Below are 115,343 nucleotides of genomic sequence, written 5' to 3' on the forward strand. Positions count from 1 at the left end.
CGGTCGACGATGCCGCCGAAGAAGAAGCGATCAAGCAGATTGTGGCTCGTGGCGGCCGTGTGAATGTGCTCTCGCAGGACTCAGACGAGAAAGTCGTTTCGTTCCATCTGAGCGACAAGCCAATCGACGATCAGGCTCTGGCCTTGGTCCGTCAGCTTCGTAACGTTGTCGAGATCAACGCTCGCGGAACTGCCGTGACCGACGAAGGGGTCAAGCAACTGGTCGGCCTGCCAAACCTGCAGCGTTTGAACCTGGCCAAGACCAACGTCACCGATGGCGCGCTAATTTACCTGGTGCCGCATACGAAGCTTGAGTACCTGAACTTGTACGGCACGAAGGTTACCGACCAGGGGATCGATGTGCTGGCCAACCTGGTGAACCTGAAGAATCTGTACCTGTGGCAAACGGGTGCCACGCCCGAAGGCGCGGAAGAACTCGAATCGCAGTTGACCGGGCTGGAAGTGAACCTGGGGAGCTAATCCCCTTCCCTGCCCTTAGAAATCAGCGCCCGATTATTCGGCTTCCGGGTGCAAACGAGCGTACGCCTCGTCCGCCCAGGGCGAGTCAGGGTTCAATTCCAAGCACTTCTCCCAGTGGCTGGCCGCTTCGCGTTCGCGCCCCAATTCGTCGAGGGTGCGAGCGAGATGATAATGGGCGTCGCAGTAGTCGTCGTACACTTCAATTGCCTGGCGGAGGGCCGAGACCGCTTCGACCAGGCGTCCCGTTTCTGCCAACACGCAGCCAAGGTTCGCCCGAGCCTCGATCATGTCTGGCTCGAGCTCGATCGCCGTATGATAACGCTCGATCGCTCCGTCGAGATGCCCGGCACGATAAAGCAGTTCGGCCAGACGGAACGAACGGTCGGCACTTGGGCCACCAATCGACAAGGCAGAACGCATGCAGCGAATCGCCTCGTCCAGTTGTTCGTCGTCTTCGTAATCGGCCGCCCGCGATTCCCATTGGTTGGCGGTCTCGGGCAGGTCGTCGCTGGGGTCGACAATCGAGAACGTATCGGTGAAGTCGTCTTCGCGATCGAAATCGAATCGCATCTGTCCGCCTGGCTCGACCAGACCTTCCCCCTGCCGCAGTAAAATGTCGCGTCCTTCGACCATTACCGAAAGTTGCACCAGCGGTCGCTGCACGTCAGGCAGGTATTCCGAGATAGCCGACAACTGCCGTTCGATCCGATCAGGCGACAAACCCGAGGCCAACATGGCGGCCAACTGCTTGGCGGTCGAGACTTCACGATAGTCGAAGTAAGGGAGGCTGCGAACTTGCCGGGCCGGCACGATCAAACCGCGGCGATGCCAACGGCGAATGATCTGCTGCGGGACGCCCAACAGGTCCGATAGCATCGCGGGCGTGTACAGGCGATGTAGCTTCTGGTGAGGTTCGATCAGCCCGAGCCACTGCCACAAGGTGGTCTCGCTGATGAATTGCAGATCGCCGGAAGCCGCTTTCTCTTGAAGATCGGGCGAGATCGCCTGGTCGCCGATGCCAGTCAGGTCGTCTTCACCAAAGACAACCACATCGACCCGGTCGTCAAGCTTTTCGGAGGGATGGGCACCTGCTTCGCGTAGCGCGGTGAAGACCTCGCGGCGCGTCATTCCGGCCAGCTTGCCAACAATGGCAACTCGCTTGCCCGACAGGTCGCCGGTTTCATTTCGATTGGCCGAATCCGTTGCCACGTCCTACCATCCCACGCATCAGGCCGTCGACCTGGCCCCCGTCGCGGGAAACCAGCGTCGCTCAAACCCCTTCATGTATTGCGTTTAGCCTACTGGAATGAGGCCCTGCGGACTAGGCCCGAGGGGGGCCGCAACCTTGTTTCGAGGCCGAAGATGGGTTAGTTATGAAGCACTAGATCTCTCTTTCCCCTGCGAGCTCGAAATGCATCGAATCCCTGGCCACATCCTGCTTCTAGTACTGGCACTAGCGACGCCAGCATCGGCAGCCAACAACTACAACGTGCTGCTGATCGCCGTGGATGACTTGCGGCCCGAGCTTGGCTGCCTCGGTCGAACCCCGACGGTGACCCCTTCGTTGGATCAGCTGGCAGAGCGAGCGGTCGTGTTTCGGAACCATTTCGTCCAAGTTCCGACCTGCGGAGCTTCGCGTTACGCCCTGCTAACCGGACGCAGCCCCGGGCATTCCAAGGCACTGGGGAACGAGGCCCTCTACAGTGGCAAGACGGCGCTTTCCGCAGAGAAGCTCCACGGAGCGCAGTCGTTGCCAGAAATGTTTCGCCGGAGTGGCTATCACACCACCTTGATTGGCAAGGTCTCGCATACGGCCGATGGTAAGGTATACGCCTACAACGGCAAGGGAGATGGTCGCGACGAAGTACCGCATGCGTGGGACGATCTGGCGACACCTTATGGTCCCTGGAAACGAGGCTGGGGAGTCTTCTTCGCCTACGCGAACGGCAAGCATCGCGAAGATGGCCAAGGGCATCACGATCTGATGCAGTTCACGGTGGAAGAGGACTCGGACCTTCCCGATGGCATGTTGGCCGACACGGCGATCGAAAAGCTGAAAGCGTATCAACAGAACGGTAAACGATTCTTCATGGGGCTGGGACTGATCAAGCCCCACTTGCCCTTCGTTGCCCCGAAGCAAGACTGGGAAGCGGTCGATGCGATGAAGATCGAACCCGCCCCCAACGCTGCCCGACCAGAAACCAAGTATTGGCAGAACTCCGGCGAGTTCTACAAGTACAACGCTCCTTTCCCGAAGTCGCGTCCGCTGGCGAAAGAAGATCAAGTCACCGCACGCAAAGCGTACCTGGCATGTGTCCGGTACACCGACCGACAAATTGGAAAAGTGCTGAAAGCCCTCGACGAAACCGGCCTGGCCGACTCGACGATTGTGATCGTGTGGGGCGATCATGGCTGGCATCTCGGCGAGAGCGCCGTCTGGGGCAAGCACACCTCGCACGAACGTGCCTTAAACAGCCCGCTGCTGATTCGGGTACCGGGGGTGACCGATCAGGGGGAAATCACGGAAAGCCTGGCCGAGACGCTCGATATCTACCCCACTCTGGTCGATCTGTGCGAACCTTCTTTCCAGCAGACGGTGCATCCACTCGATGGGACCAGCCTCGGGCCGATTCTTCGTCAGCCGAAAGCAGCGGTCCGCGATATTGCGATCAGCTACTGGAACGGTAACCAGGTCAGTGTCAGAAATGCCGACTATCGGCTGATCTTCCGCCGCAAGGGAGATAGCCCCAGCGATTTGGAACTGTACGATATGCATCAGTCGCCGGACCCACTGAAGAACCTGGCGGATGAGAAGCCAGAAGTTGTCTCGACGCTGCTATCTGCAGTGCAGGATGCGTTGCACCCATGAAATTGCCGATTGACCTCCACTTTCTCCGTCGTCCTTTCGAACGGCGAACTCCCCCGGGCTCGGCCCCTGGTACGGCGGCCCAACCTGATGAGGAAGTGCACAGCCATATCCACCTGATCGCGTTCGGCCCCAACGATTTCGAAGAAGCCGAGGTCCGCGATGCCGACGATGTCCGGGCATACCTCGGCAACTACGACATCACGTGGATTCATGTGCATGGCCTGGGCGACACCTCGCGGCTGAGGCAGTTGACTTCGATGTTCGATCTGCATCCGCTGGTTTATGAAGATATTTTGCATCCGCATCAGCGAGCGAAAGCGGAAGAGTACGAAGACTATGCCTTCCTTGTGGTCCGCATGGTGGAAGTCGATCCGCGTCTCGATACACGGCAGCTCAGTATGGTGGTTGGCGACAACTACATCTTAAGCGTGGAAGAAGCAGGTCCCCACGATCGACTCGAGCCGGTCCGGACACGTTTGCGGAAGTCGATCGGCAAGATTCGTCAGATGGGGCCTGACTATCTTTCGTATGCCTTGATGGACTCGGTCATCGACCACTATTTCCCGGTGGTCGAATCTTTCGGCGATCGGCTCGATGAAATCGATGATCCGCTGGCGGCCGGTTACACGACCAACCTCATTCCCGAGATTCAGCGGATTAGCAGCGACCTGCTCACCATCCGAAGGAACCTGCTTCCTCATCGTGAAGCGATCCGCAACCTGATGGCCTTGAGCTTCACCCGGTATACCGACAACACGTGCGTCTTCTTGCGAGACGCCGACGACCATATCTCGCAGCTTCTCGACGCGGTCGATACCTATCGGCAAATATGCTCGGACATGCGTGACTTCCACTTCGCCATGACCAGCCAGCGTGCCAACGAGGTGATGAAGACCCTGACCATCATTGCCACCGTGTTCATTCCGCTGAGCTTCATCGCCGGGGTGTATGGGATGAATTTCTCCGATATGCCGGGGCTCAATTCGCAATATGGTTACGAGGCCTGTCTCGGGCTGATGGTCTGTGTGGCCGGGGTGCTGATGGGCTGGTTCTATAGTCGCGGCTGGTTTCGTGGGTGAACCATTGCAACCGTCGTCGGAGAATAACAGAGACAAACCGTCAGAAAGCGGGGGAAGGTGAGACTTTTCCCGTCGATTCTGGCCAATTTTGGCGGTTCCCTTACGAAAGACTTTCGGCCGAAAAACGTCCCTCACCTCTGTTGAGGGGGATGAAAAGCGATTAATCTGGGACGAGTCCTCGTCTTTCAGCAAACCGGTGCGGTAAACTGAAAAGAACTCGTCTGACGGCAACAGCAACGCAAGCCGCCCCTGCAAGGATAGAGAAGCTCCTCGATGGTAGCTCCGTGGAACACTGAGGCAATCGACTCGCAATTTAAGGTCGTGACGCCGGAAAACATCGCGTTCAACTACCAAGTCGCGGGACCATTCCGTCGGTTGCTTGCCTTCCTTCTCGATCTGTTCATTCGCCTGGCGGTAGTGGTCGCGTTCTTCATCTTGCTGGGTGTTCTTGGCGTCGGCAACGCTTTCGTTCAAGCAGGCCTCGGCGACTTGATGATGGCCCTGGGAACGTTGGCGGTCTTCTTCTTCAACTGGTTCTACATGGCCGCGTTCGAGTACTGGTGGAATGGTACGACGCCTGGTAAACGCTTGTTGAACCTGCGTGTGACGACCGACGAAGGGGAGCCGATCAATCTGTTTCAATCCGCCGTGCGAAACTTGTTTCGTTACGTCGATATGTGGCCGATGGTGCCGTTGCCGTTTGCCTGGATGCGCGAGCAGATGACCGCCGATCCGATTGTGGTCACCTTTCTGTTTGCTTTAATCGTGCCGATCTTCAACAACCGCTTCCAGCGTATTGGCGACCTGATCGCCGGAACGATGGTGGTGATCGAAGACCGATCGTGGCTGATGAAGGTCGCCAAGATCGAAGACGATCGGGCCCGTTTGCTGGCGGACTATATTCCCCCGAACTTCGTTGCCCCACGCAGCATGGTCAAAGCGGTGGCAACGTACGTCGAACGTCGCCGCTACTTCACCACCGCGCGCCGCCGCGAGATCGCCCGGCATCTGGCCGAACCGCTTCTGGAAAAGTTTGGTCTGCCAGACGATACCAGCTACGATTTACTTCTGTGCGCCTTATATTACCGCACGTTCCTGTCGCGTCATTCGTCGGATGGGGTGCGGGATGATGGTCAATTGCTGCAAAATCCAGAGCAACGTTCTCCGTATGAAAATGCCTCGGACAAACCTCCGGTAAGCGTCAGCTAAAGGAACAACCCGTTGAAAGTTGCCCAACTAATCGAGAAACGCCGCGTGCATTGGCAAGAGCTAGAGAATCTCTGCGCTCAGATGTCAAGCTCGCGTAAGAAGTCGATTGGTGCCCGCAACATTGCTCGGTTCGCGGCACTCTACCGGGCAGCTTGTGCCGACCTGGCGTTGGCCGACAGCTATCAGCTTCCGCCGAACATCGTCGACTACCTGCACAAACTGGTCGGCCGCGCTCACGGACAACTCTATCGCAGCCAGCGGGTCGACTGGTCGAAGGTGGGCGACATCCTCTTTCGCCAGATCCCGCGCGAGATTTTTAACGACCGCTGCGTGCAGCTAACGTTCTGGATGTTCTGGACCGTCTTCCTGCTGACCGGCTTCATGGCGGCTCACCCCGATCGTTTCCCCAACTTTGCAGCGGAAATCGTCGGGGCCGAAGCGCTCGACATGTACGAGCAAATGTACGCCGATGCTCCCAGCAGAAGCGGCGGCCCGACTGCGGCTGGTGCGGCGTTCTATGTCGAGCACAACACCAGCATCGGCATCAAATGTTTCGTCGTCGGTATCACCGTGATTGGTGGGATCTGCGTGTTGCTATTCAACGCAGCGACCCTCGGAGCGACGTTCGGCTACATGGCCAGCCCCAGTGTGACCCCTGAGACAAGCCAACACTTCTTCGAGTTCGTCGCGGCGCATGGTCCGTTCGAATTGACCGCGATCGTTCTGGCCGCCGGAGCTGGCCTGCGGATCGGCTTCTCGTTGATCAGTCCTTATCATAAAGAAGAAACCCTGCTGGAAGACGAAGTCCCCGCAGGGCAAGAGAGCCTGTACGACAAATCGCGCCGAGTCGCTTACGAACGGATCGATTCGCTGCGGATGGGTGCCAAGCGAGCGTTGCCGGTGATGGGAGCCTCGGCCTGTTTATTCATCCTGGCGGCGATGATCGAAGCCTGGATCTCTCCTTCGATATTGCCCCAAGCCGCGAAGCAAACGATCGCGATCTTTTGCAGCGGGCTGTTGATGGTCTACTTCATCGTGCTTGGCTATCCACGAAGGGAATCTAGTGCAGCTCGATAAGACCAGAATTGCGATCCGCGAACGCGAACTGCTCGAGATCTACGATCTGGCATTGGTCGTGATGCGCGTCTATTGGTGGAAGATCGTCCAGGCGATCGCCATCACCGCGATTCCATTGACGTTTCTGAATGCGGCTTTGCTCTGGTCGATGGAACCAGACCTGGTGGTCGACGACACCGCCGGGGCGTTCCTTGTTTACATGTGCTGCCTCATCTTTCTGGAAGCACCTCTGGCAGGTCTGCCGATCACCATGCTGCTGGGCGATGCCTTGTTTCACGATAAGCCTGACTGGCGACGCATGGCGTCTGGTCTGTGGCCAGTGGTGCCGCGTGTGTTTTGGATTGTGGCCGTGCTGCGGGCAATCTTGCCTGGCATGGGGCTCGCGCTGATTGCTTCCTTTGAAGACGACCCGGTCGCCGGAACGTTCCTCTTCTTCGCGTGCTGTTACGCTGGCATCCTTCGCGGAGTGCGACCCTACATCAGCGAGATCCTGGTGCTGGAACGCAACCCGGTCTTCTCGAAAAACAAAGACGCCATCACGGTCGGCCGACGTAGTTCGGCTTTGCATCAACCCAACTTTGGCGACTTGATCATCCGCGCGATGGCCGCCGGTGCGTTCAGCGTGCTGCTGACAGCCAGCGTGGTGATGAACGTGTTCGGTCTACGTGGGTTTGTCTTCGGCGAGTGGAACTGGAACGACATGTTTCTGTTTGTCTGGTTTCCTTGCGCCTTGTGGCTGGTTGTCGCCTTCATGACCGTGGTCCGTTTCCTCTGTTATCTCGATCTGCGAATTCGCCGCGAAGGATGGGAAGTCGAGCTGGTATTGCGGGCCGAGGCCTCGCGTATGAAGGAGGTCGCCGGATGAATTCGACTTCCTTAATTCGCGTCACCTTTGTGGTCCTTCTGGTGAGTTGTCTTTGCCAGGCAAGTTCCGCCCAGACGTTCGAGCGTTTGCTGGTCGATGGCGATCAAGCGATCGATAGTCCGGTCGAACAGGGACGCGAGGCACTGTCACGATTGCCGCAAGCCAACTGGTACGACAGTGAGTCCGACAACCTCCGAGGGCTGCCGATTCCTGGCGAGGCGAAGATGCCCGACTCGCAGCCAGGCACCGCCCTCAAACCGAAGGCTCCCAAACCGATCGCACCGGCCGGCGGAACCTCATGGTTCTCTGGGCTGGGCGACTTCTCGTTCGCTTCGTTCATCATGTATGGCATGCTGATCGCCGTATTGGGGGCGATCTGCTATCTGATTTTCAACGCCGTTCGCAATGGATCGGCCGTTGCGTCGCGATCGAAAGTCGAAGAGACTCCGCTGGAAGACACCACGCGGCAAGTCGACCGCGTCGAGCACCTCCCCTTCGAAGTGAAGAAGAAGGATGGCAACCTCCGCGAAGAAGCCCGTCGCTGTTACGAAGCAGGCAACTTCAACGAAGCGATCGTCTACTTGTTCAGCTTCCAACTGCTGGAACTCGACAAGGGGCACGTGATTCGCCTGGCAAAAGGGAAGACCAATGGTCAGTACCTGCGTGAAGCAGGCCGCAATCGCGAACTGCGTCCGATCCTGCAGCAAACGATGAACGCCTTTGAAGACGTATTCTTCGGGAATCGTGACCTCACACGCGATCGCTTTGAACGCTGCTGGGAACAACTTCCCCGGTTCGATCAAACCTTAGCCGGAGGAACCGCTTGATGGCTCGTTTCCGGCATCTTCATTGGTTGTTCCTCCTGCTAATCAGCACCGTCGTCAGCGGGTGCAGCGAAAACGCGGAGATCCTGCCAACCGTCTACGGCAAGCGTTCCGGCACCGCGGGAAGCAGTGTGAACGGTACCCGCGCCCTTTCCGAGATGTTCAAGGAAGCAGGCTTCAGCGTTCGCAGCTACGGCGTCGTTTCGCCTCGCATGCTTCGCTCGGATATCATTGTCTGGTTTCCGACCGATTTTAATGGTCCAGACGAAGACCTGCGGAATGCGATTTTGAACTGGATGGAGGCAGGAGAAGCCCGAACCTTTGTGATCGTGGGGCGCGACTTCGACGCTTCGATCCGCTATTGGAGCGAAGTGATCGAAACGGTCGATGCCGATAAAAAGCTTGATGCGATGCGTCAACGAAGCCTGGCGATTGAAGACTTCGATCAGCTTCGTAACTACCAAACCGCGAAGAGTGACTACTACTTCTACCAGACCGATCGCGCCACGCCGCAGCGTGTGGTGAAGAACCTTTCCGGTCCATGGGCCGAAGAGATCGACGCCTCGAAGACACGGATCGAACTGAACTCGAAGATGATCCCGGCGACGTACGATTCGATCTACGAAGAATACGACGAAGAGGACGAGAACGCTCCCCCTTTTTACATGATCGAAGATCAAGAGGTCTTGCTCGCTGGTGATGGCGAACCGATCGCGGTCTGGATGGGAAGCGAATATAGCGACAGCCAGATCATCTTGATAAACAACGGTTCGTTTCTATTGAACTTGCCGCTGGTCAATCCGGAACATCGCAAGCTGGCCGGCAAACTGATCAACGAATGCGATCTTTACTACGAGACCGAATCGGTCGCCTTCCTCGAAACGGATGGCGCGGTTCGCGTGCTCAACGCCGACGAATCGACCGACGGCAACACCGGCTGGGAGTGGCTCTCGAAGTGGCCGCTGAACCTGGTTGGCTTGCAGATGGCGTGGTGGTTGATCGTCCTTTGTTTCGCCTTGTACCCGATCTTCGGCCGGCCCAAACGATTGCCAGCGGCCGAGACATCCGACTTTAAGAAGCATGTCGAAGCGGTCGGAGATTTGCTCCAGGCCACCGACGATCATGGTTATGCCCAACTCCGATTGCAGCAATATCATCAGGTCATGAAGGGAGACGCCGTCTATCGCCGCTCGAAGACGCGACGCACCGACGGCAACTAATTCTCCCTTCCCTGCCCTTACATCCTTTGAATATCACGAAGTAAGCCACGCGGCGTTAGTCACGATAAGCGAGCATCAATGAGTAGTCCTACGCCTGAAATTATCGAGTTCGCCTGTTCCGGATGCGGTAAGAAACTGCGTGTCGGTCAGGACGCGGTTGGCAAGAAGGCCCGTTGCCCCCAGTGCGATAACGTTCAGATCGTTCCTTCAGCCAGCGAAGCCGCTCCACCGGCTCCGGCAGAACCAGCCGCCGAGCCGCCGATCGTTTCCTCGACCGAAGCCGACGATCAGTCTTACACGGGCAGCGTGTTCGACGCGATCGAAAGTTCGTCCTCGATGCCGCCCGCCCAGAGCGCACCGTCGGTCGAACCGCAGCGTCCGGTCACTTCGCTTAAAGGGCACCATTCGGACGACACCGCATTCTCGGAAACGCGGGAACTGTTCCAGCGAATCACCGACGAGATCTCGAAGATTTATGTCGGTCAGGAAGAACTGGTTCTCGGGACGCTTGTTGCCCTGTTCAGCGGCGGCCACGTGCTGATTGAAAGTGCTCCTGGTCTCGGCAAGACGCTCTTCGTCCGCACGCTGGGCCGCGTCCTTGGCTGTAACTTCGGCCGGGTGCAGTTCACCGCCGACTTGATGCCATCCGATATCACGGGTGCTCCGTACTTCGACATGAAGGCGAACGAGTTCCGCTTCCGCCCTGGCCCGATCTTCACGCAGCTTTTGCTGGCGGACGAAATCAACCGCTCGCCTGCCAAGACGCACGCTGCCTTGCTGGAAGTGATGCAGGAATTCCGCGTGACGATCGATGGCACCAGCCACAAGATCGAACGACCATTTCTGGTGATGGCGACGCAAAATCCGATCGAGTCGGAAGGCACCTACAACCTGCCGGAAGCCCAGCTCGACCGCTTTATGTTCAAGCTGAATTTGGACTATCCAAGCGAATTGGAAGAAGCGGAAATCTTGAAGCAGCACAGCCAGCAAGTCGATCTCGGCAAGCGGCTGGAAGAAGAACTGGAAGTGATCACCTCGCCAGAAAAGATTCTGGAAGTGACGCGGCAAAATGGCGACGTGCTGATCGCCGACAAACTGATCGACTACATCAACAAGATCGTACGTCTGACGCGTACCTGGCCGCAGTTCCATTTGGGTGCTTCGCCTCGTGCCGGGATCACCCTGATGCAGGGAGCCCGCACGTTGGCCGCCTTCAATGGCCGTGACTATGCCGTGCCGGACGATGTCGTCCAGATCGCTCTGCCAGCGCTACGACACCGCGTGGTGCTTTCGGCAGAAGCGGAAGTGGAAGGCCATTCGGTCGACGAACTGCTGACGGAACTGATCCGTACGATCGAGGTGCCTCGTCTGTGATCTCGTTCTTCACTGACCTTTTCACCGGACTGTGGACCAACGTCCTCACCCAGCCGACGACCCAATTGGTAGCCATGTTGCTGCCCTTGGCGGTCCTTGCGCGCTGGTGGCGGACGACACCCAGCATCTGGCTTGCGTTGACCTTCGCCGCATTGATGCCGGTCCCGGTGATCGCCATCCTGTTGGCGGACGCCACAAGCCTATTGATCCCGATTCTGGTCATGATCGCTCTGGCGGCAAGTGTCGGGGTATTCTCGTTCATTCAGTTCCTCGCGTACGCGGCGGGCTGGGATCGCTTTCAACTCAAGGCGGTTCCGTTCGGGAAGAGGATCTGGCTGGGCCTTTCAGCGATGGCCTTGCTGTCGATATGTATCCTGGTCGTGTTCGCAACGGTCGGCAACTCGTTGACCTGGATCGCGTGGGTCCTGGTTGGCTTGAACCTGGTGATCACGCTAGTCGCGGCGATCGATCTGGCCAGTTTGCCAAACGCCAAAGACTTTCAAGTCGAACGCGAGACCTCACGAATTGCCTCGCTGCTGAAGAAGCAGAAAGTGGTTCTGACGATTACCTACAAAGGACCACTCGCGCTGCACATGTTCGTCCGAGACGACGTTCCGCAGCAGTTCCAGGCCATCCCGGAACAGTTCAGCTTGAACGTCGAACCGCGGAGCCGCACGACAGTCCATTACGAAATGGAACCGACCGAGCGGGGATCATTCACGCTCGACCAGGTATTTCTGCAAGTCGACAGTCGCCTGCGTTTTTGGAAGAAGATCGTCAAGCTGCCATGCCACGTGGCGATCAACGTCTATCCCGACATGAAGCAGTTGGCCGAATATGCCTTGCTCGCGCGGACCAATCGCTTGAGCCTCGTTGGTGTGCGTCGCACGCGAAAGGTGGGACAGGACCACGATTTCGAACGTCTGCGTGACTATACCCGCGACGACAACTACAAGCATATCGACTGGCGAAGTACGGCCCGTCGACGCCGCTTGACGGTTCGCGAGTTCCAAACCAGTCAGAGCCAACGCATCATCTTCATGGTCGATTGCGGCCGCATGATGACCAATCAGGCCGATGGGATCAGCCTGCTCGACCACGCGTTCAACGCGATGTTGATGCTCAGCTATGTCGCCCTGCGGCAAGGTGATTCGGTCGGAGCGATCTTATTTTCCGACCGGGTACACAAGTACGTTCCGCCGAAGTCGGGCGCGAACCACATGAACCATTTGCTGCACGCCAGCTACGACCAGTTCCCGAACCTGGTCGAGTCTCGCTACGACGAAGCATTCATGCATTTGCGAACCAACTGTCGCAAGCGTTCGCTCGTGGTGTTGATCAGCAACGTGATCGACGAAGTGAATTCGCATCAGATCGAACAATACCTCAGCACGCTGGTCGGGCGACATTTGCCGCTGGGCGTGCTGCTGCGAGATCATCGCTTGTTCGATGCGGCCGAGAATGAGAAGCCGTACGGGCCGGAGCTATTCCGAGCCGCGGCCGCCGCCGAGATCCTGACGTGGCGGCATCATGTGCTGACCGATTTGAGCCACAAGGGCGTGCTCGCGCTCGATGTCTTCCCAGAAGATCTGACGGCCAACCTGGTCAATCAGTACCTGGAAATCAAAGCGCGGCATCTGCTGTAAGCGATTAACGCCGCAGCGTCTTATCGTCCGCCTGAATTCGTTTGGCGACCGACCACCCGCGGAAGCCTTTGCCTTGATAGATGGTCACGGCATGCTTGCGGCCGTTGCCAACTTCGATCTCGACATCTTCCAGCGGCTCGACCGACGCGAAAGCAAGTCGTAGCGGCGGTGGGAGCTCTTCGTTTTGATGGGTGACCAGCAGCAGGTCCTGGCCATCGACGTTCTGTGGTCCGCCCCAGATGTCGTACTGCGAGAGCGGAAAGTCATTGTCGCCCCACAGGTAAACTTTGGGATGCTGCGGCATGTAGAAAGCAAGTTCGGATGCGACAGCACGTCCGGCGGCCACGATCATCGGCGTCGATTCGGGCGAGCGATCTTTCAAACGGGCACCCACTTCGGTGCCTAGTTCTTCCCAGCCACGCAAGCGAACAATCACGTCAACCTTACTGCCATTCAAGCCCATCGGCTTCAGGGCGAAGGGAATCGCATAGGTGCCAACAACAAACAAGGCACCGAAAATGGCCGCGTACTTCAAACGCCATTCGGCTGGCTGCAGCACCATCTTCGGCAGCGATACCCGGCCCAAAGCCCAGGCAGCCACCAGGATGATCCCGGCACTGAAGAACGGCGCTGGCCAGTTTAGTTCTAAACGTTGCTTCAAGCTTAAGCCCACCACCAGGATCAGCGGCAAGGCACTCATGCACAGCAGGTAACGTTCTCGACGGCCCAGGTCTCTGAACGACAACAGCCCGAACAGGCCCACCGCAGCGACCAGAAAGAAGGTCACCGGCGAAAGCACTCCGAACAGTCCGCCAACGAATTCCAGCGAGATCACCACGCGGCGCAGTGCCGAGACAGGCTCGCCCTGGAAGTGCTCGCTGGTGTGCTGCACCGTAACCCAGTCGTGCTGGTAATTCCAATAGACGACCGGCAGCAGGAACAACAACGCACCGATCGCACATATATACAAACCGGGCCGAATCGCCTCGAAGCGATCTTCTTTGGAAAGCAGGACGAACAAACCGCCGAACACCAGCATGCCGACCATGGTTTGCTTGGTCAGCAGACCGAGGCCAATGACGACCATCGTGATCAGTAACCATTTGCCGCGATCTTCGCCTCGTTCGAGCAGTCGCCAGAAGGCATACATGGCGACGCTCCAGAAGAACAAAAACGGAGCATCGATGGTCATCAATAGGCTCATCGCTACGTTGCCCGGCGTCAGTGCGGCAAGCAACATCGCCCAGAAGCCGACTTGGGCGTCGTACATACGGCGAGCAAGGAGAAACAGAAATCCGAGGCTACCGGTACCGAGCAACACAGCAGGCAATCGGACGGCGAACTCGTGATCGCCAAACAGCCGTGTCGAAAGCCCGATCAACCAGGCAATCATCGGCGGCTTGCTGAAGTAGCCATAGTCGAGCTGACGCGACCAATCCCAGTAATAGGCTTCGTCATGCACCAGGTCGAATGGATCGAGTGCCAAGTACAGCAGGCGAAACAGTCCGAGCCCCACCAGAAACCACAGGGCGCGTCGCGACCAGAGCGGGTTGTCGACGGAAGGCGAGGCTAGATCGGCAGTCGTTTCGTTCATGCTTGCTTATCAGTTTCGGTTGACGCGCCAAACCAGCAGCGCACCGACTGCCAGAAGGACAATGTTCGCAATCCAAACCGGGGCAGAACCAAATGTTCCGTCACGCGCGGTTTGTTCGCCGACCACCAGCAGCGGATAGTACAGCAGCAAGATCGGCAGGAAGCAGGTAAAGAACGTCGAGACGTTGTCGGACGAACGACGCCAGATCGCGACCGGCATCCCCATACAAACGAAGCAAAACACACCAAACCCATTCGCCAGGCGACGTTGCCGCTCGGCTTGCAGTCGGTAAAGTCGGTTTTGGTGATGACTGACGTGCCGCCTGGCATGCCCGATCGTTTCTTCGTCACCAGCCGCCTCGGCGTTGGCCAGGCTTTGCTTCCCTTCTTCGATGATCTTTTGTTGCCGTTCGATCTGTCTTGGGATTGCATTGAGGGTGAGGTTCGCCGGTGAGGCGCTGTTTTCGTCCATCTCGATCGAGTTCAAATGATCGAGGTAAATGACTTGTTCGTCCGGGAAGTCGATCGATTGTTCGCCGCCGTACTCAACCGAACCATCGCGGCAGATCAACTGCAGCACGCCTGTTTCCGGATCGGTTCGCAGCTCGGCCTCGGCCACTTCCACGAAGATGGATGGCTGCGTATCGGTTGCGGCGATCGTGAAGCGAGGGCTGACCATCACCCGGTCGCGGACCGTCTTCACCGAGACATCGAAGCCAGACATCTTGAAGCTTCGTTTCGCCCTAAGCATGCCGTAGACGGTGTCGTCGAGCGACTCGGCGACCACGCGGTGCATGTTCGGACGCGACCAGCTGGCGCAGGCATCGTACATCCAGAAAGTGAAGAAGCTGAAAAAGTATGCCAGTGCTAGCACCGGCCACATCAGCTCCATCGGATTGATCCCCGCTGACTTAACAGCGGTGATCTCGTTGGTGGCGGACATCCGGCCGAAGAGGGTACAGACCGCAAACAGCATGCAGCCAGGGATCGTGTACCGCAGCATCTCGGGGATGAAGTAAGGAAGCATATTCAGGATCACGCCCGGAGGCAGACCCTTTTTCAGCCCTTCATTCACACCGCCACCGACGGTCATCAGAAGCACAGTTATTCCGAGGCAGAGCAGGAAGACCTTGAGGATCTCCCACAGAACGTACCTCTGAATCGTGGTCAACATCGATCGAATGCTTCGTTTAGGCGGCCGAAGTGGTGCGAGTATTTCCAGTAGACGCGGCATCGCGAACGGACGAGAACGGCACCGTGTCGGGGTTCTCGCTGCGTTGGCGAACCGGCGGTTTCCAGCCGTACATCACCACGTACAAAGTGAGGCCGGTAAAGTAGACAATCGCCCCACTCCAAGCAATATCACTAAGATAATGCCCCCCTTCGGCGATCCGGGATGCCCCCACTCCCATTCCACAAGCGAGGCCCAACACAAATACGCCGGCGGCCAGTTTTCGGTTCTGACGAAGCAGCAAAAAGGCTGGCAACAGGAAGACAAATCCCATCGAGGCATGCCCGCTGGGGAACGACTTGGCCATCTCGTAAGGGCCAATCGTGCCAGGCGGAACGTAGTCTTGCCCGCCACCAAACGCGACCGTATCGCACGGCCGTGGGCGTCCCCAATAAGGCTTTAAAACTGAGTTGATCAGGATGCCTGGTCCGATGACGATTGCCAGCAAGCAGAATAGCGCACCTTTCCGCCACGTATGCAAGCGGGCGAAGACAAAGCTCCCCAGGAAGGCGACGCCGCTCAAGCTGCCGAAAACGACCGCGGGAAACGGGCCATAGTTGTAAATCGTGGTCGCAACGATCGATTCGCGATAGGGAAACGGATTCCCTTCCGCGCTGTAGAACAAATGGGTCGTGGCGGGATCGATGGCGGTCAGATAGCACAGCGTGGTGATCGCGGCCAGCAGCATCAGGGGAATCAGAGCCATCCCCAACAGAAGGCGTGCCAGCGAACCGTCGCTAGAGGGCAACCGTTCCATTCCAGATGCATGAGATTCAGACATAGTCAGCGCGTCAGCAGGCTCAGACGGAGAAGGCAGAATCCAATTGGTATCTATTTTCTGCATCGACCTGTGGGCCTGACGTGTTGAACCGAATTAAGTCGGTTTCCCGAATCGAGACAGGTCGCATCGACACGAAATCGACCCGCGGGAATTACTACTACCCGAGATTGGGGACTCGATGCAAGACACATCCGCATTCACACGACGCTAGCACGCGTTGCTGGAATTACGTGCCGGCGACAAAGAACAGCGCGATAAGCCCGCCCAGAATCACGCCGCCACCAAGGCATCGAGAAAAGATCGACGACGCCACAATCCAATGGCCAATCCAGATTCCCAGTGCCAGCACCAGGGCGCAGCCAATGGTCAGGCCTGCCAGCAATGACAGCGATAAGGTCGGTGCCCGATAGATCATCCCGTGGGCATACCCATGAAACAAACCGCATCCAGCCACGACGATTGCCAGCATCAATTCGGGATACTTCCAACCAACCGCCAGCAAGATACCGAGAATGATCATCGAGATCGCGACCCAGGTTTCGACCCACGGAATGGCGATCCCGCTACCGTTGAGACCTGCCCCGGCCAGCATGCTGGTCAGAAAGACAATCGGCACGGCGATGATCGAACCCTTCTCGACATGCACGGCCAGAATGCCGATGGCGAGCATTGCCAGCAGATGCTCAGCACTGAACCAGGGATGCAGGATCCCATCCAGAAAGCTGCTACCAGTAACGATTCCGTCCAGCGAACCGGCCCACGCGATCGAGCAGGAGGCCAGCAGCAGCGTTAAAGCTCCGAGTTGTCGAGCAACATTCATAGAAGGCAACTCTTCGCAGATCAGGGACAATCGTTGCTTGGATTACGACATCGACGACGACGTTCCTAGCAAGCTATGAACGGCCGCTTGCACATCGTCTTGCCGCATCAGGCTTTCACCTACCAGCACGGCATCGACATCGTTGTTCTGGAGCAGAATTATATCGTCGTGCGTGAAAATACCACTCTCGCCGACCAAAACGCGGTCGTCCGGAATCTGCTGTCCAAGACGGATCGTGTGGTGAAGATCGACCTCGAAGGTTCGCAGGTCACGGTTGTTGATCCCCACCAGCCTGGCCCCAATGTCGAGCACGCGCGACACGTTCTCTTCGTCGTACAACTCAACCAGGGGTGTCATGCCGAGTTCGCAGATCTGATCGTGCAGCGACTTCAGCGCGGTATCGTCCAAACACTCGGCAATCAAAAGCACGGCATCCGCGCCGGCAGCTCGGGCTTCGACGACCTGGTACGGGTCGAGCACGAAGTCTTTCCGCAGAATCGGCAGAGCAACTTCCTGACGTATGGCGACCAGGTAGTCGAGGTGACCTTGAAAGAACGACTCGTCGGTCAAGCAGCTAATGCAGGTCGCCCCGGCTGCTTCGTAATCCTTGGCAATCTGCACGGGATGGAAGTCAGGTCGAATGAGCCCTTTCGATGGGCTCGCCTTCTTCACCTCGGCGATCAGTTTGACCGGACCATCCGCGGCCAACGCCCCCAGGAAGTCGCGGGCCGGAGGGGCGTCGGCGATGCGTGCCTCGACTTCGGTCAGCGAACGTAGCGCCTTGGCGGCGGCAATCTCTTCCCACTTCTTGGCAACAATCTTGTCGAGGACGGTCGGGGCAGACATCGCGGTCTTTCGCGTGGATTAATGACGGAAGTGGCGAACGCCGGTGAACAGCATCGGCAACTTGTGCTCGTTACAAGCGTCGATCACTTCTTGATCTCGCTTCGAGCCGCCTGGCTGGATGAACGCTTTGACGCCTGCCTTGGCGGCTTCGTGAATCGAATCGGGGAACGGGAAGAACGCGTCACTGGCCAGCACGCTGCCAGGTGCGCGATCGCCTGCCTTTTCAATCGAGATCTGGACCGAGTCGACGCGGCTCATTTGCCCTGCCCCGGCACCGATCAGCGATCGATCCTTGCACAAGACAATCGCGTTCGATTTGACGAACCGGCAAATCTCCCAGGCAAACAACAGTTCCTGACGCGTTGCTTCGTCGACGGGCGTGTTGGTAACGACCTGCCAGGTACTTGGGTCGTCTGGAGTGAAGTCGGTGTTCTGAACGAGCAAACCACCTTCGATCCAGCGCGACTGGAATTCTGGACGAGCCCCTTCCAGCGGACCGACTTCCATCAAGCGAACATTGGCCTTCCACTTGGGCTTGGTGGTCAAGATTTCGACTGCTTCTGGCGTGAAGCCTGGTGCGGCGATCGCTTCGACAAACAGGCCCGGCGTCGACAAGTATTCGGCCGTGGCGGCGTCGACCTGCTGGTTCATGCCGATGACGCTTCCGAAGGCGCTCAGCGGATCGCCCAGCATGGCCTTCTCGCAAGCTTCCGACAAACTCGCTGCGGAAGCCGCACCACAAGGATTGTTGTGCTTGATCACCGATACCGCCGCATCGGGCAAACCGCGAGCGATGGCCAGGGCGCTGTCGAGGTCGAGCAGGTTGTTGTACGAAAGTTCTTTGCCGTTGAGCTGCTTGGCATGCACCAGCGAAGCCCCAGAGAACTTCGGCACGGCGTACAGAGCACCTTGCTGATGTGGGTTCTCGCCGTAACGCAGCACGGCGGTTCGTTCGTAGGTCGGACGCAGCGTTTCGGGAAAGGCGCTCTCTTCGTCTTTCTCGAAGTAGTTGGCGATGGCGGCGTCGTAGGCAGCCGTATGTGCGAAAGCAGCGGCGGCCAGCTTGCGACGCAGACCGAGGCTCGTTTTGCCACCTTCCTTCAGCTCTGCCAGGATCTCTGGGTATTGGCAAGGCTTGCACGCGATGGTCGTGAACGCGTGATTCTTGGCAGCGGCACGCACGAGGCTTGGACCGCCGATGTCGATCTGTTCGATCGCTTGGGCATCGGTCACGCCTGGCTTGGCGATCGTTTCTTCAAACGGGTACAAGTTCACCACGACCAGCGGGATCGCGAAGATGCCATGTTCACCGATCGCGGTCATGTCGTCGTCGCGATCGTGGCGGCACAAGATACCGCCGAAGATCTTGGGATGCAGCGTCTTCAGACGGCCGTCCATCATTTCGGGGAACTGCGTGTATTCGGTGACGTCTTTCACCGGGATCTTGGCTTCTTCCAGGTGACGCCGTGTTCCACCGGTGCTGTAGATCGTAACCCCTGCTTCGACCAGCCCTTGAGCGAATTCCGTCAGACCTTCCTTGTTGCTGACGCTGATAATGGCATTTTGAATAACAGGGTCGTGAGACATCGCAGAACCAACCTAAATCTATATATCGGGGACTGAACCCAACGGAGAGAATCAGTCCCCTTTGTAGGCTGGCGCAAGGGAAATCGTCAACCACCCAAACACCGCTATAGGGGGTAGACCGCGGCAAATCCCAGGGGCGTCTGCCATCGACGCCCCAGCCCAGTGGCAACTACGACACGACGCCCTGGTCTTCTTCCATCATGTCGCGCATGTCGCGGACGTTCTCGTTGATCTGGAAGAACGTGATCACGATCTCGGCCATGACCCGGGCAATGATGATATAGACCAACGAAACCATCAGGAGAAACAGCGACATGACTGCCGCGATGCCGAGGGCCATCGCCTCGCCGGTCGCCAGCGCCATGACGAACGTCCAACCGGTCGAGGCCATCCAGCCCAGCAAAATCAACGTGGTGACCAGAAAGAACAACGCCTTGATCACCGTCGGGCCGATCAGCACATCGAAGTTGAATAGCGAACCGAGTCCGCCAGTTCCTTTGCGACGCGGACCGCTCGACCGGCCTCCCTTCGGATCAGAGGCAAATGGATTGGCCGCCGATTCCTTCGCTGCGACTTCTTTCGGACTGGCAGCCATGGCAGGGGCGGCAACCGCCGTAGGGGTAGCCGGCTGGACAGGTTCCGCCGTGGCGGCTTCTGCAGCGGGGACGACGGGGGCGGCAACCGGAGGGGCCGCGGTCTTCTTCGAAGCGGGAGGCACCGGCTTCTTGACAGGCTTGCTGGCTGCCTTCTTCGGAGCCACGACCAGCGAATCGAGCCCTGACGGGACATCCGGAGCCGACTTGGTTTCGGCCAGGCTGGGGAAGTTCAATCCGGCAGAGGCAATCGGAGCCGCGACGGGAGCGGCCTCAGGAGTCGCCACCGCTGGTGCTTCCACTGGAATTGCTTCTGGTGGCGAGACAGATGCGGCGTCGGGAAAAAGCCCCTTCACTGACGAAGCAACAACCCAGTCGCCAGTCCCACGTCGCAACTGGCTTTCAGGCTGAATCGCCCCACTTCCGGCCAGTTGCTTCAGAGTTTTTGAATCAATCGGGCCGACTTCGGGGGCCGTGGGATTGAACTTGTAGAAGAATTCATCGGCCATGGGGTATGATCTCTAACTGCTGAGAAGAGGAGGAGGATGAGCTTCGCATCAAAAACCCATGATGTCTTCTCGAGCGTGTGAAGTCAAACAGACGCTCGTCACCCCTCTTTCCTGATTTTTTCGCATTATTCGCCTGTAGGATCACCGTTGATGGACGACTTCCGTACGCTTGCCCTGCCTGAGCCAAACCTCGCCGAGCTAACCGCCCAATACAACGAGATCGCCAAGGGAATTGATAACCTCAACGGAGACGACGGTCGCGGCGAAGCGCTCTTTCAGTGGGTGGAGAAATGGGACGAGATCCGACGCGATGTCGACTCGTGGCGCTGCCTGACCGAGATCCGCTTCAACCAAGACACCAAGAATGCCGCCTACAAGGCCGCGATGGATCGGAAAGACGAGATCGATCCCAAACTGACCGATCTCGACGTGCGGATCAAGAAGCTGTTGCTCGCCGAATCACGCCGCGAAAAGATCGTCGATCGCTTTGGTGAACAAGCCGTCGCCCTGTGGGAATGTCAGGTTCGCTCGTTCGATCCGGTGATCGAAAGCGACCTGGTCGAAGAAGCTCGCCTCGTCTCGAAGTACAACGAACTGCTGGCCAGTGCTTCGTTTGAGTTCCAAGGCAAGACAACCAACTTGTCCGGCATCATCGAGTTTGCCGAGTCGCAAGATCGCACGATTCGCCATTCGGCGCTCAATATGATGTGGGGCTGGTTTGACGAAAATCACGAAGAACTCGACAAAATCTACGATCAGATGGTCAAGCTGCGCGATCAGATGGCCAAGAAGCTGAAGTACGACAACTATGTTCAGCTCGGCTATCTGCGGATGTCGCGTATCGACTACACCGAACAAGACGTCCAGCAATATCGCCAGGAAGTGATCGACAACATCGTCCCGCTGTGCACCGAGATCCGTCGTCGGCAAGGCGAACTGCTCGGTCTCGATCCCCTGATGTACTGGGACGAACCGATCCACGACCCCGCAGGCAATCCACGTCCCCAAGGAAGCTACGATCATCAGATCGAACAGGCACAGCTCATGTTCGACGGCATGAGCGACAAGCTGGGCCAGTTCTTCCAGTTGATGCGTGACAAGAACCTGATGGACCTGCAAAACCGTTCCGGCAAAGCAGGCGGCGGTTTCTGTTCCAGCTTGCTTCAGCAGCGTGTGCCGTTCATCTTCGCGAACTTCAACGGCACCATGGGAGACGTCGAAGTCTTCACGCACGAGATGGGCCACGCGTACCAGTGCTATGAAAGCATCTCGTTGCCCCTCGTCGAGAACATCTGGCCGACATACGAGTCGTGCGAGATTCACTCGATGAGTCTCGAATACCTTTGCTGGCCGCACATGGAGAACTTCTTCGGTGACCAGGCCGATCGTTTCCGTCGGATCCATCTCACCACTTCGCTGCTATTTTTGCCTTATGGCGTGATGGTCGATCACTTCCAGCACGAAGTCTACAACCACCCTGAGATGACGCCGGAAGAGCGGAACGACGTCTGGACCAAGCTCGAAGCGATCTATCTGCCGCACATGCAGTTCGGTGACTTGCCACACCTGCCGCGTGGTGGTCGCTGGCAGCGACAGCGCCACATCTACATGTCGCCGTTCTATTACATCGACTACACGTTGGCTCAATGCTGTGCCTTGCAGTTCTGGGTGCGTGCTCAGCAAGACTTCGGTCAGGCCCTGACCGATTACGAAATGCTGTGCAGCCGCGGCGGCACCCTCCCATTCCAGCAATTGGCCAAGAGTGCCGATCTGAAGAGCCCCTTCGCCAAGGGCTGCCTCTCGGAAGTGGCAGCCCAGGCCAGCAAGTTCCTCGGACTGTAAATTCGCCGTCGACGATGTCTCACGAAACTTCCAGAACGACAGCCACCGTGCTGACGCCTCCGGCTCGCGGAGCGATCGCCACCGTCGCCGTGCGCGGTCCTCAAGCGGTGGCATCGGCAGATCGCTATTTCCATGGCCTGGGAAAGCTGCCTCTGGCCGACGCCGAAGTGGGTCGGATTCTCGTCGGGCATTGGCGTGAGAATGATCAGCAGCCTGGCGAAGAGTTGGTGGTCGCCAAATTGGCGGAAGAACTCGTCGAGATCCATTGTCACGGTGGCCTTCAAGCGAGTCGCCAGGTCCTGAATCACCTGCAATCGGCCGGCTGCGAGTTGGAATCTTGGCAGCAGTGGAACAGCGCCACGCATGACGACGCCATCGTGGCCGAGGCCCATCTCGCTTTGCCAGAAGCCGCCACCACGCAGGCCGCCCTTCACTTATGGGATCAATGCCAGGGTGCTCTGTCGCGCGAGCTGACCGCGATCATCGCCCTGCTGGACGAGCCGAATTTCGAAGTTGCGACGCAGCGGATCGATCAACTTCTGCGACTTGCGCCGCTCGGGCAATCTTTAACGCGTCCCTGGTCGATTGTTTTGGCAGGGCCACCCAACGTCGGCAAGAGCAGCCTGCTAAACAAGATCGTTGGCTACGACCGCGCAATTGTGCTCGACATGCCTGGCACGACCCGCGATGTGCTGCACGCGACCACCGCCTTGGATGGCTGGCCGGTGCAGTTCTCGGATACCGCCGGGATCCGTGTTTCGGACGACCAACTGGAACAAGCCGGAATCGCCAAGGCGAAGGCCGCGTTGATTTCGGCCGACCTGGTTATCGTTTTGCACGACGCCGCTCAGCTTCGCCCCGATGAACTCGACAAGTCGCTACGCGAACTGCCCTCGGCATTGCATGTGGTCAACAAGATCGACCTTGCTGGCGACCTCGAGCTTCCCCAGTCGCGTGAAATGCTGGCGACCAGTGCGGTTACTGGCGAAGGGATATCGGAACTGATCACGGCAATCGTCGAGCACCTGGTGCCAGAAGTTCCCCAGCCTGGCGCGCCCCTCCCCTTCACTACCCGACAGCTCGATGCCCTGCGAGACGCGGCCCAGTGCATTGAACAACGCCACGCCGATTCGGCCAAGTCGGCGCTCACTCAACTCTTTCAAGCTACGATCTGAACCGTTCCATGAATCAAGAACACGATAAAGCCAAGTACCAACCAGGGGATGCACCAAGCTCCGATCAGGTCGCCTCCGAAGATGTGATCGTCAGCGCCGATACCCAGCGCGATAATCGAATTCCGCCAGGGCAAAGCCGCACGCGAAAGTGGCCGGTCCTGCATGCTTCGATCGTCCCGGAAGTCACGAAAGAAACTTGGTCGCTCCGCGTGTTCGGGCTGGTCGAAAAAGAACTGACCTTCAACTGGGAAGAGTTTCAGGCCTTGCCGCGCGTGAAGGTGTTTGCCGACTTCCACTGTGTGACGCAGTGGTCGCGGCTGGGCAACTTGTGGGAAGGGGTTTCGACGAAGTACCTTCTCGAGCAAGCAGGCGTGCGTCCGGAAGCGAAGTACGTGGTATGCCATGGCTTCGACAACGGCTGGACGACCAATCTTCCGCTGGAAGAGTTCCTCAGCGACGACGCCCTGCTGGCCGACACGCACGATGGCATGGAGATCAACGCCGATCATGGCGGACCGGTCCGCGGCATGGTTCCCAAGCTGTATGCCTGGAAAAGTGCCAAGTGGATCAAAGCGATCGAACTGGCCGCGACCGACCAGCCTGGCTATTGGGAACAGAACGGATATCACAATCTGGGCGATCCATGGCGGGAGCAGCGATTCGGTTAGAATCGTTCGCCCAGCGACTAGCTGCTCGTCCGCTTGGCGAACAGCATCGCCGTCGCAAAACCCAGAACGTCGCCCTGCTCTTTGGAATGCTGGGCGAGCCGCTCGTAGTTGCCGGCGTTCTCGCTGAGTTCGATCAAGCTTGGTGCGACACCAATCGTGTGAACACCGACCGGAATCATGGTCAGGGCGGCTTCGAGTGCTTCGTGGTGACGTCCTAGTCGGGAAAGCAGTTCAATGTAGGTCTCGATTGCCAGCGAGCCTTCGCGCCGGATGTCGGACGCTTCCGCTTTCTCGCGGAAGTAGGCCAGCCCTCCTTCGACATCTTCACCGATCAGAATCTCGAAGTAGCGTTTGTGGCTGGGGTAAAGCTCGGTGAACGGAGGCGTCTGTTCGTATTGAAATGCCGGATCGAGTCGCGAACCGTAGTCGACCAGTTCGAGCGCCTTCCGCAGATGCGCTTCGTCCCGCAGCACTCGGGCGAACCGAACCGTGGCAGCGAGGTGACTCGTATCGATGTGATAAGCCGAGTTGGCGAACAACCAGTCGCGTTCGGCAATCATCGCACTAAGCGTCGGCTCTTGCGGTTCGGTCCCCTCTTGATGCGAGATGTCGGCCGAGACGGTACCGACCAGCTCGGCATAGACATGATCCAGCAGCAATCCTGCCAGCGGCTGCTGGGCAACCGGAGCCATGCCGGCCAATTGCTGTTCGTAGGTCGTAACCGAGTTGCATGTGCCGTAGTGTTCCAGCATCCAGCGGAAACCGATTTCCGGGGCGACACCTTCGTACAAGGCGACCTCGATCAGGTCTTCCACGTTGTCTTCGTCGACTTCCGCTTCTTGCAGCGCTGCAATCACCGGCGTCTTATCGCCGACCGGACGCAGGTAGTACCAACCTTCACGGATCTGGCCTTGGTCCAGCAGCAGCCGGCCGACCTCGTTGCAGGCTTCGACCAGGGCATCTTCCAGGGCGTCGCGTTGTTCTTCCGAGAGTTCTTCGGTGACGCCAGGAAACAGCAGCGGCAGGCCCAGATTGGCACGCGCGCGGATCTTGTACATCTCGAATAATTGAACGTGCTGCTTCTCTTGGCGGAAGTAGTCGATCATCTTGTCGATCGCCGCCATGGAGCCAGATTCTTCAATTTGCTGCTGGAACTGCTCGAAGACTTCCTGCGACACCACAAAGAACCCCATCGGATACATCAAGAAAGAGAGATTGGTTAGCTCTTTGTATCGTAACAGGCCAGTCCGGCAATGAATAGCAAGCAGCCGCTTTCGGGCGAATTCGGCCCTCGATCGAACTAGAGTTCCATCGAGCTCGATTCCAACGAAGGCGAGTTCGACTCGAAGGTTTTCAGAATCTCGCGAAGCTGGTTGAGCGTGGCGACCTCGAACACGCCAGAGTCGAGTACGTTGGCCAGTTTGGCTGGATCGCCCAGCGCGGCGTTGGCGTCGACCGACTGCATATATCGCAGACAGTTTCCGCGGCTGATCACCCCAGTCGGACGGCCATCTTTCACGACGATCACTCGCCGCATCGAGGCCTGACTGAGGAACTCGTAGATCTGCAGGCAAGGTTCATGTTCGTTGAACCGAACCACATCCCGCTCCATGACCTCGGAGACAGGTCGACTCCAGGCATCTGGTTTACGGAAGGCCTGCATCAAGTCTTTTTCAGAAATGATCCCGGTCAGACAGCCTTCCATATCGACCACCGGTACCGAATTGAATTCATGCTTCAGCAGGAACTTCGCCACCGACGCGATCGTATCGGTCTCACGAACCGAAAGGACTGGCTTGGTCATAATCTCGGCAGCGGTCAAATGTTCCAGCGACTCTCGAACGTGGTCTTCATCGGCCATGGCCGAGGCGGTTTCCTGGCAATGCTTGAGACACACCACATGCCGTTCGCCGGAGCTCTTGGCGACCTTGAGCGCCATCTCGGCATTGCGAATCAGCGTGTCGAGATCTGGGACCGAATTGGTTCGTTCGGCCACGCCCATGCTGACGGTACACGAAATCTCTCGACCGCCAATGTCGATGCGAACCTGGTCGACCGCCATTTCGATTCGCTTGGCGACTCGATAAGCGCTGATCTCAGCACATTCCGGCAAGACGAACAAAATCCGGTCGCGTTCCAAGCGACAAACATAATCGACCTGGCGGCCTTGATCGGCGATCGTGGTGGCCAACTGTTGTAAGACCTTGTCGCCTGCTTCGGCCCCGTAGCGATCGTTTATCCCACTGAAGTCGTCGATATCGACCATGATGCACGAGATCGGCAGGTGATAATTCCGGGCCCGGATCCATTCTCGCTTCAACTGATCGGACAGGTAACGCAGCGTTGCCAGGCCGGTCAAAGGATCGTTTCGTTCGACAACGCTCAGGTTGTTCTCCAGTTCGATCACACGCGTCGCCGAGTTCAAGCGAGCAAGCAGTTCTTCGCGGCTGATCTTGTACGCAATGACATCGTCGATGCCAAGATCGGCCGTCTGCGAGACCACATCCATCGTTCGCTGATCGGCGATGACCATCGTATAAACGTAGCGTGGCAGATACTCTTCGCGCAGCCAGCGGAAGAACAGTTCACCAGCGACCACATCGGCACCCCATTCCGCGATCACCAGCATTGGACATTCGTCCCGTATCAAATGCTTGGCGGTCGCGTACTCGCGGCAAATGCTGAGCTTCATGCCTGCCTCTTGCAGCCAGCCCGAAAGCAGCTTGACCGTCGGACAGCCGTTGTCGATCAGAATGACCGTCTCCCCTTCGATCAGGTCGGTCAACGTCTGACGTTTGCTGCGATGGTAGTGCGAAACTGCCGGCTGGGTAGTCGCCGAGAAGTTCATGAAGTGGTGGTGGTAGTCGGCCGAGAAGCTGACCAGTTTGTCGAACACTTCGTCAAATGCCGTCACCACGGCAGGATCGAACTGCTTCCCTTTTTCCTGGCAAACCATTTCGTACGCTGTCTGCGGATCGATCGCATCTTTATAGATTCGCTTGCTGGTCAACGCATCGAACACGTCGGCCACGCTCACAATCCGCGCCGCCAACGGAATCTGCAATCTGCTGAGACCTTCCAGGTAGCCGGTACCGTCCCAGCGTTCGTGATGGTAGCGAGCGATCTGGGCGGCCATATCGAAGAACGAACCACTTGGGCTGCACTGGGCTGCTTCTTCCAGCGTCTCGGCTCCGATCCGAACATGCTGCTTCATGTTGTTGTATTCTTCATCGGTCAGGCGGTCAGGCTTCAGCAGAATGGCATCGCTGATCCCCACCTTGCCAATGTCGTGCAGCGGGCTCGATCGATAGAGGTTGCTTAAGAACTGCTCGTCGATCTCGTCCTGATAAGGACCGCTGACGCGCAGCTGTTCGGCAATCATCTGGGTGTAGGCTCGCATCCGCACGAGATGTTCACCCGTTTCGGTATCGCGCGAGTCGGCCAGTTTGGCCAGAGCAAACACCGCGATGTCTTGGGTACTTTGGATCGCCTGCGAACGAGCTTCGACAATACGTTCGAGTTCGCGCGAATAGCCTTCCAGCTTGCGTTCGGCAGTCGTGGCCCGCATCAAAGCGCTATGCAGGCGAGTAAGAACGTCAATCTTGGCAGTCAATTCGAGTCGACTGATCGACTTGTCGATGATGTCGTCGGCACCGGCTGCGAACAGTTCCAGTCGCTGCGACTCGTCGAGCCCCTTGCCGAGAACCAACAATTGAATTTGTCGGTCAACGAACTCACGGCGAATCGTCCGGCAGACCTCGATCGCCGAGTCATCCGCCAGGTGAAAGTCCAATAAGATCAGCTCGGGCTGAAACGTCTCGATCGTTTCGCGTACCTTCGCTCCGCACTCGAGCAGTTTTATTTCGTGATGCGCGCAGAGCACCTCATGTACCTGGCGTCGGAACGCCTCGGTGCTCTCAATCACGAGTAACCGATTCCGCATCATCTGCCCAGAATGCTTTCTTACGATTGGAGTTGCCGACACGGCAGACCACTGCCATGCTTCGGCAGAAGTTCGCTGCCTGAAACGTACGTCGCGATCTTCTTAGAGCAAGAAGTGAAGCGCAGAGTTTAATTTCGACAGGTGCCAGCTGCACAATTCAAGCGGCGCAGGGGCTACCGCGGGCGATAAGATCGGCAGATTCGGCACTATCGCAACTGGCGGCGGATCGTTAGCTGCGGCGAGGAACGATCCGATGGAAGTGCAATTCGACCTCGCCATCGACGACACGACGCAGCCCTTCGACCAGGCACTTCGGCTCGTTCTCTTCCTGGCCAATTCGCACAATCTCGTCGATTTTCGTGCCGGGCTCGACCGAGAAGGTCTCTTGATGAATGATCTGATTGCCGGCGTCCAGCTCGGGGACGATAAAGTGACAGGTTGCCCCGTAGGTCAACATGCGGGCCTGGTTGGCATCGTGATAGGGACGAATGCCTGGAAAGCTGGGCAGCAGCCCATGATGCAGATTGATAATGCGGCCGCCCGCATACTTCCAGCAACTGGTAGCCGGCAGGACGCGCATGTAGCGGGCCAGCAGGACATAGTCGATCTCGTACTCGTCGAGGATCTCGATCAACCGGTCGTCGTCTGCCTCCCCTTTTTCGCCACCGATATTCTGCCAGTCGACGCCGTACTGCTTGGCCAGCCCCTGGCAGGTATCGCGGTTGCCAATCATCACAGCGGCTTCAGCCCGGATATCGCCTGACTCGATCGCCTTCAACACGGCCGTAGCTGGTTCCGGTCGAAAGGTGGTACAGATTGCAATGCGAGGACGATCGCGACGGACATCCGCCGACCAGACGCGAATTGCCAGCTTTTTCAGACGACCGATCTCGGTCAAAGCGCTCCGCAGCGAAGGGTACAAATCGGCATCGATATGAATCCGCAGAAACATGGCGAAGACCGCTTCTTCGTCATGGTCGTACATCTGGATCTCGGCGATATTGGCTCCCAAACCCGTCACATAGTGAATAATCGGATCTGCCAGACCAACGTTGTCGGGTCCAACCGCGGTAATCACAACGAGCATCGCCAGAGGCCTTTTTACACGAGGGAATGCCATGCCCCCTCGATCGCTGCCTGCGGAGAGGGCCAAAGACCGGGGAATTCGCCGCAATACGGCCCCCTGCCAGTAGTTCGAATATCGACCCGAACTAGGCATTGTAGCACGGGTTTGATACCTTGTCCGAACAAGCCTTACATCTTAACAACGCTGCCCAAACGCCGAGGATGGCCAAAATGCTAGACACCAAGGTACGTCGAGAAGATCTCGAGCCCGGTCAGGTGCTGTGCGAATTTTGCACGGCCAAGTGTTGTCGCTACTTTGCGCTGCCGATCGATACCCCAACCGAGTTCTCGGACTTCGAGTTCATTCGGTGGTACCTGCTGCACGATCGAGCCTCGGTATTTCTGGACGACGATACCTGGTACTTGTTGGTGCACACCACCTGCAAGCACTTGCGGGATGATCATATGTGCGGGATCTATGAGACCCGTCCGCAGATCTGCCGCGACTACACCACCGACGCTTGCGAGTACGACGACGACTGGTGCTACGAGAAGTACTTTGAAACGCCCGAACAGATTTGGGAGTACGCCCAGGCCATCATGCCGAAGCGGCCAGGCCAAAGTATTCGTAGCCCGAAACCACCGGCGCTGCCGATTCTTTCGTAGTTCGCCTCGAACATTCTGAGAGGGACACTTGTCCCTCTCTCACCACGTCCCTTCATCACGCCAACCGATTTCATTTCCATGTCGAACAAGAAGAAGCTGATCCAGCCCCGTACACTCCGTGGCTTTCGCGATTATCTGCCCGATGCGATGATGCCGCGCGAAGAACTGATCAACACGGCTCGCCGGGTTTATCGTTCGTACGGCTTCGCTCCGATCGACACGCCAACGCTGGAATACGCCGAGATCTTACTTGGCAAAGGGAGCGACGAAACCGATCGGCAGATGTACCGCTTCGAGGATCATGGCAACCGCGATGTCGGGATGCGGTTCGACCTGACGGTCCCGCTGGCCCGCTTCGCTGCGCAGCACATCGGCGTGCTGGGAACCCCTTTCAAGCGATACCACATCGCCACGGTCTATCGCGGCGAGAACACGCAGCGTGGTCGTTACCGCGAGTTCATGCAGTGCGACTTCGATACGATCGGAACCAAGAGCATGGTGGCCGATATCGAAACGGCCCTGGTCATTCACGACCTGATGACCGCCATCGGCTTCGATTCGTTCACCGTCCGGGTCAACAATCGTCAGGTCCTTTCCGGTCTGCTCGAGAAGCTCGACCTGGTCGACAAGTCGACCGAGATCTTGCGGGCACTCGATAAGCTGGCCAAGATCGGTCCCGAAAAGGTCGCCGAAGAAATGCAGCAAGCGGCCGGCGCTTCGGCCGAGCAAGCAGCCCAGGTGTTGAAGCTGGCCGAGATCGGCGGTTCGACCGACGAGATCCTTTCGGCACTCGATAGCCTTGTTTCCGGGAGCGAAAAGGGTGAGATCGGTGTTGGACAACTGCGCGAACTGACTCAGGCTGCCGCCGCGGCAGGGGTTCCGGCCGAGCGTTTGCAGATCGATGTCTCGATCGCGCGTGGCTTGGACTATTACACCGGCACGATCTTCGAGACCTTCCTGGGCGAACTGCCAAGCATCGGTAGTGTCTGCAGCGGCGGTCGCTACAACGACCTGGCCAGCTTGTACACCAACCAGGAGCTACCAGGCATCGGGGCTTCGCTGGGGCTCGATCGACTGCTGGCAGCAATGGAAGAACTCGGCAAGCTGGAACAACGCACGACGCCGGCCGAAGTGTTCCTGGCCTACTTCGACGAGAACAGCCTGCAGCAGTATCTGAAAATTGCCGCCCTGCTCCGCAAGGCCGGCTTCAATGTCGAGCTGTATCCGGAAGCCAAGAAAATCGGTCAGCAGCTCAAGTACGCTGACCGCCGCGGCTTCAAAGTGGCGATCGTCGCTGGCGACCGCGAGTTGGCCGAGAACAGTTGCCAACTGAAGGATTTGAAGACCGGCGACTCGAAAACCGTCAGTCTCGCGGGGGGTGCGGAAGAACTAATCGCGGCTATTCCGGAAATTCTGCGGGGCACCGCATAACCCCGGTGACAAGGTGTTGTCACCCCTAGTTGCGATATTGAAGCCATCGAAGGACACCGGCTTCAATTCGAGCAACTTTCCGGGGGCCAACACCGATGACCATCCGCACGAATCACTACGAAGTAGCACTTGAAGCGTTTCTACGCAGCGAAAAGATCCCCTACATTGCCGTCGACGAGCGTCGCCGGTCGTTGTTCGGGGCTGGCTCGCTAAAAAACCTCGACTTCATTGCCACGCCTCCCGGGGGCGAAATGTCGTGGTTGATCGACGTGAAAGGTCGCAGGTTCCCCTCCGGTCGCAAGAACCGCTACTGGAAGAACTGGACGACCACCGACGATCTGCAAAGCTTGTCGCAGTGGCAACGGCTGCTCGGTCCGCAGTTTCGTGGGCTGCTGGTCTTCGTCTACGACGTGGTCGGCGACATGGCTCCGGTTCCGCAGCAGTTGCTGTTTCCGCATAACGATCGCTTGTACGCGTTCATCGGAGTGCGGCTCGACTTGTACCTGGCGTGGGCTCGGAAGATCTCGCCACGCTGGAAAACGATGTCGATGCAGACGACTGCCTTCCGCCAACTGGCCGAACCGCTGCAGATCACGATGCGAACGCCCGTGGTCTCGGGCGGAGACTTCGACCATCGCCGCGCCAGCGATACGATGCCCGCCATCGCCTGAAGAGATCAGGGCCGCAAAAATCGCGACCCTGATCGGTAATATGCCTTTGCGTGGCAGTCGGTAAGCGAGCTTTCCGCCGGCTTACTTGCGTTGGCTCATTTCGTGAACCATGTCGACCAATGCGCGAGCGTTGTCGACTGGGGTCTGTTGCATCACACCATGCCCCAGGTTGAAGATATGCCCTGGGCGGCCGGCCGCTTGATCCAAGACATCTTTTGCTCGGCGACGCAGTTCCATCGGATCGGCCAACAGCGAAACCGGATCGAGGTTTCCTTGAACGGCGATGTTATGGCCGATCGTTTCCCAGGCCACGTCCAAGCGGATACGCCAGTCGACACCGACCACTGCCGCGCCCGATTCCGCCAGCATCGGCAGCAGCGCTGGGTTCCCTGTGGCGAAGTTAATCACCGGGACGCCAGGCGCGATCTGGGCAACGATATCTTTCACGTACGGCAGCACGTAGCGGCGGTAATCGTCCGGTCCCAAAGCACCAGCCCACGAGTCGAACAACTGCACAGCTTGGGCGCCGGCTGCGATCTGAGCATTCAAGTAACGCGAGATCGCGCGGACAAAACGCTCCATCAGTTCTCGCCAGGCGCCTGGGTCGCGGAACATGAGGGTCTTCGTGTTCACGTAGTCGCGGCTGCCGCTACCTTCGATGGCGTAACTGGCCAGTGTGAACGGTGCCCCCGCGAAACCGATCAACGGCATATCGGCCGGCAAATCGGCACGCGTCTGCTTCACGGTTTCCATCACGTAGTGCAGCGAGTCGGTGCTTTCGAGTTCCAGCACACGATCGACGTCGGCCGCTTCGCGAATCGGATTATGGATGACCGGTCCTTCTCCCTTGGCAAACTCCAGATCGAGCCCCATCGGCTGCAAGATCGGCAATAAGTCCGAGAAGATAATCGCCGCGTCAACGCCCAGTTTGTTGACCGCCGTGCACATCACTTCGCTGCACAACTGCGGGTTCTTACAAAGATCGAGGAACGTCGTCTTCGCGCGGACGTCGCGGTATTCTTTCATGTAACGCCCTGCCTGACGCATCAGCCAGACTGGGGTGTAATCGGTCGGCTCGCGGCGGCAAGCCTTCAGGAACGCACTGTTGTACCAGGCCGCTTCTTTGTTGAGTGCCACTTTAGTTGTTTCTTCCAGTACGGCGCGAATCTGACGTTTGCGAACGAGGATTGACTTCGAGCGTTCCGCGGCGGACGAAACCAAGGGTCCCATCTTGGGATGCGCCGGTTCGACATCGACCGGGTAACCAAGGTCACGCAGGCGTTCACTCATCGTTGGGCCGACGCTGCAGATAACCGTTCCCCGCAATGCTGCGGAGAAGGCTTCTAACTGTCCCTGACGTTCGGCCAATTTCAGGACGTGATTCAACTGGTTGGCCGAGGTGAACAGCGACACGTCGATCGTGCCGTCGATCACTTTCTGGATGTTAGCTGCCAACGGACCGATGTCTTCCGGCAAGTCCCAGTCGTAAACGTGCAGCGTCTCGACGTTCGCCCCACGAGCCTCCAGCCCGGCGACCAGGCTGGCGTTGGTCACACCGTACTCTTGCACCACCAAGGTTTGATTGGCGATGTGGATCTCGGTATCGATCGTCTGCAAGATCTCGCGCCAGGTATTGGGCTCGGGCACTTTGATCGTGGGCGTGAGATTCACTTCCCGCATCGCGGCAACCGGCTTGGGGCCGCGGCTGATCGTGATAATGTCGGACAACGCATCCAGGAACTGCTGCTTGTCGACTTTGCGATCGATGGCGGCCAGCAGGTGATTGAAGCCGACACCGGTCATGAAGATCACGATATCGACCTGGCCGGTGATGACGCGGTTCGCGAAATCGATTGCGCCTTGGTTGTCCTCAAGAGGAACCTCTCGCATCGAAGGGCTGACGTGCGGGACCCCGCCGAACTTCTCGATCATCATCGCCATCTCTTTCTGGCGGCGACTTTCAAACGAAGCGACGTTCAAACCCTCGAAATTCTTGGCGTTGTCTGGCATTAAATTCTCTTCGACTGATAACCCTGATGGGGTAGAAGGCATGAAAGTGAGCGTTCTTGGGTCGGTCCCAGGCTAACTCATAGCCGAAAACTTTCCCTAGAGTTCCTCGAACCTTCCATTTCATTGACCGGGTTGAATTCTATTCCTAGGATGATGAGTGTGCAGTGTACACCAGCTTTTGGAACGCAACTGCCACGCTCCTCTGATTTTAGCAGTTTCCCGCTCCTCCGGGGGACAATGACTTTTCGTGAGCTCCCTTGATGCAACTTTCCTGCTTTTACTGCGGCAAACATCTGACGGCGACCGCCCAGCAGTTAGGCGGGGAAGTCGTTTGCCCGCACTGCGGCAATGTCGTCCGGTTGCCCGACGCCGAGCAGGTTAGCCAGGCTCAAGAGCAGACCAGCGAAGCCCCGGCCCACCATTGGTTGACCGACAGTATCTCAGGCTTTGCCTCGCTACTGTTTCACATGGCAATCATCTTCGTCCTGGCATCGGTGACCTGCAATTATTCGAGCGGACAACCGGAAGGCGAAGAGGTCGGCATTGGGGAACTTCCGAGCATCAAGCTTGCTGACTCCGGTGGCGACGTCCTCGATACGAGCGAAGTCGAACAAAGCTCCGAGACCGCCAGTCTCGACGAGTTGGTCGCCGACATCGAACCCCCTTCCTCGGCCACATCGCAAATGGGCGAAGAAGTGAGTCTTTCGCAGTTGCTTCCCAGCGGAGCGGCGGGCGGCGGGGCAGGCGCGCTCAGCACGATCGGTGGCGGCGGCGGGGCCGTTGGTGCCGGAACGACCTTCATGGGTGTCCGGGCCGAAGGTTCCCGCATTTGCATCATTGCCGACTGCAGCGGCAGTATGGAAGGTGCCAAGCTCGACTATGTCAAGGAAGAGATCCTGGAAGCGGTCCGCAGCATGTCGCGCGAGTCTGAGTTTCAGATTGTGTTCTTCAACAGTCAGTCCGTTCCGTACAACATGCGCGGGTGGCGAAACCCTAAACGCGATCTCGAAAACGTGAAGCGTTGGCTCGATACCGTTTCGGCCCAAGGGGGCACCATGCCCGTCTCGGCATTCGAAGAAGCGTTCAAGCTGGCCCCTGCTCCGGATGCCATCTTCTTCATGACCGATGGTTTGTTCGACGACGACGTCGTGGGCCGCGTGAAGGCGTTGAACGTGGGTGGCAGCAACAAATCGAAGATCCACGCGATTTCATTTCTCGACAAACAAGCCGCCCCGCTAATGCGGCAAATTGCGAACGACTCGGGAGGCAGTTACCGCCATGTCTCCGCCTTCTAACCGGCCACTTGCGAGACAGTGGCGTCGCATCGTGGTTGGATTGACGGTCGGCGTATGTCTGGCGGTGGCGAACGATCGTGCCTATGCGGATCGCTTGATCCTGCGTGACTTGCGACTGATCAGCAACGTGACCGTCGTCGGCTTCGACGAAGAAGGGGTCAAGGTTACCGACAACAACCTGATTCCGTGGCACGAAATTGAACTGGGCACGGTCGCTCCGGATAAGCAAGCTGACTTCGATCGCCTTCGGAATGACCTTGGTCTGCCTCTCTACCGCATTCATCAACGACTGACCGTCGGCGACTATAGCGGCCTGCAAGAACCAGCCGAGGCGGTCTTCGAGCGTTACAAAGATCGCGACTCGAAAACGGCTTACATGGTTTGTCAGGCCACCATGTGGGGCCGCCTGGCCAATGGTCAGCGCGAGGCCGCGTTGGAAGCTTACTTCTGCTGCATTCGCTGCCTGAAAGCGAACCGCAGCGAGCCCCCTTCCCTGCCGGGCCCGCGACGCCTGGAGTACGACAAGCAAACCGGGCTGAGCACCGATCTACTGCCGTTGTTCTTCGATCAAACGGCGGCCGCCGAAGCGTTACCGAAGGCGGCGTCGATTGCCAATTCGCTCGGCCAGAAAGCGCCGGAAGCGGTCAACATCTACATGGCAGCCTTGGCGATCGCCGCACACGACTTTGCCGAAGCCGAGAAATGGGAACGCAAGCTCAAGACCGGCAACCCAACCTTGAAGCAGTGGAACGACCTGCTGGCCGCCCAAACCCAGGTGCAAACCGGCAACCTGATTGTGGCCCGCTCGGAATTGGTTCCGGTCATCCATACGATGGACAGCCGTAACTTGCCGGTGGCCTGGTATCTGCAGGGAGTCGCCGGCGCTCGTTCGAGCGAGTTCTTGATGATCGAGCATGGCGTGCTCGACTTGCTCCATGTTCCTGCATTGTACGGAACCGATCAGCCCGAGCTGGCAGCCGCCGCACTGCTGGAAGCCCACAACGCCCTGCTGCGAATCAAACAACCGGATCAAGCCGCGGACGTACGCCGACAACTGCTGTTGTTCTATGGCGGAACTTCGCATGCCAAGCAGATAAGATCCTCGCGACAACTTCCGAGCAATCCTTGAGAGGCACCTACGATATGCGACGCAACTCGACGCCCAAAGCGGGCATCTTCTATTGTCTGGTTCTGCTGCTGGGCATCTTTGCCGTCCAAAGCTGGGCGCAAGACGGAAGTTCACCTCCGCCCGCCGGCGATACGCTGACGATGGATGGCAACGATGCCGCCACGACGGCGCCCCGTCCCGAATATGAAGAAAAGACCCTGCTCGACACGCTGATGGATGGTGGTCCGGTCGGGGTGCTGATCGGGTTGTTGTCGATGGTGGCGATCGGTTTCATCGTCGAGCACTTCCTGACGATCCGCAAAAGCGTGCTGATGCCGGAAGGGGTGGCGTACGAACTGGAAGAGATGATCGCCCAGGGCCGCGTCGACGAAGCACTCGAAGTTTGTAAGAACCCCGAATACCAATCGCTGCTGACCTACGTGGTGCAAGCTGGCCTGGAACGCTTCAAAGGTGCCGAGTTCGGTTTCGCCGAATACAAAGCCGCTGTCGAAGAAGCAGGCGAAGACCAAACCGCCAAGCTCTATCGCAAGACAGAAGTGCTGGGCCTGATTGGCTCGATCGCTCCGATGCTTGGGCTGACCGGTACGGTGCTCGGTATGATCAAGGCGTTCAATACGATCGCCGCGAGTGGTGGTGCCCCGAAACCGGAAGACCTGGCCGGGTCGATTGGTCAGGCCCTGGTCACGACGCTGCTGGGTCTGGTGGTGGCGATTCCCGCGATGGTCGCCTATAGCTACTTCGGCAATCGCATCGATTCGCTGGTCGCCGAAGTCGGCAAGCGTGTCGAACAGATCCTGACCCCGCTTGGCCGTCGCCGCTAAGTTCACGGAGGAGCACATCCGATGAAACTCTCGAAGAAAAGAGTGCGGCACACCAAGGGGATGGACATCACACCGATGATCGACATCGTCTTCCTGTTGCTCATCTTCTTCATCACGGTCAGCCAGGTCTCGGAAACCAATCGCGAGAAGCTGGAACTGCCGAACCTGAAGGGTGCCAAAGACCAGAAGAAGACTTCGCTGGTGGTCAACATCAACAAGGCCGGCGAGATCGTCGTGGCCGGCAACCCGTTGCAGTTGGCAGACGTCGCGTTTCTGGTGAGCAACGAACTGCAATCCAATGGCGGTGACCCAAGCCTGGTGACGGTCGTCGTAAGAATCGATCAGAACGCAACCTGTGAAACGCCCAACGCCTTGGTCAAACAGTTGGCCAGCCAAGGAATCTCGAAGGTCCGACTCGCGGTCCAGGTGCCCAACTAACCATGAAACTATCGAGCCACAAACGAGCCCACAAACGGCAGATTACGCTGGAAATGACCAGCATGATTGATGTCGTGTTCCTGCTGCTGATCTTCTTCATCGTGACCGCCAGCTTCACCAAGACCGAGCGTGACTTGGATGCGGTGACCAAGGTGAACGAGAAGTCGAGCGCGGCCTCGGAAACCGATCTGGAGCCCGCCATTGTCCTGCTGGCCAATGTCGACGGAAGCTGGGTCTATCAGATCGGGACGAACAACCTGACAACCTTCGCCGAACTAGAAGAAGTCCTCAACCAATTCCCCAACAAAGAAGATGGCGCGTTCGTCCGAGCCCCCGACGCCGCTCCCTATGGGATGGCTGCCGCCGCCATCCAGGCCTGTAAGAACGCCGAATTTCCTGGCGTCTCTTACGTGCCGCTGACGCCTCAATAGCCTTCCCTGCACTCCCCCAATCGTCATGCGTTTTTCGATCTCATCTCGAACTGTTTCGTACTGGCTCGTTTGCCAGGCGGCGCTGCTGCTATGCGCGGTGCAAGTTCCCGATGCCTTCGCTCAAGCGCAGATCAACGATTCGCGAACGCCGCAGCAGATGATCGAAGAGTATCATCGTGTCGATCGCTACCTCAGCAAGCTGAAGATGCCCGATCAACGCTTGATCCTGGCAGAACGTTACCTGAGATCGGCCATTCCTGCCCAGCAACGCGAGGAACTCCTCGATACGACATCGCAGCTATACGCGACGCAGTTGATGACCTACGCCGACGACCCGGCCCGCTCGAAGTATTACCTCGACCAGGTGCAGAAGTTTCTCGCGGCGAATCCCAGCGCGGATAAGCCGGCGCTGCAAGTCATGCTGCTGCAAGCCGACTACAACCGAGGCGAAGCGGCCGCCTCGCGCTGGCTGAACGACCCGACCGATACCGCTTCCCAAACGGTCGCCTTGGAAATTTTCAAGAAGATCGCCCCGAAGCTGGTTGAGTATCACAAGTCGATCGAAAAGCAGGTCGAGCAGCAGTACGAACTGATCGACAGGATGCCGCCTGGTCCAACGCGCGAGAGCCGAGATCAGGCGAACAAGGAACTGGAAGGGGTCGTCGGTCGAGCCGCGTTCTTCGGAGCCTGGTCGAACTATTACCTTGCTTTGGCCGAAGGGAAGCAAACGCCGTCGGACTATTCAAAGACAGCGATTCGCTTGTTTCGCGAACTACTCGATCTGAAAGAGACCCCCAATCAGTCGTCTCCCTGGTACGAGTCCGCCGATCCGAATCGCATGGCTCTGCAGCAAGAGTGGCGAGCGCGAGCCTTGATCGGGTTGGCCATGGCCGAGATCCTTGATAACGACGTGCCGGATGGCCGACGTTGTATCGAGTTGCTGGAGTCCGGTGCTACGAGCGTAGAGATCGCCGATCAATCCGACTATTGGTTCTGCCGAGGCTTGATCAATGCCGGCAAGCTGACCGAAGCCGCCAGTTTCGGCAAGACGACTGTGCAAGCCTTTCATGGCGACACCTCCCCAGGCAAAACGAGCTTATGCGTTCTGCTGGCCGATACTGGGTTGCGAGCCGGAAAAGAGGATCCTGCCATTCACGAGATGGGCGTGCAAGGGCTCGTCGGCCTGGCGAAGCTGGGGCATCATTCCGCGGCGATTCAGTTGATCGAGAAGTACGAAGTCGATCTCGAGAAGACTTCCGGCTTCTACATGATGTGGCTGGTTGGGCAACAAGAGTTTGCCAAGGCTGAAAAGAGCAAAGCTCCGGCCGACTACCGCAATGCCCAGAAAGAACTTCGCGACGCGTTGGCCGCTCCGGAGGCCAAAAGCGATCTGCTATCCGCCAGCGAATGTCGTTACACGCTCGGCTGGTGCAACTATCGCCTGGAAGAGTTCGCCGAGGCAGGCCGCAGCTTTCAAGACTCGGTCGCTGGGCTGAAAGGCCCCAATCCTGGCAAGGCGGTCGAAGCGGCCTGGATGGCGTTCGTCGCTTATCAAACGCTTGCCAAAGACGAACCTCGCTTCGGGCTGAGGGCGGTCGAAGTGCTGGAAGACTTGAAGCGTGACTTCCCCAACCATGCCTACGCTCAGAAGGCCGACTACTTCATCGCCAAGCTACAGCAGTCGCGCGGTTCGATGACCTCTTCAATCCGCCAACTGCAAGGAATCGACGCGAGCGATCCAAACTTCTGGTCGGCCAAGTTCGACTTGTGCAACTTGCTGCGGCAGCAGATCGATCAGGCCTCGTCCGACGATGAAAAGAAGAGCCTGGCCAGGCAGTTGAAAGAAGTTGCCGACGATCTGCAGTCGCGACTTAGCAAGACATCGGCGTCCAACGATCAAACCTCCGGCGTTGCCCGCTGCCTGCTCAACGTGGCAGACCTGGCTCGCAAAGACTTGCTGGGAAACGGCGACTTCGCCAAGTACGTCGGCGCAGCGAAGACCCTCGTCAGCAAGCTTCCGGCGGAAGACCGAGCCTGGGTCGATTACCATTACCAGGCCTTGCTGCTGGCGCGATCGCAAAAGAACGACGACGAGGTCGCCTCGCATGCCGACTGGCTGTTGGTGCACGCCAAGGGAACCCCGTACGAACAGTCAGCACTTATCGTGCGTGCGTTGGAAATCGATCGCCAGGTCGCCGCGTCGACAATGCCCTCCAACGAACTGCTTAAGGAAGGGTTCGATATCTACAGCCGGCTGATCAAACACCTCGGTGCGAACTCCGGCCAGTTGCAACAGAACAAGAACGCCAAAGTCGCATGCTCGAAAGCGGCTGGCTTCGCCGAGCGGCTCCAGCAATGGTCCGATGCGGCATCGTATCTGCGGATGCTGGTCGAAGCCTTCCCCAACGAGCAGGACTATTTGCAGCGGCTGGGAAGAGTCGAGTTCACCCTCAAGAATTACAACCAGTCTTTGGGGCATTGGCGAACCCTGCTAATTGGGCTGAAAAACGGCAGTCCCGAGTGGTTCGAGGCGAAGTATTACCAGCTGGCTTGCTTGCGGCAAACCGACCTGAATCAAGCAAAAACTGTCCTGCAACAGTTCGAATTACTGCACCCAGATTGGGGCTCGCCCCCTTGGGCTGATAAAATAAAAGCACTCGCCCAGCAGATCTCCGGATAGGCCAGGCACAAACCAGCAACGAATCTCTACACGTCGAATGGAATGGCGCACGGCTCGTCCCCATCACCCCACGAAGAACACAACTCGCAACGAATCGATGCATTCGTTCGCGAGGCCGAGGCCTTTCTAGCCTCGCGCGGGGGACTCGATCCGGCTGCCCTGACCACGCTGGCCTATCAATTCGGATTGAGCCGCGACGAATACCAGCAAGCGATGGTCCTGCTGTACGACGGTCGGGCCTCGCAGGCCAAGCCACCTACGTCGCCGCCTGCCGCTACGCCGCCTGCCGCTACGCCACCTCCCGCTGCAGTTCCTCCGGCCGCACCACCAACACCTCCGCAGACGTCACCGGAAGAGCCCCCAGCAGACGAGTATCTGACGCCCGAGATTTTGTCGGACGATCCGGTGGAAGAACCTGGCGTTGACGATCAGGCACTGGTCACGCCACTGCCCGACGACGAAAGCGAGTTTCCCGAGATCCGCCCCGCCGACCTGTTTCACTTCGTGCGGCAATCGCGACTGGTGCTCACCGCCGAGAGAGGTTGGACCGATCAAGCGTTGGCTCGAATCAACTTCCTGGCCGATCAGATGCTGATCCCGCCGCCGATTCGCGGGAAGCTTTACAGTCGCATCAATGCGGCTGACTTCAATCCGGCTCCACCGGCTGAACCAGATGACACGCCAACCGAGGCAGAGCAAGAAGCAGCCGCTCAGGAAAAGGCGGAGAAGAAGAAACGCCAATCCCCAAGTCGGCTCTACAAGCATTACCTGCGGAAAGCATTCGAGGCCCTGCCGACGAAACGCGTCAACGAACGTCGCGAAGTGAAACTGATTCGCGAAGGAACCAGCAAGCTTGGCCTCAGCCAGGTGCTGGCCCGCGACCTGCTGCTGGAAGTCGCCGAGGAAGAAGGCTACGAAGTTGCTTCCGCGATCGAAGAGCCAGAGGACCAGCATCAGAAGCAGGTCCAGGAAGAAACGATCACCACCTTTCAGCAGCGTGCCGCCACGATCATTGCTGGCCAAGGAGGCGTCAACTCGCTGACCCGCATCATGATCGCCCAGGTCGCAGCCGACCTCGGGATGACCGAAGAGGAACGCGACGCCGCGCTTGCTTCGCTTCAGCGGCAAACTGAAAAGCATGAATCAGAAACGAAGAATCAGCAGCGAGCCACTTCGTTCCGCCAGTTCGTCCACGAAAAGCTGGAAAACGTGAACCACGGCATCGTGCTTTCGAGCCTCGCCCAGCAATTGGCGCAGATCGGCATCGACATGCACGGCCTGCCGCACGACCTGGCGTGGAGTACGCTGCGGGAAGTGATCCAGGAAGAAGAGCTGCGGCTGGTCACCGTGGAACAGGCCGAGTCGCACATCCGCACGCTGGTCGACGAGTTGATGTTCGAGCAGCAGTTCCTGTCAATTCAAAATCGCCAGCGACTTCTGGCCGAAGGAGACCAGTGGGGACTCGATCAAGAGACCTGCCAGGAACTGATCGAGAGCCGTGTCGTCGACTTCACCCGCAAGCAGAACCGAGGGCAACGCCAGGTCGCATTGATCTTTGGGGCGTTCTTTGCCCTGCTGATCTTTGGTGGGGGCTACGCGATTTACCTCGGCTCGGTACCGCCGAAAGGAACGACCGGACCGAACCGGCTCGCTCACAACTCGAACACAACGCTCCCCGACGAAGCGATCGAACACGATCCGGACGTCGAAACCAAGACCGAGGAAGTGGCCTGGGGACGCCAGCCGTGGTGGAGCGAACCGCTGGCCCTCGATCTGCTGGAAGTTTATCAAACCGAGACGTCGCTTCAGCCGCGGTTGACGGCCATTTGCACGCAAGACGCCAGCAAGCGTGCGACCGCCTATCGGGCCTTGCTTCCGCAGATGATCGCGACTTCTTTGGCCCGACAAGGGGAAGACCGCAAGTCGATCCGAGAGGCGATTGCGGGCCTGATTCACGACGAACCGAACGACGCCGCGATCGATGCCATCGCGGAAACGTTGACCGAAGATATCTCGTTGGAAGATTCGCCAATCACGGGCGGGACGCCTGTCTCGCAGATGATGGAGAAGGCCTACATCACCGTGACCGCGGCCGAGCAGCCAGGCCTGCCGGAAGATCGCAAAAGGAAGCTGCTCGATCTGCTGGAGCAACGACTTGGCGTCAGCTTTACCGGCTCTGCCAATCCGACCGAGCTGACCATGAGCGAGATGATTCGCGACCAATACCGCAAGATTCGTGAGCTCGCCGCATCGAACGCTAACGAAGCCGCGCAGCTACATGCGACTCTTTCGAGTACCGCTCAAAGCTATCTGCCCACCGATCAGGTCGTGGCCAAGGACAGCACACTAGTCGCAGACATTGTCAGCAAAATGACCTCAGGTTGGGACTCGTATCAGCCGGTCGTGCAGCGTGTGGTCTCGGCCCAGAAGGCGGAACTGATGCTGCCGCTGTTGGACGCGTTCGAGCACTCGCTTAAGGATCGCAACATCCAGCGACAAGTGGCCGGACTTTTCGCCCGGCGGATCAATCGCGGACTCGACGCCGACGAACCAGCCCAGGCCGTTGCCTTGGTGCGAACCGAGTTGGGTCTCGATAGTTTCATGGCCCGTGATGGCGAAATGTATCGCATGTTCTCGCGGCGGTCTGGCAACTACGACTGGAAGGTTCGCGACGACATCTCAACACCTCAGTTGGCCGAAGAGCTTTCGCAGCTTGGCTTCCTGGGGGTGCTCGGGCACGCGGCCAGCCAGGGAGAAATGGGCCAGCGAATCTTCGAGACCGCCTCGAAGCAAGGCGCCGCTGAAGTGACTGAGCCGCCAGCACCCACCACCAATTCTCCTTCCGCCAATCCACTCGCCCTGCAATCGAAGATTGAAGCTCAGATAGGCCGGCTACAACGGGCCACAAACCCTTTAGGCCGCATTGATACCTACCGCGACCTTTGCACGATGTCTGGCGATGTCGAAGACGTTGACTACAAGGTCGCTTCGCAGTTGGCCGACTACATTCTCGCACCCAAGCCGCGGGCCGAACAAAGCCAGATCCAAAGCGGGCTGCGGGCATTCGCCCACTGGAGCACGCTGAAGCTCGCCATTGCCGACCAGGTCCATTCCGCCCGGCGAGCTGCCGACGACATGCAGGAAGTAGTAAGCGTGCTGGTCGGCGAGACGATCGTCATCAACAACGTGCGAACGGCCCGCGACGAACTGCGTGAAAAGCTGCTGCAAAGTGCGCTGGCAGGCCTCGGCAGCCAGTCCACTTCCGGCGAAGAGTTCTCGCCGCAGATGGCCAACAACCTGGCCGAGGCCATGATCGATTACTACCGGTTCCATGCTCGTCTGCAGGGTGTTCCTGATGAACTGCTGGCCCAAGCCAACTTGCCGGATGCGATCGCTGCTCAGTTGATTGAAGCGGAAAAGTCTGAACTGGAAGCGATGACGCTAACCGATGCCGAGACCGCTCGTTTCCAAGATCTTAAGCGACGCGAGTTGGCCTACGATTACCTGACCAACTCGCCAATCGCTCGTATGGCGGCGCGGCAGCGTTTGTGGCTGCAGTTGATGGTCCTTCGCCACAGCAAGCAAGTTCCTCAGCTACAAAGTCAGTTGAACGACATCTTGCAGAAGCTCGATCAGCAGGATGCCAACGCACCCAGTTTGCTCGCCCAACTACGAAACGGCGAGATGGCCCTGATCAAGTTCTGGGAACTGACGGGAGGTTCGGTATGAAAGCTTGGAGTTGGCTTCGCCGAACGGCACAAGCACTTTCCGGGTCGCTGCTGATCTGGGGCCTGGTGGGCGTTCCGGTCGATGGAGCCGTGATTTATCTGAAGGGGCAAGCTCAGCCGCTGGTCGGTTTCGTGGAAGCGTCGGACGACGTAACGATCCGGCTGCGCGTGACGACGCCGGACGGCGACGAACTGCATCGTCAGATTCGCCGCAACGAAATTGAACTACTGCTGCAGCCAGTCAATCCGACGCGGCTTTCGCAGCTTTCGCCTGACAATCCGAAGGCGTATCGCGAGTATGCCGAAGAGTTGGTCACCAAGACTTCCGATCCGGAAGCGGTCGAGACGGCTAAGCGTTTGTTCCTGATTGCAGCTTACTTGGATCCTGAAAAGGAAGGCCGCAGTGCGATGCTTGGCATGGCACCTCTTGCGGACGGAGCCCAGGGAATCAAGCAGCTTCGAGCATTGGCGTTCCTGATCGATCCGATCCACGACGCCTCGCTGCTCGACGGCAATCAGCAGGAAGAAGCTTCTGGGGCGGTCGTCGACGACACCGCACGCAACGACGCGATTCATGCCCTGCAACTGCTACGCCGCGGCGATCGAGCCGACGCTCGGCAGCAACTTCAGCGAGATGAAATCAAGAGTGCCCTACGAAGCGGCACGAAGAAGATTACCTGGGACGACTGCATGGCTCTGATTCAAGGGACTTGTCCAGGATGCGAACAAGGAGCCATTCCGGCTTACATGCTGCAGAAACTGGTCGCGGCAGAACTCGAGCTTTCTTCAAGTCAGTCGGCCAAGACGCTGCAGCCGCAGTGGGGCTTCTTCCTGGATGGTTCGTTTCAGAAGCCGTTGCCGGTTCTGTCGCTCGAGAAGGCTACTCCTTACGATCCGAAGAAGTGCCTGTTCCGCGATGGCCAGTGGGTCGAGCCGCCAGCCAAGTAGATCAAAGGGCCAGCGACTAAGGCGAGATGAACTCGTCACTGAATCGACGGACGAAGGTTGGATCGATCTCTGAACCTTCCTCTTCACCGAAGTAGTAAACGCTGGCGTCCGAGATGTGCCGGTCCGCCACGTGGGCGAACAGGAACGCGGCGGCAGCATGGCGGATTTCGGCTTCCATGTCTTTCCAGTCGCGATCGCCTCGCTTCTCTTCGTGCACCTTCAGCAAGTGAATGCCGAATTTCGTCTGGATCGGGCCAACCATTTCGCCAACCGGTCGGGCAAACGATGCTTCGTGGATACGCGGATCGAGCGGACCATGATGCTTGATCCAGCCCATGGCTCCGTCGTCATCTTTGCTCGGCGACTGCGAGTACTCGCGAACGGCTTGCTCGAAGGTGATCTGCCCTTGCTGGATACGATCACGCAGGAAGACCGCTTCACGGAAGGCAACGTCCCAATCGAATTTCGGATCGGAAGGATCCCCGAAGTAGACCTGCGATACGCGACGCGTGGTGCCGTCGAAACGTTCGTAGTTGCGTTCGTAGTAGCGACGAAGGTTGGCTTCGGTCAGGTAGCTTTCGAGATAACGCGACCAGACCAGTTTCCAGGCCAGGTTGCGCCGCAGCATCGAAAGGTCCGCCTTGCCTTCAAGCAGGAACTGATCGAGCGTCTTGCCCCGAGCATTCAGGGCGTTCTTCACTTCAGCAATCGCCAGATCGATCTCTTGTTCGCTGGCGCGAAATTCGGTGGTCTGCAGGTACGAAAGAATCACCTGGCGGCGGACTAACTGCGACATGACGGTCGAGCGATAGACCTGAAGCGTCGCTTCCGGAAGATCTTCGAATACGTTCAACCGCTGCAGATAGCGTTCGATCTCGACGTCGTAGATTGGTATGTCGTTGACGCTGGCAACCACCATGGCACCAGTCTTGGGATGGATCAACGTTTCTTCCGGCAGGTAAGGTCCTGAAGAGGATTCGAAATCCCCTGAGAGCGACCATTCATTGGCGGCCTCTGGCAAGACGATCAAACAGATCATCACCAGAATGAAGGTCGGCGATCCGATCCAAGGTTTTGATGACATGGCTTGCTTTCAGTTCTTTCGTTTCCGGTGCCTTCCGCGGGAAAGGTCCGCCAGGTTGCTTTCCGTGGGAGTTACGGCAGTGGAATGTCTGTCAGCTCAAACGATACAGGCAGCGAAATGATCGATGCGGGGGAACGGTACACGAACTGGACTTCGGTCGGGTCGCGTTCCAGGACAAACTTGTAAGACATTCCCACGGTATCGACATCGCGGTAGGTCTCTTCGAACCCGGCGAAATCAATCCGTTCGCCATTGGGTCCCTGCAAGTATGCTTCATTGTTGTAAACCCAGCCACGATGCGACTCGAGCGCCCCTTGCTCGTTCAGCACACGCAGCAGAATGCTTGCCTCCCAGATATCACCGTTCTGGCGGAAAGCTTCCAGTACGACTTCAATCGCTCCCCGGGTGTCTTTGACATTCCGAGCCGTATCGAGCTTGTCGAACATGAACGTTTCTACGCGGCCTGGCATCAAGGCGATCATCTCACCTTTCAGCTTGGCAATCTTCTGCGACTTACGATCGACGCCACCCAGCGGCAACTGAATGTCGACGGCCGATACGCCTTGCAGAACTTCGGTATCGAGCGATCCAGCCTGATCGTCACCCGCAACCAGGCTTTTCCCGGCTTCGTCTTCGATGGTCAACTGATCGAGAGGTAACTTGATGACAATCGGCTCGACGCGAGGTTCCCAGGCAACCTGCAGATTCATGTATGTTCCACGCTGATCGGCGCCGGTCAGGTCCATGAACGATTCAATACGTGTTGGTTGAAAACGAAAGATCTCGCTGACGCGGATCAGCGGGTTTGGCTTGCCGCTACCACTCGCTCGTGCGACAAATGCCAGCACGTTGGGCTGACCGGCGTAGTGGTAGGCCTCAAGACTGTTTTCGGTGAACAGTTGATCGACCGCTTCCCAGAATGGAACGTTGTCCCACTCGACGGTCACCTTTGACTGATCAGCCCGTTGGCCAAAGTTGGAACGGTAATCGATCAACTTGTTTTCGGTTTGTTCTTCAATGGCACCCAAGACATCGGTCAGCGGCACATCCTTCACCGACAACGTGATGTGCGATGCTTTGGCAGCGTTGTCAGCGCGTGCCTTTTCGAGGATCGTGCGAATACGCTGCAACCGAGCTTTGGTCTCGGCCGGAGTCGACGGTTCCACCATCGGCAGATGGTCGAGAGCCTTGTGACCCAGGTCGAGAATCTTTTGCTCGGCGCGTTCACGTTCCTCGAGAGTGTCGGAATCGAGACGACGCGACCAGGCAGCCACCTGCTCGGACAGACTCGGATCCGAGTCTTGTGCCAACGCAGGGCAAACCAGCGCAAACGCCAAGCCAACCCATACAACGGTTCGAAGCGCGGCCATGGATAGGGTGTTCAGCTATGAAAAACGAGACTAAGGGAGATGAGGTGAGCGTTCATTCTAGGGATAGTCGGGGATAGTTACCAGGGAATTCTGAGAAACTTTCCCCCTCATTCGCAGGGTATTTTTCCCGGACGTAACCTAAGCTTTTAAGGTTCTTTCGACTCCTTCGTAGTCTAACCCCTGAAAATGCTATGAAGTTCCTTAGATATGTGGCCCTTGGGCTGATTTTGAGTTTTGCCCATTTTACGCGATTTTACACATCATTGGCAGAGGGGCAAGGCACCACCTACCCGGTGATGATCCAGCTCGATCTGCGCAATCAGACGATCCAGGCGACCCCGGTGCTGGCCTCAGAAAACCGGGTCATCATGCTGGGCCGTGATGGACAGATGTGGGACTTCGACCCGAAAACTGCATCGAACTACTCGAAATTAGGAACTCCCTTCCGCCCTGCTTCCCAGGGAGAGATGCGCGGCGAACTGCTCGCCGAGTTCGGCAAGGGCTACGACGTGACCGGGACAGGCAGCTACCTCGTGGTTCACCCCGCTGGCACCAAAGATCAGTGGGCTGGCAATTTCGAGAAGCTTTATCGCTCGTTCCATCACTACTTCACTGCCCGTGGGATTCATCCTCAGCGGCCTGAGTTTCCACTGGTCGCGATCGTCTTTCCAACCTTCCAGGCCTATCAGCAGTATGCGGCGAACGAAGGGATGCGGGTTTCGCCCGGGATCGTGGGCTACTACTCGTCACGAACCAACCGGGTCGCCTTGTACGACATGACCCACGGCAATCACAGTAACCAGGCGTTGTGGGACGAGAACATGTCGACCGTCATCCACGAGGCGACCCACCAAACGGCTTTCAACACCGGCATCCATAGTCGCTATGCTCCGCAGCCGAAGTGGCTGGTTGAGGGACTGGCCACCATGTTCGAGGCCCCAGGCGTCTGGGATTCGCAGAACCATGCTCGCTTCGGCGATCGCGTGAACAAGACTCGCATGGTCGAGTTCCTGCAGTTCAACAAGTCGCAGCGGCCAGCGAACTCGCTGGAGCAGTTCATCGCGTCGGACGATGCTTTCTACAAACGCCCCAGCACGGCGTACGGCGAAGGGTGGGCATTGGTGTTCTATTTAATCGAAACGAGACCGCGTGAATTCGCCGCCTATATCAAGACGGTATCGCAACGTTCCGGATCGGAAGACTACACCAAAGAGCAGCGAGTCTCCGATTTTCAAGCCGCCTTCGGCCGCGACCTCGATCAGTTGGAATCGCACTTCCTGCGATACATCTCGCAACTGCCAAACAAAATCTAGCCTGCGCGAGAAAGGCGAAGCCTCGGACATGCCGCTGGGATGAAGCGACTTCCCAGCCAGCGATCGATGGTGATGCAAGGGGCAAACAGATCGCAGCAAACCAGATGGCGTTGCTCGGCCGAGGCGTTCTTCGGTTCGACGAAAAAGTAAACCTCGGAATCGATCGCCGCGGCTCGCTGCATCCCAAGTCGCGACATCACGATGTACGTGCTGATGTAACTGAAGAGGCAGGCGACCAGCACGCCTCCGATCCAGCGGTTTATCTCCATCGGGGACCTCACTCGAACGTTCGCTACCCGTGCGTATTCTAGCGACGAAGTTCGATTCCCGCCCGCTTTTAGCCTCCTGATTCGTCCGACTGGTCCGGCGGATCGATCGATGGTTAGGTTGCGTGACTCCTGGGAAGAATCAGTAACCACACGTCCCCAACCCCGATGACATGCACGCTCATTGGCACCGGAAGAAGCAAGATTCCCTATCCTGTAACGCGGACAACGAATCCGATGGCCTTGGTCACTTTCACCTATTTAGCTGACGACGGCATCCGGGCTTTCGACCTGCTGGTTCTCTTCCTCTTTCTGTTCGCGCTGAAGCTGCAGTTGCTTGTCGACGGCTTTGTGGTGATCCCAGTTACCTGTCGAACCGGCGCGACGTTCGTCGAGATTGCTTAGCACGTCGCGTTGGCCATACATGATGACGGTGTCTCCTGGCTTCAGTTTGGTGAAACCGCGCGGGGCACCGACATATACCGCGCCTGGGCGTTCGATCCCTAAGACCAAGACCCCTTCCTCCGAGAGTCGCAGCGACGCGAGTTCGCGTTCAGCGAGCCAATCGTTTGCTTCGACTTCCATCTCAACAACACTGTAGCCATGTCCGAGGTGCAGCAGGTTCGAGTAGTCGCGAACCTCGAGATCGGTCCAACGCCGCAGGGCCCATTCCACCATTCGGTTCAATCGATGATCGACCCACTGACTTTGCGTGGCGGTCCACAGCACCGCAATGCCGACGAACAACATTCCTAAGCGAATCCAGATGCTTACCGATTGTTGTTCTCCGGTATTCACAAACGAGAGCATCAACGAACTCACGGCTGTCACGATCCCGGCGTTACCCAACAACATCAGCAACATGATGATCTTCCGACGAACGGGATGCTGTGTCACGCGGTCCGATTCTGACGTCGTGAAGCCAGCGCCCGTGAAGGCAGATCGGGCTTGAAATTGAGCTAATTGGTGAGATAGCCCAGTCAGCACCAAAGCGACCGTCGCGACGCGAACGACCATTAGTGAGATGACAACGACCAGAAATAACGAAATTATCGGTAGAAATGAAGCCATAGTGACGGACATCTCCCTTTTACGGGAATGAGAAATAGGAATGCAGCGTATGACCTATCAAAAGCAAATGACGCGCCGGGATCGGAAAACTTTCTGCGGTCGGGCGAAACCTCTGGAAAGATTTCCGGTGTCGCCTCGAATACAATAGCGAGCAGCAATCGGCGATTTCGAGTGGAGTGAAGCAAGTGGTTGACTGGGACGATGTAGAAACCGACGCGGAAGAATACATGTTCGGGGCGCCGTTCGTCTTCGGCCGGTTCGTTTATCGTGTTGGCCGCGGCTTCTTCCTCCGTCCTCGCACCTATGGTGAGCGCACCGCGCAACTGATTCTGCTGCCGATCATCGCTTTCGGCGTGCTGTTTATTTACGGCCTGGTGACGCTGCCCCTTCCCTACTGGGCCCAAGGGGTCGCGTGCCTCTTCTTTCTGGTGTACTTCTGTGGCCTCGCTTGGACTGCGGTGACTTTGTCGCATCGCTATGAAGAAGAGATCGAGCAGCGCGAAGAGTTCTAGCCCGCGTGTGATCCTTCCAGCTCTAATTTAATTTGAAGCATGGCATGCCCAGCCTCTAGAATCTTGGGGCACGCCCATCACCTATCCGGTTGCCAGTCACCGTTTGAAAAGAGGCCAGACGATGCAGCAACGAGCACTTTGGACGTTTCATGGCAAGATCGAAAACGGGGCCGACATCAGCGCGATCGCCGTATTAGAAAACGGCCAGTTTGTCGCGATCGCAGGTGACGAGGGAGCGACCGTTCAAATCCTTCAGCGGCGGTCGCCTGGTGAATATGAGACGTTCAACGAGATCGATTTGACGGGGCAGCTTAAAAAAGGAGAGAACGAGTTCGACATCGAAGGGCTCGCCTACAGCCGAGGCCGCATCTATGTCCTTGGATCGCACTCGAAGAAGCGTCCTCTCCTCGATCCTTCCCTCAGCCAGAACACCAACCGCAAACGACTCTTTCAGCGCGACAACCAGCCAGGTCGCCAGGGTTTGTATGAAATCGATTACCAGGGCAACGGCCAGTTCGCCAAGAAGGTGAAACCGTGCGACCTGATCGAAGCGATCCAGGCCAGTTCGGTCCTCGCTCCGTTTCTCGAAATTCCGAGCAAGGAGAACGGCATCGACCTGGAAGGGCTCGCCGCCCAGGGAGACGATCTAGTGGTCGGCTTTCGAGGCCCCATCTTACGCGAAGGATGGGTTCCGATCTTGAAGCTCGACTTCGACAAGCCAGAGAAGGCCAAGACCTTATTCGTCCAACTTGGTGGCCGCGGGGTTCGCGATCTGTTGCAGACCGCTGAAGGCCTGTTGATTCTGGCCGGGCCGATGCGTGACGAGCCTCTCGCGTATGCCGTCTACTTTTGGAATGGCAACGATGCGATTGCCGGGCACGACCGCCGGGCGGATGACGTGCCGATACTTTTAGGGGAAGTTCCGCTACCGCATGTCGGAGCGAAACCGGAAGGTCTGGGTCTGGTCGAAGAAGGAGTTGGCTACTTCGACGTGGTGCTGGTTTGCGATAGTTCCCCGAACGGTAGCCCAACCGTCTTTCGCGTCGCCAAGCCATTGCCGCGCAAGTCGTAACCGCTGCGAGAATCAGACCGCGCCGAACGTGATTCCATTGACATGCTCCGGAGCCCTTAGCAGGTCTTCCCAGTGGATCGCGTCTTCTGAAATCAGAATGCGTCCCTTCCAGGCCGAACCGACAAACAGGCCATTGCCGAAGGCACACGTCTCGGGGGCGTTCTCGTTCTCGACGCGTTCCCAAGTCTTGCCATCGTTCGAGAAGTACGTCGCGCCAAGTCCCACGCCGACGAAGCGTTCACCAGTCCAGATGAGCGAATTGATGTGCTCCCCTTCAAGGCCAACCTGACGGTTGCCCCAGGTCAAACCATCTTCGCTAGTCATCCGCAGCCCGTGCAGCCCTGCCCCGACGTAGACACCGTTGCCATATGCGATGTCGATAAAGGTATCGAGTTCCGGCAGCGGATTGGCGTCTTGCCAGGCGGTCCCTTCTTTACTGACCGCGACGCGGCCTTTAACGCCCACCGCGACAAACTGTTCGTTGCCGAATGCGACCCGCAACAGTAGCGGTTGCTTGTCGAACTTGTTGGGACCTTCCCAGGTTTTGCCATCGCTGCTGGTCATGGCAATCGACCAGTGGCCATCCATGTCGCCACCAATCACCAGGAAGCGACCATTGCCATAAGCGATATCATGCAGACGGCCGTCGATATCTTTCTCGCTGAGTTTCTCCCAGCTTTTGCCGTCGGCCGAGGCGAAGAACAGAATCTTGCCGCCATAGGTTGCAAAGGCAACGAATTGCCCGTCAGCGAACTGACAACCTCGGAAATAATAGTTGTTCTTTTCCGTGATAGGCTCGGACCAGTTGCGTCCATCGGCAGAGACGATGCGCAGGCCCTGTTGTCCGTAGGCAATGAACATGAAAAAAGCTGCGTTGGGGGGAGAAAGGGTGAGAGGCCCTTCTCATTGTAGTCCCCGCGGCAGCTCAATCTATCCGGCGTTTGCCCCTACCGGCATCGAAGATGATTTGATGGCTAAAGGTTATTCATCCGCCGCGACCGCCACCTGCTGTTTCGAGAGGCTCTCAGGCTGGCTTAATTCGCTGCGATGTTCGATCGGAAACATATTCCGCTCGAGAACCTCAGGATCCTGGGTGGTCCATGTTTCGCGAATATTGTTCGCGTAGACCTTCCGGTGGACGTTCATGTCTTTCCAATGACAGACGTACTGATCTTGATTCCACGACTTACGGGGAAGCTGATCGTCGGTTTTCAGAAGTCGCCAGGCTCGAACCTGGAAGCGTTGGGAAGCACTGTCCCATTGATAAAAAATGAGCTGATTGATGACGAGACGACCCTGGAGGTCGTACAAGTGATTGATCTCGATGAGGTCGACCCGGTCGACAACATGAGTTTCGACAGGGGAAGCCCCCATCGAGGCCATCGTTAAGATGGACGCGACTACGAACGAGGTCATGCTCGTCTCCCTAAACCAGTCGTTGGAGATGGAGAGGAAATGGAGAGTTCCGCGAGATCCTTTCACGGAGACTGCTGTGCGCAAATGACGTCCACATTCTGAATGCATTGAACGCCTTACGCGAAACATGTGCCAATACCTGCCGTGGATTACCGAGATCCCGCTGTAACTCCCACTCCCACTTCACTTTTGAAAAACCGGAAGATGTCGATTTAGGGCCTGCTTGAATTACTGTTGCTGATCAAATTCGCACGCACCTTTAGCGATGCTGATTTTTTCATCATGGCTATCAAGCGGCCAGTTTACGTGTTTGATTCATACCGTAACTTGAAAACAAGTCCCCCTAACCTCCCAGTCTGTTGAACCCGGTAAGTGAGCAAACATGCGTGGTTTTGGCTCGCTATCAAGGCGACTCCCCACCCAGGTTGCTACGATTGGGGTACCTGCGGCTGATGTTGTCGAGGGCTATTGATAAGGACTCATTTACGCGTGAAATGGCTCGCCATAATCTGGCTTTTAGCTCTCTATTTCGTTCTATACGGTTTGATGTACACCGAGACATATCAAACGCGGGTGGTGCTGTTGATGACCGTTCCCTACACGTGGGCCTGCCTGCTGGGGATTTGGCTGGCTGCGGGATCGGCTTCGGCCGTGATCCGTTTGCTGGGAACGATCGCGGTGAGCTGCTTGCTGGTGGGGCCGATCGTTCACTTGGATTACCATCCCACACCATTCTCTGTCGGCCTGGCGACAGCGACGTCGGTATCGGCGATCCTGACGCTGATGCTGGGAAGCCTCAATGCGATGCTCCCGGTGCGGACGACCTGGCAAGTTCGGTTCGCACTATGGGAAGTGGTGGTCAGCGTGACCTTGCTGGCGTTCACGTTCGCCTGGCTGAAAGAACTCTCGGAGCTGACCGAATGGCAGCTGAAAGACTGGCCCGATATCATCGGCGGCGACACCATGGCTCTGGCCGCGTTCACGAGCGTGCTCGTGGTTGCGACGCTTCTGCCTGTGTCGGTCTTACGGGCTCGCGATCGTTGGATTGGCTGGGGTATCTTGCTGGTGACCCTCGCGGCATTGCCGATCCTCGAGTGCATCACGTTTCATTCGTTGTATGGAACGAACTTCACCCCGCTCTTCTTCTACCAGCACAACCTCTATCAAGCAGGCCTTTCGTTGGCCGTGCTGATCCCCTTCACCCGCTGGCTGCCAGGGGTTCTGTTGCGTGAAACTCCGGCACCTGCCGAACCGGTCGAAGCGAACTCGCCGGTAGATCCGACTTAGGTTCGGTGATTAGCGTTCACCGATACAGATGAGATACTCTTGCCGCTTCCCTTGCGAGCTGTCGGCGAACCGGGCGTACAGCTTGCCCTGACTGACGATCGGCGTGGCGAACAGTTCGTCCCCCAGCTTGTTCTTCGAAACGACCTCGAACGCCTGGGGATTCGCTTTCACGACCCACAGATCGCCTGCCTCGTTTCCGAAGTAGATGTTGTCGCCACTGAGTAGCGGCGACGAACTCACATCGCCACCCATGCGGGTCTTCCACATCTCTTGGCCCGTCTTGCCATCTCGGCAAACCAGGATCCCGCCGTCGGTGTTCGAGTAGAGATAGCCGTTATAAGCGAGCATCGATTGTTCGTAGCATTTGTCACGGTTAGACCATAGCACTTCGCCGGAACCATCCGCCTTGATCGCGACGGTTTGCGACTCGGGATAACCGCCACTGGCGAAGATGGTATCGCCATCCCAGACAATCGTGCCGCACGTGGCTCGGGAAGTGCCTGGCGCGGACCATAGCTCTTTGCCAGTCTTGGGATCGTACGAGCAGACCATGTTCAAACCGCTGATCAGCATCTGATCTTTGCCGGCGACCTTGGCCACGATCGGCGTGCTGAACGAGATGCCGGGCCGTGGGACCTTCCAGCGCGGCTTGCCATCTTTCTGCGAGAACGCGGCGATCCAACCTTTCTCAAATTCGCCCGCGACGATCACCATGTCTTCGTACAGAATCGGTGAAGGTCCGTAACCGAACTTGAACTCTTGCGGGCTGAACTGTCCGGCGTTGATTTGCCACTGCATCTTGCCCTGCAGGTCGAGAGCAATCAGCTGGACAGAGTTGTTCTGGATGAAGACCGCGAACAACTGTTTGCCGTTCGAGGCCAGCGTCGACGTGGCGTGCGTATTCTTGGGGTGCAGATCGGTTTGAAAGCCTCCCTGGGTCACCGGCGTTTGCCAGACCACTTCGCCGGTGTTCTTATCGAATGCGAAGACTCCGGTCGTCTTGCGGTTCTCGTCGGCGGAAGTGAGGTAGATACGGTCCCCAATCAAGATCGGCGACGAATGTCCTCGACCAGGGATGGGAACTTTCCACAGCACATTCTGCGACTCGGTCCATGCTGCCGGAGCGGCCGGTCCCAGAGCAACGTTGTTTGCCAGAGGTCCACGCCAGGCAAGCCAGTCCCCGGTCGGCGTGCTGCTGGAACTTTCTGTCGGCTTCGTCCCTGATTCGCCTCGAGCCGGCTTGTTGCCACCGGCACGCATTTCTCGCAGATGGGCTCGTACCCAGGTCTGATCGGCTCGACTGAGCTTCGACATCGGGACGGTCACGCTTTCGCCATCGGTTCGATTCAGCGTCACGTTCCCTTCAGCGTAGCCGCCGAACTCTGCTTCCACCCGGAACTGGCCGGTGGCATCGGTCCAATGCCGCGTCTCTGCAAAGGCCACAATCGCACTGAGAGCCACCAAAACGGGAAACAGGATCAAAGGACGAACCATCGAAGAGGCCTCGCACATGGAAAGAGCGATTCAGGTTGGACTAGTGAGGAATGGTCATTTTGGCCCAGACCTTTCAGCAATTTCAAGAATTCCCTTCAGAAGCAGGAAAATCGCTCGAAAGTCATCGATCTCGCGGCAGTGTGGTTCCATAAAAAAATCGCTCAGACCAGGGCGATCCGAGCGATTCGAGGTGGGCTGTGATGGGGTGGGAGGGGTTACTGCCTGTTTACGGTGGGGTAATCGAGGATAAGCATCTGGGAATGATTAGCAGGTCGAACTAATCATCCCACTCACCAAAGTATTGCATGATAAAGTCGATGTCGCTGACATAACTTTTGTCAGAACCTTCAGTCGAGTAGGCATTCACAACGTCAAAACCGGCAGCGAAACTTGTGAAATTGTCCCCTTGTAGCGATGCATAATTTGACCGAGCGATAAGTCTGTCATCCGACTCGGTATCAAACATGTATGCCACATCGTGACCACCCGAAGTTGCCAGAGCATTCACGCGTTCGAAACCACGCACCGAGTTCGCATAGCCTTGGCCCGCCATCGAACTTTCCACCTTGCGGCTGTAGAAGGTGTCGTTACCGATGGTGTCGTAGAAGAAGGCCTGGTCTTTGCCACCCTTCGTCGAGACAGCGGTCGTGCGATCGAACCCTTGGGCCGATGTGTAATAACCAGGGCCATACATGGTGGCCTGGGTGCCACGGGCAACGTACACGTCGTTGCCGGCGGTATCGTAGAAGGTGGCGATGTCGGTCCCGCCGTTCATGGCGATCGCCATCACGCGGGTATAGTTGTAAACCGAGTTCGTATAGCCGGAACCACTCAAGACTGCCGAGCTGCCGTACGAAGTGAACGTGTCGTTCCCCTTCGAGTCGTACAAATAGGCCTGGTCCGATCCGCCCGAGCTATAGACATTGGTTCGCTCGAAGCCGTAGGTTGCCAGGGTCGTGCCATTGCTCAGCAAATAGCTGTCCTGACCACGACCGATGAAGTAATCGTTGCCGCTCGAATCGTACAGAGCAGCCGTGTCGATCCCGCCGTAAATGGCTCGGGCCGAGATCACATTCGCACCGGAGACTTCGTTCTTGTAACCGGCACCCGACATCGAAGCCTTCTTCGGACTGGCCGTGAAGGTGTCGTTGCCAGCGGTATCGTAGAACGTCACCGAGTCGTATTTGCTCGCTTCGCCGATGTTGTTTTCGACGTTCTTGGTGCTCCAGGTGAAGCCGCTTCCGCGAACCGTCATCGTATCGCCCTTGAAGAGCCACGATTCGGTGCCGCTGGTACCGTAGAAGTGAGCCGTGTCATTACCGTCGCCACCGTCGAAGGTGATCTTGCGAACCTGCGAGGCGCTATAGCTCGACGACTTGCCGTTCATCGAAACGGTGATCGTGCTGCCACTATGCGTGACCGAGACGGTATCGTTGCCGGCGGTACCGATGATCGCCAGCGTTCCGCTCTTCAGCTCGAACGGCGACGACTCGGTGACCTTCACGCTGTAGGTACCGACCTCGGTATCGGTTAAACCTTTCACGGCGACATAGACCGAGCCGGTCACCGGTGCGGTCCACACGATCTTCGAGCCACTCGAATCGGAAGCCAACTGCGACACGCCGTTGCTTCCATAGAGCGACAACACCGAACCATCCATCGTCGATTGACTCAGGTCGATCACATAGGTCGTTCCGGCAACCGCACTGAAGCGGAAGTAGTCGATGTCGCCTGCGTAATTCAGCTTGCCTGTCTTGGAGGTGCCGACCGAGATCACGGTCGCACCTGAAGTGGTGTTCGAGTGATCGTCGGGCTGGACGATAGTCACGGTCGTGGCGACCAGGTTACTGAGAGCACCATCGTTGTCCATCGCCTGGGCGAAGATCAACTGCGTGCCAGCCGTGGTGAATGGATTGCTGACGGTCAGGCTGGCCAGTCCGCCGCTGATGGTCGAATCGCTTCCCAGCACGGCGTCGGTCGAGTCCCACTTGCCGTTACCATTCGAGTCGCGATAGAAGGTCACCTTCGAGACGTTGCCATCCGAGTCGGCGGCATTCTTCGCGGTGATCGTGATCGTGTTGGTTTCGCCCAGATAGACGGTCGAAGGATCGGTCGAAACACTGCCGATGGTCGGTGCGGCGTTTGGTTCTGGAGTTGGATCGGTATTGGGATCTGGCGTTGGATCAGGATCGCTGCTCGATGGATTCAGCAGATCGAGCGTGCCTGCGGCATTCAAACGCATGCCGGTCGAGACCTTACCATTCAAACCTGAAATCAAGTCACCACCACCCAGGATCGCAGCCTTCACTTCGGCAGCGGTGGCGTCTGGATCGTAAGCGAAAGCCAACGCGGCGACGCCAGCGACATGCGGGGCTGCCATGCTGGTTCCGGAGAAGCTGGCATAATAGCCACCGATGATCGTGCTGTAGATGCCGACACCAGGGGCGGCGATGTCGACCGTTTGCGAGCCGTAGTTACTAAAGCTCGCCAGGTTATCGTTGTTGTCGGTCGCAGCCACCGAGATGATGTTGCTGACGTTGTAATTCGATGGATAGTGCGCGATGCTGTCGTTGTTGGTTCCGTCGTTACCGGCTGCGGCGACGAACAGAATGTCGGCGGCTTCGCTGGCCTGAATGGCGGCATCGAGCGAAGAGCTATAACCGCCCCCACCCCAGCTGTTATTCAGCACGCGAATGTTCACGCCATACTGCGTTCGCATCATCGTGGCGTAGTTGATCGCTCGGACGGCGTCGGAAGTGTAACCGGCACCGCTGGCCGAGAGAAACTTGAGCGCCATGATCGAGGTGTTCCAGGCCACGCCCGAGACACCCTTGCCGTTGTTTCCTTGCGCGGCGATCGTTCCGGCGACATGCGTACCATGATGGTTATCGTCCATCGGATCGCCGTCGTTGTTCACAAAGTCGTAGCCGTGAACATCGTCAATGAAACCGTTGCCGTCGTCATCGATTCCGTTCCCGGCGATTTCGCCAGGGTTGGTCCAGATATTCCCGACCAGGTCAGGATGCGTGTAATCGACACCCGTGTCGATGATCCCCACGACCACGCTGTCAGAACCGGTGGTCTTGTTCCAGGCTTCTGGGGCATCGATTTGATTCATGCCGTAGGTCGCCGAGTAGGCGGCATCGTTCGGCGTGATGTTGAAGACCGAGGCCACGTCGAGCTCGTAGTTGCTGATCACGTCGAGCGAAGAGAACCAGGCCCCGACATCTTCCGACGTGGCACCTTGGCTGTGGATCAGAAGTTGCCCGACCAGACCCAGCCCGCGAACGACTTCAATCTGAAAGCCGCTGCCTGACAACAAAGCCGAGACTTGCGATACGGAGGTCAATTGACTGGCGACGTCCTCTTTGAGTTGGACGATCCAGTCGTTGGTGTATGGGTCGACGTTCGACTGCTGGACGACGCCGTCGGAATCGATCGAATAGCTGCCGCCAGTTCGTTCGTACGAATCGCCGGCGACGTCCTCGAACCAGATCGACGAAATGGTATCGCCCGCCATCATGCTGCGAACTTCAAGCATTTCCATAGCATTTACGGTCGAATGCTTGGACGAACGCTTCTTCTTTCGACGTGGACTCTTCTCGAGGCGATCAGGATTGGTCGTCAGATTCCGCCACCAGGAAGCCAGCCCGGAACCATCGCCCCGATTTTCGCTATCGAAACTTCCCACCTTCGCTGCTCCTACAATTCACCTCAGACTCGAATTCCTAGCGAGCCGCCGGTTTGGATAAGTGCTTGCGAGCATCTGCTAGCCGTCCCAAAAGTTGCCTGGGGGCCCGGCTGCAATCGCTGCAAGCAAAAACAAAGTGCTGCGTTGTCAATGCAAGCACCGAGATAAGCAGAGCGTGACGTGGGTCAGTCTTCTGCCATTGCGCTGGCTGCCCGGTCACGTCAGGGAGTTAGAGACTCAAGATCGCGCTGACAGCTTGCAATCCTTGCGTGCTATCAACGCCTTCGTTGAATCCTGCGGAAATGTCGGTCGCGCCTTCCCTGGCGTCAAATCGAGCGGGGAGGGATTCTGGAAAAATCTACGGAATTGCTCAAGTCCGAATGGACCTCAACCGACATTTGTGGCGAAAAGAAAACGCTGCGTGCGGCTAGCAGCTTCTGTTATGCAGCGATGTTGATTTTTTGATTCGTCCTGGTTTCGGCTCCGCCTAAACCGACAAAATGGCCTAGCCAGCCATCATCTTGTAGAGCCCAAACAGGATGGCGGCGACGCCAAATACAATGCGCACGATGGCCAGCAACTTGCCGTTGAAACCTTCGACCTTGTTGCCCCACTTGTCGCGTGAGGTGCCACTCAACAGTTCCACCAGCCCCCAGCCACCAATGACCAGCCCCAGCCCTCCGGCAATACAACCCAGGACAAACGGGTTTTCGTCCATGTAACGATCAAAATCGCTTCGGACTTCCGCCAACAGAGACAAGAGGTTGAACATCAGAGCAGTGCCTTTTGAGAGGAGAACATCGAGGATGAGCGTGTTGTCAAAATATCACCACCCAAGTGGCGATTAAACCCATCACCGAAATGCGATGCTTGAATTTGCTCGATTTCTTCTCCGTTGGCTCGCTGAAAAAGGACCGCATTGGTCCATCTAAAGACACCTCCCCTTACATCAGGCGGTTTGTCGAGACTATAGCTGTTCCAACGGAGCCGTTTGAAACTGCAACAGAAAGGGCTCGAGGATATTGCCGGAGCGGTCCTGGAACATCTGGAACTGTGCATTGTTCAACCAGATCGCGTAGTCGCGACCTGGCTCGAGCTTGACCGGGTACGTGACCGTTTTGCCGTCGAAAGAGAACGTCGCCGGTCCGTTGGCTTCCGGAAATTTGGCGGCGGGATCGATGCAGAAAGAAAACCGATCGGTCATCATCGGCTCGCTGAAGGTAATCGTGATCGCCGTCAGATCGGACGGAACACGACGATCGTTATTCTGCGGATTGGTCACTGTGACCTGAGGTGCCTCGTTGTCTGGCTTGGCTCCCATCAAGATCGCAAACGCAACCGTTATCAGGCTGAAGCCCACGGTCAGCAGCAGCAAAGCAAGGCTCATTTTCCACGGCATGCAGCGAACCCCTTAACGGCCGAGACCTCGTCTCCAACCGGCTCGACGAAGTTAGAAACCAACCACATAACGAAGTTGCGGCCCGAAGTGATCTCGCAGTTGCCGAGCTTTGTCCCAATCCGGAATCTTGGCCGTGAAGGGAAACTGGCCTCGTGCCTCCTCGTTATCGATACACATATGGGTGAAAAGTAGCGATAACGCCTTCAAGACAACCAGTCGCGATTGAAGGTCGATCTCGTCCTCGGTTCCCTCCGGAACACGGACTTCCAGGCCATCAGGAAACGCATCGTTTGGAGGAAAGTGCGGCCAGGGCTTCCGCGGAGGACTGTTCAGTCCAATCTCAGTCACCCGTAAACCACTTTTGGCTTCCGAGTCGACCGACAGGGCCTCGAATCGCCGCAGCTTATAAGGTGGCTGCTCCTCAAAATATAGCGTTTGCCTGGTCTTGCCGGAGGGGGAAAGCGAACTCACCTTCCACCCGCCGCCAGCATCTTTCTCAAGTTGCGGTTCCTCTTTCAATCCCTTCCAGAACGAAGGGATATCGAGCACTACATCGGCTTCTTTCTTACTGCTGCCAATGCCTAACTCGAACCCGAAGTTCTCTTCTTTAACGCGGATATGGATGGAGCCGTTGCACTCCGGCAAGATATGGACGCACTGGGCACCGAGATCGAAGACCAATCCCTTGTCGTCGGCAAGGAACCAGCCAGGCGTTCCCTGGTCGTCGCTACTGGCCAACATCCCGAACGATTGTTCGCGATCCCAATCGACGTCGACCTTCAATCCCGTTTTCTCGGCAAACATCATCTCCATGTGGAAACGAATCTGCTGGAACTGCTCGTCCTTCGACGAGATCACCGGAACCGAGTCGAGCAGTTGCTTCACGGTCGGCTCACTTGGCGGCTCCGCAGCCGACAACGAAACAGCCGCCAGAAGCGACCCTAGAAAACTGACCAGCCCTGTCCAACGAACCATCCTGGATCTCCCCTCTCAAATTAGGGATTACGGTGTACCTCTTGCCAGGATAGCAAGTTTGCGGGGAATGGTTCAAGAAACAAAAAACGGCACCCAGTTTCCCGGGTGCCGTTTTGATGATTCAGCAGAGTGAAAATCGCAGGGCGATTTAAACTTCCTTCGAGTCGATCCAGCTCATCAGGCTACGCAGACGCTTGCCGACTTCTTCGACCTGGTGGGTGCGTTCGCGACGACGGATCGCCTTGAAGCGGGCGGCACCGGCTTTGTTTTCCAGGATCCAGTTGCGAGCGAACGTGCCGTCCTGGATTTCGGTCAGGACCTTCTTCATCTCGGCCTTGGTTTCTGGCGTGATGATGCGTGGGCCGGTCGAGTAGTCACCGAACTCGGCGGTGTTACTGACGCTGTATCGCATGTAGTTCAGACCGCCCTGATAGAACAGGTCGACGATCAGCTTCACTTCGTGCATGCACTCGAAGTAGGCCATTTCTTCCTGGTAACCAGCTTCGACAAGGGTTTCAAAACCAGCCTTGATCAGTTCGCTGAGGCCACCACACAGAACGACTTGTTCGCCGAACAGGTCGGTTTCGGTTTCTTCGGCGAAGGTGGTTTCAATCACGCCACCGCGAGTCGCACCGATACCCTTGGCATAGGCCAGACCGATTTGACGGGTTTCGTCCGAGGCACCGTCGCCCAGAGCGATCAGACCAGGAACGCCGCCACCCTTTTCGTATTCGCTACGAACCAAGTGACCAGGACCCTTCGGAGCAACCAGCAACGAATCGACGCCTTCTGGCGGAACGACCTGGTTGAAGTGAATGTTGAAACCGTGCGAGCACATCAGAACGTTGCCCGGCTTCAGGTTTGGCTTGACGTAGGTGTTGTAGATGTCGCCCTGGACTTCGTCAGGCAGCAGCATGTTGACGATGTCGGCCTTCTTGGTAGCTTCTTCGACGCTCATCGGCTCGAAGCCGTGCGACTTGGCCAGGTCGTAGTTGGGGCTACCTGGACGCTGGCCGATGATCACGGTGCAACCGCTGTCGCGCAGGTTCTGTGCCTGGGCGTGTCCTTGCGAGCCGTAGCCCAGAATGGCAATGGTCTTGCCCTTCAGCACGGACAGGTCAGCATCGTTGTCGTAATAGATTTTGGCGGTCATTAATTTGTACTCTAGAAACGAATGGGTTGATGGACGGTGTGTATCGAATCCCCTCGCCGTTGAGGGGAGAGGCGTTTTTTAGAAGTGCAAAGAACCCCATTCCAGACCCTCTCCCCAGTCAGGGAGAGGAAGGTGGAACATTGGCGAGATACTTTCTGAAAGATCTCGCTGCAGGGTCAGAGCTTACGCTTCTATGGCGTGCGGATCGTTGACCTGGTCTTCCAGGGGGGTTCCGCTGCGAACCATGGCGATTCGTCCCGTCCTCACCAGCTCGCGGATTCCAAAGGGTCGCATCAGATCGATGAATGCGACGATCTTGTTTTCAGTTCCAGAGATCTCGATGATCACCTCGGTACGTCCGACGTCGACAATACGTCCGCGGAAGATATCGACCAGCTCGCGAATCTCGGAGCGTTTGGCCCCGGCCGAAGCCTCGACCTTGATCAGCATCAGGTCGCGATCGACAAAGTCTTGCGAGCTGACATCCAATACACGTACGACGGTGACGATCTTTTCGAGTTGCTTGCGTACCTGCTCTAGTACCGCATCATCCCCTACGACGACAAACGTCATTCGAGAAAGATTTGGATCCTCGGTTTCCCCCACTGCGAGCGAATCGATATTGTATCCGCGTGAGGCGAGCATCCCGGAAATGTGGGCGAGTACCCCGGGCACATTCTGTACCACCGCCGAGAGCACGTGACGCATTGTTTTCTCCCAGAACCGTAAATTGAAACCCGCATGATAGTTTCCCCCCCTTGCACCGACAAGAGGCGGGGCTAGGCCACCCAATAATGTGGGCAGGCAAGCCATTAACTCTGCTTTAACGCGGGAAGATGTAGCAACAAAAAGCAGAGCGAACCGATCTTGTTAAGACAAGCCAACTTAAGGAGAGTTCGGCCCCCTCGATTGAGGTTTTTGGTTCCCAGGCCCAGGCTCCCTATTCGGTGGCTGGGCCAGCGGGCGATCGGTTGTTGAAAACGTCGGTTTACTTCGACTTCGCTTCCTTCAGGAAGTTCGTCATGATCTCGACGATCTCTGGCTTCTCTTTAGCGATGTTGTGCTCTTCGCCCAGGTCTTGGCTCAAGTCATACAACTCGACCGGAGAGTTCGCGTTCTTGCGAACCGCCTTGAATTGATCCAAGCGGCAGGCTTCCCACGTATTCCACGAGGTATAGCTGATCCGCTGATCGGGTCGACGCAGGCCTGGTTTGATTTCGTTCTTACCCAACAGCGCCGGCAAGAAGCTGAGGCCGTCGTTCAGCGGAACTTCCTTCGCCTCGGTCAGATCGGCGTAAGTCGCCATCACATCGTACGCGTTGTAGGTCGTGCCGTTCTCGGTACCGGCCGAAATCTTGCCTGGCCAGACCGCGATGAATGGAACGCGGATGCCCCCTTCATAAACGGAACGCTTGAAGCCTCGCAGTGGGCCGTTGCTGTCGAAGTAGTGCACGTCGTGGCCACCTTCGTTGTGCGGACCATTGTCCGAGGCGAAGCAGATCAGCGTATTGTCTTCCAGGTTCAATTCCTTCAAAAGCGATCGCAACTCGCCGACGCTGTTATCCATGTAGGTCACCATCGCGGCGAAGCCCTTTTCGGTATCGGGCCAATCTTTGTCGGCGTACTGGCCGTAGGTGGGGACTTCCATGCCGTTGCCGGTCACGCGTCCCCCTTCGTTGTTAGCATGCGGAATCGTCCAGTGCAGATGCAGCAGGAACGGGTTCTCTTGATTGCGGCGGATGAAGTCGAAGGCTTCCTTCGTCATCACATCGTGCGAGTAAGTCTTGCGATCGTCGAGCTTGGCGACGCGACTGTCAGGCAGCTTGTCCCCCATTTCGACGTTGCCCTTCAGCGGAAGCTTTTCGATCTTGTCCCCTTCACAGCGCCACAGATAGGTCGGGTAATAGTTGTGGGCGTTGCCTTGATCGAGGTAGCCACACCAGAAATCGAATCCGTGATAGATCGGTTCGCCACCACTGCCTGGTTCGCCCAGGGCCCACTTGCCGACGCCACCGGTGACGTAGCCTTGCTGCTTCATCAGCTTGGCCAAGGTGAAATCGCTTTGCTGCAAGGTGTACGGCTTGTTGTCGTTGATCGGTTGGTGCCCCAGATGCTTGCCGGTCCACAGCACCAAACGCGAAGGACGACAAACGGTGCAGCCGGCATAGAAGCTAGTCAGGCGAACGCCATCCTTTGCCATCTGATCGAGATTCGGCGTTCGTACCTGCTTCTGACCGAAGCAACCGAGGTCGCCATAGCCAAGGTCGTCGACATAAATAAAGACCACGTTGGGCTTGGTTGGTTCCGCGGCGAATGCGGACATTGGCAGCGCGAACAACAGCAGCGCGACGATCTTCGTGAGCAGGCGAGGCATGATTGTGGACCTTGCGTTCGGGGTTACCGGCGAAACGGGGGCAATCGGACGGAGGGCCGTTCAGTATCCTCCTGTAGCAATATGGGGTCAAATAGTCAGCACGCATGTTCTTCGTCGCCGATTGCGTCCATCTCTTTTCACCGCAACAACATGCCTAACCGTCGCGGGCCGCAAATTCGTACCCCGGCATAGCCCATTTCCCCGTTCGCTGCCTGAGCGAACTTTCCGGCTCAGCCCTTATGCAGCAGCAACGCGGCCCGATCTTCCATTGCCCAGACTGCTATCGCGGGCCATGAAACCGTTCTGTAAATTCTTCGAATTCCAGGAAGATTCCACGTGACATCATTTTGGGAACTTTTTATAGTTCGAGACAGTGCCCAGCAAGCCTCCTGAACGAGTGACCTCGTTTCGCCTGGCTTCCACGGCACAGCAACCTGGATACCGCAACGATGACAACGGACCGCCGATCGCTCGCGATCTGCTTCAGATAGACCGGGCCCCCAGCTCTCTGCCGCCAAGCCAACTTGGCCTGAGATCTTCCGGAAGACAATTCACCGATAGCGCACGCCCACATGCTTGTTATTGGTTTATTCCTATTATCTGTCCTCGATCCGGAGTTGTTTTCTATGATGGCATCCATCAATCGCCCCCGGCGTCACGGGTTCACGCTCGTCGAACTTCTCGTCGTCATCGCAATCATTGGTGTCTTGATTGCCTTGCTGTTACCAGCGGTGCAACAAGCACGCGAAGCCGCTCGCCGCATGAGCTGCTCGAACAACCTGAAGCAGTTGGGCCTTGCGCTGCACAACTATCACGACACGCATCGGTCGTTTCCCTATGGTGGTCGATACTACATCACCTATGCCGGCACAAACTGGCGATTCGCCTTGCTGCCTTATCTGGAACAGAAGGCAATCTACGATCTTGATCGGGCCTCGAACTACCGCCTGAATACCTATGCCGGCGGCAGCAGCAACACCGATATCAATGCGTACAACAACGAAACGCGGTTGCTGTTTGGTCTGGTGGTCGATGCCTACGTTTGCCCTTCCAGTGCCGAGCCATTGATGCATGTCCCGAACAACAGTGCGGCCTTGGAATCGATCGGGGCTGTGACCCAGGCCCATCACTACGTCGGCATCATGGGTGCCTACCCCGATCCCGCTGGCCGATCCGACACTTACTACGATACGCAGTACGACAGCTACGCCACCGACAACGGCATTCTGACCATCGCTGAAACCAAGGGGATGCGTGACGTGGTCGACGGAACCTCGAACACGATTATCGTTTCCGAACAATCCGGCAACACGAATCCCAATGCCCGTTACAAGCGAATGTCGACCTATCACACCGGCTGGGGTGGGATCTCGCATCTAGGGACCGTGCAAGACTGGCGAGCGCTAGGCTCAGGGCAACATCGTTACGGTAGTGGCGTGACGGCTGTGTATCACTCCCCTAACCCACGCACGACCGGCGCGGAAGCGGATGCCGTATGGGACTTCAACACGCCTCTCACTTCGTATCATCCTGGCGGAATCATGGTGTCGCTGGCCGATGGCTCGACACGGTTCATCAGCGAAACAATTCCGTTGACCACCCTGCAACGACTCGCCGTGCGGGACGATGGCACCGTCATCGAAAGCTTCTAACGATTGCCACGTTCATCCAATCCAAGAAGGGAGACGCCATGAAAACCTTGTTGTCGCTATTGCTCGTCGTCGGATGCGTCGGCATGGGGGGATGCTCCGGGAAATCTTCACGTCCCTCGGCCACGATCGAAGGCGTGGTCCGCTACAACGGCCAGCCACTGGAACAAGCGAGCGTTCACTTCACTTCGCCCCTGACCGGCGAGTCGGCTTATGCCAATCTTGAAAACGGTGGCAAGTACGTGATTGAATTCCCTGAAGCCGACGTCGGGCAGAAGTACGAGATCGCCGTTCGACGTCCTTACATCGAAGTTGAAGACGCGCACTCGGCGCCGAAGATCATTCCGATGAAAGTCGCCATCCCATCGAAGTACCACCATCGCACGACGAGCGGTCTTTCGTTTCAGCTCGAACAGGGTGGGATGCAAACGTTCGACATAGAGCTTTCTAAGTCGTAGGAAGTCAAGAAAGAACGCGTGGCCCACTCGGAACAGATGGACCACGCGTCTTTCACTTCCCTATCCCTCGGGCTCATTTAGTGGCGAGTTTCCTTACCGCCAATGCACAACACCTTCGTCGGCATTCCGCCGACTTCGTAGGTTCCCTTGAACTCGAGATCGCTGAGCGAAAGCAGCTGCAGTTGGCCCGTGCCCGGGTTCGAGACTACACCCCAGTTGCCATCGGCATCGAAGTCGATTTCATGATGGCCATAGTGCCCTTCGACCTGGCTGGCGCCGACTTCCAGTTGCTTGATCACCGTTGCGTCGCTTAAGTCACGATCGCCATTCGGATCGAGATCGACCACGACTAATTTCTCTTGCTTATCGCCCGTCTTGCGATCTTGAAACAGGAAGGCATAGCGTTTTCCGGCTGCGGTGACGACCATTGCCGGCGTGGTAAGTGTCAGACCGTCAGGCGTGTCGATTTCAAGCTTGATCACCGAAGGTTCTTCCGCCGCGGCATCAATCAGGCAAAGGGCGGCCTCGTCTTGCTTGCCGGTGGTGCACAGCACCCAGTTACGATGCGTGGCGAACGCACCGGTTCGATAGGGCCGGTTGTTCTCGGCATCTTGGCCGAGCGACAAATGTTTGAGCTCGACGGTCTCGCCCGACTGCTTCAAGTTCACGTCGGCGTCGACGTAATAGACACCATCCGACGGAGCAAAGAACACCTTGCCGCTGTTGGCCGTCGCACCATGCAAGCCACTGACTGGCAGACGGAACGAATACGCAATCGACGCATCGCCTGGTTTCGAGAGATCGCTGACGTCGATTCGCCCGGCGTTCGCTTCGTCGTACGACATCCAAGTCGAATAGGCCACTTTGCCTTCCACCGCCGCCAACGTAATATGCCCTGCCCCACCTTGATAGAACGTCCCATGTTGCTGGTCATCTTTTCGCAGTAGATGCAGTGGCGCGAACTGGGTGAAGCCGTTTCGCTTGTCGTTCGCCAGGTAGAAGTTTCCTTCGTACGTGTAGAGATGGGCCGGGTTTCCCTGGGCTTGATCGATCATGCTCGAAAGCACGAAAGGTGGCTCGTGATAGATGCAGTCTTGATGGTCTCCGTGTGAATGCATTCGCACGCCCAGGTCGAGCGCGACCCAACCACTTTGATAGTTTCCATCGTCGTCGTCGCGAACGCCCACCAAGACGACCCGGCCGAGACGATCCATTTGGACCAGCTCGTTCCTTTCAGTATCAAGTTCAGGAAAGCCTGGGATGGTATTCTGGTTTTGAAATGTTACCTGGCTGCCGTTCTGCTCGAACTGGCCCCAGTGGACCGCTTTGTCTTCGCGATCTTGCCAGATCACGCGAACCAGCGGAATCGATTCCTCAGCTGTATTGGTGGAAGACTCCGCCGCCGACAAAGGAGTTGCCACAGCGATCGAGAGTATGACCAGCATGCCTCGAAGATAAATGTGCTTTCGCATCGTTGAATGCCTTTCAAAAGACAGGACGAAAGAGTGGTGGGGGACGGCTGGGCCGTCGTGGTTTAATAGGCGGCGCGAGGCGCCGGGACGTTCAGGTCAAGCTGCTCTTGTTCCGGCGACCATTCGACTTGCAGCGGAGTCTTCGTCGGAGACCGATAGGCGTGCGGCCACACCATTTGAAATTCTCCGGCCGATTCGAGCGTGACTCGATACGACCCCGGTGCCAGATCGACGCCCGTCAGGCTCGCTTCATCACGGAGTTCGAAGGCACCTTCGCCATCGGTCACTGCAAAGGCGGTGGCGTTGCCGGCGGCATCGAAGACGTTCACGCGGATCTCTTTTAACGGCACCCCATCGGCGTGCAGCTTGCCGGAGGTTCCGCCCGGAATCGACGGGGGCGGACCACAACCAACCAACATCGCGAGGCACAAAATCGAGCCGAGACGCGAGCAACCAAACATCAGCGAAGTTCCCTCGTTAAAACGGCTGCGGCACTTCGCCGCCGCCTCGGCTGAACAAAGCACGCCATACCGCCAGGTCGATCGTTTCGGGAGCGAACTTGACGCTTCCGTCGGCCAACACCAACTGCGTACCGCCAGGATGATTGCTGCGGCTGCTGGTGACGATGTAACCGTGATGCGAAACATCGGGGTTCAAGCTGTTGGGCGTATAAAAACCGTTGATCGTGATATGGAACCCAGTCGCTCGAATCCACGAGCCCGCTCGTTTGCCCGTATATCCAGAGGCCGATGCGGCGTCGAGATCTTCGGCGGTCTTCGATCCCGGCGCACCGCCACTGACCGACTTGATTTGTCGCTGCGGATCGGTCAGCACGGTGGTTGAAACCTGGTCGCGTCCACCGAACAGCGTTTCCGCCATCAGAATCGTGTGACTGGTGCCATCGGTGATGTCGCGAAAGCTGGTGTCGCTACCTCGCCAGAACAAACCGTTGGGACTGTTCCCTTCGCTGTAGTTCAGTCCGTTACCGCTGCCGACATTCACCATGTAGTTGGTGCCTGCCCAGGTCTCGCCCCCATCGATAAACATCGGGTCGCCACTTTCCGAGGGACAAAGCAGCATCGGCAAAACACGATCAGGAATCCCGGAGTGCACCGGATTGAGCGATACACTCGGTCCGCTGCCCAGCATCAATGGCTGCGAGAAATCGATCAGGTCGTGTAGGTTGCCCTGCTCGATAAATGGCAGGACGAGCGCTTGGGGTGAATAGCCGGTGCTGCTGGACGAGATCGAAGGAAAGTTTCGATGCGTGTCGTGATAGTTGTGTAGCGCCAGCCCCAATTGCTTGAAGTTGTTCTGGCATTGGATTCGTCGAGCTGCTTCGCGGGCCTGTTGGACCGCCGGCAGAAGAAGTGAAATCAGAACACCGATGATGGCAATCACCACCAGCAATTCCACAAGAGTAAAGCCATGATCGCGTCGCATGCGATGCTTCTCCGCAAGTGAAGACCGGAAAGCGTGCTCTGGGCGAGAGCACGAATGAATAACATGTGCGACTATATTCGTTCTGCAATTCTGTTGCAAGTACGTATTTCACGCACATCCACATTTGATGCATTACTACGAAAAAGACGTACTTTCCCTGTAGACACGTAAATGTCGATGCGTGAGTGGAGAGGCAACGGAGAAAGTTGCTGCCAGCGTCAAAGGGATCGTCAGCGGACGATCCCCTGCCCTGCGTAGCGTGCAGGGCTTTCAAGAAAGATGCCCAGCGGCGGGCCTTTTTGCCAACCGCTGGACGTTTGATGCGAGGCTACGGTCCGGTAAGGGCTTCCGGCTCTTCGATCATCAAGTAGTGACCATGATCGGCCGTCAGAATGAGGCAGGTATCGTCCCATCCGCCGTTGGCTTCGATCCACTTGGTCACCTTCTCGAAGGCCTGATCGCCACTCAAGACAGCGCCGATCGAGTCGTCGATGTTGTTGGCGTGGTTCGCCCAGTCGACATCGCCTGCTTCGATCATCAACCACCAAGGCTCTCCCTTGGCTTGCAGCACGTCCAAGGCCGCCAGGCTCATGTCCGAGAGCGTCACGTTCTCGGTCACGTCGGCTTCGTCGTACTTCTCAGCTGCGATCGGCCCCGAGCTCTTCGCGCTCGCGACTGGGTCATACTTGCCGTCAGCCGTTTGGAAAGGAAGATGCCCGCCCGAGACGCCGAAGTAACCAAACAATCGGTGGTTATTTTGAATCGCGGCTTTCGCTCCTTCGGTCAGCACGTCGGTCCCCTTGCGGCCTGGCGTTCGCTGAGCGACGACATACTTGCCGCCATTCTTCACATCGATCGCACGCAGATCTTCCGCCGGCAAATACTTGTTGCCTGGGACGAAGTTTTCGCCCTGCTTGCCATCCTTCTTCACTACGTCGCCCCAGCCACCACCAATCAACACATCCAGCCCCGGCAAGCTGCCAGGATGAAAGATCGAAGGACGCCCGATGAGATCTCGCGAGATGTCCTGGTAGTCGTAGCGATGCACATTGTTGGCGTACGCGGCTCCTGGTGTCGCATGGCAAATCGGCACGCTCGTGACGACACCGGTGTTCCAGCCCTTCTTTTGTAACTGGCGAGCGATCGGCAACACTTCGCGACCCATGAAGTCGACATTGATCGCATTGTTGTACGACTTGATCCCAGCCGTCATCGACGTTGCCGACGTGGCCGAGTCGGTGAATGCATGCACGACGCTACTTCCCTGGGCGATCGGATACTTAATGTCCTTCGCCACGCTCCAGGGATAGCTACCTGCTTCACGCCAATCGTAACCACCCTTGGTCTTACCACCAGGCGAAGTCACGATCTGCTTGTTGATATCGACATTGGTTCCATTGTTGTGCGGCGTTGTTACGAAGTAGCCGTAGTCGGTCTTCGCTCCGCGGTAATCGAGAAAGTTCAGGCCCGTTCCTCGGCCTTCGCGATAACCTACCTTCCCGGAGTTATGGATCGCTGCGGCCCAGGTCGTTTGCCAATCCATGCCGTCGTAAACGAACAGAATGATTCGTTTCTTCCCCGTTTCCGAAGCGAGTTTCTGCAAACGATAGACGTCGGTCTGATCGAAGTACTCGGCTTCTTCGTTCACGGTGTTGGTCGGGACATAGCCAAACAACTTCTTCAGCTTCTCCTCGCTGCGGTAGATGCTGTTCTCGCCATTCACCGAATCGAGCGTGATCCCAAAAGTGTAAACCGGGATCAGCCGATTGGAGTGATTACCCCACGACGAATACTTCTCGCCGTTAGGTCCCCAGTGCAGCGACGTCGGCCGATTGGTTTCGGCGTTGTTCTGCTGAAGCGTCGAGACAGGTTGCTTGTCAAGCTTCTCGGCGAGGCAAAGGTGATGAATAGTAAGCAGGAAAGCGATAGCGGCGAGTGGGAGGGGTGCTCTTTTCACAGGCGGGATTCAACCAAAGGGAAAACGGGGGATGTAGAACTAGGGCTCTCTCCCATTGAACCCCCAATGACAAGCGAGTTAAAGGCCGCAATGCGCAGACGATTTGATGTTTTGCGTAATGACTGACATTGCCTTCTTCTACGAAAAACTCATACGTCATGCTCGATCTATTGAGCGGCTTTCATCTTCCTGATTCTGGTAAAATGAATCGGCGTATGAATCTCCCATCGAGACCGATCTGCGCATTTCCGCAGCGAACGAAATTGCCAGGCGAAAGGGATCCAGTTCTTTCGGCTGGCTTTATCCCAGGCCTCGGAATGGATCTCAAATCGCTCATAACCCACCTTTTGGCTAACTAGGTCAAAATCTGCCCTGTTGCAGACTTAGGCAGGCCTGCCAGCGGTTTCAGCAGCCTCCCCCAAGGCCATCGCTACATGGTCGCCCCCACACGAAGGGTCCGCTCGAAAAACTAGATTTGATGCTTGTACTCAAGTTTTCTCGAACTTTCTCGAACGTTTCCTGGCACGTTTAAGACACTGTCCTGCGCTTTTTTCAATATCCAGTCTTGACCGGCATAACGTTTGCATCTGGTTTCGCCTATTCCAATATCCCGATATATCACTTGCGATATCCCGGCACATTCGTTTTTGTCGTTATTCCTACTTTTTTGTTGTATCCACGAGGTCCTGAAAACATGAGATGCGGACACAGCCGTAAATCGGCCTTCACCCTGGTTGAGCTCTTGGTGGTCATTGCCATCATTGGCGTGTTGATCGCCCTATTGCTCCCAGCCGTTCAGCAAGCTCGCGAAGCTGCTCGACGTATGCAGTGCACAAACAATCTCAAGCAACTTGGGATCGCTCTGCACATGTACAACGATACTTACCAAACATTGCCTATGGGCGTGCTGCAGAATCACAACTGGCGCGTCTCGGTGCTGCCGTTCATGGAACAGCGCAACCTTTACGATCAACTCGACTTCTCGGTCGACTTCCGTGGCGACCAGAATAACGCCAACACGCCTCTACTGAGCGACCAGGCGGTTGACACGTTTGTCTGCCCTTCGAGCCCGCTCGATTCCAACATGAACCCAGGCTGGAACGGTCAGCGTTACCAGTATCATCACTACATGGGCGTCAGCGGTGCGACCGATACGAGCATCGGCACCTGCCAACGCTTCTATGGCTACAACTGCGACAACGGGCCATTCTCGGTCAACAAGAAGGTGAAGCTGGCGGAACTGACCGACGGTACCTCGAACACGATGATCCTGGGCGAACAGTCGGATCGCGTGAAATATACCGGCCCAGGCGTCGGTAGCTGGCCATTCGCCGAAGGTAAGACCATGTCGCCAGGTGGTTACCACGGCGGCTGGGAAGGTCCTGGCAACCTCGACGGTACCGGTTCGCAGTGGGGCATCATGTCGGGTATCGTTCCGATTCAGTACGGCCCGAACGCAACCTGCCCAGACCAATGGGACTGTGGTTATTGCTACATCAACTCGACGATCCTCGCGTCGGCTCACCCAGGCGGTATCAACATCTCGCTGGCGGATGGCTCGGTGCGGTTCATCCCCGAAACGATCGACCTGAACAACTTCAAGCTGCTGGCCCTGAAGTCGGACGGCCAGGTTGTGACGTTCAACTAAGGCGAGGATAAGCGATATCGATGAGTACGTTTGAATTGTTCACAGCGCAACGGTTTTACCGCAGCCTTCCGAGTACGTTATTCGTGCTCGGATTGTTGGCCCTGGTCGGTTGTGGCGGACCCGCAGAAACAGGCGGGACTGTCTCAGGCAAAGTAACCGCCAATGGCAAACCAGTCACCGGCGCGGACATTCAGTTCCGCAACATTGACCTGGGTACTGGGATTACCTGCACGCTTCAGGCGGATGGAACGTTCAAGAGTGACACTGCGATTCCGGAGGCAACCTACACAATTGCCTTCACTCCGACGCTCTCAGATCATCAGCCAGGATCGACCGGCATGCCGACGATTCCTAAGTTGCCTGCTTCGATTCCGAAGAAGTACACCCAGACCAAAACGAGCGACTTGACGGCCGAAGTGAAGTCGATTCCGGTCAACGAGTTCGAGTTTGATCTGAAGTAGAAATAACGACCTCGACACACAATCTCCCTGTGTGAAAGCCTCCTCGTTCCTTTTTGGAACTTGGGGGCTTTTTTTCGTTGGCATTTCGTTCGCTTAATTCGAACCCACCGCGCCGCCTAATTTGGCGACATTCTGCTGGTGGAACCATTAAGGAATCCACATTCTCCGATGCGATTGCGGCAGCCCCGCAACAAATTCGAGAAATACTTAGATCTGTTTGCGCACCATAAATTCACGGCAACAAAGCTCTATAGTCCTTTGATTGTCCGTTGCGCGGCGAACTGTCCCGAACTGCTTGTTTTTTGCCCAAATTGCGATATGGGAAAAATCGACTTGGTCTATACTTTGCTGATATCCCGGTAAATACACGCCCTTTAACGCTATCTGGGGGTGTAGACGTCCTGCCCTTAATTTCTTCAGATTTTTCGAGAGCGCTTACCTTATGAAGAAACCATCTTCGCCCCAATCTGGGTTCACCCTGGTCGAATTGCTGGTGGTGATTGCCATCATCGGTGTCTTGATCGCCTTGCTTTTGCCAGCCGTCCAACAGGCCCGCGAAGCAGCCCGCCGTATGCAGTGCAGCAATAATCTCAAGCAGTTGGGCCTGGCGTTGCACAACTATCACGACACCAACGGCGCGTTCCCGATGGTCAGCTACATCGACAACACCAATCGTCCCGCAAGCTGGATCGTTCGCCTGTGGCCTTACATCGAACAGTCGGCCGCCTACGATCAGTGCACCTTCCAGAGCGACTGGACCGGGATTGGCTTCGACAAGAACTGGCGAATCACGACGAACATGTTTGTCGATGGTCTGAACTGCCCATCGAACCCGATGGATCGCTTCCTGACGCAGAACTCGAGTTCGGCCACGCGTAACGATGGTGCTCCTGCTGAAGTGCAGTATCAGCGTGCTGACTACGTCGGCGTTGGTGGTCGTTTCAAGTCGAACTCGGATCCATCGGCACCTCGCTCGGTTTGGATCGGCTATCACGGCATGAATGACTACAACGGTATCTTCGTCGCCCTCGACACGCACAACGAACAGACCGTTTCGTTCCGCGACATTAGCGACGGTACCAGCAATACGCTGGCGATTGGCGAGCAGTCGAACTTTGTCCGTTCGATCGACACTTCGACCGGCGAAGTCACCTTCCACGACTCGCGCGAGTATGGTCACCGCGGCGGCGCCTGGAGTGGTGGCGGCGGTCACAACGGTCATGGTCAGTGGTACGGCAACTGGGAAGGTCACTCGTCGATTCGCGTTGGGATCAACTTCGTTCACACGGCTGGCTACAGCGAACCTTCCGGTACCGGTTGCAAGCCAACCTACGGCGGTCGATCGGGTCACCACACCACCTTCACCTCGGCTCACCCAGGCGGTGCCTTGTTTGTCCTGGGCGATGGTTCGACTCGCTTCATGAGCGAACACATTCCGCTGGATACTCTCCGCTACCTGGCTGACCGAACCGACGGTCAGGTCATCGGCGAGTACTAATCGAGCCTTATCACCCTCTTTGTTTTATGGTGAATCGAATCATGTCGATGAAAAAGAACCTGGCGTTCTCGATGGTGGCTCTGGTGGCGTTGAGCGTGACCGGCTGCTTCTCGGGATCGGGCAAAGACCTGAACGCGGTCACAGGGACGATTACCAAAGACGGCGTCCCATTTGCCGACGCCCACATTGAATTCCATCCGCAGTCGGGCGAAGGTGCGGTTTCCTACGGGAAGTCGGATCAAGAAGGCAACTTCAAGTTGTACTACTCGACCGGACAGCCTGGCGCCCTGCCCGGCACGCACAAAGTGATTGTGCAGAATGGCTACAAGGTTGGCGGCAAGAATCCGATGGCCGATTCCGATGCTGATCCAATGAAGGCAGCCCCTGCCCCGTCGGAACAGCAAAAGGGAGAGATCCTGGTCGAAGTCGGTAAGAACGACGACAACCACATCGAGATCGAGCTCTAACTCGATCACGACCAACGCAACAGAGAAGGCACGAAAAAGGCTCCGCGAGTTTACCTTGCGGAGCCTTTTCTTTTGAGAAACGCCGATTAGCGGATTTGTTTACTTTGGGCCGCTGGCGTTGATCTTAGCCGCGTTGTTTTCTTTGCCAGCCCAATCGCCGTAAGGACGATCCCCCTTGATGCGTTGACCCGTTTTGCGATCGGTATAGCCGGTTTCACGATCATAGAAGTCGATGGTGTAATCGGTGGGAACGCTGTCGCCTGTTTCCGTCTGCCAGGCATCCATTGCCTGACGCATCTCGGCCAACTGCTTGGCATACTTCGGATCGCCAACCAGGTTCTGCACTTGAAGCGCGTCCTGATTGGTGTCGAACAGTTCTTCACCGGAACGTGGTTGCAGGAAGAGATCGGCCTGGGCAGGCGTCAGGTCCTCTTTGGCTGCGACCAGATCTTGGTGCGAAGGAGAGCTGACCGCGTCGGCCGGGCCGAGCCAGGCCTTTTCAGGCCGAGCATTCCGGACATACAACAGGCCATCACCGTTACGGACCGAGCGACCGTGGGCTTCGTAATCGTGCCAGTTGTGTTCGCTGAAGGCGAGCTTACGTGCCGACTTGCCTTGAGGATCTTCCAGCAACTTTGCGAAGCTGACCCCTTGGGCCTGCACGGGAATGTTCACGCCAGCCAACTGCAGGATGGTAGGGCAGATATCGATCGCACTGACCAGTTGATCGCAAGTTCGTCCTGGCTGAGCGAGATCCTTCGGAAACGAAACCACGAATGGCGTCTTCATGCCGCTATCGTGGACGCGCGTCTTGGCACGTGGGAATGGTCGGCCGTTGTCGGCCATGACGATGATCATCGTGTTGTCGAAGGCGTCTTGCTTCTTGAGCTCTGCAACGACCTTGCCGATGTAGTAATCGAAGCGGGTGATCTCGTTGTAGTACGAAGCCAGGTCGTCACGCGTGGCCGGGGCATCACGCAGGTAAGGAGGAACGGTCACGCCTTCTGGCTGATGCTTCGGACCGTAGTTGTCCTCTTGCCATTGGCGGTCGGCGTCCCAGCCACGATGGGCATCGGTCGCGGCGAACCAGAAGAAGAACGGCTTGTCTTTCGGACGCTTCTGAACGATATCGAGCCAGTGCCCTTCCCCACCGGAGTTGCCCGGCACGTTGGTGCCCCGTTTGTCGTTCCAAACGGCATTCTCGTTGGCGTTGTCTTGCGGCATGTGATCTTTGCCTGCCAAGGCGGTGTAATAACCCGCCTCCTGCAGCAGCATTGGGAACTTGATCAAGTGGTCTGGCAGCGGTCGGTGCAGTTCGCTCGCCGGGCCGTTGTTGTGGGGGTAACGACCAGTGACGATGCTACATCGGCTGGGGCTGCAGCTGCTGGCGGTCAGATAGGCATTGGTAAATTTGACCCCGTGCGAAGCCAAAGCATCGATGTTGGGTGTCCGAGCCGTTTCGTTGCCATAGCAACCGAAGTCGTTCCAGCTCACGTCATCTGCGATGAACAAGATGAAATTGGGGCGATCGGCGGCAGAGACAGGCGAAAACAAGCCAACCAGGATCAACAGAGACGCAAGCAAGTAGCATGCACGCATGAGATTTTCCGGGGCAACGAGGAAGCGGTATGGGTGGGAGTGGACCAGAAACAGTATCATCAATCCCATTTCGTCGGTCAAATCAACGAAGGACGCCCTGCTTTGTACGTTTACGCGTTAACGGTCATGATCTCCCTGGGATGCAGCTTTCTGGCTGGAATCTTAGGGGTTGGTGTGGCGATCATGCGTTACTTGCCGTCCGCCACGAAATTAGGCTGGGCCGCCATCGGCTATGGGCTGTATGGCCTGGTAGGTATCGCCATCATGGCAGCCACGTCCCAGCCCGGCAGCTTCTCGCCAATGTGGTACATCTATATCGTGGCAGCGATTCCCACGCTGATGGGCATTGCCACCCTGGCCATCTGTCACTACTACACCGGAAAAGAACCCCTGCCCGATCGACAGATCCCGCTGGCCATGATCTTCTACATGATCGCCGTTGTTGGCCTGCTGATCACCATCGTCTCGTGTGCCGGGTCGTTCGATCTTGATCCGTAGCCTCAGCTATTGCTCAGGCCGGAAGTTGGTTCAGCTGCATTGTCATTTCCAAGTTCGCCAGCACATACAGGGCGACAATCGTCCACAGCCCCCACGCGACGGTAACGTTCACCAAGACACTGGTGAGAATCACCAGACCCTGAACGCGAATGTCTCGATTCCTCGCCAGGTAAGCACTCCAAGCGATGCTTGCCACAACAAGTAGCCAGGCATACCGATAGACTTGCCCGTGAATCGCAGCGAACCATGGCAAGTCATCCGTAGGGACAATGACCGGTGTGAATAGTTGGTGATCGCGAGCAGCAATCCACGTAGAGAATACGACCAGCATCACAAAGATGCTCACACTGGTGAACCAATGCAAAGCGACTCTACGAGGAATTGTGGCAGGAGAAGATACCGACATTTCAACAGAGCCGATCTCGAACGAAGTAGACGCTGATCAACGTCCAAGCGAACCAAAACGTTGTGGCATTCACCATGATGCCCACGTACAGGATTAGATCACGCAGCCGCATCACTTGGTTGCCAAGCAACCCCATTCCGCAGCACCCATAGGCCAGAACCAAGGGCCAAGCGAACGGTTCGACGTCGAATAGCACCTCGGTCATGTAAGCGATATCAACATCCCAGGCCTGAACGTCCATCTTCAATCGCTGGATGAGGTTGCTCGTCCCGAGGTTCGTGACAACGGCAAATATTACCGCAGCGGCTACAGTTCCAACGGCTTGACGACGACTCAGATGGGGCTCGCCATTCGCGTCAACCAGAAGTGTTGCGGACTCAGTTTCGTTTTGCATCTGCCTCTTCAAGTGCGTTTGCTAGGCTCGGCACCCTCACGGTTGCCATGGCACGCTGCCGGCGGCTTGGATTTGTTTTTGCATGGCTTGTTGTAGTTCGCGGAACTTCTTGGGCGCGGTCTTGGCCAGGTTGTTTTGTTCCTGGGGATCTTCCTGCAGATGATACAGCTCGAGCGGCGAATACGGATCGTTCTGCATCAGTTTCCAGCCATCGCGAATGATGGCCTGGTACGATTTGCCTCCGTAACGTGCGCCTCCTTCACGACGTACGAAGTAAAGATCGCGAGAGCTTGAGGGCATCGCCTTCCCTTCCAGCAAAGGCACCAGACTGACCGCGTTCAAGTCGGCGGCTGGGCTTGCACCGGCCAAATGCAGGAAGGTTGGGAAGATGTCGAAGTTCATCCCCTGGTAATCGGATCGACTGCCGGGCGAAACGTGCCCTGGCCAGCGAACGAAGAACGGAACCTTCAGGCCGCCGTCGTAGTGACTTTGTTTGCCGTCGCGCCAAGGATCGTTGTTCTGGGCATGTGGCAGACTTCCGCCGTTGTCGCTGCCGAAGTAGACGACGGTGTTTTCCGCGAAGCCGTTCTTCTCGAGCGATGCCAAAACCTTGCCGACCGCATCGTCCAGATGATGCACGAAGGCGACGTTCTTGGCCCGCTTGTCGTCTAAGTCAGGCTGGGCCTGCTTCACCGCGTCGAGGTATTCCTTGGGGGGCTCGATCGGAAAGTGGGGGGCGTTGAAAGCGAGGTACAAAAAGAACGGCTCGTCCGCTTGCTGGGCCCGAGTCGAGAAGTAGTCGGCGGCCCACTGCGCGAACAGATCGGTCGCGTGTCCAGGCGGATCAATCTCTTTCTGATTAAGCCGCATGTAGTTGTGCCCCTCGCGGCGATGGGTCGTGTAACTATCCATCATGTCGCCAAGGAAACCATGGAAGTGATCGAAGCCGCGCTCGTTGGGTGTGTTAGGGGACTCCAATCCGAGATGCCACTTGCCGATGCACGCGGTCGCGTAACCTTGCTTCTTCAGTTCGTCGGCCAGCGTCGGAATGCCCGGCTTCAAGTAGCCCCACGAGTTGGTTTCATTGGTCCGAATCACCCCTGGCACGCCGACCAAATCAGGATAGCGCCCCGTCAACAGCGCGGCCCGCGACGGAGAGCAAACAGTGCAGTTGGCTCGCATCTGCGTGAAGGTCATCCCTTCCGCCGCCAGCTTGTCGATGTGGGGCGAATGGACGTCCGACGCATGGTAGGTCGAAACATCGCCATACCCGAGATCATCCGTGTAGATAATCAGAAAGTTCGGCCGCTTGGGCGCAGCGGCCAGAGCCGGCGCAGCGAGCGACAACAGCAGAACAAGAGCGATCAGACGTGGCATGGGTGGGGCTTTATCGGGTTAGCGGCAGATGGGGACTAAGGAGTGATCTCTTCGTCGTGAAGCTTGGTCAGGCGAGCGACGATGTCAGGGTGTTGATCGGCGAGGTTGGTCGTTTCGCCAGGATCTTCTGTGATGTTGGCCAGGAACAATTTGAATGCTGCATTGCCAGCGTTCTCGTTCGTATCGCGGGTGTTGGCAATCAATTTCCAATCGCCAGCGCGTACCGCCCAGGCAGCATTCTTTCCGGTTCCAACTTGCCAATGCAGCGGATGATTGAAGTGGGGACTTTGGGCACCCGCGTTGTTCAGCATCTCGACCATCGAGCGCCCGTCGAGGTGCGTCTCTGGTAACTTCACCCCGGTCAGTTCCGCCAAGGTTGGCATCCAGTCGCAAGCGTGAGCCATCTGATCGCGGACTTCCCCTTCCGGCAAATGCCCTGGCCAACTGATGATGCCGGGCAAGCGGATGCCTCCTTCAAACATGCTGAACTTGGCACCACGGTAGGGACCACTTTTGCCGCCGCCGAAGTGAGCGCGTTCTTCGGTCGAGTAGCCATTGTCCGACTGATAGATGATGATCGTATTCTTCCGCAGATCGAGCTTGTCGAGCTTGGCCAGCAGTTGCCCGATCCGTTCATCCTGCGACGCAATAAACGCCGCGTACAGATTACGAGGATACTTCACGTCCTGGAAATGCTCGAGCCACTTCGCTTCGCCCTGGTAAGGGTAGTGAGGCGTGTTCATCGCGTAGTAGATGAAGAATGGCTGGTCGTGATACTTCTCGATGAACTCGCCTGCTTCGTCCGCCATCAACTGCGGGAAGTAGCGACCATCTTCGTAAACTTCTTTTCCGTTCCGCCACAGATCGTGACGATTCGGTCCGTTCCAATAGAAGAAGTGCGAGTAGTTGTCGATGCAGCCACCCATGTGCCCGATCGAATAATCGAACCCTTGGGCCAATGGCATCGTGTCTGGTGTGTAGCCGATGTGCCACTTTCCGATGTGGGCTGTCGTGTAACCGGCAGCCTTGAACATCTCGGCCATGGTGATCTCGTCACTCGGCAGCGCGCTGCCGCCACCTTGTTTCGACGAACAGTTGTTCGGCACGCCAGCACGAACGGGCCAGCGTCCGGTGAGGGCCCCCGCACGGGAAGGAGAGCAAACCGGCGCTGCCGAATAAAACTGCGTCATGCGGACGCCATGCACGGCCAGCGAATCCATGTGAGGCGTGTGCAAGTCTTTCGAGCCATAACACCCGGCATCGACCGAACCTTGATCGTCCGCCAGGATGAAAATGACGTTGGGCTTGTCGCTCGCCAAAAGAGGCGCGGCAAACAGAAGCAGCAGCATGCTTGCGAACGGCAAAACACGTAACATCGGGCAGGCACCGTCGATGATGAAAGATTGGAGGTTAGGGTCTGGTTTAGTATCCTAGACGGCACAAGCCGGGTCAAACTTCCCCTTCCTTGCTGTCAGAAGGCTCTCCCATGGGCTACGAGTACTTCGCTTCGCTCGAAACCGACCTCGATTTGCGGCTTGGCATACCCCTGTTTACTGCCGTGGAAGATCACTTCGACCTGGTCACCTTGTCGAAGTCCTCCACCGAACTCCGTTTGCAGACCCCAGAGAACGCCGCCAGCGACTGGGAAGCGGTTCGGCTGGCGATCGCTCCGCGGCAGATCTATTGAATCTTCAGCGGCGGCCTTTATCGGGAAGATCAGGAGGCAATTCAGCAATCTGTCGCTCACTGGCTTGGGAATCGAGGAGTCCCCTGTCCCTGGAACGAAGAGTAGAATAGAACGTAGAGCCATTCTCCCGAAACGAGGAACCGTGCCATGTTCGATCCTGATGCCAAAGCTGTGACCGCCCAAGCCCTCGAAATGATCGAAGCAGATGGTTCCGATCTTTCTCAGCCGTTGGAGATGGACTTCTTTATTGCCGTGCCAAATCAGCAGTCAGGCGAACAGATCGCCGAGGAAGCCCGCAAGATCGGCTTCGAGACCAGCGTCGAACAAGACGAAGAGTCTGGCGAATGGACCTGCTACTGCACCAAGACCATTCTGGCCAGCGTCGACACCGTGTTCGACATTGAAGAAACACTGGACGATCTGGCCGAACCGTTTGGTGGCTACAGCGACGGCTTCGGAACCTTCGGCAACAACGACGAAGAGTAGCCGAAGTCATCTTCCACGCTGGATCGTTTGCAGCAACTGCTTGGCCTGCTCCGGCGTGAAGATCGAAAGGTCTTCGATGTCCACCGGAACGGACAAAGCATTGGGCCGTGCTTCGTCGCGAGGAATATAGACCGAGCCTTTCTTCATCGGCACCTGAAATTGCAACGGGTCGACTTCTGTCTGAAAGTCGGCTCGATCAATGTAATAAACCGTAGCCCGATGTTGATCTCGATCAGCCGTTCGGAACCTCAGCACGACTTGGGGAAGCCAGAACGAGACCGACTCACTCGGTGGCTGCAATCCAAGATGCAGGCTGAAGTCGCGAACCTTGCCATTCGACAGCCGTGCGACGGCTTCAATTGCATCGTCTTCGCCTTGTGTCTTGAAGCAGGTTTCGACTTCGCCGGTGTGAATACGCAGGACTTCGTCTTGATCAACGATCACCGAACCGTACGGCCGCGCGAACGCATTACGTCCTCGCATCAGCAAATGGTCGACCGTCAGTCGCGCGGACCAATTACTTCCCGCGACCAGATGATCGAAGTAGTCGCGCGTAGGGTGCGATTGCTGTTCGATCGAACAGGCTGGACTGATCGCCTTCAATCGTCGGAGTTCCTCGAATTGGCGCCGTTCGACGAAGTGGGTCTCGTTGAAATCGACCGTCGTCTGCCACCAATCGAATCGCCGAACCTTTCCTACGGCGCGCGGCGGAGGGGCTGGCAAAGGTGCCTCGCTTGTGGTGATGCCTGCCTTCGGCAGCCATGTCTTGTCCAGGATCGCTTTCCGATCGAGCGGCACCTTTTGTAGCTTCTCCCGCAGTTCCAGCACGTCTTCCAGCGTCTCGATCTGGAGATGGTGGACGCGATCGATTGGCACCATCAGCACTTCCATGTGCCCTTGAGTCGGCACCGTGAAGCGAGCTTCCGGCGAAGGCTTCTCGGCGCATAAGATCATCGGGGACACCAACAGCCAGATCAGCGATAGAACGGTGCAATTCTGCGGCATCTCTTCCAACTCCTTGAGTACAGATCAGATGCCGTTAACCTAATCGAAACGGATCAACCTCGCACTTATTTTTTCGAGAACTGCGCGATGCTACCCCAACCGATGATTGCCGTTCACGATGTCCCTGTCAGCAGTCGCTGGTATCAACAACTACTCGGTTGCCAGAGTGGGCATGGAGGGGACGAGTACGAGATGATTGTCAACAATCAGGGAACTCTCGTCCTGCAATTGCATCGCTGGGAAGCGCACGAACACCCGTTCATGGGTGACCCGAGCAAGAAGCCGTATGGCAACGGGGCTCTGCTTTGGTTCGAGAGCCCCGCGTTTGAGGAGGCCGTCGCCCGAGCCCAGCAAATGGATGCCGAGATCGTCGACGGTCCGTTATTTAATCCCAACGCACAACATCGCGAGATCTGGGTGCGCGACCCTGACGGCTACATTGTCGTGATCGCCTCACCCTTTGGAGAGGCGTCGGGTTAAGATGAACGCGGCAAGCTTGCCAGGTCGGAACTAGATTCCGTCGTAGCTTGCAACCGCCTTGCTGATTTCCGCCAGCTCGGCATCGCTGAGCTCAATGCTGCCAGCCTTGGCGTTGTCGACGGCCTGTTCTGGGGTGCGAGCACCACACAGGACGTGCGAGCAACCGCGCTGGGCCAGTGTCCAAGCCATGGTCAACTGGGCGAGCGTTGCGTCATGCTTTTCGGCGATGGCTCGCATCGGTTCGAGCATCGCTTGCACCTTGGCGACGTTCTCAGGATTGAAGCGCGGCTTGAAGTTGCGCTGATCCCCTTCTTCGTACTTCCGATCGGCGGTGATCTTGCCGGTCAGCAAACCTTGGCTCAAGGGGCTGTAGGCGAGAAACGCGAGATCGTTGCTGGCACAGTAATCGAGATTGGTCCCTTCCAGATCGCGATCGAGCATCGAGTACTTTTCCTGATCGGTATCCAGCTGACCGAACTGGCGATAGGCGTTCATTTCTTCGTTGGTCGCGTTGCAGACACCAATCGCGCGGATCTTGCCTTCCTTCTTCAGTTCCATGAGCGTTTCCATTCGCTCGGCAATGGGCGTGTCGTCCATTTGCCAGTGCGTCTGGTACAAGTCGATCACGTCGGTCTGCAGCCGCTTCAAGCTTCGTTCGACTTCTTCGCGGATGCCATCCTTGCCGCTGTAGATATAGACGTCGAAGCTTTCCTTCGTAGGCTCACCGTTCCAGTCGACATTTTCTTTGGTCGTGCTGAATCGCTTGGCGGCACGTTTCTTCTGTTGGTCGTTCAGATCCCACCGCATGCTGCACTTGGTGGCCAAGACAACCTTGTCGCGTCGATCGGCAATCGCCTTGCCGACCACTTCTTCGCTGACGCCAAAGCCATACATCGGAGCGGTATCGATCAGGTTGCCGCCCGCGTCGAGGAACGCGTGAATGGCCGCGATCGATTCTTTTTCATCGGCCCCGCCCCACGTCCAGCCACCGATCGCCCATGCTCCAAATGCGACGACCGAGGCTTCGATTCCTGATTTGCCCAAAGGACGATTCTTCATGATGCTCTTTCTACTAGGTATCTAAATCTACGAGAGGTGGGAGACTGGCGAATGTAACTGTCCAGGTTTCCTTAGCCCACCCGACTGGAGTCCGCGAGACGATTGCCAACTCAGATGCGAAGGACGATCTTGCCGAACTGTTCCCCTTGTTCCATCCGAGCCAAGGCTTCGTTCCCTTGGGCCAGGCTGAACACCTGATCGACGATCGGGCGAATCTCGTGCTTCTCGACCAGTTCGAGCATGCCGCGGAAATCGGCCGGAGAGCCCATGGTTGAACCAATCAGCTTCAACTGATTCCAGAACACTTTGAACATGTCAACCTTCTCCGGTGGGCCAGTCGTCGCGCCGTAGTTCACGATGCGGCAGCCTGGCGCGGCCAGATCGATCAGGTTCGCATACCCTTTTCCGGCAGCGCTATCGATGATCAGGTTCGGCCGACCGAACTTCTCGGCGGCTTGCTTCTGCCAACCTTCTTCTTTGTAGTTGAAGCCGCACTTCGCCCCCATCTCCTTCGCTTTGGCAATCTTCGCTTCGCTCGAAGACGTCACGGCCACTTCCGCGCCGATCGCCACGGCGAACTGAAGGGCCAGCGTGGCGACACCACCGCCGATGCCACTCACCAGAACCTTCTCGCCAGGACGTAGCTGACCTTGCGACATGGTAGCGCGAAACGCAGTCACGCCTGACAAAGGCAACGCGGCGGCTTCTTCCCAACTGAGATGCTTCGGCTTGGCTCGCAGCATTTCGACCGGGGCATGAAGGTGGGTGGTGAACGTACCGTTCTGCGGCATCCCCAGGATCGTGAATTGCGGCGACTGGGCGGCTTCGCTGGTTCCCCAATTCCAGCCTGGATTGATGATCACCTCTTGGTCGAGCCAATTGTCATCCTTGGTGTCGCCAACCTGCTGAACGATACCAGCCCCGTCTGAACCCAGTACTTTGGGTAGTTCGATCCCCGGGTAAAGGCCCTGGGTAATCCAGTAATCGCGGCGATTCAAAGCAGCCGCTTTCAGGGCAATCTTGGCGTATCCCGGTTTGAGTTCCCCTAAGTCATAGTCTTTTAGCTCCAAGGGGGACTTCAGTTTCGTTATCAGTAATCCTGGCATGTTCAATTCCTCGGGTGGCTTTTTGCTCTATTGGGGTGGTCCGATGTAACCTTTGCCTTGGCTGGCTCATAGGTAGTAGAATAGACACTCTCTCGTCTGTGGTGTCCTACCCCGCTTGCCTATCTCGTGATCTTGCCAGTGCGATCTTGCCGGACCAATTACGTCTGCATTCTTCTGTTGGGATGCCTTGGGTCAACCGTCGGTTTCGACGTGAGGGCCGAAGAGCCGCAAACTTCGTCGTTATCGCGAAGTGTCGAGCAGTTTCATGCCAACATCGTACCCATTCTCGACCAACACTGCGTTCATTGCCACACGGCTGACTCGCCCGCGGGGAACGTGACCCTCGATGAGATCGATTCGCCTGAGCAGCTTTACGCCCACATCCGAACCTGGCTGAAGGTTGCTCGCACGCAGCGAGATCAGTTTATGCCACCTCAGGACGAGGACCAACCAACCGACGCCGAGCGGAAAGCTTTGATCTCTTGGGCCGAAACCCTTGGCCAGCAGCTCGACCAAAAGCCGCAGACCGATCCTGGTGCAATCGTCTTTCGTCGGTTGAATCGTTTGCAATATAAAAACACCCTGCGTGATTTGCTCGGTGTCGATTACGACGTCGCCACGGCGGTCGGTTTGCCGCAAGATCCGGTGGCGTTCGGTTTCAACAACATTGGTACCGCCCTCGAAGTCCCGCCGCTGCTGCTCGAGAAGTACCTGGCAGCCGCCGACGAGATGCTGGCGCGAGCCGTCGATACGAAGCCTGCTTCGACCCTATTCGACATCGCGGAAGTTCCTTACAAACTGGAAGGCGAGCTTCCGGAAGGAAAAGGGAAAGATGGCCCAATTCCCCCTGCCACGGAAGTGGTCGATGGCTACCGACTGTTCCGTTTGAACAGCACCCATAATTTCCCGTTGAAGATCGACAAAGAAGGCACCTACCGGTTGGAATTGGCCGCATGGGGTCACAAAGGACCGAAGTGGGCGAAATGGCAACCTGATCTGGCGATTGGTGTGAATGGCCAGAACCGCAAGTCGATTTCGGTGCTCGGAACCCGGGACAATCCTGGTGTGGAAGTCGTCACGCTGCGATTGCCTGCTGGCGAACTCGACCTGTCGATCGAATTTCTCAACGCGGAAGTTGGCCCGGCCTGGTCCGAGAACGATCATCGCTTCAAACACATGGGCTGGAAATCGCTGACGGTGACCGGGCCAGTCTCGCCGCAAGGCATCATCCCCAGCACGGAAGCCCACGAAAAGATCTTTATCGCCGAACCTTCCTCGAAGCTGCCAGCTCGGGACGCGGCTCACCAAATCGTGACATCGTTTGCGACGCGAGCCTTTCGCCGCCCCGTCGAAGCGGACGAAGTCGATCGCCTGCTCGTACTGTTCGACATGGCCCAGGCCGGAGGAGCGAACTTCGAGGAAAGCGTTCGCTACCCTTTGAAGGCTGTGTTGGTCTCGCCGTCGTTTCTGTTTCGTATCGAGCCAGCCGCCGAGGGGGACCAGCCGCAGCCAATCGATGACTACGCCTTGGCATCACGTTTGAGCTACTTCCTCTGGAACACGATGCCGGACGAAGAACTGTTTCGCCTGGCCGAAAGCCAACAGCTTCATCAGCCAGAAGTGCTCAAGCAACAAATCGCGCGGCTGTTGGCAGACGAACGCTCGAAGGTCTTCGTGCACGACTTCGCCGAGCAATGGCTGCAACTGGACGAATTGGAACACGCCCTGCCGAGCGAAGAGTTCTTTCCCGAGTTCACCGCTCGGACCCGCCATGCCATGCGGACCGAGGTGTTGTTGTTCATGGAACACCTGGTGCAAGAAAACCAAAGTGCGATCGACCTGTTGGACGCCGACTATTCGTTCACCAATCGTGACCTGACCAGCATCTATCGCTATGGCGGTTACCAGCAAGAGTTCCAAAAGGCCGAGATCAACAAGCGTCGCAATCCGGAACGGGGCGGTTTGCTCGGTATGGGAGGCATTCTGGCGATGACCTCGCACGTGTCGCGAAACAGTCCGACCCGCCGCGGCAAATGGGTTTTGGATGTCATCATCGGGGATCCGCCTGCTCCGCCACCCGCCAATGTCGAGCAGATCGACGAAGGGTCCGACAAGAATCAGGCCAAGAGTTTTCGCGAACTGCTATCGCTGCATGCAGACGAATCCTCGACTTGTGCCGGATGCCACCGAAAAATGGATCCACTCGGATTCGCGCTGGATCAGTTCAATCCGATTGGTCGATTTGAACGAGAGCGAGAAGGCGAGCCGGTCAATTCGACCGGCATCCTTCCTGGCGGTCGGCAGGTGGATGGTGTCGTCGAACTGAAGGCCATTTTGCTGGAGCAGAAACCGCGCTTCGTACGAAACCTGACCGAACAGTTGATGACGTATGCCCTCGGACGCGAGCTGACCTTTGAAGACCGCCCGGCGGTTGCTCAGATTGTCGAGCGAGCCGCCGCGAACGACTTCAAGATGCAAGAGTTGATCTACGGCATCATCGAAAGTTATCCCTTCCAGTATCGTCGCGGCTTCCAGCAACAAGTCGCCTCCGCACCTTAGTCTGTGGATCCTTTTCCCAAGGTACAACCGTGAGCATGAAACCGATTTCCCGCCGCACACTGTTGAAAGGTACCGGTGCTGCGTTGGCTTTGCCATGGCTCGAATCGATGGTTTCGAGCAAAGCCCTGGCCGCTGCCAACAGCCTGGCTCCGATGCGGATGGGGATCTACTCGACCGTGGGCGGAACGGTGATTGAATCGTGGAAGCCAGAGAAACCAGGAGCACTCAACGAGTTACCTTCGATCCTCCGGCCGATGCAGGCCCATAAAGACAAGATGCTCGTACTTTCCGGACTGGCCCATCATGGCCGGTCGAAGAACGTCAACGCGCACGAGCATTGTGCCTCGATGCATCTGACTGCCGCCGCGGAAGTCGGTAAAGAAAACGGTGTGCCGGTGACATCGATCTCGGTCGATCAGATGGCCGCCAAGCATCTCGGTTCGCAGACCTATCTGCCGAGCCTCGAAATGACCACGACGCCAGACGAATGGAAGTATTCGTATCGGGATCAGGGAGAACCGGTCCCTTACGAAATGAATCCGCGCGTGATCTTCGATCGCATGTTCCGCGGCCGCGAACCGATGGCGCCGGATTGGCAGGCACGTGCCAAGCGCCGCGCAGAAAGCCAGGCCCGTCAGGCGGCAGCACCGGCTGACAAGTCGATCGATCGCCACATCCTCGACATCGTTATGGAAGATGCCAAGCGTCTGCGAAAGAAGGTTGGCACCTACGATCAACGCAAGCTCGATCAATACCTGGCCAGCGTCGAATCGGTCGAACGCCGCATCGCACTGGTCGAAGCCCAGGCCGCCGAGATGATGGCCGACGGCATGGGTGTGCCTGCCGACATTCCGAAGGGCTTACCATCCAACGCCAAAGAATGGGATCCGATCCATCAGGTTTCGACCCAAGATCCAGAGATGCAGTCGCAGGTGATCGACATGATGGGGGAGCTGTTTGTTCTTGCCCTGCAAACCGACACCACCCGTGTCGCCACCATGGCGGTCGGCAGCGATGGCTCGATGATGCCAGGCGTGGTGACCGTTGGTTTCGAGCGGCACTTCCACACGCTGGAACATCAAGGGGGCAATCCCGATCCACGCCGCAGCGATCCGATTGCTCGTGAAGCTTGCCGCCAGGTGAGCCACTGGTTCGTACAGCACTTTGCCCGTGTGGTCGATAAGATGGCCGCCGTCGACGAAGGAGGCACGACCCTGCTCGACAACACGCTGCTGATGTTTACCAGCTATATGGCGGACGGGGGGCATCACCGCGAAGACTATCCGGTGATGCTGGTGGGCAATGCTCAAGGCACGCTCAATACCGGGCGACACATTGCTTATCCACAAGGAACGCCGATGGCGAACCTGTTTGTCGAGATGCTTGACCGGGTCGGCGTGAAAGTGGGTCAGTTCGGCGACAGCGTCACCTCGCCAGGAGCCGCCTTCGGTGGTCGGCTCCCGGAACTGACTTGATCGCCGTTAGACACGAGCACCCAAACGCTGTCCCAATCGGTGCAGCGTGCGGCTGGCATCGTTCTCTGGCAGATGGACGTGGATGATGCTCATCCCCTCGCGATCGTCCCAGGCTTTGTGCAACGCTTCGTGGAACTCTTTCTCGGTACTGACTTCATAGCCAGTTCCGCCACGCAGCACTTCCGTCAGCTTGCTATAGGCCCACGGATGGATCTCGTTGTATTCCCAATCGCCGGCATGCAGCCAGCGTTCGGTGCCGTAGCCATGGTTATCGAGCACGATGATCACCGGATCGTAGCCATGACGAATGATGGTCGATAGTTCCATCCCAGTCATCTGGAACGCACCGTCACCGATCATCGCCAGAATACGGGCGTTTCGCTTGGCCGTTTGGGCACCAAGCGTTGCCGGAACGGCGAAGCCCATCGACGTGTAATACGCCGGGCTGAGGAATTCGCTGTTCCCCTGGGTCACCAGTTGGGTCGAAGCGAAGAGGGCGTCGCCGATGTCGGCGATCACCACCGTTTCGTCATCCAGCAGCGGATTGATCATCTGCATCATGCGTTCGGTCGTGATCGGCTTTTCGGTCACCTCACCCACCGGCGGCATGCACATGCGAATGCCATCGGGCATCGGCCGCTTGGCACAAGTCACCTTCCGCTGGGAAAGTTCGCGAACGAAGTCGGCCAGCGTGATCCCGTGGTAGTGATGATGCTTCAAACGAAGTTGTTCGCTCGTCGCGTAGATGCACTTCGCTGGATCGAGGTTGGCGGTGAACACGCCGAGGTTGATGTCAGTCATGAACGTTCCGAGCAGCAGCACCAGGTCGCTCTCTTCGACGTACTGCGTCACCTCTTCGCGCCCCATCGCCCCTTCGTACAAGCCGACGTAAAGCGGATGCGTTTCTCGCATGGCACTTTTACCAAGGATGGTTGCCGCGACCGGGATCTGCGTCTGTTCGGCCAGGGCGACCAGTTCGTCCTGCAGATGGAATCGATGCATTTCGACGCCAGCCAGAATGACCGGCTTCTCAGCCTTCTCGATCAACTGGGCAGCTTCATTGACCGCTTCCGACAATGCTTGTGGATCGCTGGTTGTTTGCTGCGAAGGGAAGACATGACTGATATGCGGAATCACGTTCACCATGTCCCGTGGCAGTTCGATGTAGCCAGGTCGCTTGAAGCGAACCACCGCGTCGAGCACCCGGTCGATTTCGCGAAACGCGGTGACTGGGTCGGAAAGCTCGGCACCAGCGATGCACAGCTTCTCGAACACATCCTTCTGCGTACTGAAGTCGCGAACCATATGATGCAGCAGCGGATTATTGACCCGTTCTCGCAGACCAGGCGAGCCGGTCAGAATCACCACCGGCGATTTCTCGGCATAGGCACCGGCGATGCTGTTACAGATGCTCAGACCGCCGACACAGTAGGTCACGCAAACCGCGCCCAAGCCTTTCACGCGTGCATAGGCATCAGCGGCGAAGCCAGCACTGTCTTCGCGCGTGCATCCGACAACGTTGATCGGACTCTTCTCGAGCATTCCGTAGAACGAAAGAATGTAGTCCCCAGGGATCCCGAAGATATCCTCCAGGCCGTGCTCCTGAAGTCGACGGATTAGATACTCACCGATCGAAAGACCGCTAACCGTTTGCGCGGCCGACAAACTTGGCGAAGGCGTGGAATGATTCATCCTGGTCGACTCCAGCTCAGAAAAGAAGATTGATAGCCTACGGGCATCATTGTATGAAAACACGCGAGTCTAGGCAGAGTACCTGCGGCTTGGATTGGTCGGAATCGCAGGAACTTATTTAATTCTAGAACGCGACTTTAATACTAGAACGCAGCGGTATCGAAAGCCTGTCATCAGTTCCTGTGGTTTAACACGTCTCGCTCATCAAATTGCGGACAAATGCATTGTTTTCATGGGGTTTATTGCAAATGAGTCGTTGTCGTACGTCTTGCTTTGCGGTTCTGATCTGCTGCCCGGATGATTTCTCGGGCAATCCGGCTATCGGGCAGATAGGCCGGGGACTCGGGTAGGGAGGCGATCCGTCCGACGTCGGGCTTGCGGGCTTGGCCGACGAGGTTTCGCCTCCCTCCATTTTTATATGCCCAATCGGCGCGAAGTTTGCGACGCTCTCCTTTCTAAACCTGAAACTTCGTGCCAAGACGATCGCGACAATTCGTGTCGCTCGTCTGAACAAAGGAGGACACTTCCTATGGCTTCCCAAAAAGAACTTGATCGTGGTTACCCCCAAACCGATCCAAATGCAAAATCTCCGCCAGCGACCGTCAATTGGTTGGCCATCGTTCTCGTGACGCTCGGCCTGATCGCTGGGTTGGTGGTCTTAGGACCGCTCATGGCAATCTGGCAAGCGAACTGATTTAATGGGCAATCTGTCGGCAGGCGAATGGCCTGCCATCGATTGCCCATCAACTGTTTGCCTGCTGAAGATCTGAATGTCTGAATCGCAACCAAGCCGCCACGAAGAATCTCTTGATGAAGCCAACCAGCGTCTCGATCGCTCGCGAACCTGGGCGCTGGTGCTGGGAGGCGGCTTTCTCGGTTTGTTGCTGCTGTGTGTGATCGCTGGCCCATTGGCTTCGCTACTGGTGCAGCGTCGAGAGAGCGCTCGTCGGACAACCTGCGCCAACCACCTGCGTGAACTTGGTTTCCAGATGGAGACCTATTACAACGCAAACAACGCGTTTCCTTCGGGCTGGGTCATCTCTGACGGGGCGATGGAAACAGTACCCGCTTGGGGTTGGCCTTCACAGTTGGTTAGCCTTACCGATGCTTCTTATCCCACACCCGACGATCTAAATACCCCGTTAGGGACCGTCAGCGAAACGGGAGGCGAGCGTCTCGAGTTGCTGCAGGAAGCGATGGATGGTTACCTCTGCCCTTCCGACAAAGCGTTCACCTACGAAGGCGAGAACCATCCTGAGCGCCGCTGGGATCCGACCGGCACGCCGATTCCCTGGGGCCTGAGCATGTATGTCGGCAACGCTGGTCACAAGCACGATGCCGTCGGAACCGAACCGAACACCGGTATCTTTTTTGGCAACTCAGCCATTACTCTCGACGACATCACCGATGGGATTAGCTTCACAGTAATGCTGGGCGAACGCGATCTGACCAATTGCCGGGCAGGCAGTTGGCCTGGTGTCCCTGATCCGATGCGGCATGATGGCGGACCATCCATCTGGAACGTGGTGGCCGGTGCGAAGCCGAAGATTAATGCCCCGCCTTGGGACGGCGATACGCTATGCGGCGAAGGCTATTCCAGCTTCCATCCTGGCGGGGTCAACATGCTGTTGGTCGATGGCGCGGTGAAGTTCTTTACCGATGACACCGACTCGCAGTGGCACGACGATCCGAAGTCAGGCCAGCTCGGCGTGCTGCAGCAGTTCCTGATTCGAGACAATCAGGAAGAGATGCCTTAGTGACTTTGCGTGATCATCTTCAACCACTCGATCGCCATCGGAATGCCGGGGTCGAGCATCGGTTCGAAGTGACCACCTCCTGGGGCGCGGACGACGGTAACATCTTTGCCCAGTTCGCGAAGCTTCGAGACAAACGTATCGGCTGGACCATTGATGTCGCTGCGATCGTTGGCGGATAAGAAGATAAACGTCGGACGCGAGAGGCGTTCGATGTGGGTGGCTGGCGAAATCGCACTGACGTACGGACCTGCTTCGGTCAGGATCGATTTGTTTTGCAGATAGGTCATACCATCGAGACCCAGCGTCGCACGCACATCCACGGCCGGCATGAAGGCGATGCTTCCTTTGACCTGGGGTTCCATCTCGGCAACGTACAGGGCCATCGTTCCGGCGGAACTATGACCGGCGGTGTAGAACTGGTTCGGATCGACGAACGACAGCTTCTCTTTGGCAAAAGCCATCGCGACCTGGGCGTTGAGCAGCCCCGACTTGGCGTCGCGAAAGTTGTCGGCCGCCAGCTTCAATTGATCGTCAGAAGATTTCTCGGCATCGGCATGGCCGCTCAGTTCGTACGCGACGACCGCGAAGCCTGCCTTCGCCCACGGCAAATGTTCTTGCACGTCGCCATCGGTCAGCATCATCCCATGAATCAGCATCGTCCCGGCTGGGGCAATGAAGACGCATGGCAGCTTGCCAGGCGGAAGTGGATCAGGCTGATAAACCCACACCGTCATCGATTCGCCGGTCGGAAGCCGAACCTGCGAACTTGCCTTGCGGATACCGCCTGCCATCGGTTGGAACTTGACGTCGGGGGTTTGCTTGACGAGGCCTGCCAGGTAGTTCGGCGGCGCGAGAAGCTGCTCGGCGAACTCGGTTTCCATCATGGTGGTGTTCACCGGAGGATTCTTCGAACAGCCCACCAGGCCGACCAAAAGCAGGGCGAAGCAAAGTGGACGCGATGCAAGGCGAAGCAACATAAGGAATCAACCTGAACCAATCGATGAAGGAAATGGCCCTTCTATTGTAGCTCGCCAGATGCCCCGTTTGAAATGGTCGGGGGAAAGGTCTCCCAAAGAAGGACGTGTTGCCAGGCATCCCCTAGCCATCGCACGATGGTCACGCCTTGCCAGCCTGGGCGAAACCATTAGGCTGAACGTTTTTCGTGACCCAAGGATGCTCGAATAGCCCATGCCGCGACGCAGTGCCCGCACCGAATCTTCTTCCGCTAAATCGCCGGTGCGCGGATCGCTGGCGACGTTTCAAGCGCAAGTTCTGGCCTGGTTCGCCGATCATAAGCGTGATCTTCCCTGGCGGAAATCGCAAGATGCTTACAAGGTCTGGATCAGCGAGATCATGCTGCAGCAGACCCAGGTCGCGACCGTCAAAGAGTATTTCCGCCGCTTCACCGCCGAGTTTCCCACGGTGCACGAACTGGCCGAAGCCGAAGAGGAAAAGGTCCTGCGTTTGTGGGAAGGACTGGGCTATTACCGACGTGCGCGGCAACTGCATGCCGCCGCCAAGGAAGTGGTCGCACGTTTCGACGGGGTCTTTCCGCGCGATGTCGATCAGATTCAAAGCTTGCCTGGGATCGGTCGTTACACGGCAGGTGCCATCGCTTCGATCGCCTACGGCTTGAAGGCGCCGATTCTGGAAGCGAACACCCTCCGGCTTTACGCGCGGCTGATTGGTTGGGACGAAGTGCTGACGACGTCGGCCAGCCAAAAGCGACTATGGCAGTTCGCTGAAGAAATTCTGCCCGAGGAGGAAGTCGGCCACTTCAATCAGGCGATGATGGAAATTGGCAGCCTGGTTTGTACGCCTAAGAATCCAAGCTGCTTGCTTTGTCCTCTCTCAGCCCACTGCGAGGCTTACCGAACCGGTCGGCAGGAAGAGATCCCGCATCCTAAGAAGAAAACCGAGTTCATCCCGGTTACCGAAGTCGCTTTGGTCGTCCGCCGGAAGAACGAAGTGCTGGTCCGGCAATGTGGACCCGACGAACGCTGGGCCGGCCTCTGGGACTTCCCCCGCTTCGCCGCCGACGCTGCATCGCCGCTGGAAGGTTTAACGGCGAAGCTACAAGAAGCGTCCGGCGTGCAGGCGAGCCTTGGCGAATTGATCACCACCATCAAACATGGCGTGACCAAGTATCGCATTACGTTGCTCTGTCACGAGATGGCATTTGAGAAAGGTCGCTTGAAACCGCAAGCAGGTCCCGACGGCCAGCCACGCGTCTGGCAGTGGCGCGACGTTACGCATCTGGGCGAACTTCCCTTATCGACCACCGGACGCAAGCTGGCTCGGCTTTTGTAAAACAGCGGCCCAATGCATTGAACGTCGCTAGTTGATCGGTATCATGGCATCCAGGCTGGGGGGATGCGCCAAGCGGGAATCTTTCAATCACCGTGTTGAATGTTCCTCTCTGGGGATACCCCAGGGCAACTTGAATGGCTTGCTATTTCTTCGCGCGGGCTCCAATGCGCTGCACGCATTACGGCACGCGCTAGACCGGTCTGGTTGGCGCATCCTTCCCACCTGAATTACGGCATGCAATCGCACAAACTCATCGCTCGATCACTGGCCGCGGCCTTCGTCGCAGGGCCGATCGATGTCGAGTCGCTGGTGAAGCGCGGTGCGGAACTTCTCGGGAAACGATGGCGATGGCTTCGTCCGCTGGCTCGCAAGATCGTGGCGTGCCACAGCGCGAAAACCCGGCCGCGAGTCGTGCTGATCGAAAAGATGATCCTGACATACGCGGGATTCCATCGTGCACTGTATCGCGGCGATGATCTTTACGTCGCCAATCCGCTGGCAATCGTTCCGACGATGCTTCCTTCTCCGGCAGCAATCGGTTGGGAAGCTCCCGTTGAAATCACCACACCTGGCGAGCTTGCCGCGTGGCTTGGTGTTCGCACGAACGAACTCGATTGGTTCGCCGATCTTCGTGGCTGGAACGAACGCAGCGATACCGAATGTCTCCGGCACTATCGCTATCGCTTCTTGCCAAAGCGATCAGGACGAACACGCTTGATCGAGATTCCCAAGGCCCGTTTAAAGACCTTGCAGCGGAAGATCCTGACCGAGATTCTCGATCGCGTTCCACCCCATGACGCGGCCCATGGCTTTCGCTCAGGGCGTTCGATTCAAACGTTTGCCCAACCTCATGTCGGCAAACAGGTCTGTGTGAAACTTGATCTGGCAGACTTCTTTCCTTCCATTCACCTTTGCCAGATACAAGGCTGGTTTCGCGCGATCGGCTTCCCAGAAAAGGTCGCGGACCGGCTGGGCGGAATCTGCTGCACGACAACGCCTGGCGAAGTTCTGGCCGGCGAATCATTCGAGACCATCCGCACCTATCGTCGGCCCCATCTGGCTCAAGGGGCACCGACATCACCGGCTCTAGCCAACCTTTGTGCATACCGTTTGGATCAACGATTGACGGGACTGGCCGAAGCGGTCGGTGCGACCTATTCGCGGTATGCAGACGACCTGGTCTTTTCCGGCGACGATGCCTTCTGCCGCGTGGCAAATCGCTTTCCGATCTCCGTCGCGGCGATCGCCATGGAGGAAGGCTTCGCGGTCCAGCACCGCAAGACGCGGGTGATGAAGCAAGGCGTCGCGCAGCGGATCGCGGGACTGGTGGTCAATCAGCAGCTCAACCTACCACGAAAATCATTCGAGACGTTGAAGGCAATTCTTACCAATTGCATTCGCCATGGACCAGCGAGTCAGAATCGAAGCGGTCATCCCGACTTCCGCGCGCATCTACAGGGAAAGATCTCGTACGTGGCTTCGATCCATCCCGCCAAGGGAGAGCGTCTGATGCATTTGTTCGATCAGATCGAATGGCGGTAGAGAGAAGATGACTTCAGACGACCGGCCTGCATGTTGGCCCAAACCAAGGAGCGAACATGCAGGCGGCTTTTGAACGTCTTTAAAAGGTTAGCGACCCTTGGCGTCGTCCGATTGGACGAACTCGTCCCAGAGCTGTTCGACGCTCTTGCCGGTCATCTCGCGGATCATGAAGTTCTTGTACTCGCGTTTGCGAATCGCTTCATTCACCTTCTGCACGAAACCAGGATTGGTCTTTTCGAGCCAGGCCACAAACTGAGCGCTGGTACGATAGCCATCGGTGTACTTCTGACGCTCTGGGTTAATCCGATGCAGGCTCGTTTCTGGTTCAAACTTGTAGAAACGAATGTAGTCGGCGATGCCTTCGGTCAGCCAGAACGGGCCACCACGCGGATAGGCCTGACAGACGTGGGCCAGCTCGTGAATCACCATGCCGTTATCTTCGGGATGCTTCTTCACCCAGTCGCCAGCGATGGTGATCTGATTGCGGACCGTGTATGCGACGCCGTCCATATCCTTCTTGAAGACCACACGCACTTCGGTCGGCGCGGTGAAACCTTCTTGCTTCAACTCTTCGGCAACCTTCGGATGCCATTCGCGAATCAGCTTCTCGGCGTTGGCGCCCCAAGCTTTCAGCTCAGGCACTTCCGAGACATCGATGACCACCGTCAGCTCTTTGGCTTCGGGGGTGCCTTCTGCGACGGAGATCGTCGGCAGCGCAAACAAAACAGGAATCAACAACAACCAGGATCGCATCGGACGGCCTCTTCTTAGCGATAGATATTGAGAATCTTGGGAACCTGCTCCCCATCCTAGCCCAATAAAATCTCTATCGCATTGAGGTCCATTCCGCTTTGGCATATTTCTCGGCGGCCAAACGCACGGTCGCCTCGAAGGGCCACTCGACCATGGGGCCCTCGACCTCCCAGGCCTCGATCAGCCGGCGACGGAGCGTTTCGCGGTCGATCGGAACGTTGGTCACGAACGACTCGTGCGGTCGCTCTCCGCGATAATCAGGCATTCGCGGCGGGGTGCGGAGCAACTGGTGAATCAGTTTCAAATCGAAGTCGTACAGAATCGTCCCGTGATAGATCAGGTGACTTCGCTTGCTGCGGAGGCTGTTGCCAGAGAACTTTCGGTCGTGAAGGGTCAGGTCGCACGTCCCTTGCAGATTGACCTCGGGAACTTCGTGGACCAGGGCCTGGCGGATGCGCCCCATGACGTATTGATGGCAAACGTCGAGGGCGGCCAGTTCCGGATGCCGCTCGTAGCTGAGGACCACGGCATACATCAGACAGCCTTGCCCGGTGACGACCGACGCCCCACCGCTGCTGCGGCGAAGGACCGGAATGCCACGTTCTCGGCAGACTTCGGTGTCGACTTCCTCTTCCAGTTTGGAAGCGCGGCCAATCACCACCAGCGGTTCGGTCGGTTCCCAGATCCGCAAGACTTCCAGAGGTTGGTTGCCAGTTTCTGCTTGTTCCAGCAGAGCTTCATCGAGGGCCAGATTTTCCACCGCGGTGGAAAGTGTGAGATCTAAGAGTTGCATGCCAGATGCGGCGCGAGCCTAGCTTCCCTTGTTGCCAGGAAAGGCGAACGCCGTTCCCATCAGCACCAGACCGATCAGCACGCCTCCGAGCGAAACCGCCAGGAACATCTGTCGCGACTTGTAGAGGTCGATGACCTGCCGTTCGCCGGTCGCATTGCCCCGCATGTGGCTGAGGGCTTCGTCACTGGTGGCGAATTCCCAGAAGCTGAGACGTTGCTCCATGTTCCACTTTTCGACGTCCCCTTCGATCAGCTCGATCGGGACCTCGGCCGCTTCATCGATCTGAACCAGCGGCGTGATGCGGTACAAATAGACCGAGCTCGCCAGGCAGCCCAGCAGGACCAACAGCCCCACCACAAACAGCATCGACTGCGTGACCGACCAGTCTCGTTTGACCGGGACTTGTTCGACCTCGACCGGAGGCAGCTTCTTCATTTCCCGCAGGGTGGGCACGACCACAGTCTTGCCACTTGGGGTGGTGATTGTTTCGCCAGCCTGCGAAGTCTCGACGTGAATTTCTTCGCCGTCGGGGGTAGTCAGGAGATAAGTTTGAGCCATGGCGTTTACGGTGGACGAGTTTTCTATCGAAGCAAAATCAGCTTACCTAAAACGTTCTAGTTTACTCAGCATTACGCAGCGATGGGAAAAAGGCTCGCGCGATTGGAAACGTTTTTCAGAAAACTTTACCGATTACACCGCCTAGAGTTAGCTCGGCGCGGCACGCCCCGTTTTGCCCCACCATGGGAGTGAGATCCCACCATCGACCAGCAGCGTGGCCCCGGTCATGTAGGTATTGCGAGGGCTGCTCATGTAGCAGATGGCTTCGGCCATTTCCTCGGGCGTACCCAGGCGACCAGCCGGGATCTTCGCGCCCCCTGCCTCCAGGACGTCGTCGGTGGCAAACTTTCGCTCCCCAGGCGTGTCGGTCCAGCCTGGCTGAACAATATTCACGCGGATCTTAAAGTCCGACAGTTCGATAGCGGCCGTCTTGGCCATATGCTCGAGGGCGGCCTTCGACATGTTGTAGGCCATCGCCTTGGGCGCCGGGATGAAGGCATGTGGCGAGCTGATCACCGTCACAGCACCTGGCGTTTCCTGCGCGATCATCTGGCGGGAAGCGGCCCGCAGCAGGTGGAAGGCACCCCACATCGTGACGTCGATCGTGCGGCGGAATCCTTCCAGATCGGCTTCGTAGAAGAACTCGCGATCGCTGTAGACGGCGTTCGAAACGGCGATGTCGAGCTTGCCGAACTTACTGACCGTTTCGGCCACCATCGCTTCGACCGCCTCGTAGCTGGAAACGTCGCATTTCACGGCGATTGCTTCCGATCCGACCTTTTCAACTTCGGCGACAACCTCTTCAGCCTTCTCCGGATTCGAGTGGTAGTTGACGACAACTTTCGCCCCCTGGCGGGCGAATTCGATTATGGCGGCTCGGCCGATTCCCTGGCTCGAACCGGTCACGAGAACCACTTGTCCTTCGAAATCTCGTTGCGTCATGATTTTGTTATCCGGGGATGTCTTGGGGGTGTGCTGAAAACGTCGCGGAGCGATTCGCCCTGTTGGGTAATGCTAACGATGCCTATGCAGCCTCGCAATTCGCGCGGACGTGGCAAGGGGCCGCATCGACCCGATTGCTGGGAATTCGACGCGGAAAACGCAAGGGGTTTGAGAATCTCGACAAAACGACGTTTTTCGGGTCGTTTTGTGGTGCGGAAAAGAAACAATCGGGGTCAGAAATGCAACGCATGTGGTCGCTGCGCGACACTTCGGGGTAATCGACCCCCAGGAAAGCGGCTAAGGGAAAAGAAATGGCGGCACTAGCTAAAAGCTGAGATAGACTGTGGTTGTCCGTAGATCGAAAGGGATCGAAAGTCCTTATTTTCCCGATTCAAACTCTGGACCCTGATTAGCGTCTAGTTAGAATTGGGTGAATTCAATCGACGAACGGATGCTCGATGGCGCTTGCCAAAACTTTCGTATCCTCCAAACTCTCCATCTCCTCCACGAACACCTTGCCCCCGCGGTCTTTCCTTTCCGCGGTTCCGTAGACGGAATATTCTCCTGGTCGTGTAACGAGTTGAAGTTTGGTTGCCATATAAGTAGTGGAGTCACCCCCAATTCACAAGTCCTACGAATTGTGGCTTGGAAGGGAACCCCAGCGTGGTGGAATGTCTCTTAACCTGGAACGACACGAGATTGTGATTGCGATGAAATCATCTCGTGCTTGATTTTGGAGAGGCTGCGAAATTTGGGTAATTGATAGCACTCTTCCGGATTGTTTTCCAGGCCTGCAAGGTCCCTGAGAAGCGGCAAACTTCGTGGAAATAAGGCATTCCGGTTGATTACACTAGGTAATGAGACCGATTTTTAGGGAGTTGAAAGTCTGGTCATAAGCAAGGGTTAGAGTGATTCTTCGACACAGCATGAAGCTGCGTCGCTCAGTTGCAAGAGAGGACTTGCATCTGGATTGGAAAGGGGCACGGATTACCAACTGAACGTCGCGCGTTGCCGCCGGCCATGTCCGTTAGCTGCTTCGATGCCGCGAGAGGATCGCAAGATAAGCGATCTCCGCTATGGCTCAGCACAAAACTTTCAGGATTGGGCAAGCTAAGCGGGCCGCACGCACAACTCAAAGGTAATCTCTTTCCAAATATCCACGGATGGCAGTTGTCCATATGTTTGGTGGTAGACTTGCGAAGTTTTTCCTCGCAATGAATGCCGCATAAAAAAACATGTGGAATCGGCGGGATGACCACCAAAACTTTTCCCGTCACCCATGGGTTAAACCAGAAGAACACCGGCCTCACTTTGGCGAGTGAAGGAGTGATATGTTGTACGATTCGTTGATTGACGATTTCGAAGATGATGATGCTCGTGTACGGCCCCGTAGCTTCGACGATGCTGCCGTCGATGTGATGGATGATTCCGATGACGAGCGAATGATAACCACGGACGATATGTCGAACGATTCGGCAGATGATTCGTCCGATGAGTTCAGCGAGGACAGTGAAACCTGGTCCGATGACCCGGTCCGTATGTACCTCACGCAAATGGGCGAGATTCCGTTGCTGACCCGCCAGCAGGAAATCTTCCTCGCTCGCAAGATCGAACAGACCCGGGCCAAGTTCCGCCGCCTGTTGTTGGAGTGCGACTATGTCGCCCAGGACTCGTTCAAGGTCCTCCAGCGCGTGCAAGATGGCGAACTGCCGTTTGACCGTACCGTTCAGGTCTCGGTCACCGATCGCCTCGAGAAAGATCAGATCATGGGCCGTATGCCGGTCAACCTGATCACGATCGACAAGCTGCTCAAGCGTAACCGCCGCGACTACATCCTGGCCCTCAGCAAGTCGGCCTCGGCCGAGAAGCGTTCGGCTGCCTGGAAGCGTCTTGGGCACCGCCGTCAACGCGTGGTGAAGCTGATCGAAGAACTCGGTCTGCGTACCCAGCGAATTGAAGCCAAGATCAGCGTGTTGGAAGAATTCTGTCGTCGTGTCAACGAGCTGAAGGCTCGCCTGGACGACCACAAAGAAAACAACACCCCGATGGAAGATCGTCAGCCACTGCTGGCTGAATACCGCAACCTGCTGATGGCGACCCAAGAGACTCCCAAGAGCCTCAACCGTCGCTGCCAGGCCGTCAAAACGATCTATTCGGAATACCAACAGGCCAAGCGAGAACTTTCCGAAGGGAACTTGCGTCTGGTGGTTTCGATCGCCAAGAAGTACCGGAACCGCGGTCTGAGCTTCCTCGACCTGATTCAGGAAGGCAATGCCGGCCTGATGCGTGCGGTCGACAAGTTTGAATACCGCCGTGGTTTCAAGTTCTGCACCTACGCCACCTGGTGGATTCGCCAGGCCATTACCCGTGCCGTCGCCGATCAGAGCCGTACGATTCGTATCCCGGTTCACATGGTCGAAACGATGTCGCGCGTCCGGAATGTGGCTCGTCAGCTGCTGCAGGAAAAGGGTCGCGAACCTACCATCGAAGAAACGGCTCGTCGTGCCGGTACCACGGTGGAAGAAGCTCGCCGCGTGCTCGCCATGAGCCGCTACCCGATCTCGCTCGACCGCCCTGTCGGTAACAGCGAAGACAGCCAGTTCGGCGATCTGCTTCCCGATGGCGAAGCCGAAAGCCCAGCTAACGGTGCTGCTCAGGAAATGCTGCGTGGTCGCATCGGTCGCGTGCTGAAGACCCTCAGCTACCGCGAACGCGAGATCATCAAGCTTCGCTACGGCCTGGGCGATGGTTACAGCTACACGCTGGAAGAAGTCGGTCACATCTTCAAGGTGACCCGCGAACGTATTCGCCAGATCGAAGCGAAGGCCGTTCGTAAGCTTCAGCAGCCTAGCCGCAGCCAGGACCTGGTTGGCTTCCTCGACTAAGACCCACCACGGGTACTTTCGAAATTCAGAAGGCCGGACTTTCGAGTCCGGCTTTTTAATGCGCGGTTGGTGATGGGGATAACCTGTCGAAAAGCTGTCGAATCCTTGTCGATGAAATGTCAGTCGATGTCGATAAACGATCCCAACTCGTCCGATTCGCCCGAGCACACCAACCCGTTTGCCTCGCCGCAGCAGCTCGACTCTGGCCCGATCACCTGGCCAAAGATCGATCCGGTTTGGGCCCGGAGGCTGACCTTCGCGGCCGGCACGATCGAGATGCTCGGCTACTTCCGCTATGGCATCGTTCCCGCGGCGCTGGGGTTCATGACGATCAACTTTGCGGCGATCCTGGCGGGACGCTTTCCCACGATCCCTTACCTCTCTGCCTTCTACCTGGCGATCGCAACCTTCCTGCTGTTTGCAGCCTATCAAGCGGTCGACTTCCACTGGATCGAACTGGTCCTGCTGGCAATCGCGGCCCTGTTGAATCTGACCAGCATCGTCATCCTGCTGCTCCCTTCCACACGAAGCTTTTACCGCGAAGGGAACTAAGTGGGGCGCTGCTAGCACCCTCGATCCGCTGGAATCCAAATGGGGATAACTTGTCGATAGGGCGTTGGGTTCCTGTCGGTAAGCTGTCAGTAGCCTGTTGCTAGCACGTCGATCGTTTGTCGACAGATGTCGATAACGAAGTGCGCTGGCCCTAGAAAGCGGGCAGAAACGAGTCGCTAGTCCTTGCGAATATCGTCGACATCGATGCCCGGACCAGGGGCCATCGAGAAAGTGACATCAGCCAGATTCCCATCGAACCGGGCCGAGGCCAATCGACAACGGTCGACAGTGCTGACGGTTTGCTTCCCATCTGGGTCGACGCCGAAAGTCGTCAACGTCCAGCTTTCCGCCAACGGGGTTCCGTCAGCCTGGCGCTTGTACTGAACCGTAAGGCGCGAAGTCTCGGTTCCCTCATGAAATGCCGAGCGTCGTATCGGTAGCCATGCATAATCGGGCGATAGCCAGTGTTCCCAGGTCGTCCGCTGCGATGGCAACCGAACGATATGCAGGTCGCCCAATTGCTCTGGACCAGCTCCGACATAACGGAAGGCATCGGCGGCCGGAGCCATCGACAAGTTTGTATGCTTCAGCGAACCAATCGGCAGCAAGCCATGATTCCAGAACAATGGAATGTCGATTGCCCGCACGATGAGTTGCGAGCGTTTCTCCCCTCGCAACACTAGCCTTGGCTGCCAATACCGAGCATTGGCCGTCTTGCCATCAAACGCATGCCGGGCCGGGTAATACTGCTGGTACTCTTTGCCGTCGAACAAGTCGTGCAGGGTCTCGGTCTCGAAGCGTCGATCCGAAAGGTTAAACAGATCGCGCGTCGCTTCCCGGCGGATCCGTGGCCGCGTCAGATCGATGGCATACTTCACCTGACGCCCAAAATGATAGTCTGCGACCGGGATCAGGTTTCCATCCTGATCTTGCAAACCATGTCGATGAACGATCCCCTTGCCGGTCACCTCGTACTGCGCCGATCGGTATCGAGATTGAAGCTCTCCCCACGCGGCGATCGCCTCGGCCACGACCCGTTCGCCTGGCTTTGAATCCGCCGGCTGCGGGTCGTCTGCCTTCAATGAAGAGGCAACGGAATGCGAAATTCCCACCGCGGCGGTTGCCGCCAGGCCTTGCAGCCATCGTCGTCGACTCGCATCCATGGCGTTCCCTTTCGACTTGGTGGTGGACCGGTATCCCTTTGATCTTGTCATCTTCAAAGATTGTCTCGCCAGAAGCAACCTCGAACGAAAATGGCAATCCATTGGTGCCCTGGTCGCGAATTGGTATGGCGAAGAGGTCGCAGCTATAATGAGCGGTTCAGGCGCGCTCGTTCGGCCTGGCCCCTCCCCTTCTGCATCATCCCTCAAGCATCCCACGAATTCATGAAGCGACGCACCTTTCTTCGTACAACTGGTTTGGCCAGCCTTGGTCTGGCACTACGATCCACCTTCGCGGAAGGAGCCTCGCGTCCGCCTCGTATCTTGCTGCGATCTTCCTGGCAAACCGTCAACATCGGCGACATCGCTCACACGCCAGGCGTCCTGCGAATTCTGCGAGACCATCTTCCTGAAGCGGAAGTCACGCTATGGCCGTCGTACATCGACAACGGTGTGGATGAGCTTCTGCTGACCGAGTTCCCCAAGTTGAAGATCGCCAAACGCGGCAGCCCGGAACTGAAACAGGCCTTCCAGGAATGCGACTTCCTGCTCCACGGTTCTGGCGCTTCGATTGTTGCCGAACGCGACCTGATTCAATGGGACCAAGAAACCGGCAAGCCGTATGGGATCTATGGAATCACCTTCCCGCGGAAGACTTCGACTTCGACCTCGGCTCGTTCCGAAGCAGCAATGCAGAAGTCAGTTGAAGTACTGAACAAGGCTGCCTTCGTCTATTTTCGCGATGGCAAGTCGCTGGAACTGGCCCAGAGCTTGGGAGCCAAATCGCCGGTGATGGAGTTCGGTCCCGATGGCGCGTTCGCCTGCGATCTGCGAGATGCCGATCGAGCGGAAGCGTTCCTCAAGCAAAACAACCTGGAAGAAGGCAAGTTCCTCTGCTGCATTCCACGCCTTCGCTACACCCCGTACTGGACGATCAAAGAGAACGCCAAGTTCGACGAAGCGAAGCATGCCCGCAACGAAGAAATGAAAGAGCACGATCATGCTCCACTACGGGACGCGATTGTTGAAGTGATCAAGCAGACCGATTTGAAGGTGCTGGTTTGCCCGGAAGATCGCACGCAAATGGCGGTCGGCAAAGAGATGATCTACGACAAACTGCCGGCCGAAGTTCTCGATCGTGTTGTCTGGCGGCCTGACTATTGGCTGACAGGAGAAGCAGTCAGTGTCTATATTCGCAGCGCCGGTTTGTTCGGCAACGAGATGCACTCGCCAATCATGTGCATCGGACATGGCGTGCCGGCGGTTGTTTGCCGCTGGGAAGAGCAGACCACCAAGGGCTACATGTGGGAAGACATTGGCCTGGGTCAGTGGCTGTTCGATCACGATTCGCCGAAAGACCAAAGTCGAATTGTGCCGACGGTCCTCGATATCGCCCAGAACCCTGAAAAGGCAAAGGCGATGGCTGCCCAGGCAAAAGCATTTGTCGAAAAGCGTCAATTGGCGACAATGCAGACATTGAAAAAAGCGTTGGCCTAATAAACCAACCGTTGCCCTGGCGAAGACAACCTCCCTTAACTGTCACGGAGAATGGAATCATGGCGTGGATTCATGCGGTCTTGGGAGTCGTGTTGCTGTTCTTCGGACGCTCGTTGTACTGGGCGTTCGTGGCGGTGGCGGGCTTTCTCGTTGCATGGGAGTTTGCCGCATCCGCTTTCTCCGAACTGCCAGACATGATGCGTCTGCTGATTGCCATCGGTGTTGGCGTGATCGGGGCAGTCATTGCCTTGATTGCCCAGCGAGTCGCCTTCGCGCTGGGGGGTGCCTACGCCGGCGCTTACCTGGCGTTGGCGTTCGGACAAAACGCTTCGCCCGAAACGGCACCGATGCTGTGGATTCTGGTCGGAGGGATTATCGGAGGGGTCGCCGCCGCGATGTTGATGGACTGGGCGATCATCATTCTGTCGAGCCTTGTGGGAGCTTGGGCAATTGTGGCAACACTTCCGGTCGCCCCTCCCCTCGCGATGCTCGCTTTTCTCGTCCTATTTGCCGTAGGTGTCGCGGCGCAAGCCAATGGTTTACGCCGCACGACCGGTTTACAAGAGACCGTCTAAAACCAGCGTTGGTCCCTGATTTTCTCGTGCGAAACGCTGGTTTGCCACCGTGGAAAATCTCTCGATAGCCTGTCTGTCGTTTGTCGATGCATTTTCGCGTCTGGCAGACTTACGTCGACAACTGGATGGGGATAACCTGTTGGCAATTGGTCGGTAACCTGTCGAAATCACGTCGATAGGCTGTCATTAACTGGTTGATAGAATGTCAGCCGATGTCGATAACCGGCCGAGCTCGTTCTTCTGCAGCCTCGGCGGCAAGCTGATATAACAGGAAGAGACCTCGTCGAATCCCTTCTCTGAAAAGGCCGCTGGCTGATGTCGATCGAAGCAATGCTGGATGCCGCGAAGACAGGCAATGTCAAAGCTCAGATGACGCTAGGGGTCTGTTACGACATTGGAAAACATGTCGATCGTGACCTGGAGCAAGCTGCGTACTGGTATCGCCAGGCAGCCGAACAAGGTTTTGCTCCGGCCCAATTCAACCTGGCCGAAATGCTCCGGGAAGGAGCCGGCGTCCAGCAGTCCGCCAGCGAAGCGTTTCACTGGTATGAAAAGGCGGCCATTCAGGGAAACGGCAAAGCGATGTACAACGTCGCCATGATGTACGTTTCGGCTGAAGGAGTCGAAGCGAACAACTTGATGGCCTACGCATGGTTGTCGGTCGCCCGGGGCACCGATGCCGAGTCGGTCGAACAAGCCTTGGCAATCGTTGCCAAAGGGATCGGATCGCAGACGGAAGATGGCGATCGCATTGCCGACGACCTTCGCAAGAAGATCGCGATCCATACTTCGTAGCCGATCGACAGGAAGAACTAGAACCACGCATGAGTCAGCCTCCCGACGCGAATCCGTTCACCTCGCCGCATGGAGACAACCAGTCGCCGCCCGAGATGTCGTCGATGCCGGCTGGTCTGGCGATGGCAGTCTTGTTGGGCATGTTGCTGACGCTGCTGCAGGTGCTCGAGTTCTTCGTGATTGGTTATCACAGCACGGCCCAGCAGTTCAGCTTGTTGCTGGGGGCAATCCTGACGTTGGCGATCTCGTCGGGACTACTTCGCCACAGCAGTTCGATCTGGGCGATCGCACGGTACTACTTTCTGTTTCATGGCATGACCGCCACTGGCTTTTGCCTGATGGCTTTTTTCTATCTGAAGCCGATGCTGGCGATTGGTTCCGGGCTGATTCAAGCGGCGTTCTGTGTCGCTATTTTTCTGGCCTTGGGAAACAGTCGTGTGCGACAATACCACCTCTTGGAATGCCCGGCGTGTCATCACATCAACTCCGGTGGTGACGATTTACTGTGCCTTCAGCGACGCTGTGTCCGGTGCGGCTTTCGCTGGTAACAATCGTTCATGCCTAATTCGACGCGACAAAATCCGTTTCAGTCTCCCAAGACCAGTTCGGAAGAGATCCAATCCGAAAACGACGTCGCTGCGCAGAAGGCAATGCCAACACTGGTCGCGATTATCTGGATGCTGTATACGATTGTCGGATTCCTGCATATCGGCGTTGGCCTGGTCGAAGGCAACATCCTGCAGGGAATCGTTGGCTGCGGAAGCTGTTTGATCGGCTTTCTCGTTTTGTATCCGTCGATCATCGCCTGGCTGGGCGGCATTGGCTATGCCACGCTGATGGCCGTTCTATCGGTTGGCGTGGTGACCGCTGGCTATGTCGAGAACTCGATGCTGCTGGTAATTGGTGTGCCTCCCCTGGTGATCTACCTGGCCATCATGGTGTTATTGATTCAAACGTCGACGCACTATTACTTGCGCCGGAGATAACTGCAGTGGAAGATCCGGAAGACAATCCGTTTCAATCCCCCCGCGAACCCTCGACGAACGTCGAACCACCCACCGAAGAACCTTGGCGAACCATTTCTCCACTGCTGTTTGCGGCCTGGTTCTTATGCGTGTTGATCTCATTCGCTCACTTTACCTTCGCCCAGGTCCGTCAAAGCGGGACCCATGGACTGCTGTGCTTTATCATCATGGCGACCGGTATGCTGCTGTTGATCGTGCCAGGTCGACTTTGGATCTGGTTCAGCATGATGGTCTGCTTCGGGATCAGTGCGTTTCTCGCGGCATGGGTTCCGTGGCAATGGATGCAAGGTTCTACGCGGGACCTGGTCTGGGTTGTGTTCGCTGGGGCGTACTTGATGGCCGGCACCGTGTTGGCTTATGAAGTCAAACGGCTGTTGGATTCCGACCATGGATGAGAATCCGTATCAATCGCCGGCGACTGAAACCAAACCGCCGCCCGTCCTGTATACCCGTGGCTATCCAGAAAGCATCCTGGTCGCTCAGCTTTGTGGTTTGTTGATCGGATTGCTTCAGTTCAGCGAAGCGTACAAGAACTGGGGTTCCAACCACTTGTTCGCGATCAGCATGCTTTGGGCCGGTGGGATCAGTCTGTTGGCAACGCTCGCGCTGGCGATTCCCCACAAGCTGACCTCGATGGTGGTTCAGGTCTACTTCGGGATTGTTGCCTGGGTCTCGCTGATCCTCATGTTGCTGATTCTGTTCGTGTTTCCCGAAGATCAAATTCAGTTCGACATCGGGATCCTCACAATCCTTCTCGTTGTCGGACTTGGGGTGAACACGCTGCGTCCTACGGCTTGGGACTATCATCATCCGAACCCCGATTAACGCTCGATGTCGACGGCTGCTCCTTCCCGGGATCGGGCCCAGAAAGTACCATGGCAGGCAGGTTTCTTCCCTTCCCTTCCGCTGAGATCGATCCGTTGAGCAACGTTCCTTCGTCCGACAATTCGCCTGCCAAAAAGCACAACCAGGGTGCCTGGGACCGGATGGCTCGGGGTGGGCATCGATTCGCCCAGCCGGCGAAAGAAGAGGACTTCAAAGATCCGCTGAAAACGGTCGACCGCTGGGGCTGGCTTGGCGAAAGCTTGTACGGAAAACGAATCTTGTGCCTGGCCGCCGGTGGTGGTCGCCAAGGTCCGCTATATGCCGCGGCGGGTGGCATCGTCACGGTGGTCGATATCAGCGGGGCTCAGCTCGAAATCGATCGACGCGTCGCGTCTGAACGGGGTTTGCAGCTCCGCACAGTCGAAGCTTCCATGGACGATCTTTCGATGTTCGCCCCGGCCGACTTCGATATCGTCATTCATCCGGTCAGTACCTGCTATGTGCCGGACGTCGCTCCGATCTTTCGTGAAGTGGCGAAGGTCTTATGCAGCGGCGGGCTTTATATCAGCCAACACAAAACGCCCACCAGTCTGCAAGCTGACATCCAGCGGAGCGAACGGGGCTACGAACTGACCGAGCCCTATTATCGCGATGGTCCACTACCGGAAGTACGCGGAAGTCGTCATCGCGAAGAAGGAACGCTTGAGTACCTTCATCGTTGGGACCAACTGCTGGGCGGAATGTGCCGCGCCGGTCTGGTGATCGAAGACCTGGTCGAACCATTGCACGCCAAAGAAGACGCCGAGCCAGGCAGTTTTGAAGATCGCAGCAAGTACATCGCACCCTACGTGCGGATCAAGGCTCGTCGCATGGGTCAGGCATCGCCTCAGACCGAGAGTGGTGCGTTGTGGCTTCCCAGCTAGTTTTCCAGAAGCGTTGCCAGATGCGTTCTTCGTGAATCACCATCAGGCCAGCGATCAACACGAATTGCCACTGAACCAACGCGAACACCAGCAGCGGATCTTGCAGCGAAGAGACCACCGCTGCCGTCACCAATACTGAGACCAGGCCCAGCAGCATCAGCCCGACGAACGTTCGCGTGCGCTCGGTAATTGCCAACAGCCCACACCCAATCCACGCCGGTAGCAGATATATCAGTTGCGATCCGCGTTCGAGCGGAGGGATCGGCAACATCGTGACGAAGCCGCATACAATCGCCGCGACGCCGGTCAACAAAAAGCATTGAAACAGCGTGACCTGGCGATTCGTTCGATCAGCCTGCCACTGGACGAAATAAGCGATTCCGAAGCAGACCAGGCAGTACATCACTACGACGAAAAACGTGTTGATCAACGACTCAGGCACATCCCCTGAGCCGAGTCGAATAATGCGATACAGAAACCAACTTCCCCAAACCGCGATCACGGCCGAGAAGAGCATTGATTGGCTGCTTTCACGACGAACATAGCCCGACGTGACAATCGCCAGGTATCCGCTGGAAAGCCCGAACAGGACTTCAAATCCATAATAGGCTGGCGGTAAAAGAAACGCACTGATGGCAAACAGTGCGAGATAAACACCGAGAAACAGTTTCCGAATGAAGTGCGTACGATCCATCGCCTCAGTATAAGTTACTGAGGTAGCTGAGGGCCAACCGATTCTTGCCGGTCAGAAACCGCTTCGTCATTCGCGATCGCTTGAATGGCCACGATGCCGGCGATCATCAGATAAAAGCTCTCCCACGCGATGACCAGTGGCAAACGATTCCAAAGCGTCGGCAACACCCACGCCGCGACTGTCGAGATAATGAGAATCGCACCAAGGCCGATCACCAGTTGTCGCTGACGATCGATGATCGATTCCGACAACGTTAATGCGACGACCATCACCGGACAACTCCAGACCATCAAGCCTGGCAGTGCGATCGGTAGTTCTTCCCAAGGAAAGTCACTTTGCAGTACGGCAAAGCAAACAAACGTGGCCGCGGTGGTGATGGCGAAGATTGCGGAGAGCGAAAACTGAGGGCTTTCTTCCCGCGTGCCCATGCGATACATCATCGGCATGGCAACGCTAAGCAAACCGAACACGCCCAGAACGATCGTCCAGTGCAGCATCGGAATCTTATCCATCGATCCCAACAGAAAGCTGCCCATGGCCAGGCAACTCAGCATGGCAACCGACCACCAAGGCCATGCCCGGGGACTTCGTATCCAGCCGGCGGCGACCAGGCCAATCTGTCCCAGGACCAATCCCAGCATGCAGCCAAAGATGGTTGGCGATGGTTCGATCTGATGAACGTTCGCAGCGATGGCGACGTCGACACAGATACTTGCCACGGCTAATAGGGATAATAGAAAACGACCAGGAGTAATCATTCCTCCATACTGATTGGGACCAAATGAATTTTCACCTGTTCCTTCGATTGGCTTCCTAAAAAATCACAATCATAAAAGTCCGGTTGTGCGGTTTGTTTCCGTTATCCGATATCGCTTCGGTCCAGGTCCGTTCAAGGAACAACGTTGCAAAATAGGGCCACTCTCGGCAAAATTACCCCTATGACACACCCCACCCACAACCAACTTTCCCACGCTAAACCATGACCAACGAATCACTTCAGGAAATCGTCTGCTGCATGGGGCAGCCTGTGGCCGGCAATCCATCGCAGTTCATGATGGAACGCGCTTTTGCCGCGGCTGGCCTCGATTGGCGCTACCTGACGCTCGAGGTTTCTCCTGAAGATCTACCGGCTGCCGTAGCCGGGATGAAAGCGATGGGATTCCGGGGTGGCAACTTTACGATTCCCCACAAGGTGGCCGTGATTCCACACCTCAAACGACTGAGCGAAGCAGCCGAGCTGATGGGTGCCGTCAACTGCATCTACTTCGAAGAGGATGGCTTCGTGGGGGAAAACACCGACGGCAAAGGCTTCGTTTCCGCACTACAGGAAGTGGTCGATCCAGAAGGTAAGAAGATCGTACTGCTGGGTGCCGGTGGGGCTGCTCGAGCCATTGCGGTGGAGTTGGGCCTGAACAAAGTGGCGTCGATCGATGTCGTCAATCGCGATGCCGGGCGAGGCAGTGACCTGGCGAATTTGCTAAACGAAAAGGTCAGCATCGAGTCGAAGTGGATCCCCTGGACCGGTTCGCACGAGCTGCCAGAAGACGCCGACATCGTAATCAACGCGACGAGCATTGGCTTGTGCGATTCGAGCGCGATGGTTCCGGTCGAAGTCGAATCGTTTCGCGACTCGATGATCGTGGCCGATGTGATCTTCAATCCACCCAAGACGCGGTTTCTGTTGGCTGCGGAAGAAGCCGGCTGTCAGACGATCGATGGCCTGGGAATGTTGGTAAACCAAGGCGTGATCGGTTTCAAAATCTGGACCGACGTCGATCCTGATCCGACCGTCATGCGTGAAGCGTTGGAAGAGTATCTGCAGATCTAAGCAGGTCGGTTGCCACAGCGCATAAAAAACGAGGCCCCCGGAAACCGAGGACCTCGTTCGAATCATTCCGAGACGTTTTCACGTCGTCCGGACATTACTCACTTGGCTTGGCGATACCAATCACGCCGACACCGACGCGTGGACCAGCAGCACCCGATGGCTGGCTCTTCAGGTCGTCAGCCTTGGCATGCACGACCAGCGAGCGGCCGAGGATCGTGTGCAGTTTGGCACCCTTGGCCTTCACGTCGATCTTGGCTTCGCCGCTTTCGTCGGCGGTGATGTTGCCCAGGTCGCCCACGTGACTATGTTCACCAGGGGCACCATGTTCGTGCCCTTCTGGATTGTAGTGACCACCGGCGGCGGTACCGTCGGCCTTGGTCAGATCGCCGAATTCGTGGATGTGGAAACCATGTTCGCCTGGTTCCAGGTTGATCACTTTACCGGTCAGATGGATGTAACCATCTTCCTGTTTCAGCATGATCACCCCTTTCACGTCGCTGCCGCTGGTCGAAGCGAGCACGGCGACGGCCGAAGTTGGCACGTGAGCCATTTCAGCGTGGTCGGCGTCGCCATGGGCGTCTGCCTTGGCGTCGTCAGCAAGTACCAGACCTGGCATAGCCAGTAGCAGTAGCGTGAGACTGAGGATGGTCGATTTCATGTTGCGTTCATCTCCTGCAGGGATGTTGGGTCGTTCCGATCGTCGACAGAAACCTATCTGCCGACGTGTAGACTCGCGCGAAAGTCTAAGTGTATTGTTACGAATGTCTCAGACTCGTTCCACCGACCCGGAAAAGTTTGACCCACCCTTCCCAGTGCAGTGGAAAAACGCGTACACGACACTTGGGAGCTTCAGAACATCATGCAGCGTGCTGCAATTTATCGGCGACCAGTTGCTTCATCCGGGCAGCCGAATCGCGGCCAAACTGCTTCTGCAGTCTTCGCATGTAAGGATGAATCAGCCAGACCATCCAGCGTTTGGTCCGAGAAAATGCGAGGATGTCGTACCAGACGTCGCCGTTAGAATCCATTTCCA

At 57.1% G+C, this 115,343-nt stretch carries 103 protein-coding genes (2 of these 103 only partly in view); 54 read left to right on the forward strand and 49 right to left on the reverse strand.

Annotation, left to right across the window (positions count from 1 at the left end; translation table 11 throughout):
* Window positions 1-479, forward strand: the 3' portion of a protein-coding gene (locus ABD890_RS11305; protein WP_345088887.1) for a leucine-rich repeat domain-containing protein. The gene continues 637 nt to the left of window position 1, outside the view; only the last 479 of its 1,116 coding nucleotides appear in the window; its start codon lies off the left edge, out of view; the stop codon is at window positions 477-479.
* 33 nt (window positions 480-512) lie between these two features.
* On the opposite strand, the gene ABD890_RS11310 is transcribed toward ABD890_RS11305, so the two are convergent.
* A complete protein-coding gene (locus ABD890_RS11310) occupies window positions 513-1,688 on the reverse strand; it encodes a tetratricopeptide repeat protein (RefSeq protein WP_345088890.1) in 1,176 nt (391 codons plus the stop codon).
* Between the two features lie 202 nt (window positions 1,689-1,890).
* On the opposite strand from ABD890_RS11310, the gene ABD890_RS11315 reads away from it, so the two are divergent.
* From ABD890_RS11315 to ABD890_RS11355, 9 genes are all read left to right on the forward strand, one after another.
* On the forward strand, window positions 1,891-3,348 hold the full coding sequence (locus ABD890_RS11315; RefSeq protein ID WP_345088893.1) for a sulfatase: 1,458 nt from the start codon (window positions 1,891-1,893) through the stop codon (window positions 3,346-3,348).
* Window positions 3,345-4,427 carry a magnesium/cobalt transporter CorA gene (corA, locus tag ABD890_RS11320; RefSeq protein WP_345088896.1) on the forward strand — a complete coding sequence of 361 codons (1,083 nt, stop codon included), beginning with the start codon at window positions 3,345-3,347 and terminating at the stop codon, window positions 4,425-4,427. Before ABD890_RS11315 ends, corA begins: the two co-directional genes overlap by 4 nt.
* A gap of 273 nt (window positions 4,428-4,700) precedes the next feature.
* Window positions 4,701-5,636 (forward strand): RDD family protein, encoded by a 936-nt coding sequence (locus ABD890_RS11325; RefSeq protein WP_345088899.1) that lies wholly within the window; start codon window positions 4,701-4,703, stop codon window positions 5,634-5,636.
* 12 nt (window positions 5,637-5,648) lie between these two features.
* Window positions 5,649-6,713, forward strand: a complete 1,065-nt coding sequence (locus ABD890_RS11330) for a stage II sporulation protein M (protein ID WP_345088901.1) — start codon at window positions 5,649-5,651, stop codon at window positions 6,711-6,713.
* A complete protein-coding gene (locus ABD890_RS11335) occupies window positions 6,700-7,578 on the forward strand; it encodes a hypothetical protein (protein WP_345088904.1) in 879 nt (292 codons plus the stop codon). The genes ABD890_RS11330 and ABD890_RS11335 overlap by 14 nt, the downstream gene beginning before the upstream one ends.
* Window positions 7,575-8,405 carry a DUF4129 domain-containing protein gene (locus tag ABD890_RS11340; protein WP_345088907.1) on the forward strand — a complete coding sequence of 277 codons (831 nt, stop codon included), beginning with the start codon at window positions 7,575-7,577 and terminating at the stop codon, window positions 8,403-8,405. Before ABD890_RS11335 ends, ABD890_RS11340 begins: the two co-directional genes overlap by 4 nt.
* Window positions 8,405-9,622 (forward strand): hypothetical protein, encoded by a 1,218-nt coding sequence (locus ABD890_RS11345; RefSeq protein ID WP_345088910.1) that lies wholly within the window; start codon window positions 8,405-8,407, stop codon window positions 9,620-9,622. Before ABD890_RS11340 ends, ABD890_RS11345 begins: the two co-directional genes overlap by 1 nt.
* Before the next feature lie 78 nt (window positions 9,623-9,700).
* A complete protein-coding gene (locus tag ABD890_RS11350) occupies window positions 9,701-10,996 on the forward strand; it encodes an AAA family ATPase (RefSeq protein ID WP_345088913.1) in 1,296 nt (431 codons plus the stop codon).
* Window positions 10,993-12,642, forward strand: a complete 1,650-nt coding sequence (locus ABD890_RS11355; protein ID WP_345088916.1) for a DUF58 domain-containing protein — start codon at window positions 10,993-10,995, stop codon at window positions 12,640-12,642. Before ABD890_RS11350 ends, ABD890_RS11355 begins: the two co-directional genes overlap by 4 nt.
* A gap of 4 nt (window positions 12,643-12,646) precedes the next feature.
* Here ABD890_RS11355 and ABD890_RS11360 read toward each other — a convergent pair whose 3' ends face one another.
* From ABD890_RS11360 to ABD890_RS11390, 7 genes are all read right to left on the reverse strand, one after another.
* A complete protein-coding gene (locus ABD890_RS11360) occupies window positions 12,647-14,236 on the reverse strand; it encodes an ArnT family glycosyltransferase (protein WP_345088919.1) in 1,590 nt (529 codons plus the stop codon).
* Between the two features lie 9 nt (window positions 14,237-14,245).
* Window positions 14,246-15,409: an LptF/LptG family permease gene (locus ABD890_RS11365; RefSeq protein WP_345088922.1), complete on the reverse strand. Its 1,164-nt coding sequence runs from the start codon at window positions 15,407-15,409 to the stop codon at window positions 14,246-14,248.
* Window positions 15,410-15,425: 16 nt separating this feature from the next.
* Window positions 15,426-16,247, reverse strand: coding sequence for a phosphatase PAP2 family protein (locus ABD890_RS11370; RefSeq protein WP_345088925.1), 822 nt, complete (start codon window positions 16,245-16,247; stop codon window positions 15,426-15,428).
* A 226-nt stretch (window positions 16,248-16,473) separates the two neighbouring features.
* Window positions 16,474-17,067: a HupE/UreJ family protein gene (locus ABD890_RS11375; RefSeq protein WP_345088928.1), complete on the reverse strand. Its 594-nt coding sequence runs from the start codon at window positions 17,065-17,067 to the stop codon at window positions 16,474-16,476.
* A gap of 42 nt (window positions 17,068-17,109) precedes the next feature.
* Window positions 17,110-17,913, reverse strand: coding sequence for an indole-3-glycerol phosphate synthase TrpC (gene trpC, locus ABD890_RS11380; protein WP_345088930.1), 804 nt, complete (start codon window positions 17,911-17,913; stop codon window positions 17,110-17,112).
* Between the two features lie 18 nt (window positions 17,914-17,931).
* Entirely contained in the window at window positions 17,932-19,500 is a 1,569-nt protein-coding gene (gene purH, locus ABD890_RS11385; RefSeq protein ID WP_345088933.1) for a bifunctional phosphoribosylaminoimidazolecarboxamide formyltransferase/IMP cyclohydrolase, read from the reverse strand.
* 169 nt (window positions 19,501-19,669) lie between these two features.
* Window positions 19,670-20,602 carry a DUF4282 domain-containing protein gene (locus ABD890_RS11390; protein WP_345088935.1) on the reverse strand — a complete coding sequence of 311 codons (933 nt, stop codon included), beginning with the start codon at window positions 20,600-20,602 and terminating at the stop codon, window positions 19,670-19,672.
* A gap of 150 nt (window positions 20,603-20,752) precedes the next feature.
* Here ABD890_RS11390 and ABD890_RS11395 point away from each other — a divergent pair, with 150 nt between their 5' ends.
* The 3 genes from ABD890_RS11395 to ABD890_RS11405 are packed head-to-tail and all read left to right on the forward strand — an operon-like array spanning window position 20,753 to window position 24,287.
* Complete coding sequence (locus ABD890_RS11395) at window positions 20,753-22,444, forward strand: M3 family oligoendopeptidase (protein ID WP_345088938.1); 1,692 nt, start codon at window positions 20,753-20,755, stop codon at window positions 22,442-22,444.
* A gap of 47 nt (window positions 22,445-22,491) precedes the next feature.
* The gene (locus ABD890_RS11400) at window positions 22,492-23,619 is read left to right on the forward strand and encodes a GTPase (protein WP_345088941.1); all 1,128 of its coding nucleotides are present in this window, start codon (window positions 22,492-22,494) and stop codon (window positions 23,617-23,619) included.
* Window positions 23,620-23,627: 8 nt separating this feature from the next.
* Window positions 23,628-24,287, forward strand: a complete 660-nt coding sequence (locus ABD890_RS11405) for a sulfite oxidase-like oxidoreductase (protein ID WP_345088945.1) — start codon at window positions 23,628-23,630, stop codon at window positions 24,285-24,287.
* Between the two features lie 17 nt (window positions 24,288-24,304).
* On the opposite strand, the gene ABD890_RS11410 is transcribed toward ABD890_RS11405, so the two are convergent.
* The 3 genes from ABD890_RS11410 to ABD890_RS11420 all read right to left on the reverse strand — a co-directional run bounded on the left by ABD890_RS11410 (window position 24,305) and on the right by ABD890_RS11420 (window position 29,317).
* Window positions 24,305-25,492 carry a hypothetical protein gene (locus ABD890_RS11410; RefSeq protein WP_345088948.1) on the reverse strand — a complete coding sequence of 396 codons (1,188 nt, stop codon included), beginning with the start codon at window positions 25,490-25,492 and terminating at the stop codon, window positions 24,305-24,307.
* Window positions 25,493-25,587: 95 nt separating this feature from the next.
* Entirely contained in the window at window positions 25,588-28,212 is a 2,625-nt protein-coding gene (locus tag ABD890_RS11415; protein ID WP_345088952.1) for a diguanylate cyclase domain-containing protein, read from the reverse strand.
* Window positions 28,213-28,459: 247 nt separating this feature from the next.
* Complete coding sequence (locus ABD890_RS11420) at window positions 28,460-29,317, reverse strand: formyltetrahydrofolate deformylase (RefSeq protein WP_345088955.1); 858 nt, start codon at window positions 29,315-29,317, stop codon at window positions 28,460-28,462.
* A gap of 209 nt (window positions 29,318-29,526) precedes the next feature.
* On the opposite strand from ABD890_RS11420, the gene ABD890_RS11425 reads away from it, so the two are divergent.
* The 3 genes from ABD890_RS11425 to ABD890_RS11435 all read left to right on the forward strand — a co-directional run bounded on the left by ABD890_RS11425 (window position 29,527) and on the right by ABD890_RS11435 (window position 32,063).
* Complete coding sequence (locus ABD890_RS11425) at window positions 29,527-29,961, forward strand: YkgJ family cysteine cluster protein (protein WP_345088958.1); 435 nt, start codon at window positions 29,527-29,529, stop codon at window positions 29,959-29,961.
* A gap of 96 nt (window positions 29,962-30,057) precedes the next feature.
* Window positions 30,058-31,392: a histidine--tRNA ligase gene (hisS, locus tag ABD890_RS11430; RefSeq protein WP_345090897.1), complete on the forward strand. Its 1,335-nt coding sequence runs from the start codon at window positions 30,058-30,060 to the stop codon at window positions 31,390-31,392.
* A gap of 95 nt (window positions 31,393-31,487) precedes the next feature.
* A complete protein-coding gene (locus ABD890_RS11435; protein WP_345088961.1) occupies window positions 31,488-32,063 on the forward strand; it encodes an HYExAFE family protein in 576 nt (191 codons plus the stop codon).
* An 81-nt stretch (window positions 32,064-32,144) separates the two neighbouring features.
* Here ABD890_RS11435 and hemE read toward each other — a convergent pair whose 3' ends face one another.
* The gene (gene hemE, locus ABD890_RS11440; protein WP_345088963.1) at window positions 32,145-34,073 is read right to left on the reverse strand and encodes a uroporphyrinogen decarboxylase; all 1,929 of its coding nucleotides are present in this window, start codon (window positions 34,071-34,073) and stop codon (window positions 32,145-32,147) included.
* A gap of 260 nt (window positions 34,074-34,333) precedes the next feature.
* Between hemE and ABD890_RS11445 the strand changes: the two genes are divergently transcribed.
* The 8 genes from ABD890_RS11445 to ABD890_RS11480 are packed head-to-tail and all read left to right on the forward strand — an operon-like array spanning window position 34,334 to window position 45,543.
* Entirely contained in the window at window positions 34,334-35,368 is a 1,035-nt protein-coding gene (locus tag ABD890_RS11445) for a vWA domain-containing protein (RefSeq protein WP_345088966.1), read from the forward strand.
* Complete coding sequence (locus ABD890_RS11450; RefSeq protein WP_345088969.1) at window positions 35,352-36,497, forward strand: hypothetical protein; 1,146 nt, start codon at window positions 35,352-35,354, stop codon at window positions 36,495-36,497. Before ABD890_RS11445 ends, ABD890_RS11450 begins: the two co-directional genes overlap by 17 nt.
* 14 nt (window positions 36,498-36,511) lie before the next feature.
* Window positions 36,512-37,318, forward strand: a complete 807-nt coding sequence (locus tag ABD890_RS11455; protein WP_345088972.1) for a MotA/TolQ/ExbB proton channel family protein — start codon at window positions 36,512-36,514, stop codon at window positions 37,316-37,318.
* A gap of 21 nt (window positions 37,319-37,339) precedes the next feature.
* Window positions 37,340-37,756, forward strand: a complete 417-nt coding sequence (locus ABD890_RS11460) for an ExbD/TolR family protein (RefSeq protein ID WP_345088975.1) — start codon at window positions 37,340-37,342, stop codon at window positions 37,754-37,756.
* A gap of 2 nt (window positions 37,757-37,758) precedes the next feature.
* On the forward strand, window positions 37,759-38,187 hold the full coding sequence (locus ABD890_RS11465; RefSeq protein WP_345088978.1) for an ExbD/TolR family protein: 429 nt from the start codon (window positions 37,759-37,761) through the stop codon (window positions 38,185-38,187).
* 25 nt (window positions 38,188-38,212) lie between these two features.
* Entirely contained in the window at window positions 38,213-40,867 is a 2,655-nt protein-coding gene (locus ABD890_RS11470) for a tetratricopeptide repeat protein (RefSeq protein WP_345088981.1), read from the forward strand.
* Between the two features lie 42 nt (window positions 40,868-40,909).
* Window positions 40,910-44,596 carry a hypothetical protein gene (locus tag ABD890_RS11475; RefSeq protein WP_345088984.1) on the forward strand — a complete coding sequence of 1,229 codons (3,687 nt, stop codon included), beginning with the start codon at window positions 40,910-40,912 and terminating at the stop codon, window positions 44,594-44,596.
* Entirely contained in the window at window positions 44,593-45,543 is a 951-nt protein-coding gene (locus tag ABD890_RS11480) for a hypothetical protein (protein WP_345088987.1), read from the forward strand. Before ABD890_RS11475 ends, ABD890_RS11480 begins: the two co-directional genes overlap by 4 nt.
* 16 nt (window positions 45,544-45,559) lie before the next feature.
* Here ABD890_RS11480 and ABD890_RS11485 read toward each other — a convergent pair whose 3' ends face one another.
* Window positions 45,560-46,627: a peptidylprolyl isomerase gene (locus tag ABD890_RS11485; protein WP_345088991.1), complete on the reverse strand. Its 1,068-nt coding sequence runs from the start codon at window positions 46,625-46,627 to the stop codon at window positions 45,560-45,562.
* Window positions 46,628-46,698: 71 nt separating this feature from the next.
* Window positions 46,699-47,997, reverse strand: a complete 1,299-nt coding sequence (locus ABD890_RS11490) for a hypothetical protein (RefSeq protein WP_345088994.1) — start codon at window positions 47,995-47,997, stop codon at window positions 46,699-46,701.
* 191 nt (window positions 47,998-48,188) lie between these two features.
* On the opposite strand from ABD890_RS11490, the gene ABD890_RS11495 reads away from it, so the two are divergent.
* Window positions 48,189-49,310, forward strand: coding sequence for a DUF1570 domain-containing protein (locus ABD890_RS11495; protein ID WP_345088997.1), 1,122 nt, complete (start codon window positions 48,189-48,191; stop codon window positions 49,308-49,310).
* Here ABD890_RS11495 and ABD890_RS11500 read toward each other — a convergent pair.
* Together ABD890_RS11500 and ABD890_RS11505 are read right to left on the reverse strand one after the other, a co-directional pair.
* Window positions 49,307-49,579 carry a hypothetical protein gene (locus ABD890_RS11500; RefSeq protein WP_345089000.1) on the reverse strand — a complete coding sequence of 91 codons (273 nt, stop codon included), beginning with the start codon at window positions 49,577-49,579 and terminating at the stop codon, window positions 49,307-49,309. The two genes, ABD890_RS11495 and ABD890_RS11500, sit on opposite strands and share 4 nt — an antisense overlap.
* Before the next feature lie 258 nt (window positions 49,580-49,837).
* On the reverse strand, window positions 49,838-50,473 hold the full coding sequence (locus tag ABD890_RS11505) for a TrkA C-terminal domain-containing protein (RefSeq protein ID WP_345089003.1): 636 nt from the start codon (window positions 50,471-50,473) through the stop codon (window positions 49,838-49,840).
* A gap of 359 nt (window positions 50,474-50,832) precedes the next feature.
* Here ABD890_RS11505 and ABD890_RS11510 point away from each other — a divergent pair, with 359 nt between their 5' ends.
* A complete protein-coding gene (locus tag ABD890_RS11510) occupies window positions 50,833-51,159 on the forward strand; it encodes a hypothetical protein (RefSeq protein ID WP_345089006.1) in 327 nt (108 codons plus the stop codon).
* Window positions 51,160-51,280: 121 nt separating this feature from the next.
* Window positions 51,281-52,231, forward strand: coding sequence for a DUF3616 domain-containing protein (locus ABD890_RS11515; protein ID WP_345089009.1), 951 nt, complete (start codon window positions 51,281-51,283; stop codon window positions 52,229-52,231).
* Window positions 52,232-52,243: 12 nt separating this feature from the next.
* On the opposite strand, the gene ABD890_RS11520 is transcribed toward ABD890_RS11515, so the two are convergent.
* Window positions 52,244-53,092, reverse strand: a complete 849-nt coding sequence (locus ABD890_RS11520) for a WD40/YVTN/BNR-like repeat-containing protein (RefSeq protein ID WP_345089012.1) — start codon at window positions 53,090-53,092, stop codon at window positions 52,244-52,246.
* Between the two features lie 120 nt (window positions 53,093-53,212).
* Entirely contained in the window at window positions 53,213-53,647 is a 435-nt protein-coding gene (locus tag ABD890_RS11525; RefSeq protein ID WP_345089015.1) for a hypothetical protein, read from the reverse strand.
* Between the two features lie 489 nt (window positions 53,648-54,136).
* On the opposite strand from ABD890_RS11525, the gene ABD890_RS11530 reads away from it, so the two are divergent.
* Window positions 54,137-54,934 carry a hypothetical protein gene (locus ABD890_RS11530; RefSeq protein WP_345089018.1) on the forward strand — a complete coding sequence of 266 codons (798 nt, stop codon included), beginning with the start codon at window positions 54,137-54,139 and terminating at the stop codon, window positions 54,932-54,934.
* Window positions 54,935-54,943: 9 nt separating this feature from the next.
* Here the strand turns inward: ABD890_RS11530 and ABD890_RS11535 are convergent, their stop codons facing one another.
* The 8 genes from ABD890_RS11535 to ABD890_RS11570 form a co-directional block, all read right to left on the reverse strand.
* Window positions 54,944-56,428, reverse strand: a complete 1,485-nt coding sequence (locus tag ABD890_RS11535) for an outer membrane protein assembly factor BamB family protein (protein WP_345089021.1) — start codon at window positions 56,426-56,428, stop codon at window positions 54,944-54,946.
* A 277-nt stretch (window positions 56,429-56,705) separates the two neighbouring features.
* Window positions 56,706-60,119 carry a S8 family serine peptidase gene (locus ABD890_RS11540; RefSeq protein WP_345089024.1) on the reverse strand — a complete coding sequence of 1,138 codons (3,414 nt, stop codon included), beginning with the start codon at window positions 60,117-60,119 and terminating at the stop codon, window positions 56,706-56,708.
* A 505-nt stretch (window positions 60,120-60,624) separates the two neighbouring features.
* On the reverse strand, window positions 60,625-60,891 hold the full coding sequence (locus tag ABD890_RS11545; protein ID WP_345089027.1) for a hypothetical protein: 267 nt from the start codon (window positions 60,889-60,891) through the stop codon (window positions 60,625-60,627).
* 195 nt (window positions 60,892-61,086) lie between these two features.
* On the reverse strand, window positions 61,087-61,518 hold the full coding sequence (locus tag ABD890_RS11550) for an Ig-like domain-containing domain (RefSeq protein WP_345089030.1): 432 nt from the start codon (window positions 61,516-61,518) through the stop codon (window positions 61,087-61,089).
* Between the two features lie 51 nt (window positions 61,519-61,569).
* The gene (locus ABD890_RS11555) at window positions 61,570-62,493 is read right to left on the reverse strand and encodes a hypothetical protein (protein ID WP_345089033.1); all 924 of its coding nucleotides are present in this window, start codon (window positions 62,491-62,493) and stop codon (window positions 61,570-61,572) included.
* A gap of 148 nt (window positions 62,494-62,641) precedes the next feature.
* Entirely contained in the window at window positions 62,642-63,646 is a 1,005-nt protein-coding gene (gene ilvC / locus ABD890_RS11560; protein ID WP_345089036.1) for a ketol-acid reductoisomerase, read from the reverse strand.
* Window positions 63,647-63,829: 183 nt separating this feature from the next.
* Entirely contained in the window at window positions 63,830-64,354 is a 525-nt protein-coding gene (gene ilvN / locus ABD890_RS11565; protein WP_345089039.1) for an acetolactate synthase small subunit, read from the reverse strand.
* 280 nt (window positions 64,355-64,634) lie between these two features.
* Window positions 64,635-66,020 carry an arylsulfatase gene (locus ABD890_RS11570; RefSeq protein ID WP_345089042.1) on the reverse strand — a complete coding sequence of 462 codons (1,386 nt, stop codon included), beginning with the start codon at window positions 66,018-66,020 and terminating at the stop codon, window positions 64,635-64,637.
* A gap of 626 nt (window positions 66,021-66,646) precedes the next feature.
* Between ABD890_RS11570 and ABD890_RS11575 the strand changes: the two genes are divergently transcribed.
* The gene (locus ABD890_RS11575) at window positions 66,647-67,672 is read left to right on the forward strand and encodes a DUF1559 family PulG-like putative transporter (protein ID WP_345089045.1); all 1,026 of its coding nucleotides are present in this window, start codon (window positions 66,647-66,649) and stop codon (window positions 67,670-67,672) included.
* A gap of 38 nt (window positions 67,673-67,710) precedes the next feature.
* Window positions 67,711-68,127 carry a hypothetical protein gene (locus ABD890_RS11580; RefSeq protein ID WP_345089048.1) on the forward strand — a complete coding sequence of 139 codons (417 nt, stop codon included), beginning with the start codon at window positions 67,711-67,713 and terminating at the stop codon, window positions 68,125-68,127.
* A 77-nt stretch (window positions 68,128-68,204) separates the two neighbouring features.
* Here ABD890_RS11580 and ABD890_RS11585 read toward each other — a convergent pair whose 3' ends face one another.
* The 4 genes from ABD890_RS11585 to ABD890_RS11600 all read right to left on the reverse strand — a co-directional run bounded on the left by ABD890_RS11585 (window position 68,205) and on the right by ABD890_RS11600 (window position 72,999).
* Window positions 68,205-69,599, reverse strand: coding sequence for a hypothetical protein (locus ABD890_RS11585; protein WP_345089051.1), 1,395 nt, complete (start codon window positions 69,597-69,599; stop codon window positions 68,205-68,207).
* Between the two features lie 62 nt (window positions 69,600-69,661).
* Window positions 69,662-70,060 carry a carboxypeptidase-like regulatory domain-containing protein gene (locus ABD890_RS11590; RefSeq protein ID WP_345089055.1) on the reverse strand — a complete coding sequence of 133 codons (399 nt, stop codon included), beginning with the start codon at window positions 70,058-70,060 and terminating at the stop codon, window positions 69,662-69,664.
* Between the two features lie 16 nt (window positions 70,061-70,076).
* Window positions 70,077-71,042 (reverse strand): DUF1559 family PulG-like putative transporter, encoded by a 966-nt coding sequence (locus tag ABD890_RS11595; RefSeq protein ID WP_345089057.1) that lies wholly within the window; start codon window positions 71,040-71,042, stop codon window positions 70,077-70,079.
* A 328-nt stretch (window positions 71,043-71,370) separates the two neighbouring features.
* On the reverse strand, window positions 71,371-72,999 hold the full coding sequence (locus tag ABD890_RS11600) for an alkaline phosphatase (RefSeq protein ID WP_345089059.1): 1,629 nt from the start codon (window positions 72,997-72,999) through the stop codon (window positions 71,371-71,373).
* Window positions 73,000-73,693: 694 nt separating this feature from the next.
* On the opposite strand from ABD890_RS11600, the gene ABD890_RS11605 reads away from it, so the two are divergent.
* The 4 genes from ABD890_RS11605 to ABD890_RS11620 all read left to right on the forward strand — a co-directional run bounded on the left by ABD890_RS11605 (window position 73,694) and on the right by ABD890_RS11620 (window position 77,073).
* Complete coding sequence (locus ABD890_RS11605; RefSeq protein ID WP_345089062.1) at window positions 73,694-74,647, forward strand: DUF1559 family PulG-like putative transporter; 954 nt, start codon at window positions 73,694-73,696, stop codon at window positions 74,645-74,647.
* Window positions 74,648-74,667: 20 nt separating this feature from the next.
* Window positions 74,668-75,108, forward strand: coding sequence for a carboxypeptidase-like regulatory domain-containing protein (locus ABD890_RS11610; RefSeq protein WP_345089065.1), 441 nt, complete (start codon window positions 74,668-74,670; stop codon window positions 75,106-75,108).
* Between the two features lie 442 nt (window positions 75,109-75,550).
* On the forward strand, window positions 75,551-76,606 hold the full coding sequence (locus ABD890_RS11615) for a DUF1559 family PulG-like putative transporter (protein ID WP_345089067.1): 1,056 nt from the start codon (window positions 75,551-75,553) through the stop codon (window positions 76,604-76,606).
* Between the two features lie 41 nt (window positions 76,607-76,647).
* Complete coding sequence (locus ABD890_RS11620; protein WP_345089070.1) at window positions 76,648-77,073, forward strand: hypothetical protein; 426 nt, start codon at window positions 76,648-76,650, stop codon at window positions 77,071-77,073.
* Window positions 77,074-77,172: 99 nt separating this feature from the next.
* On the opposite strand, the gene ABD890_RS11625 is transcribed toward ABD890_RS11620, so the two are convergent.
* Window positions 77,173-78,672: a sulfatase family protein gene (locus tag ABD890_RS11625; RefSeq protein WP_345089072.1), complete on the reverse strand. Its 1,500-nt coding sequence runs from the start codon at window positions 78,670-78,672 to the stop codon at window positions 77,173-77,175.
* A 39-nt stretch (window positions 78,673-78,711) separates the two neighbouring features.
* Between ABD890_RS11625 and ABD890_RS11630 the strand changes: the two genes are divergently transcribed.
* Window positions 78,712-79,170 (forward strand): hypothetical protein, encoded by a 459-nt coding sequence (locus ABD890_RS11630; protein WP_345089075.1) that lies wholly within the window; start codon window positions 78,712-78,714, stop codon window positions 79,168-79,170.
* A gap of 13 nt (window positions 79,171-79,183) precedes the next feature.
* Here ABD890_RS11630 and ABD890_RS11635 read toward each other — a convergent pair whose 3' ends face one another.
* The 4 genes from ABD890_RS11635 to ABD890_RS11650 are packed head-to-tail and all read right to left on the reverse strand — an operon-like array spanning window position 79,184 to window position 82,723.
* Window positions 79,184-79,576 (reverse strand): hypothetical protein, encoded by a 393-nt coding sequence (locus tag ABD890_RS11635; protein WP_345089078.1) that lies wholly within the window; start codon window positions 79,574-79,576, stop codon window positions 79,184-79,186.
* 1 nt (window position 79,577) lies between these two features.
* Entirely contained in the window at window positions 79,578-79,970 is a 393-nt protein-coding gene (locus ABD890_RS11640) for a hypothetical protein (protein WP_345089080.1), read from the reverse strand.
* A gap of 36 nt (window positions 79,971-80,006) precedes the next feature.
* Window positions 80,007-81,347: a sulfatase family protein gene (locus ABD890_RS11645; protein WP_345089083.1), complete on the reverse strand. Its 1,341-nt coding sequence runs from the start codon at window positions 81,345-81,347 to the stop codon at window positions 80,007-80,009.
* 35 nt (window positions 81,348-81,382) lie between these two features.
* Entirely contained in the window at window positions 81,383-82,723 is a 1,341-nt protein-coding gene (locus ABD890_RS11650; RefSeq protein ID WP_345089085.1) for a sulfatase-like hydrolase/transferase, read from the reverse strand.
* A gap of 110 nt (window positions 82,724-82,833) precedes the next feature.
* Between ABD890_RS11650 and ABD890_RS11655 the strand changes: the two genes are divergently transcribed.
* Both ABD890_RS11655 and ABD890_RS11660 read left to right on the forward strand, forming a co-directional pair.
* Window positions 82,834-83,034 carry a hypothetical protein gene (locus ABD890_RS11655; protein ID WP_345089088.1) on the forward strand — a complete coding sequence of 67 codons (201 nt, stop codon included), beginning with the start codon at window positions 82,834-82,836 and terminating at the stop codon, window positions 83,032-83,034.
* Window positions 83,035-83,181: 147 nt separating this feature from the next.
* On the forward strand, window positions 83,182-83,520 hold the full coding sequence (locus ABD890_RS11660) for a ribonuclease E inhibitor RraB (protein ID WP_345089091.1): 339 nt from the start codon (window positions 83,182-83,184) through the stop codon (window positions 83,518-83,520).
* 6 nt (window positions 83,521-83,526) lie between these two features.
* Here the strand turns inward: ABD890_RS11660 and ABD890_RS11665 are convergent, their stop codons facing one another.
* The gene (locus ABD890_RS11665) at window positions 83,527-84,525 is read right to left on the reverse strand and encodes a hypothetical protein (RefSeq protein WP_345089094.1); all 999 of its coding nucleotides are present in this window, start codon (window positions 84,523-84,525) and stop codon (window positions 83,527-83,529) included.
* Window positions 84,526-84,612: 87 nt separating this feature from the next.
* Here ABD890_RS11665 and ABD890_RS11670 point away from each other — a divergent pair, with 87 nt between their 5' ends.
* Complete coding sequence (locus tag ABD890_RS11670; RefSeq protein WP_345089097.1) at window positions 84,613-85,005, forward strand: VOC family protein; 393 nt, start codon at window positions 84,613-84,615, stop codon at window positions 85,003-85,005.
* A gap of 30 nt (window positions 85,006-85,035) precedes the next feature.
* On the opposite strand, the gene ABD890_RS11675 is transcribed toward ABD890_RS11670, so the two are convergent.
* Complete coding sequence (locus tag ABD890_RS11675; protein ID WP_345089100.1) at window positions 85,036-86,064, reverse strand: aldo/keto reductase; 1,029 nt, start codon at window positions 86,062-86,064, stop codon at window positions 85,036-85,038.
* Between the two features lie 110 nt (window positions 86,065-86,174).
* Window positions 86,175-87,170: a zinc-binding dehydrogenase gene (locus tag ABD890_RS11680; protein ID WP_345089103.1), complete on the reverse strand. Its 996-nt coding sequence runs from the start codon at window positions 87,168-87,170 to the stop codon at window positions 86,175-86,177.
* Between the two features lie 210 nt (window positions 87,171-87,380).
* Between ABD890_RS11680 and ABD890_RS11685 the strand changes: the two genes are divergently transcribed.
* Together ABD890_RS11685 and ABD890_RS11690 are read left to right on the forward strand one after the other, a co-directional pair.
* Window positions 87,381-89,729 (forward strand): DUF1592 domain-containing protein, encoded by a 2,349-nt coding sequence (locus tag ABD890_RS11685; RefSeq protein WP_345089105.1) that lies wholly within the window; start codon window positions 87,381-87,383, stop codon window positions 89,727-89,729.
* A gap of 35 nt (window positions 89,730-89,764) precedes the next feature.
* Entirely contained in the window at window positions 89,765-91,204 is a 1,440-nt protein-coding gene (locus ABD890_RS11690; protein ID WP_345089107.1) for a DUF1552 domain-containing protein, read from the forward strand.
* Window positions 91,205-91,210: 6 nt separating this feature from the next.
* Here the strand turns inward: ABD890_RS11690 and ABD890_RS11695 are convergent, their stop codons facing one another.
* On the reverse strand, window positions 91,211-92,896 hold the full coding sequence (locus ABD890_RS11695; protein ID WP_345089110.1) for an alpha-keto acid decarboxylase family protein: 1,686 nt from the start codon (window positions 92,894-92,896) through the stop codon (window positions 91,211-91,213).
* 770 nt (window positions 92,897-93,666) lie between these two features.
* Here ABD890_RS11695 and ABD890_RS11700 point away from each other — a divergent pair.
* The gene (locus tag ABD890_RS11700; protein WP_345089112.1) at window positions 93,667-94,653 is read left to right on the forward strand and encodes a DUF1559 family PulG-like putative transporter; all 987 of its coding nucleotides are present in this window, start codon (window positions 93,667-93,669) and stop codon (window positions 94,651-94,653) included.
* On the opposite strand, the gene ABD890_RS11705 is transcribed toward ABD890_RS11700, so the two are convergent.
* Window positions 94,650-95,630, reverse strand: a complete 981-nt coding sequence (locus ABD890_RS11705; RefSeq protein WP_345089115.1) for an alpha/beta hydrolase family protein — start codon at window positions 95,628-95,630, stop codon at window positions 94,650-94,652. The genes ABD890_RS11700 and ABD890_RS11705 overlap by 4 nt on opposite strands.
* A 211-nt stretch (window positions 95,631-95,841) precedes the next feature.
* Here ABD890_RS11705 and mutY point away from each other — a divergent pair, with 211 nt between their 5' ends.
* Together mutY and ABD890_RS11715 are read left to right on the forward strand one after the other, a co-directional pair.
* Window positions 95,842-96,963, forward strand: a complete 1,122-nt coding sequence (gene mutY, locus ABD890_RS11710; RefSeq protein WP_345089118.1) for an A/G-specific adenine glycosylase — start codon at window positions 95,842-95,844, stop codon at window positions 96,961-96,963.
* Between the two features lie 234 nt (window positions 96,964-97,197).
* Window positions 97,198-98,505 (forward strand): reverse transcriptase family protein, encoded by a 1,308-nt coding sequence (locus ABD890_RS11715; protein ID WP_345089121.1) that lies wholly within the window; start codon window positions 97,198-97,200, stop codon window positions 98,503-98,505.
* Between the two features lie 87 nt (window positions 98,506-98,592).
* Here the strand turns inward: ABD890_RS11715 and ABD890_RS11720 are convergent, their stop codons facing one another.
* The 4 genes from ABD890_RS11720 to ABD890_RS11735 form a co-directional block, all read right to left on the reverse strand.
* Window positions 98,593-99,258 (reverse strand): basic secretory protein-like protein, encoded by a 666-nt coding sequence (locus tag ABD890_RS11720; protein ID WP_345089124.1) that lies wholly within the window; start codon window positions 99,256-99,258, stop codon window positions 98,593-98,595.
* Window positions 99,259-99,331: 73 nt separating this feature from the next.
* Window positions 99,332-100,051 carry a lipoate--protein ligase family protein gene (locus ABD890_RS11725; protein WP_345089127.1) on the reverse strand — a complete coding sequence of 240 codons (720 nt, stop codon included), beginning with the start codon at window positions 100,049-100,051 and terminating at the stop codon, window positions 99,332-99,334.
* An 18-nt stretch (window positions 100,052-100,069) separates the two neighbouring features.
* The gene (locus ABD890_RS11730; RefSeq protein WP_345089130.1) at window positions 100,070-100,609 is read right to left on the reverse strand and encodes a hypothetical protein; all 540 of its coding nucleotides are present in this window, start codon (window positions 100,607-100,609) and stop codon (window positions 100,070-100,072) included.
* Between the two features lie 147 nt (window positions 100,610-100,756).
* Window positions 100,757-101,551 carry an SDR family NAD(P)-dependent oxidoreductase gene (locus tag ABD890_RS11735; RefSeq protein WP_345089133.1) on the reverse strand — a complete coding sequence of 265 codons (795 nt, stop codon included), beginning with the start codon at window positions 101,549-101,551 and terminating at the stop codon, window positions 100,757-100,759.
* A 1,334-nt stretch (window positions 101,552-102,885) separates the two neighbouring features.
* On the opposite strand from ABD890_RS11735, the gene ABD890_RS11740 reads away from it, so the two are divergent.
* Together ABD890_RS11740 and ABD890_RS11745 are read left to right on the forward strand one after the other, a co-directional pair.
* On the forward strand, window positions 102,886-104,436 hold the full coding sequence (locus ABD890_RS11740; RefSeq protein WP_373356121.1) for a sigma-70 family RNA polymerase sigma factor: 1,551 nt from the start codon (window positions 102,886-102,888) through the stop codon (window positions 104,434-104,436).
* 126 nt (window positions 104,437-104,562) lie between these two features.
* Complete coding sequence (locus ABD890_RS11745) at window positions 104,563-104,988, forward strand: hypothetical protein (RefSeq protein WP_345089139.1); 426 nt, start codon at window positions 104,563-104,565, stop codon at window positions 104,986-104,988.
* 176 nt (window positions 104,989-105,164) lie between these two features.
* Here ABD890_RS11745 and ABD890_RS11750 read toward each other — a convergent pair whose 3' ends face one another.
* A complete protein-coding gene (locus ABD890_RS11750; protein WP_345089142.1) occupies window positions 105,165-106,151 on the reverse strand; it encodes a hypothetical protein in 987 nt (328 codons plus the stop codon).
* Between the two features lie 222 nt (window positions 106,152-106,373).
* On the opposite strand from ABD890_RS11750, the gene ABD890_RS11755 reads away from it, so the two are divergent.
* The 8 genes from ABD890_RS11755 to ABD890_RS11790 all read left to right on the forward strand — a co-directional run bounded on the left by ABD890_RS11755 (window position 106,374) and on the right by ABD890_RS11790 (window position 111,788).
* Window positions 106,374-107,645 carry a polysaccharide pyruvyl transferase family protein gene (locus ABD890_RS11755; protein WP_345089145.1) on the forward strand — a complete coding sequence of 424 codons (1,272 nt, stop codon included), beginning with the start codon at window positions 106,374-106,376 and terminating at the stop codon, window positions 107,643-107,645.
* A gap of 59 nt (window positions 107,646-107,704) precedes the next feature.
* A complete protein-coding gene (locus ABD890_RS11760) occupies window positions 107,705-108,220 on the forward strand; it encodes a TM7S3/TM198-like domain-containing protein (RefSeq protein ID WP_345089148.1) in 516 nt (171 codons plus the stop codon).
* A gap of 315 nt (window positions 108,221-108,535) precedes the next feature.
* Window positions 108,536-109,015 (forward strand): tetratricopeptide repeat protein, encoded by a 480-nt coding sequence (locus ABD890_RS11765; RefSeq protein ID WP_345089151.1) that lies wholly within the window; start codon window positions 108,536-108,538, stop codon window positions 109,013-109,015.
* Window positions 109,016-109,044: 29 nt separating this feature from the next.
* Complete coding sequence (locus ABD890_RS11770) at window positions 109,045-109,563, forward strand: hypothetical protein (protein ID WP_345089154.1); 519 nt, start codon at window positions 109,045-109,047, stop codon at window positions 109,561-109,563.
* A 9-nt stretch (window positions 109,564-109,572) separates the two neighbouring features.
* Window positions 109,573-110,001, forward strand: a complete 429-nt coding sequence (locus ABD890_RS11775; protein WP_345089157.1) for a hypothetical protein — start codon at window positions 109,573-109,575, stop codon at window positions 109,999-110,001.
* A gap of 5 nt (window positions 110,002-110,006) precedes the next feature.
* Window positions 110,007-110,435: a hypothetical protein gene (locus ABD890_RS11780; RefSeq protein WP_345089160.1), complete on the forward strand. Its 429-nt coding sequence runs from the start codon at window positions 110,007-110,009 to the stop codon at window positions 110,433-110,435.
* A complete protein-coding gene (locus ABD890_RS11785) occupies window positions 110,428-110,865 on the forward strand; it encodes a hypothetical protein (RefSeq protein ID WP_345089163.1) in 438 nt (145 codons plus the stop codon). Before ABD890_RS11780 ends, ABD890_RS11785 begins: the two co-directional genes overlap by 8 nt.
* A 50-nt stretch (window positions 110,866-110,915) precedes the next feature.
* The gene (locus ABD890_RS11790) at window positions 110,916-111,788 is read left to right on the forward strand and encodes a class I SAM-dependent methyltransferase (RefSeq protein ID WP_345089166.1); all 873 of its coding nucleotides are present in this window, start codon (window positions 110,916-110,918) and stop codon (window positions 111,786-111,788) included.
* Here ABD890_RS11790 and ABD890_RS11795 read toward each other — a convergent pair.
* On the reverse strand, window positions 111,721-112,482 hold the full coding sequence (locus tag ABD890_RS11795; protein WP_345089169.1) for a hypothetical protein: 762 nt from the start codon (window positions 112,480-112,482) through the stop codon (window positions 111,721-111,723). The two genes, ABD890_RS11790 and ABD890_RS11795, sit on opposite strands and share 68 nt — an antisense overlap.
* A 14-nt stretch (window positions 112,483-112,496) precedes the next feature.
* Window positions 112,497-113,240, reverse strand: coding sequence for a hypothetical protein (locus ABD890_RS11800; protein ID WP_345089172.1), 744 nt, complete (start codon window positions 113,238-113,240; stop codon window positions 112,497-112,499).
* A 221-nt stretch (window positions 113,241-113,461) separates the two neighbouring features.
* Here ABD890_RS11800 and aroE point away from each other — a divergent pair, with 221 nt between their 5' ends.
* Window positions 113,462-114,310 (forward strand): shikimate dehydrogenase, encoded by an 849-nt coding sequence (gene aroE, locus ABD890_RS11805; protein WP_345089174.1) that lies wholly within the window; start codon window positions 113,462-113,464, stop codon window positions 114,308-114,310.
* A 94-nt stretch (window positions 114,311-114,404) separates the two neighbouring features.
* On the opposite strand, the gene ABD890_RS11810 is transcribed toward aroE, so the two are convergent.
* Complete coding sequence (locus ABD890_RS11810; RefSeq protein WP_345089177.1) at window positions 114,405-114,968, reverse strand: superoxide dismutase family protein; 564 nt, start codon at window positions 114,966-114,968, stop codon at window positions 114,405-114,407.
* 199 nt (window positions 114,969-115,167) lie between these two features.
* Window positions 115,168-115,343: the final stretch of a DUF1990 domain-containing protein gene (locus ABD890_RS11815; RefSeq protein WP_345089180.1), read on the reverse strand. It continues 415 nt past the right edge of the window; only the last 176 of its 591 coding nucleotides appear in the window; the start codon falls outside the window, past its right edge; it ends in the stop codon at window positions 115,168-115,170.

Source organism: Bremerella cremea, from assembly GCF_039541315.1.
In the GTDB taxonomy this organism is placed as follows: Bacteria; Planctomycetota; Planctomycetia; order Pirellulales; family Pirellulaceae; genus Bremerella; species Bremerella cremea.

What these genes read in the sequence shown, in the direction of transcription:
- trpC (WP_345088930.1), bottom strand. Translation starts at nt 17,913, where the DNA reads ATGTCTGCCCCGACCGTCCTCGACAAGATTGTTGCCAAGAAGTGGGAA.
- ABD890_RS11695 (WP_345089110.1), bottom strand. Translation starts at nt 92,896, where the DNA reads ATGAATCATTCCACGCCTTCGCCAAGTTTGTCGGCCGCGCAAACGGTT.
- ABD890_RS11325 (WP_345088899.1), top strand. Translation starts at nt 4,701, where the DNA reads ATGGTAGCTCCGTGGAACACTGAGGCAATCGACTCGCAATTTAAGGTC.
- ABD890_RS11420 (WP_345088955.1), bottom strand. Translation starts at nt 29,317, where the DNA reads ATGCTCGTTGTGATTACCGCGGTTGGACCCGACAACGTTGGTCTGGCA.
- ABD890_RS11635 (WP_345089078.1), bottom strand. Translation starts at nt 79,576, where the DNA reads ATGTCGGTATCTTCTCCTGCCACAATTCCTCGTAGAGTCGCTTTGCAT.
- ABD890_RS11465 (WP_345088978.1), top strand. Translation starts at nt 37,759, where the DNA reads ATGAAACTATCGAGCCACAAACGAGCCCACAAACGGCAGATTACGCTG.
- ABD890_RS11650 (WP_345089085.1), bottom strand. Translation starts at nt 82,723, where the DNA reads ATGTTACGTGTTTTGCCGTTCGCAAGCATGCTGCTGCTTCTGTTTGCC.
- ABD890_RS11625 (WP_345089072.1), bottom strand. Translation starts at nt 78,672, where the DNA reads ATGCGTGCATGCTACTTGCTTGCGTCTCTGTTGATCCTGGTTGGCTTG.
- ABD890_RS11460 (WP_345088975.1), top strand. Translation starts at nt 37,340, where the DNA reads ATGAAACTCTCGAAGAAAAGAGTGCGGCACACCAAGGGGATGGACATC.
- ABD890_RS11470 (WP_345088981.1), top strand. Translation starts at nt 38,213, where the DNA reads ATGCGTTTTTCGATCTCATCTCGAACTGTTTCGTACTGGCTCGTTTGC.
- ABD890_RS11615 (WP_345089067.1), top strand. Translation starts at nt 75,551, where the DNA reads ATGAAGAAACCATCTTCGCCCCAATCTGGGTTCACCCTGGTCGAATTG.
- mutY (WP_345089118.1), top strand. Translation starts at nt 95,842, where the DNA reads ATGCCGCGACGCAGTGCCCGCACCGAATCTTCTTCCGCTAAATCGCCG.
- ABD890_RS11390 (WP_345088935.1), bottom strand. Translation starts at nt 20,602, where the DNA reads ATGGCCGATGAATTCTTCTACAAGTTCAATCCCACGGCCCCCGAAGTC.
- ABD890_RS11680 (WP_345089103.1), bottom strand. Translation starts at nt 87,170, where the DNA reads ATGCCAGGATTACTGATAACGAAACTGAAGTCCCCCTTGGAGCTAAAA.
- ilvN (WP_345089039.1), bottom strand. Translation starts at nt 64,354, where the DNA reads ATGCGTCACGTGCTCTCGGCGGTGGTACAGAATGTGCCCGGGGTACTC.
- ABD890_RS11590 (WP_345089055.1), bottom strand. Translation starts at nt 70,060, where the DNA reads ATGTTTGGTTGCTCGCGTCTCGGCTCGATTTTGTGCCTCGCGATGTTG.
- ABD890_RS11395 (WP_345088938.1), top strand. Translation starts at nt 20,753, where the DNA reads ATGGACGACTTCCGTACGCTTGCCCTGCCTGAGCCAAACCTCGCCGAG.
- ABD890_RS11795 (WP_345089169.1), bottom strand. Translation starts at nt 112,482, where the DNA reads ATGGATCGTACGCACTTCATTCGGAAACTGTTTCTCGGTGTTTATCTC.
- ABD890_RS11315 (WP_345088893.1), top strand. Translation starts at nt 1,891, where the DNA reads ATGCATCGAATCCCTGGCCACATCCTGCTTCTAGTACTGGCACTAGCG.
- ABD890_RS11555 (WP_345089033.1), bottom strand. Translation starts at nt 62,493, where the DNA reads ATGGTTCGTTGGACAGGGCTGGTCAGTTTTCTAGGGTCGCTTCTGGCG.
- ABD890_RS11345 (WP_345088910.1), top strand. Translation starts at nt 8,405, where the DNA reads ATGGCTCGTTTCCGGCATCTTCATTGGTTGTTCCTCCTGCTAATCAGC.
- ABD890_RS11360 (WP_345088919.1), bottom strand. Translation starts at nt 14,236, where the DNA reads ATGAACGAAACGACTGCCGATCTAGCCTCGCCTTCCGTCGACAACCCG.
- ABD890_RS11585 (WP_345089051.1), bottom strand. Translation starts at nt 69,599, where the DNA reads ATGCGAAAGCACATTTATCTTCGAGGCATGCTGGTCATACTCTCGATC.
- ABD890_RS11800 (WP_345089172.1), bottom strand. Translation starts at nt 113,240, where the DNA reads ATGATTACTCCTGGTCGTTTTCTATTATCCCTATTAGCCGTGGCAAGT.
- corA (WP_345088896.1), top strand. Translation starts at nt 3,345, where the DNA reads ATGAAATTGCCGATTGACCTCCACTTTCTCCGTCGTCCTTTCGAACGG.
- ABD890_RS11670 (WP_345089097.1), top strand. Translation starts at nt 84,613, where the DNA reads ATGCTACCCCAACCGATGATTGCCGTTCACGATGTCCCTGTCAGCAGT.
- ABD890_RS11545 (WP_345089027.1), bottom strand. Translation starts at nt 60,891, where the DNA reads ATGTTCAACCTCTTGTCTCTGTTGGCGGAAGTCCGAAGCGATTTTGAT.
- ABD890_RS11365 (WP_345088922.1), bottom strand. Translation starts at nt 15,409, where the DNA reads ATGTTGACCACGATTCAGAGGTACGTTCTGTGGGAGATCCTCAAGGTC.
- ABD890_RS11640 (WP_345089080.1), bottom strand. Translation starts at nt 79,970, where the DNA reads ATGCAAAACGAAACTGAGTCCGCAACACTTCTGGTTGACGCGAATGGC.
- ABD890_RS11810 (WP_345089177.1), bottom strand. Translation starts at nt 114,968, where the DNA reads ATGAAATCGACCATCCTCAGTCTCACGCTACTGCTACTGGCTATGCCA.
- ABD890_RS11595 (WP_345089057.1), bottom strand. Translation starts at nt 71,042, where the DNA reads ATGCGACGCGATCATGGCTTTACTCTTGTGGAATTGCTGGTGGTGATT.
- ABD890_RS11610 (WP_345089065.1), top strand. Translation starts at nt 74,668, where the DNA reads ATGAGTACGTTTGAATTGTTCACAGCGCAACGGTTTTACCGCAGCCTT.
- ABD890_RS11760 (WP_345089148.1), top strand. Translation starts at nt 107,705, where the DNA reads ATGGCGTGGATTCATGCGGTCTTGGGAGTCGTGTTGCTGTTCTTCGGA.
- ABD890_RS11450 (WP_345088969.1), top strand. Translation starts at nt 35,352, where the DNA reads ATGTCTCCGCCTTCTAACCGGCCACTTGCGAGACAGTGGCGTCGCATC.
- ABD890_RS11730 (WP_345089130.1), bottom strand. Translation starts at nt 100,609, where the DNA reads ATGGCTCAAACTTATCTCCTGACTACCCCCGACGGCGAAGAAATTCAC.
- ABD890_RS11455 (WP_345088972.1), top strand. Translation starts at nt 36,512, where the DNA reads ATGCGACGCAACTCGACGCCCAAAGCGGGCATCTTCTATTGTCTGGTT.
- ABD890_RS11550 (WP_345089030.1), bottom strand. Translation starts at nt 61,518, where the DNA reads ATGCCGTGGAAAATGAGCCTTGCTTTGCTGCTGCTGACCGTGGGCTTC.
- ABD890_RS11755 (WP_345089145.1), top strand. Translation starts at nt 106,374, where the DNA reads ATGAAGCGACGCACCTTTCTTCGTACAACTGGTTTGGCCAGCCTTGGT.
- ABD890_RS11775 (WP_345089157.1), top strand. Translation starts at nt 109,573, where the DNA reads ATGCCTAATTCGACGCGACAAAATCCGTTTCAGTCTCCCAAGACCAGT.
- ABD890_RS11370 (WP_345088925.1), bottom strand. Translation starts at nt 16,247, where the DNA reads ATGTCTGAATCTCATGCATCTGGAATGGAACGGTTGCCCTCTAGCGAC.
- ABD890_RS11660 (WP_345089091.1), top strand. Translation starts at nt 83,182, where the DNA reads ATGTTCGATCCTGATGCCAAAGCTGTGACCGCCCAAGCCCTCGAAATG.
- ABD890_RS11580 (WP_345089048.1), top strand. Translation starts at nt 67,711, where the DNA reads ATGAAAACCTTGTTGTCGCTATTGCTCGTCGTCGGATGCGTCGGCATG.
- ABD890_RS11425 (WP_345088958.1), top strand. Translation starts at nt 29,527, where the DNA reads ATGCTAGACACCAAGGTACGTCGAGAAGATCTCGAGCCCGGTCAGGTG.
- ABD890_RS11495 (WP_345088997.1), top strand. Translation starts at nt 48,189, where the DNA reads ATGAAGTTCCTTAGATATGTGGCCCTTGGGCTGATTTTGAGTTTTGCC.
- ABD890_RS11445 (WP_345088966.1), top strand. Translation starts at nt 34,334, where the DNA reads ATGCAACTTTCCTGCTTTTACTGCGGCAAACATCTGACGGCGACCGCC.
- ABD890_RS11570 (WP_345089042.1), bottom strand. Translation starts at nt 66,020, where the DNA reads ATGCCTCGCCTGCTCACGAAGATCGTCGCGCTGCTGTTGTTCGCGCTG.
- ABD890_RS11515 (WP_345089009.1), top strand. Translation starts at nt 51,281, where the DNA reads ATGCAGCAACGAGCACTTTGGACGTTTCATGGCAAGATCGAAAACGGG.
- ABD890_RS11375 (WP_345088928.1), bottom strand. Translation starts at nt 17,067, where the DNA reads ATGAATGTTGCTCGACAACTCGGAGCTTTAACGCTGCTGCTGGCCTCC.
- hemE (WP_345088963.1), bottom strand. Translation starts at nt 34,073, where the DNA reads ATGCCAGACAACGCCAAGAATTTCGAGGGTTTGAACGTCGCTTCGTTT.
- ABD890_RS11715 (WP_345089121.1), top strand. Translation starts at nt 97,198, where the DNA reads ATGCAATCGCACAAACTCATCGCTCGATCACTGGCCGCGGCCTTCGTC.
- ABD890_RS11750 (WP_345089142.1), bottom strand. Translation starts at nt 106,151, where the DNA reads ATGGATGCGAGTCGACGACGATGGCTGCAAGGCCTGGCGGCAACCGCC.
- ABD890_RS11705 (WP_345089115.1), bottom strand. Translation starts at nt 95,630, where the DNA reads ATGTTGCTTCGCCTTGCATCGCGTCCACTTTGCTTCGCCCTGCTTTTG.
- ABD890_RS11435 (WP_345088961.1), top strand. Translation starts at nt 31,488, where the DNA reads ATGACCATCCGCACGAATCACTACGAAGTAGCACTTGAAGCGTTTCTA.
- ABD890_RS11480 (WP_345088987.1), top strand. Translation starts at nt 44,593, where the DNA reads ATGAAAGCTTGGAGTTGGCTTCGCCGAACGGCACAAGCACTTTCCGGG.
- ABD890_RS11690 (WP_345089107.1), top strand. Translation starts at nt 89,765, where the DNA reads ATGAAACCGATTTCCCGCCGCACACTGTTGAAAGGTACCGGTGCTGCG.
- ABD890_RS11525 (WP_345089015.1), bottom strand. Translation starts at nt 53,647, where the DNA reads ATGACCTCGTTCGTAGTCGCGTCCATCTTAACGATGGCCTCGATGGGG.
- ABD890_RS11620 (WP_345089070.1), top strand. Translation starts at nt 76,648, where the DNA reads ATGTCGATGAAAAAGAACCTGGCGTTCTCGATGGTGGCTCTGGTGGCG.
- ABD890_RS11675 (WP_345089100.1), bottom strand. Translation starts at nt 86,064, where the DNA reads ATGAAGAATCGTCCTTTGGGCAAATCAGGAATCGAAGCCTCGGTCGTC.
- ABD890_RS11700 (WP_345089112.1), top strand. Translation starts at nt 93,667, where the DNA reads ATGTCTGAATCGCAACCAAGCCGCCACGAAGAATCTCTTGATGAAGCC.
- ABD890_RS11645 (WP_345089083.1), bottom strand. Translation starts at nt 81,347, where the DNA reads ATGCCACGTCTGATCGCTCTTGTTCTGCTGTTGTCGCTCGCTGCGCCG.
- ABD890_RS11735 (WP_345089133.1), bottom strand. Translation starts at nt 101,551, where the DNA reads ATGACGCAACGAGATTTCGAAGGACAAGTGGTTCTCGTGACCGGTTCG.
- ABD890_RS11490 (WP_345088994.1), bottom strand. Translation starts at nt 47,997, where the DNA reads ATGGCCGCGCTTCGAACCGTTGTATGGGTTGGCTTGGCGTTTGCGCTG.
- ABD890_RS11485 (WP_345088991.1), bottom strand. Translation starts at nt 46,627, where the DNA reads ATGTCATCAAAACCTTGGATCGGATCGCCGACCTTCATTCTGGTGATG.
- ABD890_RS11535 (WP_345089021.1), bottom strand. Translation starts at nt 56,428, where the DNA reads ATGGTTCGTCCTTTGATCCTGTTTCCCGTTTTGGTGGCTCTCAGTGCG.
- ABD890_RS11475 (WP_345088984.1), top strand. Translation starts at nt 40,910, where the DNA reads ATGGCGCACGGCTCGTCCCCATCACCCCACGAAGAACACAACTCGCAA.
- ABD890_RS11520 (WP_345089012.1), bottom strand. Translation starts at nt 53,092, where the DNA reads ATGTTCATTGCCTACGGACAACAGGGCCTGCGCATCGTCTCTGCCGAT.
- purH (WP_345088933.1), bottom strand. Translation starts at nt 19,500, where the DNA reads ATGTCTCACGACCCTGTTATTCAAAATGCCATTATCAGCGTCAGCAAC.
- ABD890_RS11500 (WP_345089000.1), bottom strand. Translation starts at nt 49,579, where the DNA reads ATGGAGATAAACCGCTGGATCGGAGGCGTGCTGGTCGCCTGCCTCTTC.
- ABD890_RS11665 (WP_345089094.1), bottom strand. Translation starts at nt 84,525, where the DNA reads ATGCCGCAGAATTGCACCGTTCTATCGCTGATCTGGCTGTTGGTGTCC.
- ABD890_RS11765 (WP_345089151.1), top strand. Translation starts at nt 108,536, where the DNA reads ATGTCGATCGAAGCAATGCTGGATGCCGCGAAGACAGGCAATGTCAAA.
- ABD890_RS11405 (WP_345088945.1), top strand. Translation starts at nt 23,628, where the DNA reads ATGAATCAAGAACACGATAAAGCCAAGTACCAACCAGGGGATGCACCA.
- ABD890_RS11785 (WP_345089163.1), top strand. Translation starts at nt 110,428, where the DNA reads ATGGATGAGAATCCGTATCAATCGCCGGCGACTGAAACCAAACCGCCG.
- aroE (WP_345089174.1), top strand. Translation starts at nt 113,462, where the DNA reads ATGACCAACGAATCACTTCAGGAAATCGTCTGCTGCATGGGGCAGCCT.
- ABD890_RS11790 (WP_345089166.1), top strand. Translation starts at nt 110,916, where the DNA reads ATGGCAGGCAGGTTTCTTCCCTTCCCTTCCGCTGAGATCGATCCGTTG.
- ABD890_RS11605 (WP_345089062.1), top strand. Translation starts at nt 73,694, where the DNA reads ATGAGATGCGGACACAGCCGTAAATCGGCCTTCACCCTGGTTGAGCTC.
- ilvC (WP_345089036.1), bottom strand. Translation starts at nt 63,646, where the DNA reads ATGACCGCCAAAATCTATTACGACAACGATGCTGACCTGTCCGTGCTG.
- ABD890_RS11575 (WP_345089045.1), top strand. Translation starts at nt 66,647, where the DNA reads ATGATGGCATCCATCAATCGCCCCCGGCGTCACGGGTTCACGCTCGTC.
- ABD890_RS11340 (WP_345088907.1), top strand. Translation starts at nt 7,575, where the DNA reads ATGAATTCGACTTCCTTAATTCGCGTCACCTTTGTGGTCCTTCTGGTG.
- ABD890_RS11350 (WP_345088913.1), top strand. Translation starts at nt 9,701, where the DNA reads ATGAGTAGTCCTACGCCTGAAATTATCGAGTTCGCCTGTTCCGGATGC.
- ABD890_RS11770 (WP_345089154.1), top strand. Translation starts at nt 109,045, where the DNA reads ATGAGTCAGCCTCCCGACGCGAATCCGTTCACCTCGCCGCATGGAGAC.
- ABD890_RS11655 (WP_345089088.1), top strand. Translation starts at nt 82,834, where the DNA reads ATGGGCTACGAGTACTTCGCTTCGCTCGAAACCGACCTCGATTTGCGG.
- ABD890_RS11745 (WP_345089139.1), top strand. Translation starts at nt 104,563, where the DNA reads ATGTCGATAAACGATCCCAACTCGTCCGATTCGCCCGAGCACACCAAC.
- ABD890_RS11720 (WP_345089124.1), bottom strand. Translation starts at nt 99,258, where the DNA reads ATGCGATCCTGGTTGTTGTTGATTCCTGTTTTGTTTGCGCTGCCGACG.
- ABD890_RS11725 (WP_345089127.1), bottom strand. Translation starts at nt 100,051, where the DNA reads ATGCAACTCTTAGATCTCACACTTTCCACCGCGGTGGAAAATCTGGCC.